103 protein-coding genes (2 of these 103 running past the window's edge) are annotated in these 115,343 nt (G+C 71.1%); 54 read left to right on the forward strand and 49 right to left on the reverse strand.

Annotated features, from left to right (window positions below; genetic code table 11):
• The 3 genes in view from QC180_RS20610 to QC180_RS20620 are tightly spaced (each overlapping or abutting the next) and all read right to left on the reverse strand, a layout consistent with a single transcriptional unit that may run on beyond the window.
• Positions 1-741 carry the 5' portion of an ABC transporter ATP-binding protein gene (locus tag QC180_RS20610; protein ID WP_278264411.1) on the reverse strand. The gene continues 84 nt to the left of window position 1, outside the view, so the window shows 741 of its 825 coding nt (coding positions 1-741); it begins with the start codon at positions 739-741; its stop codon lies beyond the left edge, outside the window.
• Positions 738-1,844 carry a FecCD family ABC transporter permease gene (locus tag QC180_RS20615; protein ID WP_278264412.1) on the reverse strand — a complete coding sequence of 369 codons (1,107 nt, stop codon included), beginning with the start codon at positions 1,842-1,844 and terminating at the stop codon, positions 738-740. The genes QC180_RS20610 and QC180_RS20615 overlap by 4 nt, the downstream gene beginning before the upstream one ends.
• Positions 1,841-2,920, reverse strand: coding sequence for a FecCD family ABC transporter permease (locus QC180_RS20620; protein ID WP_474646499.1), 1,080 nt, complete (start codon positions 2,918-2,920; stop codon positions 1,841-1,843). The genes QC180_RS20615 and QC180_RS20620 overlap by 4 nt, the downstream gene beginning before the upstream one ends.
• 77 nt (positions 2,921-2,997) lie before the next feature.
• Here QC180_RS20620 and QC180_RS20625 point away from each other — a divergent pair, with 77 nt between their 5' ends.
• Positions 2,998-3,708 carry a hypothetical protein gene (locus tag QC180_RS20625; RefSeq protein WP_278264413.1) on the forward strand — a complete coding sequence of 237 codons (711 nt, stop codon included), beginning with the start codon at positions 2,998-3,000 and terminating at the stop codon, positions 3,706-3,708.
• A gap of 5 nt (positions 3,709-3,713) precedes the next feature.
• On the opposite strand, the gene QC180_RS20630 is transcribed toward QC180_RS20625, so the two are convergent.
• The 3 genes from QC180_RS20630 to QC180_RS20640 all read right to left on the reverse strand — a co-directional run bounded on the left by QC180_RS20630 (position 3,714) and on the right by QC180_RS20640 (position 8,249).
• The gene (locus QC180_RS20630; protein WP_278264414.1) at positions 3,714-5,129 is read right to left on the reverse strand and encodes a wax ester/triacylglycerol synthase domain-containing protein; all 1,416 of its coding nucleotides are present in this window, start codon (positions 5,127-5,129) and stop codon (positions 3,714-3,716) included.
• A complete protein-coding gene (locus tag QC180_RS20635; RefSeq protein WP_278264415.1) occupies positions 5,126-6,163 on the reverse strand; it encodes an alpha/beta hydrolase in 1,038 nt (345 codons plus the stop codon). The genes QC180_RS20630 and QC180_RS20635 overlap by 4 nt, the downstream gene beginning before the upstream one ends.
• Positions 6,164-7,646: 1,483 nt before the next feature.
• Positions 7,647-8,249 (reverse strand): maleylpyruvate isomerase family mycothiol-dependent enzyme, encoded by a 603-nt coding sequence (locus QC180_RS20640; protein WP_278264416.1) that lies wholly within the window; start codon positions 8,247-8,249, stop codon positions 7,647-7,649.
• 88 nt (positions 8,250-8,337) lie between these two features.
• Between QC180_RS20640 and QC180_RS20645 the strand changes: the two genes are divergently transcribed.
• A complete protein-coding gene (locus QC180_RS20645) occupies positions 8,338-9,225 on the forward strand; it encodes a MerR family transcriptional regulator (protein WP_278264417.1) in 888 nt (295 codons plus the stop codon).
• Between the two features lie 42 nt (positions 9,226-9,267).
• On the opposite strand, the gene QC180_RS20650 is transcribed toward QC180_RS20645, so the two are convergent.
• The gene (locus QC180_RS20650) at positions 9,268-9,780 is read right to left on the reverse strand and encodes a L,D-transpeptidase (protein WP_278264418.1); all 513 of its coding nucleotides are present in this window, start codon (positions 9,778-9,780) and stop codon (positions 9,268-9,270) included.
• A gap of 146 nt (positions 9,781-9,926) precedes the next feature.
• A complete protein-coding gene (locus QC180_RS20655) occupies positions 9,927-10,595 on the reverse strand; it encodes a DNA alkylation repair protein (RefSeq protein ID WP_278264419.1) in 669 nt (222 codons plus the stop codon).
• Between the two features lie 306 nt (positions 10,596-10,901).
• On the opposite strand from QC180_RS20655, the gene QC180_RS20660 reads away from it, so the two are divergent.
• Positions 10,902-11,285: a PaaI family thioesterase gene (locus QC180_RS20660; RefSeq protein ID WP_474646504.1), complete on the forward strand. Its 384-nt coding sequence runs from the start codon at positions 10,902-10,904 to the stop codon at positions 11,283-11,285.
• Positions 11,286-11,291: 6 nt separating this feature from the next.
• On the opposite strand, the gene QC180_RS20665 is transcribed toward QC180_RS20660, so the two are convergent.
• Complete coding sequence (locus QC180_RS20665) at positions 11,292-11,864, reverse strand: 3'-5' exonuclease (protein WP_278264421.1); 573 nt, start codon at positions 11,862-11,864, stop codon at positions 11,292-11,294.
• 155 nt (positions 11,865-12,019) lie between these two features.
• Here QC180_RS20665 and QC180_RS20670 point away from each other — a divergent pair, with 155 nt between their 5' ends.
• From QC180_RS20670 to QC180_RS20680, 3 genes are read left to right on the forward strand one after another with little or no spacing between them, the layout of a single operon-like run.
• Positions 12,020-12,322 (forward strand): urease subunit gamma, encoded by a 303-nt coding sequence (locus tag QC180_RS20670; RefSeq protein ID WP_278264422.1) that lies wholly within the window; start codon positions 12,020-12,022, stop codon positions 12,320-12,322.
• A gap of 9 nt (positions 12,323-12,331) precedes the next feature.
• Positions 12,332-12,664, forward strand: coding sequence for an urease subunit beta (locus tag QC180_RS20675; RefSeq protein WP_278264423.1), 333 nt, complete (start codon positions 12,332-12,334; stop codon positions 12,662-12,664).
• A complete protein-coding gene (locus tag QC180_RS20680) occupies positions 12,661-14,382 on the forward strand; it encodes an urease subunit alpha (protein ID WP_278264424.1) in 1,722 nt (573 codons plus the stop codon). The genes QC180_RS20675 and QC180_RS20680 overlap by 4 nt, the downstream gene beginning before the upstream one ends.
• 124 nt (positions 14,383-14,506) lie before the next feature.
• Here the strand turns inward: QC180_RS20680 and QC180_RS20685 are convergent, their stop codons facing one another.
• The gene (locus QC180_RS20685; protein ID WP_474646500.1) at positions 14,507-15,817 is read right to left on the reverse strand and encodes a lipase family protein; all 1,311 of its coding nucleotides are present in this window, start codon (positions 15,815-15,817) and stop codon (positions 14,507-14,509) included.
• A gap of 262 nt (positions 15,818-16,079) precedes the next feature.
• On the opposite strand from QC180_RS20685, the gene QC180_RS20690 reads away from it, so the two are divergent.
• The 4 genes from QC180_RS20690 (at position 16,080) to QC180_RS20705 (ending at position 18,761) form a co-directional block, all read left to right on the forward strand.
• Positions 16,080-16,631 carry a YbaB/EbfC family nucleoid-associated protein gene (locus QC180_RS20690; protein ID WP_278264426.1) on the forward strand — a complete coding sequence of 184 codons (552 nt, stop codon included), beginning with the start codon at positions 16,080-16,082 and terminating at the stop codon, positions 16,629-16,631.
• A gap of 111 nt (positions 16,632-16,742) precedes the next feature.
• Entirely contained in the window at positions 16,743-17,072 is a 330-nt protein-coding gene (locus QC180_RS20695) for a type VII secretion target (RefSeq protein WP_278264427.1), read from the forward strand.
• A gap of 2 nt (positions 17,073-17,074) precedes the next feature.
• Positions 17,075-18,070 carry a hypothetical protein gene (locus tag QC180_RS20700; protein ID WP_278264428.1) on the forward strand — a complete coding sequence of 332 codons (996 nt, stop codon included), beginning with the start codon at positions 17,075-17,077 and terminating at the stop codon, positions 18,068-18,070.
• A 19-nt stretch (positions 18,071-18,089) separates the two neighbouring features.
• On the forward strand, positions 18,090-18,761 hold the full coding sequence (locus tag QC180_RS20705) for an O-methyltransferase (RefSeq protein WP_278264429.1): 672 nt from the start codon (positions 18,090-18,092) through the stop codon (positions 18,759-18,761).
• A 13-nt stretch (positions 18,762-18,774) separates the two neighbouring features.
• On the opposite strand, the gene QC180_RS20710 is transcribed toward QC180_RS20705, so the two are convergent.
• Positions 18,775-19,998: a cytochrome P450 family protein gene (locus QC180_RS20710; protein ID WP_278264430.1), complete on the reverse strand. Its 1,224-nt coding sequence runs from the start codon at positions 19,996-19,998 to the stop codon at positions 18,775-18,777.
• A 90-nt stretch (positions 19,999-20,088) separates the two neighbouring features.
• Complete coding sequence (locus tag QC180_RS20715; protein ID WP_278264431.1) at positions 20,089-21,075, reverse strand: zinc-binding dehydrogenase; 987 nt, start codon at positions 21,073-21,075, stop codon at positions 20,089-20,091.
• Between the two features lie 176 nt (positions 21,076-21,251).
• Between QC180_RS20715 and QC180_RS20720 the strand changes: the two genes are divergently transcribed.
• On the forward strand, positions 21,252-21,572 hold the full coding sequence (locus QC180_RS20720) for a hypothetical protein (protein WP_278264432.1): 321 nt from the start codon (positions 21,252-21,254) through the stop codon (positions 21,570-21,572).
• Positions 21,573-21,622: 50 nt separating this feature from the next.
• Here QC180_RS20720 and QC180_RS20725 read toward each other — a convergent pair whose 3' ends face one another.
• Entirely contained in the window at positions 21,623-22,288 is a 666-nt protein-coding gene (locus tag QC180_RS20725) for a class I SAM-dependent methyltransferase (protein WP_278264433.1), read from the reverse strand.
• 188 nt (positions 22,289-22,476) lie between these two features.
• Here QC180_RS20725 and QC180_RS20730 point away from each other — a divergent pair, with 188 nt between their 5' ends.
• Positions 22,477-23,679: a DUF418 domain-containing protein gene (locus tag QC180_RS20730; RefSeq protein WP_278264434.1), complete on the forward strand. Its 1,203-nt coding sequence runs from the start codon at positions 22,477-22,479 to the stop codon at positions 23,677-23,679.
• On the opposite strand, the gene QC180_RS20735 is transcribed toward QC180_RS20730, so the two are convergent.
• Positions 23,676-24,350: a TetR/AcrR family transcriptional regulator gene (locus QC180_RS20735; protein WP_278264435.1), complete on the reverse strand. Its 675-nt coding sequence runs from the start codon at positions 24,348-24,350 to the stop codon at positions 23,676-23,678. The two genes, QC180_RS20730 and QC180_RS20735, sit on opposite strands and share 4 nt — an antisense overlap.
• Before the next feature lie 91 nt (positions 24,351-24,441).
• On the opposite strand from QC180_RS20735, the gene QC180_RS20740 reads away from it, so the two are divergent.
• The 4 genes from QC180_RS20740 to QC180_RS20755 all read left to right on the forward strand — a co-directional run bounded on the left by QC180_RS20740 (position 24,442) and on the right by QC180_RS20755 (position 28,041).
• Positions 24,442-25,911, forward strand: a complete 1,470-nt coding sequence (locus QC180_RS20740) for an MFS transporter (RefSeq protein ID WP_278264436.1) — start codon at positions 24,442-24,444, stop codon at positions 25,909-25,911.
• Between the two features lie 71 nt (positions 25,912-25,982).
• Positions 25,983-26,633 carry an urease accessory protein UreF gene (locus QC180_RS20745; protein ID WP_278264437.1) on the forward strand — a complete coding sequence of 217 codons (651 nt, stop codon included), beginning with the start codon at positions 25,983-25,985 and terminating at the stop codon, positions 26,631-26,633.
• A 27-nt stretch (positions 26,634-26,660) separates the two neighbouring features.
• Positions 26,661-27,368 carry an urease accessory protein UreG gene (gene ureG, locus QC180_RS20750; RefSeq protein WP_278264438.1) on the forward strand — a complete coding sequence of 236 codons (708 nt, stop codon included), beginning with the start codon at positions 26,661-26,663 and terminating at the stop codon, positions 27,366-27,368.
• Entirely contained in the window at positions 27,358-28,041 is a 684-nt protein-coding gene (locus QC180_RS20755) for an urease accessory protein UreD (RefSeq protein WP_278264439.1), read from the forward strand. The genes ureG and QC180_RS20755 overlap by 11 nt, the downstream gene beginning before the upstream one ends.
• Positions 28,042-28,101: 60 nt before the next feature.
• Here the strand turns inward: QC180_RS20755 and QC180_RS20760 are convergent, their stop codons facing one another.
• The 4 genes from QC180_RS20760 to QC180_RS20775 form a co-directional block, all read right to left on the reverse strand.
• On the reverse strand, positions 28,102-28,866 hold the full coding sequence (locus QC180_RS20760) for a hypothetical protein (protein WP_278264440.1): 765 nt from the start codon (positions 28,864-28,866) through the stop codon (positions 28,102-28,104).
• Between the two features lie 179 nt (positions 28,867-29,045).
• Positions 29,046-30,470: an NAD(P)/FAD-dependent oxidoreductase gene (locus QC180_RS20765; protein WP_278264441.1), complete on the reverse strand. Its 1,425-nt coding sequence runs from the start codon at positions 30,468-30,470 to the stop codon at positions 29,046-29,048.
• 71 nt (positions 30,471-30,541) lie between these two features.
• Positions 30,542-31,420 (reverse strand): serine hydrolase, encoded by an 879-nt coding sequence (locus QC180_RS20770; RefSeq protein WP_278264442.1) that lies wholly within the window; start codon positions 31,418-31,420, stop codon positions 30,542-30,544.
• A gap of 91 nt (positions 31,421-31,511) precedes the next feature.
• Positions 31,512-31,718 (reverse strand): hypothetical protein, encoded by a 207-nt coding sequence (locus tag QC180_RS20775; protein ID WP_278264443.1) that lies wholly within the window; start codon positions 31,716-31,718, stop codon positions 31,512-31,514.
• A 187-nt stretch (positions 31,719-31,905) separates the two neighbouring features.
• Between QC180_RS20775 and recC the strand changes: the two genes are divergently transcribed.
• From recC to recD, 3 genes are read left to right on the forward strand one after another with little or no spacing between them, the layout of a single operon-like run.
• Entirely contained in the window at positions 31,906-35,424 is a 3,519-nt protein-coding gene (recC, locus tag QC180_RS20780) for an exodeoxyribonuclease V subunit gamma (RefSeq protein WP_278264444.1), read from the forward strand.
• Positions 35,421-38,789: a UvrD-helicase domain-containing protein gene (locus QC180_RS20785; RefSeq protein WP_278264445.1), complete on the forward strand. Its 3,369-nt coding sequence runs from the start codon at positions 35,421-35,423 to the stop codon at positions 38,787-38,789. The genes recC and QC180_RS20785 overlap by 4 nt, the downstream gene beginning before the upstream one ends.
• Complete coding sequence (recD, locus tag QC180_RS20790; RefSeq protein ID WP_278264446.1) at positions 38,786-40,723, forward strand: exodeoxyribonuclease V subunit alpha; 1,938 nt, start codon at positions 38,786-38,788, stop codon at positions 40,721-40,723. Before QC180_RS20785 ends, recD begins: the two co-directional genes overlap by 4 nt.
• Here the strand turns inward: recD and QC180_RS30255 are convergent, their stop codons facing one another.
• The 4 genes from QC180_RS30255 to QC180_RS20810 form a co-directional block, all read right to left on the reverse strand.
• Positions 40,724-43,126 carry a DUF4153 domain-containing protein gene (locus tag QC180_RS30255; protein ID WP_347567340.1) on the reverse strand — a complete coding sequence of 801 codons (2,403 nt, stop codon included), beginning with the start codon at positions 43,124-43,126 and terminating at the stop codon, positions 40,724-40,726.
• Between the two features lie 69 nt (positions 43,127-43,195).
• A complete protein-coding gene (locus QC180_RS20800) occupies positions 43,196-44,215 on the reverse strand; it encodes a HAMP domain-containing sensor histidine kinase (protein ID WP_474646501.1) in 1,020 nt (339 codons plus the stop codon).
• Positions 44,212-44,913: a response regulator transcription factor gene (locus QC180_RS20805; protein ID WP_278264448.1), complete on the reverse strand. Its 702-nt coding sequence runs from the start codon at positions 44,911-44,913 to the stop codon at positions 44,212-44,214. The genes QC180_RS20800 and QC180_RS20805 overlap by 4 nt, the downstream gene beginning before the upstream one ends.
• Before the next feature lie 70 nt (positions 44,914-44,983).
• Positions 44,984-45,664 (reverse strand): TetR/AcrR family transcriptional regulator, encoded by a 681-nt coding sequence (locus QC180_RS20810; protein WP_278264449.1) that lies wholly within the window; start codon positions 45,662-45,664, stop codon positions 44,984-44,986.
• 145 nt (positions 45,665-45,809) lie between these two features.
• Here QC180_RS20810 and QC180_RS20815 point away from each other — a divergent pair, with 145 nt between their 5' ends.
• Both QC180_RS20815 and QC180_RS20820 read left to right on the forward strand, forming a co-directional pair.
• Entirely contained in the window at positions 45,810-47,384 is a 1,575-nt protein-coding gene (locus QC180_RS20815; protein ID WP_278264450.1) for a succinic semialdehyde dehydrogenase, read from the forward strand.
• 32 nt (positions 47,385-47,416) lie between these two features.
• A complete protein-coding gene (locus QC180_RS20820) occupies positions 47,417-48,244 on the forward strand; it encodes an SDR family NAD(P)-dependent oxidoreductase (protein ID WP_278264451.1) in 828 nt (275 codons plus the stop codon).
• A 197-nt stretch (positions 48,245-48,441) separates the two neighbouring features.
• On the opposite strand, the gene QC180_RS20825 is transcribed toward QC180_RS20820, so the two are convergent.
• Together QC180_RS20825 and QC180_RS20830 are read right to left on the reverse strand one after the other, a co-directional pair.
• Entirely contained in the window at positions 48,442-49,245 is an 804-nt protein-coding gene (locus tag QC180_RS20825; RefSeq protein ID WP_278264452.1) for a putative protein N(5)-glutamine methyltransferase, read from the reverse strand.
• A gap of 41 nt (positions 49,246-49,286) precedes the next feature.
• Entirely contained in the window at positions 49,287-50,159 is an 873-nt protein-coding gene (locus QC180_RS20830) for a YdcF family protein (protein ID WP_278264453.1), read from the reverse strand.
• Positions 50,160-50,328: 169 nt separating this feature from the next.
• Here QC180_RS20830 and QC180_RS20835 point away from each other — a divergent pair, with 169 nt between their 5' ends.
• The gene (locus QC180_RS20835; protein WP_278264454.1) at positions 50,329-51,180 is read left to right on the forward strand and encodes a bifunctional 5,10-methylenetetrahydrofolate dehydrogenase/5,10-methenyltetrahydrofolate cyclohydrolase; all 852 of its coding nucleotides are present in this window, start codon (positions 50,329-50,331) and stop codon (positions 51,178-51,180) included.
• A 25-nt stretch (positions 51,181-51,205) separates the two neighbouring features.
• Here QC180_RS20835 and QC180_RS20840 read toward each other — a convergent pair whose 3' ends face one another.
• The 3 genes from QC180_RS20840 to QC180_RS20850 form a co-directional block, all read right to left on the reverse strand.
• Positions 51,206-52,144: a DUF8176 domain-containing protein gene (locus tag QC180_RS20840; protein ID WP_278264455.1), complete on the reverse strand. Its 939-nt coding sequence runs from the start codon at positions 52,142-52,144 to the stop codon at positions 51,206-51,208.
• Between the two features lie 109 nt (positions 52,145-52,253).
• A complete protein-coding gene (locus QC180_RS20845; protein ID WP_278264456.1) occupies positions 52,254-53,006 on the reverse strand; it encodes a L,D-transpeptidase in 753 nt (250 codons plus the stop codon).
• A 161-nt stretch (positions 53,007-53,167) separates the two neighbouring features.
• Positions 53,168-53,593: a winged helix-turn-helix transcriptional regulator gene (locus tag QC180_RS20850; protein WP_278264457.1), complete on the reverse strand. Its 426-nt coding sequence runs from the start codon at positions 53,591-53,593 to the stop codon at positions 53,168-53,170.
• Between the two features lie 75 nt (positions 53,594-53,668).
• On the opposite strand from QC180_RS20850, the gene QC180_RS20855 reads away from it, so the two are divergent.
• A complete protein-coding gene (locus QC180_RS20855; RefSeq protein ID WP_347567341.1) occupies positions 53,669-54,550 on the forward strand; it encodes an NADP-dependent oxidoreductase in 882 nt (293 codons plus the stop codon).
• 1 nt (position 54,551) lies between these two features.
• On the opposite strand, the gene QC180_RS20860 is transcribed toward QC180_RS20855, so the two are convergent.
• Positions 54,552-55,211: a cyclodeaminase/cyclohydrolase family protein gene (locus tag QC180_RS20860; RefSeq protein ID WP_278264459.1), complete on the reverse strand. Its 660-nt coding sequence runs from the start codon at positions 55,209-55,211 to the stop codon at positions 54,552-54,554.
• Between the two features lie 151 nt (positions 55,212-55,362).
• On the opposite strand from QC180_RS20860, the gene QC180_RS20865 reads away from it, so the two are divergent.
• Positions 55,363-56,400, forward strand: coding sequence for an LLM class F420-dependent oxidoreductase (locus tag QC180_RS20865; RefSeq protein WP_278264460.1), 1,038 nt, complete (start codon positions 55,363-55,365; stop codon positions 56,398-56,400).
• A gap of 64 nt (positions 56,401-56,464) precedes the next feature.
• Here the strand turns inward: QC180_RS20865 and QC180_RS20870 are convergent, their stop codons facing one another.
• Together QC180_RS20870 and QC180_RS20875 are read right to left on the reverse strand one after the other, a co-directional pair.
• Positions 56,465-56,800: an STAS domain-containing protein gene (locus QC180_RS20870; RefSeq protein ID WP_278264461.1), complete on the reverse strand. Its 336-nt coding sequence runs from the start codon at positions 56,798-56,800 to the stop codon at positions 56,465-56,467.
• 148 nt (positions 56,801-56,948) lie between these two features.
• Positions 56,949-58,208: a SulP family inorganic anion transporter gene (locus QC180_RS20875; RefSeq protein ID WP_278264462.1), complete on the reverse strand. Its 1,260-nt coding sequence runs from the start codon at positions 58,206-58,208 to the stop codon at positions 56,949-56,951.
• Between the two features lie 142 nt (positions 58,209-58,350).
• Here QC180_RS20875 and QC180_RS20880 point away from each other — a divergent pair, with 142 nt between their 5' ends.
• From QC180_RS20880 to QC180_RS20890, 3 genes are read left to right on the forward strand one after another with little or no spacing between them, the layout of a single operon-like run.
• Positions 58,351-58,830 (forward strand): cation:proton antiporter regulatory subunit, encoded by a 480-nt coding sequence (locus QC180_RS20880; RefSeq protein ID WP_278264463.1) that lies wholly within the window; start codon positions 58,351-58,353, stop codon positions 58,828-58,830.
• 60 nt (positions 58,831-58,890) lie between these two features.
• Positions 58,891-59,373, forward strand: coding sequence for a cation:proton antiporter regulatory subunit (locus tag QC180_RS20885; RefSeq protein WP_278264464.1), 483 nt, complete (start codon positions 58,891-58,893; stop codon positions 59,371-59,373).
• A gap of 10 nt (positions 59,374-59,383) precedes the next feature.
• Positions 59,384-60,577: a cation:proton antiporter gene (locus QC180_RS20890; protein WP_278264465.1), complete on the forward strand. Its 1,194-nt coding sequence runs from the start codon at positions 59,384-59,386 to the stop codon at positions 60,575-60,577.
• Between the two features lie 50 nt (positions 60,578-60,627).
• On the opposite strand, the gene QC180_RS20895 is transcribed toward QC180_RS20890, so the two are convergent.
• Both QC180_RS20895 and QC180_RS20900 read right to left on the reverse strand, forming a co-directional pair.
• On the reverse strand, positions 60,628-61,281 hold the full coding sequence (locus tag QC180_RS20895) for a response regulator (RefSeq protein WP_278264466.1): 654 nt from the start codon (positions 61,279-61,281) through the stop codon (positions 60,628-60,630).
• Positions 61,278-62,297 (reverse strand): sensor histidine kinase, encoded by a 1,020-nt coding sequence (locus QC180_RS20900; protein WP_278264467.1) that lies wholly within the window; start codon positions 62,295-62,297, stop codon positions 61,278-61,280. The genes QC180_RS20895 and QC180_RS20900 overlap by 4 nt, the downstream gene beginning before the upstream one ends.
• A 176-nt stretch (positions 62,298-62,473) precedes the next feature.
• Between QC180_RS20900 and QC180_RS20905 the strand changes: the two genes are divergently transcribed.
• From QC180_RS20905 to QC180_RS20915, 3 genes are read left to right on the forward strand one after another with little or no spacing between them, the layout of a single operon-like run.
• Positions 62,474-62,749, forward strand: a complete 276-nt coding sequence (locus QC180_RS20905) for a cation:proton antiporter regulatory subunit (RefSeq protein WP_278264468.1) — start codon at positions 62,474-62,476, stop codon at positions 62,747-62,749.
• A gap of 29 nt (positions 62,750-62,778) precedes the next feature.
• Positions 62,779-63,237, forward strand: a complete 459-nt coding sequence (locus QC180_RS20910; RefSeq protein ID WP_278264469.1) for a CBS domain-containing protein — start codon at positions 62,779-62,781, stop codon at positions 63,235-63,237.
• A 12-nt stretch (positions 63,238-63,249) separates the two neighbouring features.
• Complete coding sequence (locus QC180_RS20915) at positions 63,250-64,533, forward strand: ArsB/NhaD family transporter (RefSeq protein WP_278264470.1); 1,284 nt, start codon at positions 63,250-63,252, stop codon at positions 64,531-64,533.
• Here QC180_RS20915 and hutG read toward each other — a convergent pair.
• On the reverse strand, positions 64,524-65,459 hold the full coding sequence (gene hutG, locus QC180_RS20920; protein ID WP_278264471.1) for a formimidoylglutamase: 936 nt from the start codon (positions 65,457-65,459) through the stop codon (positions 64,524-64,526). The genes QC180_RS20915 and hutG overlap by 10 nt on opposite strands.
• 7 nt (positions 65,460-65,466) lie before the next feature.
• A complete protein-coding gene (gene hutI / locus QC180_RS20925; RefSeq protein WP_278264472.1) occupies positions 65,467-66,642 on the reverse strand; it encodes an imidazolonepropionase in 1,176 nt (391 codons plus the stop codon).
• 485 nt (positions 66,643-67,127) lie between these two features.
• Here hutI and hutH point away from each other — a divergent pair, with 485 nt between their 5' ends.
• Entirely contained in the window at positions 67,128-68,684 is a 1,557-nt protein-coding gene (hutH, locus tag QC180_RS20930) for a histidine ammonia-lyase (RefSeq protein WP_278264473.1), read from the forward strand.
• 98 nt (positions 68,685-68,782) lie between these two features.
• On the opposite strand, the gene helR is transcribed toward hutH, so the two are convergent.
• Together helR and QC180_RS20940 are read right to left on the reverse strand one after the other, a co-directional pair.
• The gene (gene helR / locus QC180_RS20935; protein ID WP_278264474.1) at positions 68,783-70,972 is read right to left on the reverse strand and encodes an RNA polymerase recycling motor ATPase HelR; all 2,190 of its coding nucleotides are present in this window, start codon (positions 70,970-70,972) and stop codon (positions 68,783-68,785) included.
• Positions 70,973-71,010: 38 nt separating this feature from the next.
• Entirely contained in the window at positions 71,011-72,216 is a 1,206-nt protein-coding gene (locus tag QC180_RS20940) for a glycosyltransferase (protein WP_278264475.1), read from the reverse strand.
• A 258-nt stretch (positions 72,217-72,474) separates the two neighbouring features.
• Between QC180_RS20940 and QC180_RS20945 the strand changes: the two genes are divergently transcribed.
• The gene (locus QC180_RS20945; protein WP_278264476.1) at positions 72,475-74,022 is read left to right on the forward strand and encodes an acyl-CoA carboxylase subunit beta; all 1,548 of its coding nucleotides are present in this window, start codon (positions 72,475-72,477) and stop codon (positions 74,020-74,022) included.
• Between the two features lie 5 nt (positions 74,023-74,027).
• Here the strand turns inward: QC180_RS20945 and hutU are convergent, their stop codons facing one another.
• Entirely contained in the window at positions 74,028-75,704 is a 1,677-nt protein-coding gene (hutU, locus tag QC180_RS20950) for a urocanate hydratase (RefSeq protein WP_278264477.1), read from the reverse strand.
• Between the two features lie 749 nt (positions 75,705-76,453).
• On the opposite strand from hutU, the gene QC180_RS20955 reads away from it, so the two are divergent.
• From QC180_RS20955 to QC180_RS21020, 14 genes are all read left to right on the forward strand, one after another.
• Positions 76,454-77,491 (forward strand): polyprenyl synthetase family protein, encoded by a 1,038-nt coding sequence (locus QC180_RS20955; protein WP_278264478.1) that lies wholly within the window; start codon positions 76,454-76,456, stop codon positions 77,489-77,491.
• Positions 77,488-78,756, forward strand: coding sequence for a hypothetical protein (locus QC180_RS20960; protein WP_278264479.1), 1,269 nt, complete (start codon positions 77,488-77,490; stop codon positions 78,754-78,756). The genes QC180_RS20955 and QC180_RS20960 overlap by 4 nt, the downstream gene beginning before the upstream one ends.
• Positions 78,757-78,802: 46 nt before the next feature.
• Positions 78,803-79,798 (forward strand): fatty acid desaturase, encoded by a 996-nt coding sequence (locus QC180_RS20965; RefSeq protein ID WP_278264480.1) that lies wholly within the window; start codon positions 78,803-78,805, stop codon positions 79,796-79,798.
• A complete protein-coding gene (locus QC180_RS20970) occupies positions 79,789-80,592 on the forward strand; it encodes a methyltransferase family protein (RefSeq protein WP_278264481.1) in 804 nt (267 codons plus the stop codon). Before QC180_RS20965 ends, QC180_RS20970 begins: the two co-directional genes overlap by 10 nt.
• 35 nt (positions 80,593-80,627) lie before the next feature.
• On the forward strand, positions 80,628-81,644 hold the full coding sequence (gene mvk / locus QC180_RS20975) for a mevalonate kinase (protein WP_278264482.1): 1,017 nt from the start codon (positions 80,628-80,630) through the stop codon (positions 81,642-81,644).
• Positions 81,641-82,654, forward strand: a complete 1,014-nt coding sequence (mvaD, locus tag QC180_RS20980) for a diphosphomevalonate decarboxylase (protein ID WP_278264483.1) — start codon at positions 81,641-81,643, stop codon at positions 82,652-82,654. The genes mvk and mvaD overlap by 4 nt, the downstream gene beginning before the upstream one ends.
• Positions 82,651-83,745, forward strand: coding sequence for a phosphomevalonate kinase (locus tag QC180_RS20985; protein ID WP_278264484.1), 1,095 nt, complete (start codon positions 82,651-82,653; stop codon positions 83,743-83,745). The genes mvaD and QC180_RS20985 overlap by 4 nt, the downstream gene beginning before the upstream one ends.
• Positions 83,742-84,839: a type 2 isopentenyl-diphosphate Delta-isomerase gene (fni, locus tag QC180_RS20990; protein WP_278264485.1), complete on the forward strand. Its 1,098-nt coding sequence runs from the start codon at positions 83,742-83,744 to the stop codon at positions 84,837-84,839. The genes QC180_RS20985 and fni overlap by 4 nt, the downstream gene beginning before the upstream one ends.
• Positions 84,832-85,890, forward strand: coding sequence for a hydroxymethylglutaryl-CoA reductase (locus QC180_RS20995; RefSeq protein ID WP_278264486.1), 1,059 nt, complete (start codon positions 84,832-84,834; stop codon positions 85,888-85,890). Before fni ends, QC180_RS20995 begins: the two co-directional genes overlap by 8 nt.
• A complete protein-coding gene (locus QC180_RS21000; RefSeq protein ID WP_278264487.1) occupies positions 85,887-87,059 on the forward strand; it encodes a hydroxymethylglutaryl-CoA synthase in 1,173 nt (390 codons plus the stop codon). Before QC180_RS20995 ends, QC180_RS21000 begins: the two co-directional genes overlap by 4 nt.
• An 8-nt stretch (positions 87,060-87,067) precedes the next feature.
• Positions 87,068-88,573: a flavin-containing monooxygenase gene (locus QC180_RS21005; RefSeq protein ID WP_278264488.1), complete on the forward strand. Its 1,506-nt coding sequence runs from the start codon at positions 87,068-87,070 to the stop codon at positions 88,571-88,573.
• Entirely contained in the window at positions 88,570-90,045 is a 1,476-nt protein-coding gene (locus QC180_RS21010) for a flavin-containing monooxygenase (protein ID WP_278264489.1), read from the forward strand. The genes QC180_RS21005 and QC180_RS21010 overlap by 4 nt, the downstream gene beginning before the upstream one ends.
• A 230-nt stretch (positions 90,046-90,275) precedes the next feature.
• Positions 90,276-90,560: a hypothetical protein gene (locus QC180_RS21015; RefSeq protein ID WP_278264490.1), complete on the forward strand. Its 285-nt coding sequence runs from the start codon at positions 90,276-90,278 to the stop codon at positions 90,558-90,560.
• 9 nt (positions 90,561-90,569) lie between these two features.
• The gene (locus QC180_RS21020; RefSeq protein WP_278264491.1) at positions 90,570-91,172 is read left to right on the forward strand and encodes a hypothetical protein; all 603 of its coding nucleotides are present in this window, start codon (positions 90,570-90,572) and stop codon (positions 91,170-91,172) included.
• A gap of 4 nt (positions 91,173-91,176) precedes the next feature.
• Here the strand turns inward: QC180_RS21020 and QC180_RS21025 are convergent, their stop codons facing one another.
• On the reverse strand, positions 91,177-91,803 hold the full coding sequence (locus tag QC180_RS21025; protein WP_278264492.1) for a TetR/AcrR family transcriptional regulator: 627 nt from the start codon (positions 91,801-91,803) through the stop codon (positions 91,177-91,179).
• Between the two features lie 133 nt (positions 91,804-91,936).
• On the opposite strand from QC180_RS21025, the gene QC180_RS21030 reads away from it, so the two are divergent.
• Entirely contained in the window at positions 91,937-93,859 is a 1,923-nt protein-coding gene (locus QC180_RS21030) for an acyl-CoA dehydrogenase family protein (protein ID WP_278264493.1), read from the forward strand.
• A 2-nt stretch (positions 93,860-93,861) separates the two neighbouring features.
• Here QC180_RS21030 and QC180_RS21035 read toward each other — a convergent pair whose 3' ends face one another.
• From QC180_RS21035 to mftR, 6 genes are all read right to left on the reverse strand, one after another.
• The gene (locus QC180_RS21035) at positions 93,862-96,192 is read right to left on the reverse strand and encodes a SpoIIE family protein phosphatase (RefSeq protein ID WP_278264494.1); all 2,331 of its coding nucleotides are present in this window, start codon (positions 96,190-96,192) and stop codon (positions 93,862-93,864) included.
• Between the two features lie 10 nt (positions 96,193-96,202).
• Positions 96,203-96,826 carry a SpoIIE family protein phosphatase gene (locus QC180_RS21040; RefSeq protein WP_278264495.1) on the reverse strand — a complete coding sequence of 208 codons (624 nt, stop codon included), beginning with the start codon at positions 96,824-96,826 and terminating at the stop codon, positions 96,203-96,205.
• Positions 96,819-97,232 carry an ATP-binding protein gene (locus QC180_RS21045; protein ID WP_278264545.1) on the reverse strand — a complete coding sequence of 138 codons (414 nt, stop codon included), beginning with the start codon at positions 97,230-97,232 and terminating at the stop codon, positions 96,819-96,821. Before QC180_RS21045 ends, QC180_RS21040 begins: the two co-directional genes overlap by 8 nt.
• The gene (locus QC180_RS21050; protein ID WP_278264496.1) at positions 97,222-97,605 is read right to left on the reverse strand and encodes an STAS domain-containing protein; all 384 of its coding nucleotides are present in this window, start codon (positions 97,603-97,605) and stop codon (positions 97,222-97,224) included. Before QC180_RS21050 ends, QC180_RS21045 begins: the two co-directional genes overlap by 11 nt.
• Before the next feature lie 10 nt (positions 97,606-97,615).
• Positions 97,616-98,521, reverse strand: coding sequence for an STAS domain-containing protein (locus QC180_RS21055; RefSeq protein WP_278264497.1), 906 nt, complete (start codon positions 98,519-98,521; stop codon positions 97,616-97,618).
• 64 nt (positions 98,522-98,585) lie between these two features.
• A complete protein-coding gene (mftR, locus tag QC180_RS21060) occupies positions 98,586-99,239 on the reverse strand; it encodes a mycofactocin system transcriptional regulator (RefSeq protein ID WP_278264498.1) in 654 nt (217 codons plus the stop codon).
• Positions 99,240-99,305: 66 nt separating this feature from the next.
• Between mftR and mftE the strand changes: the two genes are divergently transcribed.
• From mftE to QC180_RS21075, 3 genes are read left to right on the forward strand one after another with little or no spacing between them, the layout of a single operon-like run.
• Positions 99,306-100,010 carry a mycofactocin biosynthesis peptidyl-dipeptidase MftE gene (mftE, locus tag QC180_RS21065; protein WP_278264499.1) on the forward strand — a complete coding sequence of 235 codons (705 nt, stop codon included), beginning with the start codon at positions 99,306-99,308 and terminating at the stop codon, positions 100,008-100,010.
• Positions 100,007-101,251 (forward strand): pre-mycofactocin synthase MftD, encoded by a 1,245-nt coding sequence (gene mftD / locus QC180_RS21070; protein WP_278264500.1) that lies wholly within the window; start codon positions 100,007-100,009, stop codon positions 101,249-101,251. The genes mftE and mftD overlap by 4 nt, the downstream gene beginning before the upstream one ends.
• A 48-nt stretch (positions 101,252-101,299) precedes the next feature.
• Entirely contained in the window at positions 101,300-101,827 is a 528-nt protein-coding gene (locus tag QC180_RS21075) for a hypothetical protein (RefSeq protein WP_278264501.1), read from the forward strand.
• Between the two features lie 15 nt (positions 101,828-101,842).
• On the opposite strand, the gene QC180_RS21080 is transcribed toward QC180_RS21075, so the two are convergent.
• Complete coding sequence (locus QC180_RS21080; RefSeq protein WP_278264502.1) at positions 101,843-102,373, reverse strand: MarR family winged helix-turn-helix transcriptional regulator; 531 nt, start codon at positions 102,371-102,373, stop codon at positions 101,843-101,845.
• Positions 102,374-102,632: 259 nt separating this feature from the next.
• Between QC180_RS21080 and QC180_RS21085 the strand changes: the two genes are divergently transcribed.
• The 3 genes from QC180_RS21085 (at position 102,633) to QC180_RS21095 (ending at position 106,385) form a co-directional block, all read left to right on the forward strand.
• Positions 102,633-104,309, forward strand: coding sequence for a fumarate hydratase (locus tag QC180_RS21085; RefSeq protein WP_278264503.1), 1,677 nt, complete (start codon positions 102,633-102,635; stop codon positions 104,307-104,309).
• Positions 104,310-104,371: 62 nt separating this feature from the next.
• Positions 104,372-105,748, forward strand: coding sequence for an AarF/UbiB family protein (locus QC180_RS21090; protein WP_474646502.1), 1,377 nt, complete (start codon positions 104,372-104,374; stop codon positions 105,746-105,748).
• A gap of 121 nt (positions 105,749-105,869) precedes the next feature.
• A complete protein-coding gene (locus QC180_RS21095) occupies positions 105,870-106,385 on the forward strand; it encodes a M15 family metallopeptidase (RefSeq protein WP_278264505.1) in 516 nt (171 codons plus the stop codon).
• Positions 106,386-106,440: 55 nt separating this feature from the next.
• Here the strand turns inward: QC180_RS21095 and QC180_RS21100 are convergent, their stop codons facing one another.
• On the reverse strand, positions 106,441-107,577 hold the full coding sequence (locus QC180_RS21100) for an epoxide hydrolase family protein (protein ID WP_278264506.1): 1,137 nt from the start codon (positions 107,575-107,577) through the stop codon (positions 106,441-106,443).
• Positions 107,578-107,669: 92 nt separating this feature from the next.
• On the opposite strand from QC180_RS21100, the gene QC180_RS21105 reads away from it, so the two are divergent.
• Positions 107,670-108,641, forward strand: a complete 972-nt coding sequence (locus QC180_RS21105) for a helix-turn-helix transcriptional regulator (protein WP_278264507.1) — start codon at positions 107,670-107,672, stop codon at positions 108,639-108,641.
• 138 nt (positions 108,642-108,779) lie between these two features.
• Here the strand turns inward: QC180_RS21105 and QC180_RS21110 are convergent, their stop codons facing one another.
• The 3 genes in view from QC180_RS21110 to QC180_RS21120 are tightly spaced (at most 2 nt apart) and all read right to left on the reverse strand, a layout consistent with a single transcriptional unit that may run on beyond the window.
• Positions 108,780-113,138 (reverse strand): TIGR02680 family protein, encoded by a 4,359-nt coding sequence (locus tag QC180_RS21110; protein WP_278264508.1) that lies wholly within the window; start codon positions 113,136-113,138, stop codon positions 108,780-108,782.
• 2 nt (positions 113,139-113,140) lie between these two features.
• Entirely contained in the window at positions 113,141-114,508 is a 1,368-nt protein-coding gene (locus tag QC180_RS21115) for a DUF2398 family protein (RefSeq protein WP_278264509.1), read from the reverse strand.
• Positions 114,505-115,343 carry the 3' portion of a TIGR02677 family protein gene (locus QC180_RS21120; RefSeq protein ID WP_278264510.1) on the reverse strand. 718 nt of this gene lie beyond the right edge of the window, so the window shows 839 of its 1,557 coding nt (coding positions 719-1,557); the start codon falls outside the window, past its right edge; it ends in the stop codon at positions 114,505-114,507. The genes QC180_RS21115 and QC180_RS21120 overlap by 4 nt, the downstream gene beginning before the upstream one ends.

Genomic DNA, 115,343 nt, shown 5'->3' on the forward strand with positions numbered 1-115,343 from the left:
GACGGTGGCGTCGAGTCCGAAGACCTCGCCGAGCAGTTCGGCGGTGATGATCTCGGCGGGCTTGCCGCGCGCCACGATCCGGCCCGCCGCCATCACCACGAGTTCGTCGCTGTAGCGGATGGCGAGGTTGAGGTCGTGCAGCACCATCACCACGGTGCGGCCCAGCTCGTCGTGCAGCCGGTCGACCAGGTCGAGCACCTCGAGCGAGTGCGCGAGATCGAGGTAGGTGGTGGGCTCGTCGAGCAGCAGGATGTCGGTGCCCTGCGCCAGCGCCATGGAGATCCAGGCCCGCTGACGCTGTCCGCCCGAGAGTTCGTCGAGGGTGCGCTCGGCCAGATCGGCGATGCCGGTCTGGGCCAGCGCGGCGGCGACCTCGGTCTCGTCGTCGGCCGACCACTGCCGCAGCCAGGATTGGTGCGGATGCCTTCCGCGCGCGACCAGGTCGGCGACGGTGAGACCCTCCGGCGCGACCGGGGTCTGCGGCAGCATGCCGATGACCTGGGCCACGTCCTTGGTCTTCATGGTCGAGATGGCCTTGCCGTCGAGCACCACCTGACCGGTGCGCGGGCGCAGCAGCCTGCCCAGCGACTTCAGCAGGGTCGACTTGCCGCAGCCGTTGGGGCCGATGACGGTGGTGACCACGCCGGGGGCGATGTCGAGGCTGAGCCCGTCGACGATCACCCGGTCGCCGTAACCGAGCGAGACGGCGTCGGCGGCGAGGCGATGGGCGGGGGTGGTCATGCGACGGTGGCCTTCCGGTTCATGCGGACGAGCAGGTAGAGCAGGAACGGTCCGCCGAGCGCGGCCGTGACGATGCCGACCGGCAGGTCGACGGGCAGCAGCGCTCGGGCGATGATATCGGCTCCGGTGACCAGCGCGGCCCCGGTCAGCGCGGACGCGATCAGCGGCTCGCCGGGGGTGCGCAGCAGCATCCGGGCGATCTGCGGCGCGGCCAGGGCGACGAAGCCGACCGGCCCGACCACCGCCGTCGCGACCGAGGCCGCCACCACCGAGGCGCCGATCAGCAGTGCCTGCTGCGACTGGATCCGCACGCCGAGCACGCGGGTGGAGTCCTCGCCCAGGCGCAGCGCGGCCAGGGTCCGCGCCGAGCCGATCGCCACCACCGCCACCACGGCCAGCGCCACGGCGGCGGGCACGAGACGGGTGGTGTCGGTCGAGTTCAGTGAGCCGTTGAGCCACAGCTGGGCGCGGGCGGCGTCGGTGAGGGTGGCGCGGGCGAGCTGCCAGGTGATCACCGACATGAGCACGGTGTTCACACCGATGCCGATCAGCACCAACCGGAAGCCGGTGATCCCGCGTTCCCCCGCGCCGCCGCGGCCCCACGCCAGGACGTAGATGAGCGCCGCGGTGAGCAGTCCGCCCGCCAAGGCGGCCAGCGGCCCGCCGACGGTGGCCAGCAGCCCTGTGGTCGCGCCGCCGGTGCCGACCATCACCGCGACCGCCCCGACGCTGGCCCCGGCGGTGATTCCCAGCACATCGGGACCAGCCAGCGGGTTGTGCAGGATCGACTGCATGATCGCGCCCGACAGGCCCAGCGCCGCCCCGATCACCACCGCGGTGAGCGCGCGCGGCAGCCGCGAGTCGAGCACGATGAACCGCTGCGACCGGCTGCCCCCGCCGCCGAGCACATCGAGCACCCGGCCCAGCGGGATGTTGGTGTCGCCGACGGCGATATCGGTGCAGAACAGCACGAATACCAGCACCGCGAGCGCGAGCACGGCGGCCAGCAGCACCGGGCGCAGCACGAACGAGAAGGGTCCGAACCGCACGGCGGGACGGACTTTGCGCAGGTCGACGGACTTGTCGGTGGTCGTCGTGCTCACAGGCTCACCAGTCTCTTGCGGCGCACCAGCGCGATGAAGAAGGGCGCGCCGATCACGGCCAGCATGACCCCGACCTGTAGTTCGCCGGGCCGGGCGACCACGCGTCCGGCGACGTCGGCCACCAGCAGCAGCAGGCCGCCGATGAGGCCGGAATAGGGGATCAGCCAGCGGTTGTCCGGCCCGGTGATGGTGCGCGCGATGTGCGGCACCACCAGGCCCAGGAAGGCGATCGGTCCGACCGCCGCGGTGGCCGCGCCGCTGAGCAGCACCACCGCGACCATCCCGAACGCTCGCGCCCGGCCCACATCGACGCCCAGACCGCGCGCGACGTCGTCGCCGAGGCTGAGCAGGTTCAGCGAGGGCGCCGCGGCGATGGCCATCCCCAGGCCGACCACCAGGAACGGCAGCACCTGCCAGAACACGTCGGCCTCGCGCCCGGCGACGGTGCCCACCACCCAGAAGCGGTAGGTGTCGAGGGCCACATTGTCGAGCACGACGATGGCGTTGGTCATCGCCTGGAGGAACGCCGTCATCGCCGCACCGGCCAGGACCAGCGACAACGGGCTGGCCTTGCCGCCGCCGATCGAGGAGGCTCCGAACACGATCAGACCGGCCGCCGCCGATCCGGCGAAGGCGAACCAGATGTACTGGTTGGGCGCGGTGAAACCGAACAGGTAGACCGCCAGCGCCGCCAGGAACGCCGCACCGGCATTGAGTCCGAGCAAACCGGCATCAGCCAGCGGATTGCGGGTATACCCCTGGATGAGCGCGCCCGCGATGCCCAGCGCCATTCCGGCGAACAGGGCCAGCGCGGTGCGCGGCAGACGCAGCTCACGCACGATTTCCTCGGCGGTCGAGCGGGCCGGGCAGGAGAACGGGCCGCCGTCGCAGCCGAGAGCGTGCGCGAGCGCGTCGAACACCGTGGCGGGCGAGAGCGAGCGCGTGCCGATGGCGATGCTCGCCACGACCGCGACGGTGAGCAGCGCGACGAGCAGTAGAAGCCCGGTCAGACGACGGCGTCTGACGGTGCCTGGGTGGATCACGGCGACGAACTTCTCCTGCCTCGAGCCGGACACGACTTGTGAAGTCTGGTAAGCCTAACCTATGTTCCCAGACATCATCGTCACGGGAACCAACCGTTCGAGGAGGTTCGATGCCCGAGCCCGTCATCACCACTACGTCCCGCACCACCGCTGCGTCGTTCGACCGCGCCTGTGCCCGGTTGCAGGCGCTGCAACCGGAGCACCCGCGGGTCTATGCGGTGGCGGCGATGGTCGGCCAGGGTAAGCGGCGCTGGTGGCATGTGCCCACCGGTCTGTCCGAGGGTCGCGTCGAGCTGATGTACCGCCGCCACGCCGCGGAGATGATCAACGACGACATCGCCGCCGAGGTGGTGGCGACCGCGCTCATCCACGCCGTGGTCGGCCGGGTCACCGCGCTGTTCGTCATGTCGGCCCAGGCCTGGGACCCGGGCCGGGACAACCTGTGGATCCACCACGACAACGACGGTGGCATCGACTGGGCCGGGTTGTCCGACACCACGATTCGCGTCGTCGCGGGTGACCCCGAGGCCGCCCGGCCCGGGACCGTCGCCCTGCCGTGTGAGGCGGCGATGGCGGTGTGGCTGGCCCAGCGCTGCGCCTCGGCGCTGATCCCGTTGCAGTCGGTGCTGAGCCGCTGCTCGGGCCTGTCCGCGCGCCGATTCTGGTCGCTGGTCGGCGAGTCCGTCGTCGGCGCGGCCACCTACGTGCCCGACCTGGCCCGCGCCGACGCCAGCGCGGGTGCCCGACGCGGTCAGCTGCTGCTCGGCGCGTTCGAGGAGCGGGGCCTGCCGGTGCGCCGGACCGGGTGCCTGCAGCGCTGAGTCCGTCAGGATGCGGTCCGGGTGAGCGCGGCGGCGAGCGTGTGGAACGAGCGCAGCAGCAGTTCGCCGTAGTGCTCGGGGTCCGGCATCATCGCCGTGCTCGTGGTGAAGGTCAGCACGATCTCGGCGCCCTGCGCGGTGATCAGGTGTCGTAGGCCGTCGCCGTCGAGGATCGGCAGCGCGCCGACCGCCCGCACCACCGGCAGGCCGAGGAAGCTCAGCGTGTCGCTCACCGGCGGCACATTGCTGATCGTGGTGTTGCACATCGGCACGGTAGCGGTGCCGTCGAAATGTCGCTGCGCGCGGGCCCATCCGGCCGCGCGCAGCAGCAGCGCGGGCGCGGTCTCCACCAGCCGGTCCGCGCGCAGCACGGTCGCATCGGCGGTGCGGCGCTTGGCCCGATTCGCCGACCGGCGGATCGCGACGAGCCGGTCGACCGGATCGGCGATGTCGGTGTGCAGGTCGACGATCATCTGGGTGAGCCGATTGCGCGAATCCCAGTCCGCGACACCGCGCATCGACATCGGCACCATCGCCGCCAGCGAACCGTCGGGTGTCTCGTCGTGCTCGGCCAGGTAGTCGGCCAGCGCGCCCGCGACCGTCGTCAACATCAGGTCGTTGATCGTGACCCGCTGTGGCGCCGCGGCTTTGGCGGCGAGCACGGCCGCCATCGGCAGGGGCACCAGGTGGAAGGTCAGCGGCGAGCGGATGTCGCGATTGAAGCGGGTGGCCGGGCGCACGGCGAGCGGTTCGTCGACGTCGCCGCTGGCCACCGCCGAGGCCAACTCCGCCGCGGCGGCCCGATGCCGCCGCAGCCCGGTGACGAAGCGAACCGGCTGGGTGCCCAACGCCGCGACGGTGCGCGCCACCGTCGTCAGCGTCGACGGCTCGTCGAGCCGCGGGGCGGGCGCGGGCTCGCCGCCGAACAGTCGCTGTTCGAGCGCGCGGGTGGCGACTCCGTCACCGACGCTGTGATGGAACTTCAGCACGATGATCGTGGTCGGGCCCGGCATCGCGGGCACGCCGTCCACCCGGTCCATGACCTGGATCTCCCAGGGCGGTCGCGTGAGATCCATGCGCGCCGAGGTGATCTCGGCGATCCGGGCCCGTGCCTGGGCCCAGGTGCGCACGTCGGTGGTGAGCCGCACGTGCTCGCGCACCGTCATCGTGGGATCGGGCACCCAGTACGGCAGATCCAGGTCCAGCGGCACGCGCCGCAGTCTCCGGTGGAACAGCTCCGCGTGCCCGAGCCGGGCGCGCGCCCAGTCCAGCAGTGCGTCCCGGTTCGGCGGCGTCCCCGCGGACGCGTCGGCGAAGTAGACCGCGACGATGCTGGACAGGTGCCGGTCGGTCTCGTCGTAGACGAACACCGCGTCGCGGGGACGCAGCTGTTCGGCGCCGACCCGCAGTTCGGCGGTCACAGGCCCAGCGCCGTCGCCATGGTCGGCCAGGACGCGTGCAGGTCGTCCTCCCAATAGCCCCAGGAGTGGGTGCCGGTGGGCCGGATGTTCACGGTGACGTCGGTGCGCCCCAGTTCCCGGGTCCGCTGGCCCATGGCGGCGGTGCACAGCGCCGACGCGGCCTCGATGCCGCCGCCGACGATCATCTGGTTGGTCAGCATCGAGTTCGCGTTCTTGCCGGTCATGTGCACGCGCGGATTGGCCAGGGTGTCGTGGGGGCCGGGCAGGCCGGTGCCGCTGGAGATGTAGATCGGGATGTGGGGCAGCCGGTGGGCCTGCGCGTACGGGTCGTGCTCGCGCCAGGTGGCGTCGGTGACCGGACCCCACATGTTCGTCACGTCGCCGCCGCCCATCCGCACGACCAGCGAGACGAAGGCGCGCCCGATCGGATCGCTGGTCATCGCGCAGCCGCTGTAGGAGGCGACGCTGCGATACAGCTCCGGTGCCTGGATCGCCAGATCCAGCACCGAGGTGCCCGCCATGGAGATCCCGGCCAGCGCGTTGGCGCCGGTGGTGGCGAAGGCCGCGTCGATCACCGGCGGCAGTTCCCGGGTGAGGAAGGTCGTCCACATGTTGTGGCCGTTGTTCTCGAGGTTCTTCGCCAGCCCGGCATCGGGCCGCAGCCAGTCGGTGTAATAACTGAACGCGCCTTCCATCGGGATCACGACATTGACGTGCTTGTCGGCGAAGAAGCCCGCCGCGTCGGTCTGCCCGGGCCAGTTGGCCGAATCCTCGCCGCCGCCAGCGCCGTTGAGCAGATACAGCGTCGGGGCCGGGGTGGCGGTGTCGAGCGGGCGCAGCACCCGCAGCGCGATGGTGCGATCCATCGACGGGGAGTAGACGGCGAGGTCCACGGTCTGGCCGGTGCGGGTCTGGCTCACCAGGTACGCGCCGGGCGCGGCCGCGGCCCGCGGCGCGTCGGCGACGACGGGTGCCGTGGCGACGGCCGCCGCGCAGGCGGCGGCGAGCAGACCGCGGAGGAGGGGAGTGTGCATGGTGCCTGCTGACTTCTCGGAATGACGAACGGGGCCCGCGGCATCGACCGCCGGGCCCCGATCGCCGGACGGCGACGGACGGTGCGTGGTTACGGGAAGAAGGCTTCCACCGAACCCAGGAAGGCGGCCAGCAGACCGTCGCCCTCCGCCGCGGAACCGATCCCCGCGATGGCCGCGGTCAGCAACTCGCTCAGCGAACCCATGATCGAACTCCTTACTTGCCCGGGGTGGGGGTGCCGCCGCTGGCGGTGATCAGCGCCTGCACGAAGGGCAGCGCGGCGTCACTGAGGCTGCCCGCGCCGGTCTGCAGAAGTTCGTAGAGAGAACCCATTTTTTACTCCTGATTATTCGAAAGGTGAAACAGGCTCGAGAATTCGAGCCGGGTGGTCCGGGAGCGAGTCACCGGATCAGGGGAAGAACGCTTCCACCGAACCGAGGAAGACGGCGAGCAGGCCATCGCCTTCGGCCGCGGAACCGAGTCCCGCGATCGCCGCGATCATGATCTCTTCCAGTGAACCCACAGTGAATCTCCTTGCCTCGGATATCGGTCACGGTCAGCCTGGCTGCTGTGACGCCGGTAACGTATCGCCGCCGCCGGTGTGTGGCAACCGAATGTTTCACTCTCGCCGATTCGTTCATATTTTTCTTTCCTGATGGAAGCTGCTCGCCGATTGCGACACGGCAGTGCGGCACTACGTGTGACCTGTGGTTGCAGCGACTGTCTGGCACAGTTCGGGGCCGATTTCCCGCGAACGGTGATGTTCCCGGACGGTGTGTCAATAGGGGTAGATTTCGTGGTTGGTGGTTCTGATCTGCGGTGGGTTGTGCGGCGTGGTGGGTGCGAGGGGGTGGGCCGGGCTTTCCGGTTGTCAGTGCGACGGGCGTGGGCCTTGTGGGTGGTCGGCGGGTTGGGCAGATTGCCGACCGGCCTGCTGCCCCTGATTCTCGGGGCATGGACGACCGGGTGAACGTGTTCTCATCGACAATTTGTCGATTGCTGCACTGTGATGCGTATTTGCTATTGAAAGTCTGTGAACGCGCGTCGACGTGGACTCTGTGAAGTCCGCCCCCGAGGTGTTGCTCCGGTGCTACTTTGCGAGTGGTGTGCGTGCTGATACGACTATTCCAGCGAAGGGTGATGTCGAATTCTCGAATTTCGCTCTGATGGATGAATCGGCACGCTGATTCAGGTTTCCCCGCGTGGTCTCGCAGATTTCCAGCGGAATGGTCTTCTGTCATTCCCGCTTCTGGTCGGCGCGCCACATCCGGGGTAGTGCACCCGCCACGAGATCGCGGCCGCGCAATACCTGGATGCGCCATGGGGCCACCTCAGTGCCGGAAATCGAGACGGCGGAACGGGTTTCGGTCGAACCCCGTCCGGTCTCCGCGTGGTCGGTGGGTGCCGTCGTCACGAGGGATGACCGGCCGGTGACCCGCAGCTCTGCCCGGGCTGCGGATCATCGCGCCGCCATCGGAGTACGTGCTAGCTCTCGGGTGATGTCCGCCCCGTGACCAGTAGCAGCAGTTCGGCGGTGGTGCCCGTCACCGGTGTTCCCGCACCTACGGTCCAGCCGGAATCCGTGGCGGTCAGGGAATACCCGGAGAGCCTGGTCCGCGCGTGGAACGGCGCGCCCATCGACCAGACCCGCTCCAGCGACCACAGCGCCGCGTCCATCGGCATCACCCGATCGAGGCCGAGCGGCACCGCGATGTCCTGCCCGTGCACCAGCAGATCCATCAGCCGGTCGAGCGGCGTGGTGCCGACCGGGACGGCCCGCGAGTCGATGGTGGCGCGCAGGTCGGCCAGCAGCGCGGCGGTCGGTGTCCGGTCGGCGAGACGGATGGCGGTGTCGTGGATGAGCCGGTCGACATCGCCGCGGGCCCGGATCAGGTTCACCACCAGCGTGCCGAGCGATACCCGGGTGGCCAGGATCAGGTGCGCCACCACATCCCGGACCCGCCAGCCCGCGCACAGCGAGGCGGTGTCCCACCCCGATTCGGGCAGGTCGTCCAGGAGCGCAGTAAGCGTCATGCGCTCGCGGGCCACGGCGTGCCATATCATCTCGGCGGTCGGCTGTTCGGTCATCGGTGGTTCTCCTTCGACTCGGCGTCGTCGGTGCCGAAGGAGTTCCACCGAGGTGGAGGTGCCAGCGAAAGTGACCCGGAACACACTCATGACGATCGGTGAGCTCGCTGCCCGCACCGGTGTCGCGGTTCGCACGATCCGGTTCTATTGCGACGCGGGGCTGCTCCCGGTCGGCCGGACCCCCACCGGGCACCGGGTGTTCGCGCCGGATGCGGTGGCCCGGTTGCTGTTGCTGCGCCGCCTGCGGTCGTTCGGTATCGGCCTGGCGGCGATCGACGACGTCCTCACCGGAACCCGGCCCCTCGCCGAGGTCATCGCGGCTGAACGCGCCACGGTCGAGGACGAACTCGACGCCCTGCACCGCCGTCGGGCGCTGCTGCGCGCCGTCGACTCCGCGACCCCAGGCCAGCAGGCGGCCACGCTGGATCTGCTTGCCGCCGTGGTGGATCCGGCCGCAGCGCGCGATATCCTGATCGCCTTCTGGCGCCGTCAGCTCGCGCCCCTGCCCGCCACGGCGATCGACGGTTTCCTCGCCATGAACGTTCCCGAACTGTCGGCCGACGCACTCCCCGAAGAACTGCTCGCCTACGCGGAACTCATCGCGACAGTGACGGACCCGGGACTCGCGACCGCCATGTACAACACCCTCCGCCATCGCGGCATCCCCGGCGTCCGCGATGAACGCCGCCTGCTGTTCGACATCGCCGACGCCTGCCTCGCGGCCGCCCCGCGCGTCGCCGCGGGTCACCTCCCCGGGCCCGGCCCCGAACTCGACCACTACGTCGGCAGCCACGCCGCAGCCCGTCGTCGTCGCGACACCCCCGCCTTCCGGCGCGCCCTGCTCACCGATGTCGCCGGTGCCGACCACCGCGTCCGCCGGTACTGGGAGCTGACCACCACTTTCACCGGTGACGAGGTCACCTCCGGCGCGGCGCAACTCTGGCTCGTCGACGCGCTGAGCGTCTCGACCGCCTGAAAGAGAACGGGGAGACCGGGATTCCGGTCTCCCCGTCGGGACTCAGGGCACGACTTCGACGATGTCGCCCGGCTCCAGCCAGTCGTAGTGCGCCTTGGCGCCTTCGGGCGTGAGCCGGATGCAGCCGTGGGACTGCTCCTCGGTGGGCCCGATGTGGTAGGCGATGTCACCGTTGAAGAACACGGCGTACTCCATCGGCGCGTTGTGCAGGGTGCTCCAGTGGAACGGCTTCTTGAACGCCACCTTGAACACCCCGGTCGGCGTCTCGTAGCCGGGACGGCCGTGCGACATCGGACTCGGTCCGAAGGTGACCTTCCCGTTGTCCATCAGCCAGGCGTTGTTGGTCGACAGCTGCAGGCACGCGCGGGCCTGCTCGCTGCACGGCGCCACCACCGGTTCGGGTTCCGGCTCGGGAATGATGGCGGGCACGCCGGGAACATCCGGCCCGCCCGGCCACAGCGGTTCGGCCTGCACCGGCGCCGCGACCGCGGCCCCGACCGCCGCCGCGCAGATCGCCGCCCGCACGGCCCACCGGGGAATACGACTACTACTCACGAAATCTTGCCTCTCTCGCCGCGCCCACCCCCGGCCGTCGTGCGACCCGGAAACGAGCTCTCAACATCGACACAAGCCTCGGAAACATAGAGGTACCGATGATCATGGAGTATTGCGATCGTGTTGAGCAAGCGAACCGGCGAAAGCTAGGCCCGCTGCCTGCGCACCATCTCCGCGATCCACACCGGCGCGAACGGTGACGTGCACCCCTTGGGCGTCGGGTAGTCCGCGAGCACCCGCAGCCGTTCACCGATATCCACGGCCCTGGTCCGGTATTCGGGGTGCTCGATCCCGATCTGGGCCAGGGTGTGGTTCATCGCCCACTGCAACCGCACCGGCGCGTCCTTCATCCCCGCCTCGATGAGATCGAGCAGCCCGTCCAGATCCAGCCCCTCCGGCTTCTTCACCACCCGCTCACTGGTCAGCGCCCACCCCGCACTGGCCACCACCGGATCCGCGTCCGCGAACCACGCCACCCGCAGTTCCTCCGCGTGCGGACTCTTCTTCACCACATAGTTCACCAGCCAGTCCTGCACTTTCGGCGTCCGCGCCGCCCGCAGCATGGCATCCAACTCCGCCCGCGTGAACGCCTTCGGCCGACAGATCAACAACGCCAACAACCGCGCCGAACTGTCCCCGGTCGCCCACAACCCCACCGCCAACTCCTGCTGCGTCTTCAACCGCTTGGCCACCGCCCGCAGCTGCGTGAGATTCACCCCGTGCTCGTCCCCGTGCTTCTCGTTCACCGCCCGGATCTTCGGATCCTCGAGCCCCGCCAACTCGGCCATCACTTGCGCCACCTGCGTCTCGGTCACCGAACTCCTCCTGGTCTTGGGGCTGGATGAGACTCGACGGTAGCCCGTCACGGCCCCGCCGGGAACACGCCCGGCCCGCGCACTTGACCAGTTAGGTAAGCCTGACCTATGCTCAACTCGGCGTACGGATGAGCCGGTGGTCCCGAGGGCTGCGGTCGACCCCCTCATTCATGCCGCGGCGGGCTCCGTCTTCGTGACGGGGTCCGCCGCATCGTTTTTCGGTGCGGGGTGGGCGCGGCTGATAGGTCATGGTGTAGACCGGAGTCTATGAGTGAACTGTCGCTGGCCGATATCTCGCCGGAACTGATGAACGAGGCGAGCAAAGGCACCTTCACCGATCTGATCGGTCTGCGCTACACCGAGGTGTCCGCGGATCGGGTGCGCGGGGAGTGGGAGGTGCGTCCGCAGCTGTTCCAGCCCGCGGGGATCCAGAACGGTGGCGTGTACTGCACGGTCATCGAGACGCTGGCCAGCGTGGGCGGCGGGGTGTGGTTCGGCGACCGCGGGTCGGTGGTGGGCGTCAACAACAACACCGACTTCCTGCGCGCGGTCAGCAAGGGGCTGCTCACCGGTGAGGCCACGCCGATCCATCGCGGCCGCACCCAGCAGCTGTGGCAGGTGGTGATCACCGACGCCGACGGGCGCACGGTCGCGCGCGGTCAGGTCCGGTTGCAGAACCTGTCTGCCTGAGCGGGGTCACTCCTCGGTGGTGACCCGCCAGCCGCCGCGATCGAGCACGTGGGTCACCAGCGCGCCGATGTTCCACGCGTCGTCCTCGCCGCGATGGTGCCTGCCCTCGAGCGGCAGCCCGGCGATGCCCAGCGCGCCTGCCATGCCCTGACGCCTGCGCAGGCCGCGGGACTCGGCGAAGACCTGCTTGGCATTGGTGTGTCGCGGGCCGAACGGATAGGGCACCCCCGTTTCGGCGCACTGGACGAAGAACTGCTTGCGGTCGTAATCGCCCCAGCTGGCCCACGGCCGGGTCGCGGCGGCGAAATCCGTCGTCAGGATGCGGCAGGCCTCGGCGAAATCGACGCCCGAGTCGACCTGCTGCTGGGTCAGGCCGGTGAGTTCGGTGCAGAACTCGCCGACGGTGGAGCGGGTGGGACGCACGAGAATGCCGTGCTTGCTCACCCTGGTGTGGGTCGCGAGGTCGACCACGGTGAGGCCGATCTCGATGATCTCGCTGGTCTGGCCGGGCGGGGGAGCGCCCGTCCAACAGGTGGCCTCGATATCGACCACGTTCAAGAGTTCCGAATGTGTTGTCATCCCGCGACGGTACGGGGTGAGTGCCGTTGGGCTCCACCGGTTTCCCCACCGCCCCGGGACATCTCGCGCGGCGGAGCTCCGTCGCGCGGCGGGACCGGCACGGACATGCCAGAATATCTGGTCACCCGCCTAGTCCATCGCCGAGGAGAGACCCGATGCGCCTGTCGCCGCACGAGCAGGAACGGCTGCTGCTGAGTTACGCGGCCGAACTGGCGCGCCGCAGGCAGGCCCGCGGGCTCAAACTCAACCATCCCGAGGCGGTCGCGCTGATCACCGATCATGTGCTCGAAGGCGCGCGCGACGGGCGGACGGTGGCCGAGCTGATGTCCTCGGGCCGCTCGGTGCTGCGCCGCGACGACGTGATGGACGGCGTCCCGGAGATGATCCACGACGTGCAGGTCGAGGCCACCTTCCCCGACGGCACCAAGCTCGTCACCGTGCACCACCCGATCGGATAGGCGAGGGCGATGATTCCCGGTGAGTATCTCTGTGCCGAGGGCATGATCGAGCTGAACGCGGGGGCGGTGCGCGTCGAACTCGAGGTGGTCAACACCGGCGACCGGCCGGTGCAGGTCGGCAGCCACGTGCACTTCCCGCAGGCCAACGCGGCGTTGCAGTTCGATCGCGCCGCCGCGCACGGGCACCGTCTCGACATCCCGGCGGGCACCGCCGTGCGCTTCGAACCCGGTCTGCCGCAACGGGTCTCGCTGGTGCCGCTGGGCGGCACCCGGGAGGTCTACGGCATCAGCGCCGACCCGCCGGGCTGCCTGGACGCGACCACTCAGGAAGAGAACCGATGAGCGAACTCAGCCGCGCCCGCTACGCCGAGCTCTTCGGGCCGACCACCGGCGACCGCGTCCGCCTCGCCGACACCGACCTGTTCGTCGAGATCACCGAGGACCGCAGCGGCGGGCCCGGACTGGCGGGGGAGGAGGCCGTCTTCGGCGGCGGCAAGGTGCTGCGCGAGTCGATGGGGCAGTCGCGGGCCACCCGCGCCGACGGCGCGCCCGACACCGTGATCACCGGCGTGATCGTCATCGACCACTGGGGCGTGATCAAGGCCGACGTCGGCATCCGCGACGGACGCATCTGCGCCCTGGGCAAGGCGGGCAACCCCGACACCATGTCGGGCGTGCATCCCGACCTCGTCGTCGGCCCGTCCACCGAGATCATCGCGGGCAACGGCCGCATCCTCACCGCGGGCGCCATCGACTGCCACGTGCACTTCATCTGTCCGCAGCTGCTCGACGAGGCGCTCGGCGGCGGCATCACCACGCTCATCGGCGGCGGCACCGGTCCGGCCGAGGGCTCCAAGGCCACCACCGTCACCCCGGGGTCCTGGCACCTGGCGCGGATGCTGGAAGCCCTGGACCACTGGCCGATGAACATCGTGCTGCTCGGCAAGGGCAACACCGTGAGCGCCGAATCGATGTGGGAGCAGTTGCGCGGTGGCGCTTCGGGCTTCAAACTGCACGAGGACTGGGGTTCCACCCCGGCGGCGATCGACGCCTGCCTGCGGGTCGCCGACGCCTCGGGCGTGCAGGTGGCCCTGCACTCCGACACGCTCAACGAGGCCGGTTTCGTCGAGGACACCCTGGCCGCCATCGCCGGTCGCGGCATCCACGCCTATCACACCGAGGGCGCGGGTGGCGGGCACGCACCCGACATCATCACTGTCGCCTCGCATCTGAACGTGCTGCCCAGTTCCACCAACCCGACCCGGCCGCACACCGTCAACACCCTCGACGAACACCTCGACATGCTCATGGTCTGCCACCACCTGAGCCCGTCGATCCCCGAGGACCTGGCCTTCGCCGAATCCCGCATCCGCCCCTCGACCATCGCCGCCGAGGACCTGCTGCACGACCTGGGCGCCATCTCCATGATCGGCTCGGACTCCCAGGCCATGGGCCGCATCGGCGAGGTGGTGATGCGCACCTGGCAGACCGCGCACGTCATGAAACGCCGTCGCGGCGCGCTGCCCGGTGACGGCCCCGCCGACAACGCGCGGGTGCGGCGCTACCTCGCGAAATACACCATCTGCCCGGCGATCGCGCACGGCCTCGACGACGAGATCGGCTCGATCGAGGTCGGCAAGCTGGCCGACCTGGTGCTGTGGGAGCCCGCGTTCTTCGGGGTGCGCCCGCACGCGGTGCTCAAGGGCGGGATGATCGCGTGGGCGGCCATGGGCGACGCCAACGCCTCGATCCCCACCCCGCAGCCGGTGCTGCCGCGCCCGATGTTCGGCGCCGCCGCCCCCGCCGCCGCGGCGACCTCGCTGCACTTCGTCTCCGAACACGCGATCGACGACGGGTTGGCCGACCGGCTCGACGTGCGGCGGAAACTGGTGCCGGTCAAGAACGTTCGCCGGGTCACCAAGGCGGACATGCCGCACAACGACGCCATGCCGCGCATCGAGGTCGACCCCGACACCTTCACCGTCCGCGTCGACGGCGAGGTGTGGACCGAGGCGCCCGCCACCGAACTCCCGATGGCCCAGCGCTACTTCCTGTTCTGAAACATGGCGGCTGGCGCCGCGGACTCTCGGCCTGTTCCCTCGGCCTTCCCTCCCTCCGGGCACTCCTTCGTCGCACCCTCCGGTCAGTCCAGGCCGAGGCGGCCGAGAGCCGTGGCGGTCTCGCTCAGTCGAACGAGCAGCCGGTGACCGGCTTGTCCGCCAGCCGTTCGAGCAGGTAGGTCACCGCGTTGTCGGGGCCGAAACCGTCGATGATCTCCGGACCGAAGTGGTTCGGGATGGTGAAGCCCGGCATGATCGGCGGCAACTCGTTGGTGCGGAAGGTGACCGTGGCGCCCTGCCCGCACCAGTCCTCGGCGAGGCGCCGGGCCTGCCCGTAGGGGACGGTGTCGTCGTTGCGGCCGCTGGTGATGAACACCGGGGTGGTGGGCTTGCGGCTGCCCAGGCGCAGTTCGGCCAGGACCGGCGCGGCCTCGGGGATGTCGGCGAGGTGCTCGGTGAGTGAACGGCCGTCCACCGTCAGCGAATTCGTGCGCAGGAACGGGTGGTAGACGATCAGGTCGGCCACGCAGGAATCGCTCAGTGTCGCCAGCATGGCGCGGCCCTCGGGCGAGGTCACCCGGTCGACCGCGCGCTGCAGTTCGGGGTAGCGCGCCAGCATGCCGTTGACCGCGAAGCCGATGGCGCCGCCGATCAGCGCGCCGTCGATCTGCTTCAGGATCTCACCGAGATCGGCCACCGGGCCACCGGCCCAGGTGCCCTTCAGATTCAGCTCCGGCGCGTACTCCGGTGCCAGCTCTGCCGCCGCCGCGGTGGCCCCACCGCCCTGCGAATAGCCCCACAGCACCAGCGGCGTCTCCGGGCCGACCCCGCCGAGTGCGTTGGCCGCCCTGGCGCCGTCGAGAATGGCGTGCCCGCTCTCGAAACGGTTGGCGTAGGTGTGGATTCCGGGGGTGCCGAGGCCGATGTAGTCGGTGATCAGCACGCGGGCGCCGAGCGCGCTCCACACCGCCGAGGAGGGCAGTTCCTGATTGGCCGACAGGCCCAGCGCCGGGTCGGCGGTCACCGAGACGCCGGTGGAGAACGCCACCGACATCGCGCAGCGGTCACCCTGCCCGGAGGTGCCGGGGCCGATCACCACGGTCGGACGCGCGCCGGGGCCCTGCCAGGGGTTGGTCGGCTCGATGTAGGTGCCCGACACCGCGACCGGGGACCCGTCCTGCAGCCGCGAGGTGTACATGACGTGCTGGGCCTGCGTCGGCCAGCCCGTCGCCGTCGGCGGCGTCGCCAGAATGGTCATCGGCTGCGTCTTCACGATCGCGCCGGGCGCCTCGGGCAGCTGCGCGGGCGGCACGTAGAACGCGCTGACCGGCTCGGCCACCGCCGGTCCCGCGCCGACCAGGTGCCCGGCCGCCGTCGCCAGGCACACCAGTGCCGTCATCGCCACACGACTCACCGCTGAGCGTGATTGCTGCATTCCACTCTCCATCACCGTTACCCCGCCCTGTCACGGGTGTGTCCTGGGCCGCAGAACCGGGTCGGGCATGATGTGCGTCACCGGAATCTGAAACCGATGCGACAGTAACACGGTTACTGGTCGGTATGAAACGGTGTGGTGCGGCCCCGGTCAGGGCGGGTGCTGGTCGCGCGGCTAGGCTCGGCGCGATCCGAACGGGGCGGGTGGACAGCGCGCCCTGCCGTGTAGCGCCGGGGAGCCCCGGCAGGAGGGGACCGCAGTCATGGACGACCTGAACAACGCCGCCGACGAACTCTCGCGTTGGGCCGAGGATCTGGAACGCAAGGCGCAGCGGTATCAGGAACTGCACGGCAAGATGACCGAGGTCAGCGTCACCGACACCTCGGCCGATGGCCGGATCAGCGTCACCGTCGACGCCAACGGTTCCACCACCGCCATCACCCTGGCCGCCGCCGTACGCGGCATGGACCCCACCGCGGTCGCGGCCGAACTCATGGCCTGCACGCACCGGGCCCAGGCCCGGCTGCGCGACCAGGTCACCGGGCTGGTCCACGACATGGTCGGCACCGACGAGGCGGGCGAGGCGATCGTCGGCCAGTACGCCGAGCGGTTCCCCGACCTGGACGCCGAACCCTCCGCGCCCACCCCGCCCCCGGCCCCGCCCGCGCCGCCCGCCGCCCCGGCCGCGCCGTGGCCCGCCGCCTCCGCGCCGGAGACCCCGGCCGGTCGCAAGCCCGACCGGGACCGGGTCGTCGCGCCGGAGGAGCCGTCCGAGGAGGACATGTTCTTCCAGCGCAGGTCCTGGTTGCAGTAGTCGCGCGCGAATTCCCGGGCGGCGAGGGAACCGAATCGTGGTCTGCCGCGTCCAACCCTTTCGACAAGTGTTCCGGTACGGGCGAGCTCATTATGACCAGGAGGATTCAGCGTGACGTGTGCGGTGAATGTCAGTGTCGATGCGATCAGAACGCACGCCGCGACGGTGGACGGCGTCGCTTCCGGCGTGGCCGAGGCGGTGCAGGCCGCGAGCTATCTCGCGCGCGCCGACGACGGCTACGGCGTGTTGCCGAAGCCGTTGGTGTGGATGCTGCTCGATGACCTGCACGACCAAGTCCTCAGCGCGATGGAGCAACTCGGCACACTGACCGCCGAGATGCCGGGCAAGCTGCGTACCGCCGCCGACACCTTCGAATCCTGTGACACCACACGGGCCGGTGACATCACGACCAAGACCACCGAGATCGAGAGGAACGTGTAGCGATGGGCGAAGCCAGCGCTGTGGGCGCCTTCCTCAACGAGGTGACCATCCCGGGCACAGTCAACAACTTCGATGACGGTGCCGCACCGGACAACGATCTGCTCGCCGATGGGGTCGACTATCGGGACAGCTATTACCAGGAGGACAATCCTGTCCTGAAGAATGTCGGCCGTTGGAAGGTCGACGAGAGCGACGAAGGCGACAAGTCGCTCGATCCTGGCATCATGAAGGGCACCCTCGTCGGTGACGTCATGGAGAACGGTTACGGCCTCCAGCAGGCACTGACCACCGATGGCTCGCTGATGGACAAGGCCGAAGCCATCATGAAGGCGTCTTCGACCGGCGCCGATGTCGTCGACGCGGTGAAGATGTTCACCAAAGCCATCAAGGGCGCCACGACGCTGGCGAAGTTCGATCCGTTCAACTTCCTGGGATCGCAGCTGATGAGCTGGATGCTCGAACACGTCGAACCGATGCGGAAGACCCTGGAATCACTCACCGGCAGCCCCGATATGGTTCAGGCGTACTCCGATTCCTGGAAGAATATCGGCGAAGCGCTGACCACGACCGCGCAGCAGTATGCCGCGGCGATCGATTCGGGAATCGGTGCGTGGGCCGGCGCTGCGGCTGATGCCTATAAGGCGAGCGCCACGGAATTGACCGGCAAGATCGCGGAAAACGCCGCGCTCGCCGGGATCCTCAAGGATGCCAACGATGGAATGAAGCGCATCGTGGAAGCGGTGCGCGGGGTCGTCGTGGAAGTCCTCAGCAATCTGGCAGGCATGCTGGCCGAGATCACCGCCCTGCTGATCGCGTCGGCCGGCACCGCGACCCCGGCGCTCATCGCACGCGCCCTGTTCGACATCTCGGCCTCGGCGCTGACGATCAGCGCTCTGCTCAAGGAGCTGTCGTCGGCCGTCGTGTCGTTGAAGGGACTCGTCCAGGCGGGCGTGCAGACGGTGCGGGGAATCGTCGAGATCCAGACCGCCAAGGCGTAGCGATGGCACACTGGCGTCCATGACCGACAACGACTGGGCAGGCGTCGACCGGTATCTCGTGGACACCCTCGTCGGAACGGAGGGCGCGCCCGCGCTGGCAGCCAATGCCGACGCGGGCCTGCCGCCGATCGACGTCTCACCACCGCAGGGGAAGTTCCTGCACCTGCTCGCGAGGACGGCGAACGCCCACCGCGTGCTCGAGATCGGCACGCTCGGCGGGTACAGCACCGAGTGGCTGGCCAGGGCGGTCGGGCCGGAGGGCACCGTGGTGACCCTGGAGTTCGAACCGCGGCACGCGAAGGTGGCGCGGGAGAATCTGGACCGGGCGGGAATCGGGGACCGGGTCGAGATCGTCGTCGGTCCGGCGCTGGACACGTTGCCCGGCGTCGCCGAAGACCTGACCCAACCGTTCGACCTGGTGTTCATCGACGCCGACAAGGTGAACAACTCGAACTATGTGCAGTGGGCGCTGCGGCTCACCCGGCCGGGTTCGGTGATCATCGTCGACAATGTGGTGCGCGGTGGGGCGGTGGCCGACGAGCGGACCGAGGACCCCAACGCGCGGGCCAGCCGCGAGTTGATCGACCTGCTCGCCGCCGAACCCAGCCTCGACGCGACCGTGATCCAGACGGTCGGGTCGAAGGGGTGGGACGGTTTCGCCTACGCGGTGGTCAACGGTCCGGCCGCCTGAATCGGCCCCGGGTTCAACGCAGGCGGACCGGCAGTTCGCGCAGGCCGCGGATGAGTGTGCTGGTCTGCCAGTGCGGATGCGACGCGGGGTCGGCGAGCCGTAGTTCGGGATAGCGGCGCTGCAGGGCGGTGAAGGCGATCTCGGCTTCCAAGCGGGCCAGCGGTGCGCCGACGCAGAAGTGGATGCCGTGGCCGAAGGCGAGGTGTCCGCTCGCTGGGCCGTCGATGGTGAGCGCGTCGGGATCGCCGAAACGGGCCGGGTCGCGATTGGCGGCCGAGAGGGCGACGTAGACGAGCTCGCCTTCGGGAATCTCGGTGTCGCCCACCGTGACCGGCTCCGCGGTGAACCGCACGGTCGCCATGTCTACGGGGCCGTCGAAACGCAGGAACTCCTCCACGGCGGCGGGCACTCCGGCCGGGTCGGCACACAGGGCCCGCCACTGATCGGGATGGCGCAGCAGCGCGTAGACGCCGTTGCCGATCAGATTGACGGTGGTCTCGTGTCCGGCGACCAGCAGCAGGAACGCCATGGCCACCAGCTCGTGGTCGGTGAGCCGGTCGCCCTCGTCGTCGGCGAGCACCAGGTGCGAGAGCAGGTCGTCGGCGGGGTGGGACTGCTTGGCGCGCACCAGTTCCGACAGATAGCGCGTCATCGCCTTGGCGGCCGCCGAGCGTTCCTCGTCGGCCTCGCCCGGCACCCCGACCAGCGAACGGGTCCAGGACTGGAAGTCGGCGCGGTCGGCGAAGGGCACGCCGAGCAGTTCGCAGATCACCGTTACCGGAAGGGGATTGGCGAAGACCTCCATGAGGTCGACCTCGTCCGCGGCGGCCATCGCATCGAGGAGATCCTCGGTGATCTCCTCGATGCGCGGGCGCAGGCCAGCCACCCGCCGCGTGGTGAAGGCCTTGTTCACCAGTTTGCGCAGGCGGGTGTGGCCGGGCGGGTCGGTGCTGAGCATGTGGGTGAGCAGCACGAGCGACTCGGCGTCGATCGGTTCGGCATCGCGTTTGTCATCGAGGATGGCGGCCGCGCGGGCCATGTCCTTGCGCAGGCGCGGATCGGCCAGGGCGGCACGCGCTTCCGGATAGCCGACGATCACCCAGCGCACCACCTCGTCGGGGAAGCGGACCCGGTGGACGGGGCCCGCCTCGCGCCAGCGGCGGTAGTGCGCGTGCGGATCGTCGAAGAATTCGGTGCCGAGGGACTCGATGCGGCTGGGAGCGGAGAGGTCGGCCATGGATCGACGCTACCGACCGGCGGCGGACATGTCGACGTCTATCGTGCTCATCGATCTTGTAATCGATTGGTACCGAACATGATTCGATGCTCAGCGCGCACCGGAACGGAGGACGACCTTGCCGTTGCGGCCGGGCGTCTCGGCCGCGACGGCGGCTTCGGCGGCCCGATCCAGCCCGAACTCGGCCTGGACATCCAGCCGCAGGGTGCCGTCGGCGGCCAGGCCGACCAGCTCGGTGATCAGCCGCAGATAATCGGCCGGGTCGATCTCGGCGCTGCGCTGCTGACCCCAGAACCCTTTGATCACCGCCTGTTTGAAGATCACCGCGCCGGTGTCGACGACCAGTGGTTGCCCGGAGAGCGCGCCGAAGGAGACCAGTTCGCCGCGCGGGGCGAGCAGCGACAGCAACGCGCCTGCCGCCGGTCCGCTGACCTGGTCGACACCCCGCACGATCGGCTCGCCCTCGGTGAGTTCGGCGGCCCGCGCCGCCCAGCCCTCGGTATCGGTGTCGACCACCGGTCCGAAGCCGAGTTGCTCGAGCGCCACCACCGAGGCGGGGCCGCGGACCAGGCTGAGCACGCGCACCCCGCGCTGTCGGGCGAACAGATTCAGTTGCCGCCCGACCGCGCCGTTGGCCGCGTTCACCGCGATCCACTGGCCGGGGCGCACGCGGAGGTCATCGAGCAGCATGAGCGCGCTCAACGGCATGGCCAGCAGCTGGCAGGCGGTGTCGTCGGGCACCGAGGCGGGCATGGGCACGGCGCGGTCGGCGCGGGCGAGGAAGAAGTCCGCCCACGACTCCCTGACCCCGGCCAGCGCCACCCGCTGACCGACGGCGAGCCCCTCGGCGCCGGGGCCGAGCGCGTCGACGACGCCGACCGCCTCGGTGCCGGGCACGGCGGGCAGCGGTGGCCGATAGCCGTAGACGCCGCGAATGATGGCGAGGTCGTGGTTGTGGATCGGGGAGAGTGTCATGGCGACGCGGATCTCGCCGGGGCCCGGCTCCGGGGTGGTCACCGTCTGCGCGGTGAGAACGTCCTTCGGTTCGCCGAACCGGTCGAAGACCACTGCCTGCATGTCCGCCTCCGTGGTGGTTACGAGTACCGCACGAGCACGAGCACCGTCCATTCTGGCACCGCCGGACCGGCGGCGGGCGCCACGCCGGGCGGCGCCACACCGGCGCGGCGCGGAATCGGTCGACAGGGCCGCGTCGGTCACCCGCCCCGGGCGGTCGGGCTGCTTGACTGCTGGGCGTGACAACGCAGCACGCGCGCGGCGCCCGGCGCCGGACCGTTCTGGCAACGACGATCCTGGGTCTGCTGTGCGGGCTGGCCGCCTGGCTGCTGTTCGAGTGGTGGGCCAGCGACATCGACGGTTTCGTCGTCTACGACGCGAGCTACGAACCGCTACCGGAACCCCCGCTGGAAACCCCCGTCGAAGGTGGAGGTTCCGGGGTCGCGGACCTGCCGCTGCGGGTCGGGCTGGTGGTGGTGCCCGCCGCGATCGGCCTGGTCGCGGGCTGTGTCGCGGCGGCGTGCGGGGTACGGGTGAGCAGGTCCGCGACCACGGGATGAGGCGACGCGCACGGAGTCGTGTCCCACGCGGCCGCGAACCCTTGTGCGGGCTAGGCGGGTGCGCGGTGGAATTCGGCGCGCCAGCGCCGCAGGTCGGGGAGATCGGGGCGGGGCAGCGATTCGACCCGGACGGGTGTGATGTCGCCGTCGGCGAAGGAGTCGATCTCGGCGCGGGTCAAAGGCCAGGGTGGGCCAGCGGTCGGCGTGGTCGCGCTGACATCGGCGACGACCAGCAGCGTCGCGCCGGGTGCCAGGGTCGCGCGGATTCCGGCGATGGCGGTGGCGTGGACCTGCGGGGGCAGTGACTGCACGGTGATCGACTCGACCACCAGGTCGAAGGCACCGCGCCAGGCGGCGGGTGGATTCAGCAGATCGGCGACCGTGTAGGTGACCGGCGACTGCGGGAATCGCGCCCCCGCCTCGCGGACGGCGGTGGCCGAGACGTCGAACGCGGTGGTGCGCAACCCCTGTGCCGCCACGTGTTCGGCGTCGGTGCCGTATCCGCAGCCGACCACGAGCGCGGTTCCGCCGCTCAGGTCGGTACGTTCGGCGAACCAGTCGGCGAGCAGCGGATTGGGCTCGTCGCGATCCCACGGCACCACCGAGGTCCCCGCCGCCGCCTCGACGTAGAGCGGCTCGAACCATCCGGTCGGATCGTCGGCGGCGAGGGCTTCGGCGGCGAGACGGCGGTCGGCGGGCAGCGGGTCGGAGGTCATCGCTCCACTGTCCCCCATGCCCGCGCACCCGGTGCGCGCCGGGCCGCGCGGTGTACGTTCCGACGACCGGGATGACGATGGGGCAGAAGTCAATACGCCGCGCGGAGGACCCGCGGCGCGCCACTGTGCGACCGGGTGTCGGCCGCGCGGGCGACGACCGGGACCGGGGGAGTTCCTACGCTCGATCCATGGCAGAGGCACTCGGGACCCGGACATCGCCCGCATCGTCCGGGCGGCGCATCGCCGAGATCGACATCCTGCGCGGGTTCGCGCTGTTCGGCATCCTGATCACCAATGTGATCGTGGCGACCACGGTGTGGACGGCCGTCGGCCCCCGTGACGAGCCGGTCTCCCTGTTCGACGGCACGGTCGACCAGCTGGTACGCGCCACCGTCGACGCGGTGTTCACCGGCCGGTTCTATCTGCTGTTCGCCTTCCTGTTCGGCTACTCGTTCACCCTGCAGATCGCGGCGGCCCAGCGGGCGGGCGCCGCACCCGTCCGGCGGTTGCTGCGCCGCTGCGCCGCGCTGCTGGTGATCGGCCTGGCGCACGTGTACTTCCTGTGGATCGGTGACATCCTCACCCTCTACGCCGTGCTGTGCCTGGTGCTGATCACCTTGCGCACGCTGCGCCCGCGCACCGCGGTGATCACGGGCGTGGTGCTCTACACGCTGTGGTCGGTGCTCAGCTTCCTGCCGGGACAGGGTGGCACGCTCGCGCTGGGCGAGTTGATGAACCTGCCCGCCATCGCGGCCGACTACACCGGTGACTTCGCCCAGACCTTCGCCATCCAGACCGACCTCGCGCCGGTGTTCCTGCTGCTGATCTGGATCGGCCAGGGCGTACCGAGCCTGGCGATGTTCCTGTTCGGCATGGCGGCGGGCAAGCGCGACCTGTTCGACGACGCCGCGACCCTGCGCCGCTGGTCGCCGCGCGTGCTGCTGATCGGCTTCGGTCTGGGCGTCCCGATCTCGGTGGCGACCTTCGTCGACGCCATGGGCTGGTGGGACGGCCCCGACTTCGTGCACGGCCTGCAGTACCTCGTCGCCCCCGCCATGACCTTCGCCTACGTGGCCGTGGTGCTGCGGCTCGCCCGTTCGGCGCGCACCGGCCGATTCGCCGCCCTGCTGGCACCCGCCGGACGGATGGCGGCCACGAACTACATCGGGCAATCGATCGTGATGGTGCTGGTCTACACCGGATACGGGCTCGCCCTGGCCGACGACATCCCGCCGCTCGGCGTAGTCGCGATCGCACTGGTGACCTTCGCCGCGCAGCTCGCGCTGAGCGCCTGGTGGCTGCGCGGCCACCCGTACGGACCGGTGGAATGGGTGCTGCGGGCGGCGACCTATCTCGACGTCCCGCCCTGGCGCAAGACCGCGAGCGTCTAGCGGGCCTTCGCGGCGGCGCGCGCGGCGAAACCGTCGCACAGGGCGTCCAGGCCGAGGAACAGCAGGTCCTCGGAGGTGAGATCGCTGACCCCGGCACCGTGTAGATCCATCAGCGCGGGCGGCACCGGGAACGAGGGCGTGCCGTCGAGCAGATCGCGCAGGCCGTTGGTGTCGTCGGTGGCGGTGCGTTTGCGGGCCAGCAGCGAGCCGCCGACCACCGGCAGGCTCGCGCCGGAGATGTAGTTCCACACGGTGAACGCCATGGTCGTCGCCTCGCGGGTGGACACGTCGAGCGCGCGCAGCCCCTCGACCAGCCAGGCCAGGCTCGCCAGGCCCTGCGGGCCGAAACTGTAGCGGGGCACGGCGAAGGTGAGCAGCACCCACGGATGCTGCTGATAGAGCTGCCAGTCGATCTCGGAGGCGATGCGGACCCGATCACGCCAGCTCCAGTCCTCGCCCGCCGGATCGGGGTAGGGGTGCCGGGCGGCGATCTCGTCGGTCATCTCGGCGATCAGCTCGTCCTTGCCCGCCACGTGCCGGTACAGCGACATGGTGCCGACGTCGAGCCGGTCGGCGATGCGGCGCATCGACACCGCGTCCAGGCCGTCGGCGTCGGCCAGGGCGATCGCGGCGTCGACGATGGCGGTGCGGGTGAGCTTCGCGTCAGTCATCCCATGACTCACTTTCCGTTTTCCACTTCTGTGCGTACACTGTACCCGTTCCCCGCGTACGGTGTACGCAAACCCGTGGAAGGATGTCGGAATGACGAAGCTGGAACCGGCGCTGCCCAGCGCGGCCGTCGGTGGACGCCGCGCATGGCTCGGTCTGGGCGTGCTGCTGCTGCCGGTGCTGCTGGTGTCGATGGACATCTCGGTGCTGTTCCTCGCCATGCCGACGCTGACCGTCGACCTGGATCCCAGTGCCTCCCAGCAACTCTGGATCCTCGACATCTACGGATTCATGCTGGCGGGCCTGCTCATCACCATGGGCAATCTCGGCGACCGGATCGGCAGGCGCAACATCCTGCTCGCCGGTGCCGCCGTCTTCGGCCTGGCCTCGGTGCTGGCCGCCTTCGCGCCCAGCGCCGAAGTGCTCATCGCGGCCCGGGTGCTGATGGGCATCGGCGGCGCGACCCTGCTGCCGTCGAGCCTCGCGCTGATCTCCAACCTGTTCCCCGACGCCCGGCGCCGCGCCACCGCCATCGGCATCTGGACCGCGTTCTTCGCCGGTGGTTCGGCGGTCGGGCCGATCATCGGTGGGCTGCTGCTGCACCACTTCTGGTGGGGCTCGGTGTTCCTGATCAACATCCCGGTGCTGGCGGTGCTGCTGGTGTTCGGTCCCTTCCTGCTGCCCGAACACCGCTCGGCCGCGCTGGGTCCGCTCGATCTGCCCAGCGTCGCGCTGTCGATCGGCGGCATCCTGCCGCTGGTCTACGGGATCAAGCACGTCGCCGCCGAGGGCCTGGATCTGGTCTCGGTGCTGATCGCGGCCGTCGGCCTGGCGCTGCTGGTGCTGTTCGTGCGCAGGCAGCGGCACCTGACCGAACCGCTGCTGGACCTGTCGCTGTTCACCCGGCCGCTGTTCCGGGTGGCGATCGGAGCCAGCACCGTCGGCATGATGTCGCTGGCCGCGATGAGCTACCTGACCAGCATCTACCTGCAGTCGGTCACCGGGCGTGACGCGCTGCAGGCGGCGCTGCTGGGTATCCCGATGGCGGTCGCGGTGTTCGTCTTCTCGATGAGCGGGCCGAAAGTGGGGCTGCGCTGGGGCGTGCGCGCGGCGTTCACGCTGGCGCTGAGCCTCTCGGCGATCGGCAATCTCATGCTGCTCGGCGTCGGGGTCGACGGCGGGCTGATGTGGTACGTGGCCGGGTCGATGATCGCCGGTGTCGGGTACGGCATCTCGTTCACGCTCGTCTCCGATGTGGCGGTGTCGGCGGTGCCCGCCGAACGCGCGGGCTCGGCGGTCGGCATCTCCGAGACCAGCTTCGAGCTCGGCAACTCGCTGGGCCTGGCGCTGCTCGGCTCGCTGGCCGCGCTGGTCTTCCGGTCCGGCGGCGACTTCGGTGAGACCCTGGGCGACACCGTCGCGCACTCCGGTGACGACGCCGGGCTGATCGCGGCCGCGCGCGAATCCTTCGTCAGCGGTATGCATGTGGCGACCACCGGCGGCGCGCTGCTGCTGCTCGGCATGGCCGTGGTGGCCTGGCGCTCCGCCCGCACGACCCGCTGAGGCGCGGATCGGGCGTGGTGACCGTCGCCCTCGCCGGGCGCGGGGCCGGTCCGGGTGCCTAGGATCGACGAATGCGAAACGAGGGTGCGGCGGGCCTGGCGACATTGCTCGCCCTGGCCGATTCACGCCTGCCCATCGGCGGACACGTGCATTCCGGCGGCGTCGAGGAGGCGGTGGCGTCGGGTGTGCTGCGCGACGCCGCGAGCGTCGAGGTGTATCTACGACGTCGGATCGCCACGACCGGTCTGGTGACCGCCTCGCTCGCCGCCGCGGTCTGCGCGGGCATACTCGCCCCCGAACGCGCCGAACTCGAAGCCGACGCCCGCACCCCGTCACCCGCGGCCCGCACGGCCTCGCGGGCCCAGGGACGCGGGCTGCTGCGGCTGGCGAAACAGCTGTGGCCGCACCAGGATTGGCTGCCCGCGCGGGTGCGGCCGCACCTGTCGACGGTGTTCGGCATGGTGGGTGCCGCCTGCGGTGCCGCGCCACGCGAGCTGGCGGGCGTGGTCGTCTACACGACCCTGACCGGCGCCGCGACCGCCGCGCAACGCCTGCTCGCCCTCGATCCGGCGGCCGTGGCGGCGGGCACGATGCGGCTGGCGCCCCTGTGCGACCGGATCGCCGACGAGGCCGTCGACGGGCTGGCCGCGCTGTCGGATCCCTTGCAGGACGCGTTGGCCGAACGTCATCTGCTGCGCGACATGCCCCTGTTCGCCTCGTAACCACCCATCCAGAACGGAGACCCACCCATGCCGCCCCATCTGATCGACGGCGAACCGCACCAGCACAGCCACGACCGGCCCAAACGCGACCGCGCCGCCGGTGAGGCGCTGCGCATCGGCATCGGCGGCCCGGTCGGCTCCGGCAAGACCGCGCTGGTCGCCGCGCTGTGCCGTCAGCTGCGCGACGAACTGTCGCTCGCGGTGCTGACCAACGACATCTACACCACCGAGGACGCCGACTTCCTGCGTCGACACGCGGTGCTGCCCGACGAGCGCATCACCGCCGTGCAGACCGGCGGCTGCCCGCACACCGCCATCCGCGACGACATCACCGCCAACCTCGACGCCATCGACGACCTGGTCGCGGCCAACCCGCCGCTGGACCTGATCCTGGTGGAATCCGGCGGCGACAACCTCACCGCCACCTTCTCCTCCGGCCTGATCGACGTGCAGATCTTCGTCGTCGACGTGGCCGGTGGCGACAAGGTGCCGCGCAAGGGCGGCCCCGGCGTCACCTTCTCCGACCTGCTGGTGGTGAACAAGACCGACCTGGCCCCGCTGGTCGGCGCCGATCTGGGCGTGATGGAACGCGACGCCGCCAAGGTGCGCGAGGGCCGCCCGACCGCGCTGGTCTCGCTGACCGACGACCCGGCCGCCACCCCGGTGCTGGCCTGGGTGCGCGAGCAGCTGCGGGTCGCCGCCGAGCAGGACGCGGCCACCGGCGTTGCGCACTGAACTGAGCATCGTCGCCCAACCGGGCAGACTGCCGCGCATCGACGCCGTCGGTGGTCTGGCCGGTCGGCACACCGGCACCGACACGGTGCACCTGATCGGCACCGCCGCCACACCGCTGGGCGGGGACGTCCTCGACATCCGGATCGTGGTGCGTCCCGGCGCGCGCCTGGTGATCCGCTCGGTGGCCGCCACCATCGCCCTGCCCAGCACCCGCACGCCGGAATCGGTGGCGCACTGGAGTTTCGAGGTCGGGGCGGGCGCCGAGCTGGACTTCGATCCGGAACCGACCATCATGGCCGGGGGCGCCCGGCATCACGCGCTGACCACCGTGCGGTTGGCGCCCGACGCGCGAGTGCGGCTGCGCGAACGGGTCCAGCTGGGTCGCAGCGGCGAGGACAGCGGCGCCTGGCGCGGGGACCTGTGCGCCGATCTCGGCGAGATCCCGCTGCTGCGACACCGCCTGGAACTGGGCGCGGACACAGGAACCGACGACCGGCTCAGCGCGCCACGAGCCCTGGACAGTGAACTGGTCTACCCGGACGACCGGCCCGCCTGGGCGGGCGGACTCGACGCGGTGCGGCTGCCGCTGGCCGCGGGCGGCTCGCTGGCCACCCGCACGAGCGCCCGCCTGCACGCCACGACACCCGGCGACGCGGTTCCTGTCACGCGATAGGGCGTCGCCGCGGTGGGATACCGGGCACGCACGCCCCGATATCCCACCGCCGTCGATCGTTCAGGCGCTGACGAGCTCCGCGCCGCTGTCCACCGCGTCGGGCGCGGCCGCGCGGGGCGGTGCGAGGAACCCGTTCGCCGCCCCCACCGCGGCACCGACACCGGCACCGACCACGGTGATCGGCACCGACACCGCCATGTACGCGGCCATACCACCCAGGATCGGACCGGCGACCAGCCCGATCGGCAGGAACGGGATCCCGGCGACCAGACCGGCCACCGCGCCACCCGTGCTCGCCATCATCGCGAACGGGATCGCCACCGTGGACCCGACCGCCGCGCCGCGCGCCGCCGAACCGAGCGTTTCCGCGGCGATCCGATCCGAGCGGCTGCGCTCGAGCCCGACCGAGTCGAGGAAGGTCGCCAGGTTGGCCTCGGTGTTGGCGGCGGCGTCGTTGATCTGGATCGAGGTGTCGACCGGCACGAAGTCGGGCACCGGGACCAGCTGGTCACCGAAACGGAACTGCCCGGGCGGCGGCAGGATCGGCGGCACCGGCGCGACCGGGGTCGGCGCGTGCAGAGTGCCGACCGGGGACAGGTAGTCGGTCTCCGGGCCGGACCGCGACCACTGCAGCGAGCTGCGGGTGTTCTCCGGCATCTGCTGTCCCACGAAGGGGGTGGCGTTGGGTGCCACCGCGTCGAACTCCGGCGCGGCCGGATGCTCGGGCTGGGTCACCGCCGCCTGCGCGGGATCGGCATTCGCGGTGCCCGTGCCGATCAGGGCCATGACCAGGGGGACCGCTCCGGCCGCGACAACCGAACCCACTCGTTGTCGCTGCGCGCTCGGCGCCCTGTGTTTCCCCGTCGCCATAGATCACCTTTCATCCTGGGGATTGGTCACACATATGACGTCCGGCATTCGGACCGGTGCCGGACCCGGATGGGTCCGAAACACCGGCGACCCGGAATCGTCGTGTGCCGAAAGGTGATCGAAGGGTGGGGAGGCTAGCCGACTTCGCGGCGGCCGGGGCCCTTGCCGCCGATGCCCGCGGTGGGTTCACCGAGGTCGGCGGCCAATTGTTTGGCCTCGGCCCGGTCGGCGTTGACCTCCTCGATCGCCAGCCGCGCGAACACCCACTGCTCGGTGGCGGCCATCTGCCCGCGGTTGCGGCCGAGGAACGAGACGAACCAGCCGATCACGGTGACGATGCGGCTGCGGTAACCGACCAGGTAGTACAGGTGCAGCGCGAGCCAGGCCAGCCAGGCGAGGAAGCCGCTGAACTCGAGCTTGCCGATCTGGCAGACGGCGTCGAAGCGCGAGATCGTCGCCATCGAGCCCTTGTTGAAGTACTTGAACGGCTTGCGATCCGCGGGCGCTTCCCCTTTGAGACTCGCCTTGATGGCCTTGGCCGCGTAGGTGGAGCCCTGGATGGCGCCCTGCGCCTGCCCGGGCACGCCCGGCACCGACATCAGGTCACCGACCACGAAGACGTTCGGATGCCCCTTGACGGTGAGGTCGGGCTCCACGATGACGCGGCCCGCCCGATCCACCTCGGTGCCGTCGGAACGCTCGGCGATCATCTTGCCCAGCGGACTGGCCTGCACCCCGGCCGACCACACCTTGCAGGTGGCCTCGATCCGGCGGGTGCTGCCGTCGGCGTCCTTGACCACCACGCCGTGCGCGTCGACATCGGTGACCATGGCGTTGAGCTGGATCTCCACGCCCATCTTCTCGAGCCGCTTGGCCGCCTTGGCGCCCAGCTTGGGGCCCATCGGGCCGAGTACCGCGCCCGCGCCCTCGAGCAGGATGACGCGCGCGTCGCGGGGGTCGATGGTGCGGAAGGTGCCGTCGAGGGTGCGGTCGGCGAGTTCGGCGATCTGCCCGGCCAACTCCACACCGGTCGGCCCGGCGCCCACCACGATGAAGGTGAGCAGCCGGTCGCGTTCCTCCTGGCTGGTGGCCAGTTCGGCCTGCTCGAACGAGCCGAGGATGCGCGCGCGGAGTTCGAGCGCGTCATCGATGGTCTTCATGCCCGGCGCGTAGGTGGCGAACTGGTCGTTGCCGAAGTACGACTGCTGGGCGCCGGTGGCGACGATCAGGCTGTCGTAGGGGGTGACGGTGTCGCGGTTGAGCAGCCGCGAGGTGACCTGCTTGTTCGCCAGGTCGACGTCGATGACGTCGCCCAGCAGCACCTGCGCGTTCTTCTGCTTGCGCAGCACCAGCCGGGTGGCCGGGGCGATCTCGCCGGTGGACAGGATGCCCGTGGCCACCTGGTAGAGCAGCGGCTGGAACAGATGCGTGGAGGTCTTGGAGATGAGGGTGACGTCCACGTCGGCCCGGCGCAGGTGCCTGGTGCCGAACAGGCCGCCGAACCCGGATCCGATCACCACCACGTGGTGCCGACGATTTCCGACAGACTGAGTGCTCATCGTCCTGCTCCTCGACAGACTGGGGCGGCGTTCACTACGTGCGCAAGATCGACAATACGGGACCGGCCCGATCAGCGACCGGCAAGCAGGAGTTCGGCGACCTTGGTGTCGGTCTCGGCGCCCTCGGTGTACCCGCCCTCGGAGCCGAGCGAGTTCATGATCGCCAGGGTGTAGCGTTCGCCGTCGCCCGCGACGCCCACCGAGTTGACGACCCAGCCGTCGGCCTCGGCCGACCAGCCGTTCTTCAGGCCCGGCCGCATCCGCGAACCGGCGCCCCACACGCCCCAGTGCTGGTTGGAGTCCACCGAGCGCATCCGGTCGAGCAGGTAGGCCAGGTCGTCGGGGTGCATGGTGTCGAGGATGGTGTTCATCAGCCGATCCAGGTCGGCGGCGGTGCACTTCTGGAACGACCAGTCCGGGAACAGCGCCGAGTTGGTGGGCTGGGGGATCAGCGAGACCATGCCGTAGCCGCGGAAGGCGTTGTTGTAGGCCATCCGGTCGAAGCCGATGTACTTGTTCCAGAGGATGTCGGCGGCCTGGTCGTTGGAGGTGGCCAGCATCGATTCCAGGTTGGCGCGGTCCTCGGGGGACAGGCCGATGGCGCCGACGCGGGCGCGGTTGAGCAGGTCGGCGGCGATGGCCAGTTTGATGGTGGAGGCGGTCCACACCTGGTTCTCGGCGTGCTCGTTGGCGTAGACGCCACCGGTCTGCCGGTCGCGCAGCACGTAGCCGACCACGCCGGGGCGTCCGGCGAGGTAGGCGTCGACGCGGGCGATCCGCGCGCTCAGGTCGGCGTCGAAGCCCGCGACCTGGGTCAGCGCGGGTGGCGCGGCCTGGGCGGGGCCGGTCAGGACGGGCACGCCCGGGGTCAGGACGGCCGCGGCGGCGAGGAGACAAGCGGTAGCTGCGACCCGGGAGACGACGCGGGTGGCGGGGGAACGGTCACGCACGAGAGACCACCCTGGCACACCCGGGCCCCGAAAGCACTACCCGCGGCGAAATCCGATGTGTGACAGTCCCGTTGCGCCGCGCGCGGACGGCTCAGTGATGGGCGGCGTGCGGGGTGGCGATGGTGCAGCCGTTGAGCCGGTGGCAGTGTTCGAAGGCCTCCCCGTGCCGGTTCAGTGGCCAGGAATGCAGTACCTGATCGGCCCCGAAGCTGCGGGAGTTGATCAGTTCCCAGCGGTCGCCTGCCCGCCGGACGACGAACCCGGCGCGGGGTACCAAGGGGATTACCTGCGCGATCATGAACCGAACCAGCCTTTCGCCCGCGGCCGAACTGTCCCACCCGAACCGCCACGATCCCACGCCCGTCCGGCGGCGCCGCGCAGGCACGACGGGAACGCCTTGCGGTGTGGCGTATTTCACTGACCCGGTGCGGTGGTGGCCCGGGCCCGCACGATTGCGCGTCGGTCGCTGGGCGTATAAACAACGGATGCCGCTGCACCTCCATCGCGCCGAACGCGCCGACGCGCTGGCCGACGGACTGGGGCAGGTGCTGGCCAGCGCGCCCGCCGATCCGTTCACCCCGGAGGTGGTCGCGGTTCCGGCCAAGGGCGTGGAGCGCTGGCTCGCGCAGCGGCTGTCCGGGGTGCTCGGGGTGACCGGCACCGGCGACGGCATCGCCGCCAACATCGCCTTCCCCGCCCCGGCCGCGCTGGTGGCCGAAGTGCTCGCGGCGGCGAGCGGGGTGGCGCCGGAGGACGATCCGTGGGCAGGCCAGCGGCTGGTGTGGACGCTGCTCGGGGTCCTGGACGAGGTCGTCGAGCAGCCGTGGGCGGCGGTACTGGCCCGTCATCTCGGTCTGCCCGGTGCCGGGTACCGGATCGGCCGTCGCTATGCCACCGCCGCGCACCTGGCCACCCTGTTCGACTCCTATGCCGCGCAACGACCGTCGCTGCTGCTGGACTGGGCCGCCGGTCGTGACACCGACGGCGCGGGCAACCCGGTCCCCGCCGACCTGTCCTGGCAGCCGCGGCTGTGGCGCGCCCTGCGCACCGCTGTCGGCGCGCCGGGCCCCGCCGAACGGCTCACCGATGCCTGCGCGCGGCTGCGCGCCGAACCCGCCGCCGTCGACCTGCCCGCCCGCCTGTCGGTCTTCGGCCTGACCCGCCTGCCCGCCGACCAGCTCGCCGTCCTGACCGCGCTGGCCGAACACCGCGAGGTCCACCTCTGGCTCGCCCATCCCAGCCCGGCCATGTGGTCCGCGCTGTCCGAGCGGCCGGGCCGTCACCAGGGCGGCCCACCCGGTGACACCGGAGCCGACTGTTCCGCGACCCCGCGCGGTGCCGTCGGCGCGGACACCGAAAGAGACCCGGCCGGGTTGTTCGGCGGCGCGACACTCGACGGCACCGCATCGCGGTCGGCCGTGACGCCCAGTGACGAGTCCGGGGGCAGGGCATCGGCCACACTGCCCTGTGCCGTACCCCCGCCGCGCGCATTGGACGAGTCCGCCGCCGCGGTCTCCCACCCGCTGCTGGCGGGGTTGGCCCGTGACGTTCGGGAACTCCAGCAGCGCCTGAACCCGGTGCTCGACAGCGATGTCCACTCGGCGGGCACCGCCCCGGCCCCTGGCCTGCTCGGCGTTGTCCAGACCGCGCTGCGGGAGGACCGGGCACCCGTGACGGGCGCGGTGGCTGACGGCAGTGTCGAGGTGCACGCCTGTCACGGACCGGCCCGGCAGGTGGAGGTGCTGCGGGATCTGCTGCTGGCGGCCTTCGCGGCCGATCCGGCGCTGGAACCGCGGGATGTGCTGATCATGTGCCCGGATGTCGAGGCGTTCGCCCCGCTGGTCCGGGCCGCGTTCGGGCAGCGCGGCACCGGAACGGTGGATGTGCCGAGCGAGGGCGAGCATCCCGCGCACCAGTTGCGGGTGCGGCTGGCCGATCGCGGCCGGGCGGTGACGAACCCGATGCTGGCCGTGGTGCTCGAGCTGCTCGACCTCGCCGACGGACGCGTCACTGTGACGCAGGTGCTCGACCTGGCGGCCAGCGAGACCGTGCGCCGCCGTTGCGGTTTCGACGACGACGATATCGAGCGCCTGCGCGAATGGGCCGCCGAGTCGGGCGCGCGCTGGGGTGTCGGGCAGCGGCAGCGCGAGGCGTTCGGCCTGGCCGACTTCGCCCAGAACACCCTCAACGCGGCGGTGGACCGCATCCTGCTCGGCGTCACCGCCGACGAATCCGGGGACGACTGGCTGGATCTGGCGCTGCCGCTCGACGACGTCGACTCCAACGATGTCGACCTGGCCGGTCGTTTCGCCGAGTTCGTCGACCGGCTCGCGGTGTGCCTGCGCGATCTGCGCGGCCCGCGCCCCGCCACCGAGTGGACCTCGGTGTTGCTGCGCGCGGTCGAGCTGCTCACCGAGGTGCCCGACGCGCACTCCTGGATCCGCGCCGAGGCGCGGCGCGAGATCGTCGCCGCCACCGAACACGCCGGACCGACCCCGCTGCGGCTGGCGGATGTGGCGGTGCTGCTCACCGGGCGGTTGGCGGGCGGTCCCGGCCGCGCCAACTTCCGCACCGGCGAACTGACGGTCTGCACGCTGGTGCCGATGCGGTCGGTGCCGCACCGGGTCGTGGTGCTGCTCGGCCTCGACGACGACGTGTTCCCGCGCCCCGGCACCGTCGACGGGGACGATCTGCTCGCCCGCGGCCCGCTGCTGGGCGAACGCGACGCCCGCAGCGAGGATCGCCAGCTGCTGCTCGACGCGGTGCTGGCCACCGGCGAGAAACTGCTGATCCTGCACACCGGCGCCGACCCGGTCACCGGGGCGCCGCGCCCGCCCGCGGTCCCGGTGGCCGAACTGCTCGACGTGCTCGCCGCCCATGTGGGCCCCGAGGCCATGTCGGCGGTCCACCTGCGGCATCCGCTGCAATCGTTCGACCGCCGCAATTTCGCGCCGGAGCACCCGCGCAGTTTCGACACCGTGGCCCTGGCCGGTGCCCGTGCCGCCGCCCGGCCGCCGCGACCGCGGCCCCCGCTGCTCACCGAGCCGCTGCCGCCGCTCCCACCCGCCGACGTGGCACTCACGGAACTGATCGCCTTCGCCGAGCACCCGGTCCGCGCGTTCCTGTGGCAGCGGCTCGGCCTGCGCGTCCCGGAGGAATCCGAGGACATCGCCGACCAACTGCCGATCGAACTCGACGGCCTGGCCAAATGGGATCTGGGCGAGCGCATGCTCACCGCCCGCCTCACCGGCGCCGACCCGGCCGCCCTGCGCGCCGCCGAATGGCGACGAGGCACCCTGCCGCCCTTCGCCTTCGGCGCGAAGGTGCTCGACGAGGTGGAGGGCACGGTCGACACCCTGGTCCGCACCGCGCTGCCCGACTACGAGGCGCCCCCGCGCGCGGTCGACATCGCCGTCGACCTCGGCCACGGCCGCACCCTGGCGGGCACCGTCCCCGAGGTGCGCGGCGAGACGCTGGTGCGCACTACCTTCTCCCGGCTGGCCCCGAAACATCGGCTGGCGGCCTGGGTCTCGCTGCTGGCCCTGGCCGCCACCGAGGACCGGTCCTGGCGGGCCATCAGCACCGGGCGCGGGCAGTTCCGCAGCAGGCCGGTGTCCCGGTCGGTGATCCTCGCCCCGGAACCGCCCGCCGCGCTGGCGATCCTGCGCGATCTGGTCCGGCTGCGTGACGAGGGCCTGTGCGAACCGCTGCCGGTGGCCCCGGCCGCCACCGCCGCCTACGCCGAACGCCGGGTGCGCGGCGACAGCATCGCCGACGCTCTGCTCGCCGCCGAACACGCCTTCGACGGCGGACCCAACGGTCCCGACAAATTCGGTGACCACACCGACCGCTACCTGCGTTACGTCTGGGGCCGCGCACCCCGCTTCGACCGGTTCGCCGCCGACGCCGCGCGACCGGGCGAACCGGAGAGCACCCACTTCGGCGCGGTGGCCCGCCGCTGGTGGGCGCCGCTGCTGACCGCCGAGACCCTGGGGCAGCCATGACCGGAACCCTGTCCGCCCCCGCCGCGTTCGACGCCACCGGCCCGCTGCCCGAGGGCACCACCGTGCTCGAGGCCAGTGCGGGCACCGGCAAGACCCACGCCATCGTCGGCCTGGCCGTGCGCTACGTCGCCGAGACCGGGATCGCGATCACCGAACTGCTGCTGGTCACCTTCAGCCGCGCCGCCACCCAGGAACTGCGCGAACGCACCAGGGACCGCTTCGTGAGCGTGGCCGCCGCGCTGGCCGACCCGGACAGCGCCCGCGCCCACCCCGACGATCTGGTGCGCGCGCTGGCCGCCACCGATCCCGTGACCCTGTGCCTGCGTCGGCACCGATTGCTCACCGCCCTGGCCGATTTCGACGCGGGCACCATCGCCACCACGCACTCCTTCTGTCAGCGGATGCTCGACGAACTCGGGCTGGCGGGCGAACACGATCCCGGCGCCCGCCTGGTGGAATCGGTCGACGATCTCGTCGCCACCGTCGCCGACGACCTCTACCTGGCCCGCTACGCCCGCGACCGCGCACCGTTCACCCTGCGCGAGGCCCGCACCCTGGCCCTGGCCGCCGTGCACGACCGCCACGCCGAGCTGGCCCCGCGCACCGACGGCGCGGCGGGGGAGCGGGTCGCCTTCGCCACGGCCGCGCGCGCGGAGACCGAACGCCGCAAACGCCGGGCGGGCCTGCGCGATTTCGACGATCTGCTGGTGCTGTTGCACGAGGTCCTCGCCGATCCCGACCACGGCCCCCGCGCCAGGGCCCGTATCCGGCAGCGGTACCGGGTGGCGCTCGTCGACGAGTTCCAGGACACCGACCCGCTGCAATGGGACATCCTGCGGCTGGCCTTCCACGAACACGCCACCCTGGTCCTGGTCGGCGACCCCAAACAGGCCATCTACGCCTTCCGTGGCGCGGAGGTGCTCAGCTACCTCGACGCCGTCGCCCTGGCCCGCCACCGCAGCGAGCTCACCCGCAACTGGCGCAGCGACGCGGGCCTGCTGCGCGCCCTCGACCACCTGTGCGGCGGCGCCGAACTCGGTCACCCGGAGATCAGCGTGTACCCGGTGACCCCGACCCGTCCGGCGACCCGCCTGCACGGCGACCCGGCCGTGATCACCCCGCTGCGCCTGCGCGTGCTGCCGCGCACCGGCGCGGGCCCGCGCAACCGCTCGGGATTCCCGTCGGTCGGCAGACAGCGAGCCAAGGTCGCCGACGATCTGGCCGCCGACCTGGTGGCACTGCTCGAATCCGGCGCCATGATCGAGGCCAAACCCGAACGCGGCGTGGATCATTCGCTCACCGAAGTCGGCGACGGCCGGGTGCGCAGGCCCATCGGCCCCGGTGACATCGCCGTGCTGGTCCGCACCCGCACCCAGATCGACGTGGTGCGCGCCGCGCTGGACCGCGTCGGCGTGGCCTCGGTGCTGGCCGGGGGCACGAGTGTGTTCGCGACCCCGGCCGCCACCGACTGGCTGTGGGTGCTGCGCGCACTGGAACAGCCGCATCGCGGCGACCGGGTCCGGCTCGCCGCGTGCACCCCGATCCTCGGCCTCACCGCCGCCGAGATCGACGCCGGGGGAGCGGATCTCGTGGGCCGGGTGTCCACGCAGCTGCGTGAGGCCGCCCGGCTGTTCGCGCGCGCCGGATTCGCGGCCGTCTTCGACAAACTGGCCACCGACACCGATCTCGCGCCGCGTCTGCTGGGCGTGGTCAACGGCGAGCGCGAACTCACCGACCTGCGCCACCTCGCGCAGCTGCTCGACGAGGTCGCCGTCGCCGAGGGGCTCGGTCTCACCGCGCTCACCCGCTGGCTGGCCGACCGCGTCCGCGATCCGGAGGCGGGCAGTGTCAGCGGACGCAGCCGCAGGCTCGACCGCGATGCCGCCGCCGTCCAGATCGCCACCGTGCACGCCAGCAAGGGACTCGAATTCCCCCTCGTCTACCTGCCGTTCGCGTGGGACAGCGCCAAGAACCCGTACCCGGCGACGCTGCTGTTCCACGACGAGAACGGCACCCGCGTCCTCGACATCGGCGGCAAGGAGGCTCCCGGCTACGGCGAACGTCAATTGCGCTGCGAGGCCGAGGAATCCGGGGAGGAACTGCGGCTGCTCTACGTCGCGCTGACCCGGGCCATGTGTCAGGTCGTAGCCTGGTGGGCACCCGCCGTCACCACCGCCGCCGCGCCGCTGCACCGGATGATCCTCGGCAGGCGGCCCGGGTCGGCGCAGGTGCCGCGTCGCGCCGACATCCCCGCCGACACCGCCGCGATCCAGCGGCTCACCGAGTGGGCGGCCCCGGCGGGTGAGGTCATCTCGGTGACCGCCGTCGACCGGCCCGACGACGTCGCACCCCGTCGGGTCCGCACCGAACCGCCGACCGGGGAACTGGCCGCCGCCACCTTCACCCGCACCCTGGATCAGCAGTGGCGCCGCACCTCCTATTCGGCGCTCACCGCGGGCGCGCACGACCTGGCCGGGGTCGGCGAGAGCGAACCGGAGGACGGACCGGGCCCCGACGACGAACCCACCGACGCGCCCCTGGACACCGTCTCCGACAGCACCGCAGCTCCGTCGCTGATGAACGCGCTGCCCTACGGTGCCGAATTCGGCACCCTGGTGCACGGCGTGCTCGAACTCGTCGACACCTCCGCCCCCGACCTCGCCGCCGAGGTGCGCGCGCGGTGCGCGGCGGCGGTCGAGCACACGATGGCCGAACTCGATGTCGACGTGCTGGCCACCGCGCTGCTGGAAGTTCTGCGCACCCCGGCCGATTTCGGCTCGCTGGCCGCCGTCGCCACCCGGGACCGCCTGTGTGAACTGGAATTCGAGCTCCCGCTCGGCGGCGGTGACACCCCCGGCGCCCGCTCGGCCACCCTGCACGCCGTCGCGGCCCTGCTGCGCGCCCACCTGCCCGCCACCGACGACCTGCACGGCTACGCCGACCACCTCGCCGCCCTGCCCGACACCGCGTTGCGCGGCTATCTCACCGGCAGCATCGACGCCGTCCTGCGCGTCCCCGACGACGCGGGCGAGCACCGCTACCTGATCGTCGACTACAAGACCAACCGCCTGGGCACCGGCGATCTCACCGTCGAGCACTACCGCCGCGAGCACATGCTGGCCGAGATGATCCGCTCCCAGTACCCGCTGCAGGCGCTGCTCTACGCCGTCGCCCTGCACCGCTACCTGCGTTGGCGGCTGCCCGGCTACGACCCCGCCCGGCACCTGGGCGGCGCGCGGTATCTGTTCGTGCGCGGCATGATCGGCGCGGCCACCCCGCCCGGGCACGGCGTCTTCGACTGGTATCCGCCCGCGTCCCTGGTGGTGGCGCTGTCGGAGTTGCTGGCGGGCGGGGAGGGCCGATGACCTCGATCCAGGTGGCGCAGCGCGGGACGGGGCTGCTGCGGGTGTTCAACGAGGCCGGAATCCTGTCGGCGGCGGACGTGCACGTCGCGGTGCGGCTGGGCCGGATGGGCCGCGAGGACAGCGAGGACGTGCTGTTCGCGGCGGCCCTGGCGGTGCGCGCGGTGCGCTCCGGCTCGGTGTGCCTGGAGCTGGCGCGGATGCGGGAGATCGGCGTGGACGCCGACGAGACCCGCGACACCGCGGCGGGTATCGACCTCACCGCACTGCCCTGGCCCGACGAGGACCGGGTCCTGGCGGCCCTGCGCGGAAGTCCCCTGCTCACCGGCGGCGCGACCGGTCCGCTGCGCCCCCTGCGGCTCGTGGAAGCCGACGCCGAGGGCGGCGCGCTGCTCTATCTCGACCGCTACTACCAGCAGGAACAGACCCTGCGACGAGTGCTGGTCGAGCGGGGCGCCGATCATCCGGTGATCGATACCGGGCTGGTCCGCGCGGAACTGGACCGGCTCTTCGCCGACCCGCTCGGCGTGGGGCCGGACCGGCAGCGGCTGGCCGCGGCGCTGGCCGCCACGCACTGGACCACCGTGGTCGCCGGTGGTCCCGGCACCGGCAAGACCCACACCATCGCGCGCATTCTCGCCCTGCTCACCGCGCATCGGCGCGCCACACCCAAGCTGCCCGCGCTGCGCATCGCCCTGGCCGCGCCCACCGGCAAGGCGGCGGCGCGGTTGCAGGAGGCGGTCCGGGAACAGGCCGCCGAACTCGGACTGCCGGAACTCACCGCCTCGACCCTGCATCGGCTGCTCGGTTGGCAGCGCGGCCGCACGACGAGATTCCGTCACCACGAACACAATCGGCTGCCCTACGACGTGGTGGTGGTCGACGAGACCTCCATGGTGTCGCTGACCATGATGAGTCACCTGTTCTCCGCGCTGCGCCCGGACACCCGCCTGGTCCTGGTCGGCGACCCCGACCAACTCGCCTCCGTCGACGCGGGCGCCGTCCTGGCCGACCTGGTCGCCGGGCCGGTGAGCAGTACGCCCAACCCGGCGCTGAGCGAACTGCTCGGCCCCGGGGTGACCGGCTCCGGTGACGGCGCGTCCGGTGCCTCGCCGGACGTCGACGCGACCGGGTCGTCGGGTGATCCGGAATCGCTCACCGCGCTGGAGCAGCGCCGCTTGCGGGGCGGGATCGTGCGCCTGACCAGGGGGCGGCGGTTCGGTGGGTCCATCGCCGAGCTGGCGGTGGCGGTGCGCGCGGGCGACGCCGACGCGGCGCTGGCCATTCTGCGCGCGGGCGGCGCGGACGTGTCGTTCTGCGCGCCCGACGACACCGCGGCGGTGCGCGCCGACGTCACCGGGGCGGCCCTGGCCGTCACGGCGGCGGCGGAAGCGGGCGACGCGGTGGGCGCGCTCACCGCGCTGGAATCGCACCGGCTGCTCTGCGCGCACCGGCAGGGCCCGTTCGGCGTGGAACGCTGGGACCGCCTGGCCGCCGATTGGGCCGCCGCCGGAGGCGCGGGACCCGAAGGGGCACAGGCGGTCTGGTATCCGGGTCAGCCGCTGCTGGTCACCGCCAACGATCACGAGGCCCGCATCTACAACGGCGACACCGGCGTGATCATCCGGCGGCCCGACGGCTCGCTGCGGGCGGCCCTGCAACGCGGTAGCGAACCGTATCTGGTGCACCCCACCCAGTTCCCGGCGGTGGTCACGGTGTTCGCCATGACCATCCACCGCAGCCAGGGCAGCCAGTACGACACCGTCTCGGTCGTGCTGCCCGAACCCGAATCCACGCTGCTCACCAGGGAACTGCTCTACACCGCCATCACCCGTGCCCGCGGCCACGTGCGGGTGATCGGCACCGAGGACTCCATCCGCGCCGCGATCGGGCGGCGGGTGCTCCGGGCCAGCGGACTGTCCCGGAGCACCGGCTGATCACCGCGCCGCACCGCGCGAGAGATTCCACGCCCACCACGGATCGTCGTCGAGATCGGCGAGGATCCTTGGCTCGATCTCAGCGCGCAGCGGCGCGGGCAGATCACGCAGCGCGGGCAGCACATCCGGCGACAGCTGACGCAGATAGACCGTGTCGAGCCGTTCCCCGTCCTGCCAGCGGGCGATATTGCGTTCGGCGACAAAGCGTTCCGGGTTCAGCAGCGCCAGCGCGATGAGCGTGCCCAGCGCGGTGCCGATCGCCGCGCGCGAGACCCAACTCCAGCGCAGCCGCGCGATCGCCACCAGCACGAGCACATAGACCAGACCCACCCACAGCTCGCACAGCTGCACCAGCAGCCGCAGCACGGTGAACCCGTAGGCCTGCTGATAGGTCCACATCCGGCCCAGCGCCGAACCGACGATGACCAGGGTCAGCACGCTGAGCGCGCTCAGCAGTACCCGCAGCCACCGCCGGTCGGCCGCGGACTCCTGCGCCGACCAGTGCAGCACCGCGAAGATCACGCCCAGCGTCAGGACGCTCACCGCCGACAACTGCCAGAACCCGCTGCGCGCGTACTGGGCGTAGGTCAGCCCCGCGGTCCGCTGCACGTAGTCGTCGCCACCGAACAGCGCGACGAACTGCGCGCCGACGAACGCGGCGAACAACACCACCAGCGCACCCACCGGCAGCACCCATTCCGCGCGCGACCACAACCGGCGCGGCCGGGCCGCCGCCGTCGCCGCCACGGGCGGACCCGCCAGCAGATACAGCGCGCCCAGCGCCCCCGCGCCGACCGCCGCGAACAGCAGGACCCACTCCCACGCCGACGCGCCGTCGATCCGGGGCACCAGCCCGCTCAGCAACCCCGCGAAGGTCGCGTCGGCGCCACCGAGCAGCGGCACGAACACCACCAGCAGCGCCACCGTCGCCGCCACCGAGACCCCGTAGCGCCGCCAGTTCGCGCTGGCGGGCCGCGGCGCTGATGTCACCCCCGAGAACGCCCACGGCACCGCCCCGAACACCGACAACGGCACCGCGATCATGTCGTGCACCACCCCGCGCGCACTGCGCCGCCCGACCACGGCCAGCGACCCCGCCACCACCGCGCCCAACACACACAACACGAACAACCACCCGGCCGCCCGCACAGCCCCGACCCCCAACAACGCCAACGCCGCCGCGGCCCACCAGCTCCGATCACGCCACCCTGGCCGCGGCTGCGGGTTCTGCTGCGGCCCCACGGTTCCAGGGAGTACCGGTGGTGCCGCGACACGCGGGGTGATCACACGCCCGGTGACGGCCGGGTCACTGCCATTGCCCGGGACCGGATTCGTCCCGGTGGTCTCGACCTCAGCCTTCGTCGGAACGGGAGTGTCAGCGGAGACCGAAGCCGGGATGGCGCCGCCGGAAGCGGCCGCCTTCGGTGTGCCGGGCGCCTGCACGGCTGGTCCGTCGGTCACGTTCGCCGCGGGTTCGTTCGCCGCCTGTGCCGCCGGAGTGTCAGTCGCCGCTGCTGCCAGTGCGGTGGTCGCCTCAGCGACCGATGACCCTGCTACGTCGGTCGCGGGTGCGCCGGTCACGACTGCCGCTGGCGCGCCGGACGCCTCTGCCGCTGATGTATCGGCTGCCTCCGCGGCTGGTGTGCCGGTTACGTCTGCGGCTGGGGCGTCGCTCACGACTGCGGCTGGTGCGCCGGGCGTCTCTGCCGCTAGTGGGCCGGTAGCCTCGGCGGGCTCGGACGCCCGGCGAGCTTCCTTTATCGCGAGGGTGGTCGCGGCGGCTTGGCCTTCACCGGATGCCACCGTCGAGTTCGGTTGTGCGCCAGGGGTCTTCGCGGCGGAAACTTCGGCGGCCGCACCTGCGCTGTCAGAGTTCACCTGCGGTGCCGCAGTTTTCGGTGACTCTGCCGGATGCGAGGCGGGTGCCGTCGCCACTGATTGCCCACCGTCGACAGCGACGCGGCTCCTGGCTCGGTAGTCGACCGCGCACAGCGCGCCGGTGACGGCGGTACCGGTGAGGAGCCAGCCGATGCCGGGGCGGTCGATCGGGAGGACGGAGGCACCGACGATCCCCGCGAAGGCCGCGGCGGGGAGGACACCCGCCGGACGCGCCACGCGATGCCAGCGCCGAGGAACGCGCGGGATCGGCATCGGCGGCGGTGGAGGTGGCATCGGCGACATGGTCGTACCGGACCGCCCTTGGGCCGCACGCAATTGGGCGACACCGCTGCTGCGCACGGCCGCCGCCTCGGACCAGTCGGTCGCGGCCGACGACGGCGAGTCGAGCACCGCGGTGGCTTGGCCCGCCGAGTCGGCGGCGGCGGTCGGGTCGCCCGGCGGAGTCGATGACGCCGGGGTCGGCGATGGTCGGTCGGTCTGGTCGGGTGTGGGTTTTTCGGTCATGGTCCCCTCCGGTGGATGTGCTGGATCGGCCCTGGACCGGGTGGTCAGGGAGCGCGATCGGGAAATGGGTCAGGTGGTGGGTAGGACGACGCGGATGCGGGAGCCGGGGTCGGCGACGGCGATGGTGCCGCCGTGCAGGTCGACCACCCAGCGGGCGATGGCCAGGCCGAGGCCGGTGCCGCCGCCGTCGGTGCGGCCGCCACGGGTGAAACGGTCGAAGACGGTGGCGCGGTCGGATTCCGGGATGCCGGGGCCGTCGTCCTGGATCTCGAGCACGGTCGCGCCGGGCCGCGTGGACGCCGTCACGCGCACCTCGCCACCGGCCGGACCGTGCCGGGCCGCGTTGTCGAGCAGATTGAACAGCACCTGGTGCAGCCGGGCGCGGTCGGCGTGCACGGTGGCATACTCGGGCTGGATGGAGGTGGTGAAACGCACCCCGCGTCCCAGCGCCGCCGTCATCACCTCGGCCTCGGCGATCACCTCGGCCAGCAGCGGTGCCAGCGGCAGGATCTCGCGATCGAGGGTGAAGGCGCCCGCCTCGATACTGGACAGGTCGAGCAACTCGGAGACCAGCAGCCCGAGCCGCTCGGTCTGGGCCAGCGCGGTCCGCAGCGTCGCCGGATCGGGTTCGCTCACCCCGTCGACGAGGTTCTCCAGCACGGCGTGCAGCGCCGTGACCGGCGTGCGCAGTTCGTGGGACACATTGGCGATGAGGTCGCGGCGCTGCCGGTCGGCCGCGGCCAGATCGGCGGCCATCTGGTTGAACGCCGTGGCCAGCTGACCCACCTCGTCGCGCGAGGTCGCGCGCACTCGGAAGCTGTAGTCGCCGTGGGCCATCCGTCGCGCGGCCGCGGTCATCTCGCGCAGTGGACGGGTGATGCCGTGGGCCAGGAACTGGGAGGTGACCAGCGCGATGGCCATGGCGGTGAGCGTGGTGAAGGTGGGCAGCCAGCGGATCCGGTACCAGAAGTAGGCGAACGCCACCGCGCCCGAACACACCATCAGGATCGCGAGTTTCAACTTGATCGAGCGCAACCGGTCCAGCGGCCGGGGCAGCCGGTCGGCGACCCGGTCCAGCAGCGCGGTCATCGCGCGTCCAACGCGTAGCCGACACCGTGCACGGTGCGGATGAGATCGGCGCCGAGCTTGCGACGCAACGCCTTCACATGACTGTCGACCGCGCGGGTGCCCGCCGCGTCGGACCAGTCCCAGATGTCCTCAAGCAGCCGTTCGCGCGCCAGGACGGCCCGTGGCCGCTGCGCCAGCCGGGCCAGCAGATCGAATTCCAGCGGCGTGAGCCGGGCCTCGGTCTCGCCCCGCCAGACCCGGCGCTGATCGAGGTCGATGCGCAGATCGCCGACGACGATGCTGGTGTCGTCGCGCTCGGCGGCCCGGTCCACCCGGCGCAGCAGCGCGTGCACCCGGGCGGCCAGCACCCGCATGGAGAACGGTTTGGTCAGATAGTCGTCGGCGCCGACGCCCAGGCCGACGAGCTGATCGGTCTCGTCGGTGCGCGCGGTGAGCATGAGCACGGGCACCGGCCGCTCGGCCTGGATCCGGCGGCACACCTCGAGCCCGTCGAAGCCGGGCAGCATCACATCCAGCACCACGAGATCGGGTTCCCCCGCGGCGGCCGCGGCCACCGCACCCGGTCCGTCGTGCGCGAGATCCACGGCGAAACCCTCGGCGCGTAAGCGCGCCGCCACCGATTCGGCGATCGTCACCTCGTCGTCCACGACCAGGATGCGGCGCGCCGCCTGCCCTGTCGTGCCCCCACTGAGTTCCATGGCTGAGACCCTAGCGAGCGGCTGTGGAGAGCTGCGTGGTCAGTTGTGGAGATTCTGTGTGGACCCGGGCTCAGAGATTCGGGAACAGTCCGGGCAGTTCCATCGCGTAGGCGAGGTCGTCGCGGGTGCCCAGGGTGACCAGCAGCAGCCGGATCATGGTGACCCTGGCCTCGGAGGCCAGCGCGGGATCGGGATCGCTGCCGGGCTCGGTGCCCACGGTGAGCCGGTAGACGATGTACTCGCACACGTGCAGGGCGGCGTCGAGGTCCAGGGGGCTGGGCGCGGGACGGCCGAGATCGCTGAAGGTCTTGCGCACCAGATCGCGGATGTCGTCGAGGGCGCGCTCGCGATAGGCCGACACCGGCGAGCCCGGATCGTGCAGCTCGGCGAACAGCGGGCGCAGCATCGGCCCGTGCCCGCGCGCCCAGTCGACGTAGGCGTCGATCAGCCGGATACCCAGCTGGACCGGCTCGTCGGTCCCGGTCAGGGCCGCCCTGATGCCGCCGACCAGGCCGTCGTTGGAGACGTCGAGCACCGCGCGCAGCGGCTCGGAGGCATTGCCGAAGTACCGGTAGAAGGTCGGCCGGGCCAGACCCGCCTGCTCGATGATCTGGGCGACGCTCAGCCCGCGCGAGCCGTTGCGGGTGAACACCGCCGCCGTCGCCTCGATGATCCTGGCGCGGACCTCCTCGGCCTGCTCCTCGGTCTGCGGCGGCCGTCCACGACGCACCGTGCTCGGATCTGCGGTCATCGCACCTCCCTCACAGCTGTCGGACCTCGACGGAAAGCTTGACACGGGACCGGGCCCGACTATTAATCTAACACTAGTGTTCAGCAAATAGCCGAACGAGCGCGACCGCTCCGCGCACCCCATCTGATGAGGAGAAGGGCCGACAATGACGACAGCCCCCGAGCTGACCGCCGAACCCACCGCCTTGCCGACCACGCTGGTCAAGCCCCTGTTCGATCGCGGTGTGGCCGGTGGCGCGCCCTCGGTGGCGGTCTTCGCCCCGGCCACCGGACACAAGATCGGCGACCTGCCGCAGTCCTCGGTCGCCGACATCGAGCGCGCCTTCGCCGTGGCCCGGCACGCGCAGCGCGACTGGGCCAAGGTGCCGGTCAAGGAGCGCGTGGAGATCGTGCGCCGCTTCCACGACATCGTGCTGGCCGAGCAGGACACCATCCTCGACATCGTGCAGACCGAGACCGGCAAGTCCCGGCCGCACGCCTTCGACGAGATCGCCGACGTCGCGCTGAACTCGCGCTACTACGCCGCCGTCGCCCCGAAACTGCTCGCCGGGCGCAAGCCGCGCGGTGTGCTGCCGGTGCTCACCTCGGTCGAGGTGCACAACCGGCCCAAGGGTGTCGTCGCGGTCATCTCGCCGTGGAACTACCCGTTGGCGCTGTCGGCCTCCGACGCCCTGCCCGCCCTCATCGCGGGCAACGCGGTCATCGCCCGCCCGGACAACCAGACCGCGCTCTCGGCGCTGTGGGCCATCGACGCCGCCGAGCGCGCCGGACTCCCGCGGGGCGTGTGGCAGGCGGTGCTGGGTCGCGGTCGCGAGATCGGCGGCGAGGTGATCGCCCGCGCCGACTACGTCGACTACACCGGTTCCTCGGCCACCGGCCGCACCATCGCCCAGCAGGCCGGTGAGCGCCTGATCGGCTACTCGCTCGAGCTCGGCGGCAAGAACCCGCTGCTGGTGCTCGCCGACGCCGACGTGTCCAAGGCGGCCAAGCTGGCCGTGCGGGCCTGCTACTCCTCGGCCGGTCAGCTGTGCGAGTCGATGGAACGCATCTACGTCGACGCCTCGGTCTACGACCAGTTCGTCGCCGAGTTCGTCGGCAATGTCAAGAACATGTCGCTGGGTGGCGAACTCGACTACAGCCGCGACATGGGCTCGCTGACCTTCCAGCGCCAGCTCGACACCGTCTCCGCGCACGTCGAGGACGCCGTCGCCAAGGGCGCCAAGGTGCTCGCCGGTGGCCGCGCCCGCCCGGACCTGGGCCCGTACTTCTACGAGCCCACCGTGCTGGCCGACGTGCAGCCGGGCATGACCGTCTACCGCGAGGAGACCTTCGGCCCGGTCGTGTCGGTGTACAAGGTCGACTCCGACGAGGCCGCCGTCGAGGCCGCCAACGACACCGCCTACGGCCTCAACGCCAGCGTGTGGAGCAAGGACGTCGAGCGCGGCAAGCGCGTCGCCGCCCAGATCAACGCGGGCTCGGTCAATGTCAACGAGGGCTTCTCCGCCGCCTGGGGCAGCGTGGACGCGCCCTCGGGTGGCTTGGGCATCTCGGGCCAGGGCCGTCGCCACGGTCCCGAGGGGCTGCTGAAGTACATCGACACCCAGACCGTCGCGGTGCAGCGCGTGCTGCCGATCGCGCCGCTGCCCGGCATGTCCGAGCAGCTGTGGGCCAAGACGATGACGCTGGTCTTCGGCGTCATGAAGACGCTGCGCCAGAAGTAGCAGCGAGAAACGAGCAGGGGATAGGTAGCCAGATGAAGTTGGAAACGGTCGCGGGCAAGCGCGTGCTGGTCACCGGCGCCGCCATGGGCCTGGGCAAGCTGTTCGCCGAGCACGCGGTGCGCGAGGGCGCCGACGCGGTGGTGCTGTGGGACGTCAACGAGATCGCCCTGCGCGAGACCGCCGCCCAGCTCACCGCCCTGGGCGGCAAGGTGCACCCGTACGTGGTCGACGTGTCCTCGCAGGACTCCATCCGCGAGAACGCCGAATCGGTGCGCAAGGAGGTCGGCGGCATCGACATCCTGGTGAACAACGCCGGAATCGTGCGCGGCAACACCTACTTCTGGGAAACCGAGAACCGCGCCGACATCGACAAGACCATGGCGATCAACTCGCTGGCGCCGATGTACATCGCGCTGGAGTTCCTGCCCGGCATGGTCGCCGGTGCCGGGGAGGCGCGCATCCTCAACATCGCGTCCTCGGCCGGTCTGGTGGCCAACCCGCGCATGGCGGTCTACGCGGCCTCGAAGTGGGCGGCGCTGGGCTGGTCGGACTCGGTGCGCCTGGAGCTCGAGCAGGCGGGCCACGAGCACGTCAAGGTGACCACGGTCTGTCCGACCTACATCAACACCGGCATGTTCGACGGCGCCAAGGGCTTCCTGTTCACGCCGATCCTCGAGCAGCAGGAGGTCGTGGAGACCTCCTGGACCGAGATGAAGAAGGGCGGCGCCCTGGTGGTGCTGCCGTGGACCTCGCGGATGAACCGCGCGATCTCGGGTCTGCTGCCGCTGAAGGTGCGCGACTTCTACCTCAACGCGGTGGGCGTCTACCACTCGATGGACCAGTTCACCGGCCGCAAGTAGGCATTCGGTGCCGCTGCCCCCGTCGACGCAGGTCGGCGGGGGCAGCGCTGGTTCCGGCACAGTGTGACAGCGTGCATCGACTGCCATCACGCCCGATTCCGGCCAGGTACGGGGTATCCCAGCCATGCACGGCGCGATCGGGCACCGTGGGCGGGCGGTGGGGCACGGTAGCGCGATCGGCGGCACCGTGGCGCGAATCAGCGCGGGCGCGTGCCGATCGCGACCGTCGCGTAGTACTCCTCGGACTGCTCGATCCGCGGCACCAACCCGTGCGCGACCAGCGCGGCGTCGGCGGCGTCGATCTGCTCGTTCCCGATCTCGATCAGGACCGACCCGCCCGGTCCCAGCCAGCGGGCGGCTCCGGCGACCACCCGGCGGAACACGTCGAGCCCGTCGGCCCCGCCGTCCAGCGCCACCAGCGGCTCGTGCTCGCGCGCCTCGGGCGGCAGGTCCGCGACCCGGGAACTGGGCACGTACGGGGTGTTCGCGAGGAGGAGATCGATCCGCCCGCACAGGTCGGCGGGCAGCGCGTCGAACAGGTCGCCGGTGAACACCGGGGCGCTCACCGGCGCGAGATTCGCGCGGGCGCACTCGACGGCGACCGGATCGATATCGGCGGCGACGAGCTCCACGATGTGGCCGCGCGCGGCCAGTTCACCGGTGGCGCTGAGCCCGAGCGCACCGCAGCCGCAGCACAGGTCGACAACACAGACCTGCTCGCTTCCGTCCGCCACTCCCGCCACCGCCCGCTCCACCAGGAACGCCGTGCGCTGGCGCGGCACGAACACCCCCGGCCGCACCCCCACCCGCAGTCCACGGAACTCGACCCAGCCCAGCAGATACTCCAGCGGCGTCCCGGCGACCCGCTGCGCGACGAGTTCACTCAGCCGCGCGGTGTCCCCGTCGGCGGCCTCGATCAGCAAGGCGGCCTCGTCCTCGGCGAACACACAGCCCGCGGTGCGCAGCGCCGAGATCACCTGCCCGGCCGTGGAATCACTCATGCGGAGATTCTCCCGTGCCGGGCAAGCGATTTACCGGCGGCTCAGCGCGAGCTGTCGAGTTCGAAGGTGCGGGTGGCGTCGAGGTAGATCCCGCGCTGGGCATTGCGCGCGGGCGGCGGCAGCTGTGAGACCAACTGCTCGAGGGAGGTCATCGCGCCCACCACGTTCGTGCCCGCCACGATGAAATCGGCGACCGCGCGGCGGATGTGGTTGGGCGAGGTGACCACCACGGCGCTGGTCGCGCCCAGATCGCGCAGCAGCCGGGTGCTGAACAGCGCGTTCTGCACCGTCGACCCGGCCCGGTCCTCCACGTGGATGCGATCGGCGGGCAGGCCGCGCCCGATCAGCCAGCGCCGCATGGCCTCGGCCTCGGAGATCCCGTTCTGCGGATTGCCGCCGGTGACCACGACCGGCGAGAACGGCGCGGCGATCGCCTGGATCCACGCGGCGGTGAGCCGGTTCTCCAGTTCGGGGCGCAGCGCGCCGTCGGGCAGCAGGCCGTAGCCGAGCACCACGATGCCGGTCTGCGGGCCGACCAGCGCGGGCAGCGGATTGGGCAGGGTGGAGACCGCGGCGGTGACCGCGCGCAGCACCCGGTCGGTGCCCGCGGCCATGGCCGCGTCGACGGCGCCGAGGCGGCCCAGCGCCTCGCCCACCGCGGCCGGATCGCCCGCGTAGTGCGACCAGATGGCCTGCAGCGCCAGCGCTTCGGCGTCGTGCGGGTCGGCGGCGATCAGGGCGCGCAGGTCGGCGCGGCCCGCGGCGTCGTCACCGTCGAGGAAGTGCTGCTGGGCCGAGTTGTAGAGCGCGGTCGCCTCGCCCTCGGCGGTGGCCGGGCCGACCCCGGTGGTCGTGAGCGCGGCCACCACGGCGGCGGCCGCGGCGACGTGCTTCCAATGCCTGGAGATCTTCACAACAGTCGACACCCTTCCCGCGAACGGATCGGTACGTGCTGGCGGAGCTGACGGCAGAGCTGCCGACACACTACGGGCGGTCCCGCATGCGGCCGGGGAGGCTCGGCCGTGCCGCGCGTCGCGGCCCGGCGGTCCGGTGCCCGGCCGGTGGCGGATAAGCTGGGCAACCGTGGATACCGCTTCGCTGACCGGCAAGGAACTCGCCGCCGCCATCAACGCCGACACGAAGGAGCGCGCCGCCGCGCTCACGACCGCGGGCACCGCCCCGACGTTGGCGCTGATCGTCGCCAACGACGACCCGGCCAGCGCCTGGTACGTGAACTCGCTGCGCAAGGCCGCCGAACGCCTCGGCATCGCCTGCGAGCGCATCGATCTCGGCGCCGACGCGAGCGCCGAGCGCATTCGCGCCGAGCTCACCGCGCGCAGCGCCGACCCGGCCACCGACGCGATCATGCTGCAGACCCCGCTGCCCGCCGGTGTCGCCCTCGACGACGTGAGTTCGGCCATCGCGGCGAGCAAGGACGTCGACGGCGTCAGCCCGCTGTCGCTGGGCCTGCTGGCCTCCGGCCTGGACGGCTTCGTGCCCGCCACCTCCGAGGCCGTGGTGGAACTGCTGAAGCATCACGGCATCGCGTTGCGGGGCAGGCCGGTCACCGTGGTCGGGCGTTCCAACATCGTCGGCAAGCCGCTCGCGCAGCTGCTGCTGGCCGAGCACGCGACGGTCACCGTGGCGCATTCGCGCACCGCGGATCTGGCCGCCGTCACCGCGCCCGCCGAGATCGTGGTCGCCGCCGCGGGCCGGATCGGACTGGTCACCGGCGCGCACATCGCCGAGGGCGCCGTGGTGATCGACGTGGGCACCAACGAGTCCGCCGACGGCGGCATCGTGGGCGACGTGGACGCCGCCTCGGTGCTCGGCAAGGCCGCCGCGCTGAGCCCTGTCCCCGGCGGAGTCGGCCCGGTGACCACCGCGCTGCTCATGCGCCACGTGGTCGTCGCGGCCGAGAAGGCCCGCGCCTGACCGGCTCCCGCCACCTCGACCGGGTCTAGCGGACCGGCCCGATCGAGGTGATCAGCGTCTTGCCGCCGATCTCGGTGGTCCCCACCAGCTGCGGGTTGTAGCGGATCGGGACCTCGTCGGGGCGGTACTCGGTGATCGTCACGAAGTAGCGGCCGTCGGTGCCCGCGGGCGAGATCGTCAGGCAGTGCGTCGTGCCGACCGGAATGGTGTCGATGCCCGCCTGGATCTCGGCGCCCGAGGGCAGCGCGGCGTTGGTGGCAACCAGGGTTCGCGCCTGGTCGCCGGAACGCGCCACATAGTAGGCGTGCTGGAAGGCGAGGATGGCGGCGATCCCGTCCTCGGTGCCGCCGGGCCCGTTGCCCTGCACCTCGCTCCCGATCTGCTGGGGCGGGCAGGCGCCCACGGCCGGTGCGGGCACGGTGTCGATGGGAGTGCTCGACGCGGTGGATTCCGGTGCGGGACCGCTGAACTGGAACCAGCCGCCGCCGATCAGCACCGCACCGGCGATCGAGGCGGCCAGCGGCGCGGCCCAGCGGGGCGCCCGGCGGCGGCGCGAGCGGTCGATCATCCGGGCGAAGACCTCGTCGTCGCCGTGGTAATCGGGTGCGGGACAGGCGGTTTCGGGCTCGTCGTCGCGCGGCTCCCACGGCGCGCGCGTGGGCAGCGGCTCGGGGGCGGGAACCGGCTCGGGGGCGCGGGTCTCGGGGGTGATGATCGGCAGTTCGTCGGTGTCGGGGCCGTTGTCGGGCTCCTCGATGGCGAACGCGGTGTCGGCGAGCGCGTGGCGCGCGACGGGATCGAAGCGCCCACCGACCACCGGGAGTCGATCGGTGGGGAAGCTGTCCTCGGTGAGCACGGCCGAGACCGGGATTACCGGGATTCCGGCGGGCGTGGTCGGCCCACCTTCTACCCGGTGCCGGGGCCGCCGCGCCCCGATCGGTCTGTGTGCATCCGGTCGATCCATCGCCCCACCTTCATCAGGCTGTCGCCGTCAGGTCTGTCTCGCAACGATTTCGTTACGAGGCACGATACTGCGCTGACGGTGGGATCGCCGAATGCCACGAGCTATTCGCTCACCAGTGGATGTAGACCTGATCGCCGATGCCGACGTTCTCGTAGTACCAGGCGGCGTCGTCGGGGGCGAGATTGATGCAGCCGTGGCTCACATTGGCGTTGCCCTGCGAGTCCACCGACCACGGTGCCGAGTGCACGAACACCCCGCCCCAGGTGAGCCGCACGGCCCACTCGCCGTCGATGATGTAGCCCTCGGGCGAGTCCAGCGGGATGCCGATGGTGCGCGAGTCGAACACCAGCGAGCGGAACTTCTCCAGCACGGGGAAGGTGCCGGTGGGGGTCTCGAAGCCGGGCTTGCCCATCGAGGCGGGCATGGTCCGCACCACCTGGCCGCCGATGCTCACGGTGAAGGTGTGCGCCGACATGTTCGCCTCGGCGTACACGCCACCGTTGGTCTGGAATTCGGTGCGCTGGGTGCCGAATCCGACCGAGATCGGCGAACTCGCGGGCAGCGTGCCCGCCGATGTCCACCGCAGGTGGGTGTCGTCGAGCCAGGCGAAGGTGCCCGGCAGTGCCTCGCCCGCGCGGACCGAGGCGGCGCGTTCGGCGCCCGCGCGATCGGTGACCGGGGCGGCGAAGGTGAATGTCACGGGCGCGGCGATGCCGACGACCTGCCCGCTGGCGGGGGATATCCCGGTGAGCCGGGCCTCCGGTGTGTCGGCGACGACGGCCGCGGACGCGGCTCCGGACCAGCACACGGCCAGGACCGCCGCCAGGATCGGGACGAACAGGAAACGAAGTGCGCTCCTCATAAACGCCACCCCTTCACTCACTCGTAGGCGGACACCAAGTCTAGGCCGCCATGATCAACTCGACCTATCGAAGTGATAACGGCCGACCGGGCCGCCGGAGTGTCGTCTTGTGTCCGCGCTGGTGAGGCACTCGAAAAATCGTTCCCGGTTCGAGACCGTGCTCAGCGAGCGGTGCCCGCCGGGGGCAGCGGCGCCGGTTCGACCGCCCGCGCGGCGTCGAATTCGGCTCTGGCGGCGGCGATCTCGTCGTGGTGGCGGACCACCCAGGCGCCCATCGCCGCGCTGATCCCGCCCAGATCCGCGCCCAGCGCGGTGATCGAGTACTCGACCCGGGGCGGCACGGTGGGATACACCGCGCGCCGCACCAGGCCGTCGCGTTCGAGGTCGCGCAGGGTCTTGGTGAGCATCTTCTGGGTGATGCCGTCCAGGCGCCTGCGCAACTCGTTGAACCGCACCGGGCCCTCGGCCGCGCGCAGGGTGCCCAGCACCAGCAGCACCCACTTGTCGGCGAGGACGCCGAGCAGCTGCCGGGCCGGGCAGTCGCGCAGGAAGGCGTCGACGGAACTCGCCCGCTGGGTGGTATCCATGAGGTACCACACTATCCGAAAGGTGCCTACTTCCGGAAAGAGAGCACGAGACGCAGACTCGATCGCATGTGGCAGATGACGCAGACGGTGTTCGGTGGTCCCGAGGTGTTCGAGAAGGTGGAGGTGCCGCGGCCGGAGCCGGAACCGGGGGAGGTGCTGGTGCGGGTGACGGCCACCAGCGTCAACGCGGCGGATCGCAAGGTGCGCACGGGGAGCAACGACAAGCTCGGCGCGCCGCCGCTGGTGCTCGGACTCGATGTGTCCGGAGTCGTCGTCGAACGCGGCGCGGACGCTGGTCGGTTCGCGGTCGGGGCGACAGTGTTCGGCATGGTCTTCGGCGGTGCCAATGCCGAATACGTGGTGGCCCACCAGGATCGGCTGGCCGCGGTGCCCGCCGGGCTCGACCCGGTGACGGCGGCGGCGCTGCCGGTGGCCGGGCTGACCGCCCGGCAGGCGCTGGCCACGGTCCGGCCGGGCGAGCGGGTGCTGGTGCACGCCGCCGCCGGGGGTGTGGGGCATCTGGGCGTGCAGATCGCGGTGCGTCGGGGCGCGCGGGTCGTCGGGACCGCGCGCCCCGAACAGCACGGGTACCTGCGGGGACTCGGCGTCGAGGACGTGATCGATTACCGCGCCGTGGATTTCACGACGGCGGTGGGTGAGGTCGACCTGGTGCTCGAGACCATCGGCGACGAGCACACCGCGCGATCGCTGCGCGTCCTCGGCCCTGGCGGTCGGGTGGTCGCGCTGGAAGGCCCCGAGACGCACCGGGATTCGCGGGTCGAGCGGTTCTACGTCCAGCCCTCGACCGCGGCGCTGGAGGCGCTGGCGGCCGAGGTCGTCCGGGGTGAGCTGACCGTCCACCTGGCCGAGGTCCTGCCGATCACCGAGCTCGCCGCGGCCCATCGGCGCGGCGACCTCGGTGGCGTGCGCGGCAAGATCGTGCTCACCGCGCGGTGAATCAGCCGCGTACGGCGCGCAGCACGTCACCGTGCAGGGCGTCGGCGCGCGCGGCGATGGTGTCCACGCGCAGCAGAGCGGCGGCGAAGGGGTCGCCCAGGTCGGCGGGCAGCGAGGCCACATTGATCTCGATGTTGAGCTGCGAACTGAGCGCGGCCGAGCGGGCGGCGTCGGCGGCGGCGCCGATGTCGGTGACCACGTTCGGGTTGCCGATCGGGAGCAGTTCGGCGGCCAGCGACAGGATCTCGTCGGCCTCGTCCACCACCGCGGCGGGCACCCGCGCGGCCTCCACGAGGGCGGCGTTGATCGCGGCGGTGCGCGCGGCGCGTTCGGCCTCGGAGTCCTTGGGCAGCTTGTAGGCGGCGCCGACCGCGGTGAAGGCGGCGGCGTCGGCGTCGGCCAGGGCCAGCGCGCGGGCGCGCGCGGCGTCGGCGGCCTCGATGACGCGTTCCACCACCGGCTGGTGCTCGGCGTCCTTGGCGCGGGTGGTGTAGCGCGCCACCATCGCCACCAGCGCCGCGGCCTGGGCGGCGTGCAGCGCGGCCACCGCGCCACCGCCGGGCGCGGGCACCTTCGCGGCCAGGTCCGACAGATACTGCTCGAGGGTCACCGCACCGAAGGAGGGGGCGATCTGCTGCGGCGAGACGGTGGGCTGCGACACGACGGGGTGGCCTTTCGATGCGGCGAGAACTGCGACGGTGATCGTGGTCAACGCTACCGGGTGCCCACCCGGGAACACCGCCCGACCAGCACCCACACCGACAGACCGACCGGTCGGGGTCCGTCGGGTGCCCGGGGCTATGTTGGGTGTCATGCGCATCGGATTGAGCATCAACTACTCGGGCGGTTTCAAGGAGGTGGCGGCCGAGGTCGCCGACCTGGAACGCGCCGGTCTCGACATCGTCTTCGTGCCCGAGGCGTACTCGTTCGACGCGGTGAGCGCCCTGGGCTACCTGGCCGCCCGCACCGAACGCGTGCAGCTGGCCTCGGGCATCCTGCAGCTCTACACCCGCACCCCGAGCCTGACCGCGATGACCGCCGCCGGTCTGGACTTCGTCTCCGACGGCCGCTTCATCCTCGGCATCGGCGCCTCCGGCCCGCAGGTGATCGAGGGCTTCCACGGCGTGCCCTACGACGCGCCGATCGGGCGCACCCGCGAGCTGATCGAGATCTGCCGCAAGGTCTGGCGCCGCGAGAAGCTCAACTACCAGGGCAAGTACTACCAGATCCCGCTGCCCGCCGAGCGCGGCACCGGCCTGGGCAAAGAGCTCAAGCTGATCAATCATCCGGTGCGTGAGGACATCCCGGTGCTGCTGGCCGCCCTCGGCCCGAAGAACGTGGAACTCGCCGCCGAGATCGCCAACGGCTGGCAGCCCATCTTCTTCCTGCCGGAGAAGGCGAACGACGTGTGGGGCGACGCGCTGGCCGCGGGCAAGGCCAAGCGCGATCCCGCCCTGGGCACCCTCGACATCTTCGCGGGCCCGCCGCTGGCCATCGGCGAGAACGTCACCCCGCTGCTGGAATTCGTCAAGCCGCACCTGGCCCTCTACATCGGCGGCATGGGCGCCAAGGGCAAGAACTTCTATCACACCCTGGCCACCAAGTACGGCTACGGCGCGGCCGCCGACCGCATCCAGGAGCTGTACCTGGCCGGGGACAAGCAGGCCGCCGCCCAGGCCGTCCCCGACGACCTGGTCCGTGATGTCTCGCTCATCGGCCCCGAGAGCTTCGTCAAGGAGCGCGTCGCGGCCATGGCCGAGGCGGGCGTCACCACGCTCAATGTCGTCCCGCTGGCCGAGGACGCCCCGGGTCGGATCACGCTGATCGAGCAGCTGCGCGGTCTCTGCTGACCCACCCCCGCGCACGACGACGCGCCGCCGTCCGGAGCCCCAGGCGGCGGCGCGTCGTCGTTGTTCAGGACGTGAACGAGGCCAGCGCGGCGGCCAGCGTGGTGTGCATGGCGAACACCTGGTCCAGGCTGGTCATCTTCAGCTGACGGCTGGTGGCGGGCCCGTCGGCCACCACCGCGATCCTGGTGGTCTCACCCGCGCGCTGATGGGCGGCGACCAGCGTCGCCATCCCGGCCGAGGCCAGGAACCCGACCGCGGTCAGGTCGATCACCAGGGTCGCCGGTTTGTCCGCGAGGATGGTCTCGATCGCGGCGTCCAGCGCGGGCGCGGTGGCCAGATCGACCTCGCCGGTCACGGTGAGGACCGTGACGCCGTCGTGCACCGCCGTGGTGGTGGTCATCGTGTCCGTGAGGGGATACGCGTCTCCGGATGAGTTGGTCACGACTCCAACAACACACAAGTTCGACCGAATACGCAAGCCACACCTGTCACAGGCCCCCGCCGCAGCGGACATCGGAACCGTTGCCCGCGCCACTCGACCTGCGGATTCACGCCTCCGCGGCGCCGATAGCCACCGGTTCGCGCTCGGTGTGCCCGGCTCGCTCGCGGCGGGTCGGCCACCGGCGACGCGCGGCGCCGACGAGCACCACGACCAGCGCACCGGCGACGACGCCGTAGGCGAGATTGTGTGTCGAGACCGTGACGATCACCGTCACCAGCATGCCCGCCGTCTCGGCGACCGGCATCCGACGCAGGGTTCGCGGGGCCAGCGATCGCCAGTCGACGGTGCCCGCCGCGACCGTCACCATCACCGCGACCAGCGCCGCCATCGGGATGCGCGCCACCAGCCCGCCCAGCCCCACCACCAGCGCGAGCAGGAAGACCCCGGCCAGCAGCGTCGAGATCCGGGTACGCGCACCGGAGATCTTCACATTGACCATGGTCTGGCCGATCATGGCGCAGCCGCCCATCCCGCCGAAGAACCCGGTCACCAGGTTGGCCACGCCCTGACCCCAGCCCTCGCGCCGCTTGTCGGAGCCGGTGCCGGTGACCTCGTCGACGAGAGTGGCGGTCATCAGCGATTCGAGCAGCCCGACCAGGGCCATGGCCAGCGCGAACGGCGCGATGATCCGCAGCGTCTCCCATGTCCACGGCACCGTGGGCAGGCCGAGGGTGGGCAGGCCGGTCGGCAGCGCGCCCTCGTCGCCGACATCGGGCACATGCAGCGACAGCGCCATGGTCACCGCGGTCAGCACGAGGATCACCACCAGCGGGGCGGGCACCGCGGTGGTCAGCCGGGGGAGCAGCACCAGACCGGCCAGCGCGGCCACCACCATCGGATACACCAGCCACGGCACCCCGATCAGATGCGGGAGCTGCCCCAGGAAGATCAGGATGGCCAGCGCGTTCACGAACCCGGCCAGCACGCCGGGGGTGACGAACCGCAGCAGCCGGGCGACCCCGGCCAGGCTCAGCGCGATCTGGAACACCCCCGCCAGCAGCACCGTCGCGACGAGATAGTCGATGCCGTACTCGCGGGCCACCGGCGCGATCACCAGCGCCACCGCGCCCGTCGCGGCCGAGATCATCGCGGGCCTGCCGCCGGTGAACGCGATCGTCACCGCCATGGTGAACGAGGCGAACAGCCCGACGCGCGGATCGACCCCGGCGATGATCGAGAACGAGATCGCCTCGGGGATCAGCGCCAGCGCGACGACCAGTCCGCCGAGCACTTCGGTGCGCAGCTGGCGCGGTCGGCGCAGGGCGGTGAGGACCGGTCCGTTCCACCGGGAGGGCGGGGCGCCCATGTCGTGCTCCGTTTCTGGTGTGGCGACCGGTCGGTCCGGCGACCGACAACCTTAACTTTCGCTGAGGTCGGTCGCGCGGCCGGTCACGACGGGTATGCGGGGTGGGCCCACGAGCGTGGTGGACTAGTCGTACTGTGTGGGCGTGAACATCGATGTGACGCCTTTACCGGGGATCGGCGTATGCAAGGACTTTCCGCTGGCGGAGGCTCGTCGCCGGATCGGCGTGATCGAGCATCGCGACGGCTCGGTGGACCTAGTCGTCTCGCGACCGGGCGATTACGACACCACCACCTCGATTCCGCTGTCGGTCACCGAGATCGGAGTGCTGGCCGGACTGCTCGGCGCGCCCCAGGTGGTGCAGAAGACGCAGACGGTGCCCGTGATCGGCGAGCTGTCCACCCGGCAGTTCGCGATCGACCGGGGCAGCCCTTTCGACGGACGTCCGCTGCGCGACACCGAGATGCGCACGCGCACCAAGGCCTCGGTCGTCGCGGTGGTCCGCGCCGGTGAGGTGACCCCTTCGCCGGGAACGGATTTCACGTTCATCGCCGGTGATCTGGTGGTCGTCGTCGGCACCGAGGAGGGCCTGGAGGCGGCCGCGAGGCTGCTCGAGCAGGGCTGACTGTCGGCGACGATAGTAAAGAGAAGGTAAGGTATCGCCTAGCTGAGGTTAGGTGATCGAATGAATGTAGATGTGACTTCCCTGCCGGGAATCGGTGTGCGGAAAGAATTTTCGCTGACGAAGGTGGACCGCCGCATCGGGGTGGTCGACCACCGCGACGGCGGAACCGACCTGATCTTCACCAAGGTCGGCGACGCGGACACGACGGTGCAGATCCCGCTGTCGGATACCGAGGCCCGGACGCTGGCGAGCCTGCTCGGCGCGCCGCAGCTCGTCGCGCAGCTGCGCGAGGAGCACCGTGAACTCGACGGCGTGAGCACCCGCTCGCTGCCGGTCCCGCCGAACTCGCCGTTCGCGGGCAAGCGCCTGGGCGACACCGAGATGCGGACCAGGACCCGCGCCTCGATCGTCGCGGTCCTGCGCGCGGGGCAGGTCATCGCCTCGCCGGGACCGGAATTCGGGTTCGCCGGGGGCGACGTGGTCGTCGTCGTGGGCACCAATGCCGGGCTGGACGCCGCCGCTTCGATCCTCTCCGGCGGCTGAGCCCGTGCAGATGAGTGGAACAACGCTGGCATTGATCCAGCTGGGGGCAGTGTTCTTCGGATTGGGTGTGCTGGGCCGCATCGCGGCGCGTATCGGCCTCTCACCCATTCCGCTCTATCTGATCGGTGGCCTGGTCTTCGGCACCGGCGGACTCATCGAGCTGCACGAGGTGGAGGACTTCATCCACCTGGCCAGCGAGATCGGTGTGGTCCTGCTGCTGTTGCTGCTCGGGCTCGAATACACCGCCGGTGAACTCGTCACCGGCATGCGCAAATCCTGGCCAGCGGGCCTGCTCGACCTGGTACTCAACGCGACACCCGGCGTGATCGTGGCGCTCATGCTCGGCCTCGGGCCGACCGGCGCGATCGCCATGGCCGGTGTCACCTACATCTCCTCCTCCGGCATCGTCGCCAAGGTGCTCAACGACCTGGGCCGCCTGGGCAACCGCGAGACGCCGACCATCCTGTCGATCTTGGTGTTCGAGGATCTGGCGATGGCGGTGTACCTGCCGGTGCTCACCGCCGTGCTCGCCGGTGTCGGCTTCGTCGCCGGGCTCACCACAGTGGGGATCGCGCTGGTCGCGGTGACCGTGGTGCTCGTGGTGGCGCTGCGCTACGGCAAGTACGTCTCGGCGATCGTGGCCAGCGAGGACCGGGAGATCTTCCTGCTCAAGCTGCTCGGCTCGGCGCTGCTGGTGGCGGGTATCGCCTCGGCGGTGCAGGTCTCCGCGGCGGTCGGCGCCTTCCTGCTCGGTATCGCGATCTCGGATTCGACCGCGCACGACGCGACCAAGATCCTCGAACCGCTGCGCGATCTGTTCGCGGCGATGTTCTTCGTGCTCTTCGGCCTGAGCACCGATCCGGCGAGTATCCCGCCGGTGCTGGGCTGGGCGATCCTGCTGGCCGTGGTCACCACCGCGACCAAGATCGCCACCGGCTGGTGGGCGGCCAAACGCGCCGGTGCCTCGCAGTTGGGCCGGGCCCGCGCGGGTACCGCGCTGGTCGCGCGCGGTGAGTTCTCGATCGTCATCGCCGGTCTGGCGGTGGCCGCGGGCGCGGTGCCCGACGAGTTCGCCGCGCTGGCCACCACCTATGTGCTGCTGATGGCGGTGATCGGTCCGATCGGCGCGCGCGTCGTGGAACCGGTCATGCGGATGCTCGTCGGCCGCAAGCAGGCCGTGCCGGTGGACCCCGTCTCCGAGTGAGACCCGTTCGTGGCCCCCGCGGCATGCCGCCGCGGGGGCTTTCGGCGTTCTCACGGCTCGATCAATCCGGCGCGGATCGCGTAGCGAGTCAGGTCGAGGCGGTCGCGTAGACCCAGTTTCTGCAGGATGTTGGCGCGATGCCGGTCGACGGTCTTGACACTGATCACCAGCTCCCCGGCGATCTCACGCGCGGAGTAGCCCTCGGCGATGAGCTTGAGCACCTCCTCCTCGCGCGGGGTCAGAATGGTCTCGGGCAGCGTGGAACCCTGGCGGGCCAGTTGCAGGTAGTCGCGGACGAGCGCGGTGACCGCGCCGGGATAGAGGAACGACTCGCCACGCATCGTCGCCCGGCACGCCTCGATGAGATCGCGGTCGGCCACCGACTTGAGCACATAGCCCGAGGCGCCCGCCTTCAGTGACTCGAAGAAGTACTGCTCGTTGTCGTACATCGACAGCATGAGGATGCGCACCGACTGGTGGGTCCGGGTGATCTCGCGGGCGGCCTGGATGCCGGTCATCCTCGGCATGGCGATATCGAGGATGACCAGGTCGATCTCGTCGTCGGCGAGCGCGGTGACCGCGTCGAACCCGTTGGCGGCCTCGGCGACGACGAGCAGGTCGGGCTCGTTGTCCAGGATCATCCGCAGGCCGCTGCGCACCAGCGCGTGGTCGTCGGCCAGCAGGATCCGGGTGGGGGTGTTCACGCGGGCACCTCCTCGCGGCGCGCGGCCACCGGGATGACCAGTTCCACCGCGGTGCCGCCCGAGGCGGGGGAGGTGATGGTCAGGGTGGCGTCGATGAGCATGGCGCGCTCGCGCATCCCCCGGATGCCCGCGCCGTCCTCCACGGCACCGCCGCGTCCGTTGTCGGTCACCTGCAGGATCACGCAGTCCTCTCTGGGTTCGATCACCAGGGTCACGTCGTCGGCGCCCGCGTGGCGCAGCACATTGGTCAGGCTCTCCTGCGCCACCCGGTAGCAGACCAGCTCGATGTCGGGGTCGAGTCGGCTCAGCGCCGGGTCCACCTCGCGCCGCACGGAAATGCCCGCCGAGCGGGTGAATTCGTGACACAGCGCGGTGATCGCGCTGGGTAGTCCGAGGTCCTCGAGCACGTCGGGGCGCAGTCGTGAGGCGATGCCGCGCACCTCGTCGAGGCAGCCGCGCACCGTCTCCTGAGCCGCCTCGACCTCCTCGCGCAGTCCGGTGGGTGCCCGGTCGACGACGCGTTTGAGCCGCAGCAGCGCCACCGTCAGACTCTGGCCGATCTCGTCGTGCAGCTCGCGGGCGATGCGTCGGCGCTCGCCCTCCTGCGCGGCCAGCGCGGTGCCACCGGCCACCGAGCGTTCGGATTCGAGCCGGTCGAGCATGGCGTTGAAGGTCTCGATGAGCTGGTGGAAATCGCCGCTGGCCGGGCGGTCGACGCGGGCCGCGCGGCGCGGCGGATCGACCCGGCGCATGGAGGCCACCAGCTCGTTGAGCGGGGCCAGGCTGGTGCGCAACGCGACGGCGTTGGCGGTGAGGATCACCGCCAGTCCGATGACCAGCACCGGGACCTCGGTCAGCCGCAGCCGGGCCGAGACGGTGGCGGGCGAGAACGCCAGGACCAGCGTGCCGAGGGTGAAGATGACGCCGTTGAGCAGGCAGATGCGCCAGAACAACGCCGTCACCGGCGTGCTGATTCGCTGCTCACGTCCTGCTCGCAGCGCTGCGAGACGGTTCATGCCACCAGCATGCTGGCGCCACTCCTTTCTGTCCATGGGGCGCCACACCCATCACCGCGGCCGATCCGGGCGCGCGGGCCGCGCACAAATGGGTGTCACGGCCGATGGTGGGTCCGCGCGCGCCGATCGAGACTCGATGCAGACGCAATCGACCGTGCCAGGAAGGACCGCTGGGGATGGACATCGACCGGACGACGATCCCAGGGGCTGGCGTGCTGCACAGCTTCCGCACCCGTGGTGGCGCCCGATTCGCCCTGCTCACCGAGGCGGCGGGGGCCCGCAGGCTGCTCGGCTACACCGCGGGCAGTGACGAACCCACGGTCGACATCGCCTTGGAGCCCGACGAGGCCGACCAGGTCGCCGAGCTCATGCACAGCAGCCCGCTCGGCGACCGGCTCGCCCGCCTCGAGCAGCGGCTGGACCTGCTGACCGGGAAGCGAGCCCACCCTTGAGCACTGTCGAATCCCCACGGAGCCACGCCATGCGCGCACGCGATATCGCGATGAATCTGCCGACCGTCCGCACCTCCGACCCGGTCGCGCGGGCGGTGCGCTTGATGGTGGTCAACCGGCTGCCGGGCCTGATCGTCGTCGACGAGGCGGACCGGCCGGTCGCGGTGTTGCCCGGCACCCAGGTGCTGCGCCTGGCCATCCCGGCCTCCTATCACGACGATCCGACGCTGGTGCGCACCATCGACGAGGTGCACGCCGACCTGTTCTGGCAGGAACCCGGCAGCCTGACCGTCGGGGACTGTCTGCCCGACGGCGCGATCAAACCGGCCACCGTCACCCCCGACGCGACCCTGCTCGAGATCGCGATCCTGATGGCCCGCAAGCACAGTCCGCTCATCGCCGTGGTCGACCGTTCGCGCACCCTGCGCGGCGCGATCACCCTGGAACGGCTGCTGACGAGCCTGGCCGTCGTCGGCCCCGGCGACTGAGGGTTCGGGCCGATGGCCGCAGCCCTCGCCGTGCTGATCTTCGTGGTGGCCTTCTTCTTCATCGCCACGGAGAAAGCCGACAAGGTCAAGACCGTCCTGATCGCCGCGGGCCTGATGGCCGTGCTGGGCCTGATCCCCGGCGAGGACGTCTTCTTCTCGCCCCACGAGGGCATCGACTGGAACGTCATCTTCCTGCTGCTCGGGATGATGATCATCGTCGGCGTCATCAAACAGACCGGCCTGTTCGACTATCTGGCCATCTGGTCGGCCAAACGCTCCAGGGGCAATCCGTATCGGCTGATGGTGATGCTCATGCTCATCACCGCGATCGCCTCGCCCTTCCTCGACAATGTCACCATCATCATGCTGGTGGCCCCGGTGACCCTGGTGGTGTGCCGCAGGCTCGGCATCGCCGCGCAGCCGTTCATCATCGCCGAGGTGCTGGCCTCCAATATCGGCGGCGCGGCCACCCTGATCGGCGATCCGCCCAACATCATCATCGCCAGTCGCGCTGGCCTGACCTTCAACGACTTCCTGGTGCACATGACGCCGATCGTGGTGATCACCTTCGTGCTGTTCGTGGCGTTGACGCGGGTGCTGTTCCGCTCGGCGCTGAGCACCGATCCCGGTTCGGTCGAAGCGGTCATGGCGCTGCAGGAGCGTCGCGCCATCCGCGACCCGAAACTGCTGGTGCGCTCGCTGATCGTGCTCACCGGCGTGGTGATCGGATTCTGCCTGCACAGCGTGGTGCACGTGGCGCCGTCGGTGATCGCGCTGGTCGGCGCGGGGGTGATGGTGCTGGTCTCGCGGCTGGATCTCGGGGACATCCTGCAGGAGGTGGAGTGGCCGACGCTGGTCTTCTTCATGGGTCTGTTCGTGATGGTCGCCGGTCTCGTGCACACCGGGGTGATCTCCGCGATCGGCAATGCCGCGACCGATCTGGTGGGGGACAACTTCTTCGCCGCGGCGACCGCGCTGGTCTTCGGCTCGGCCATCCTAGGCGCCTTCGTCGACAACATCCCCTACACCGCGACCATGGCGCCGGTGGTGGAGGACCTCGTCGCGGGTGCCCCGGACCCGGCCACCGGCCAGTCATTGTGGTGGGCCTTCGCCCTCGGCGCCGACTTCGGCGGCAACGGCACGGCGGTGGCGGCCAGCGCGAACGTGGTGGCTCTCGGCATCGCGGCGCGGGCGGGGCAGAAGATCACCTTCTGGCAGTTCACCAAGTACGGCGCCCTGGTCACCCTGCTCAGCAGCACGATCGCGTGGATCTACGTGTGGGTCCGCTACTTCTGAGGCGGGCCGGGTACGTGCCGGGTGACCAGGCGGTGCGCCAGCCGGGCCGCGGTGCGGGCGGTGCGGGCGTCGGGATCGAGGCCGGGGTTCAGTTCGGCGATATCGGTGACCGCGAGCAGCCCGCTGGCGGTCACCCGATCGCAGACCGCCTGCACCACGGGCAGTCCGACACCGAACGCGGCCGGGGCGCTCACCCCGGGCGCGACGGCGGCGGGAAGCACGTCGAGGTCGATGGTGAGATACAGCAGATCGATCCTGGCCAGGAACTCGGTGACGAAGGCGTCGACCCGGGCGGGCTCGGCGCAGTCGTCGTCGAGGAGGTAGCGCGCGCCGAACCGGTCGGCGGTGGCGAACAGCGCGGCGGTATTACTCGGCTGGCTGACGCCGAGCACCGCGTAGCGCACGTCGGCATCGGCCTCGAGGATCTGTCGGAAGGGGGTGCCCGAGCTGGCGATCGGGTCGGGACGCAGATCGAAATGCGCGTCCAGGTTGAGGATGCCCAGGACGCTGCCGGGGGCGCGTCGGGTAGACCCGGCCAGACCGAGGTAGGTGCCGACGGCGACCTCGTGCCCGCCGCCGAACACCACCGGAAACTCTCCGGCGTCGAGCAGGGCCGTCACCGTCGTGCCGAGCCGCCGCTGTCCGTCCTCCAGGCGCCCGTCGGTCACCGTGATCGTGCCCGCGTCGTAGGCGCGCAGGGGCGCGGGGAGCGCCATCGGCGCGAGAGCCCGGCGCAGTGCGTCGGGGCCCTGGGCCGCGCCGGGCCGTCCCGTGTTGCGGCGCACCCCTTCGTCACTGGCGAAACCCACGAACACGCAGGCCCCCGGCTCGCCACCGGGGACGTACGGCGCGACCACCTGGTGCCAGCGCAGCTGCTCGGGGTCGGTGCCGTCGACGCGGCCGGTCCAGATCTCCTCGGAGTTCACGCGACCCTCAGTTCGTCACGACGAGTGTGCCGCCACGCCACACCCGGCTGATCAACGGGACACCGGGACGGTAGGCCAGGTGCAGGTGGGAGGGCGCGTCCAGGGCGATCGCGTCGGCCCTGGCGCCGGGGGAGAGCACGCCGATATCGGTGCGGCGTAAGGCTTTCGCGCCGCCCGCCGTCGCGGACCAGACGGCCTCGTCCGGCGTCATCCGCAGCTCCCGCACTGCCAGCGCGAGACAGAAGGGCAGGTTCGTCGTGTAGCTGGTGCCCGGATTGCAGTCCGCGCCCAGGGCGACGGTGACGCCCGCGTCGAGCAGGGCGCGCGCGTCGGGATAGCGGTTGCGCGTGCAGAAGTCGGCGCCGGGCAGCAGGGTGGCGACGGTGTCGCCGCCCGCGAGGGCGTCGAGGTCGGCGGCCTCGACGTGCACCACGTGATCCACCGACGCCGCGCCCAGTTCCACCGCCAGCCGCACACCCGGACCGTGGTGCAGCTGATTGCCGTGCACGCGCGGCACCAGCCCGTGCGCGATCCCGGCGGTGAGCACGGCGCGGGACTGGTCCGCGTCGAAGGCGCCGCGCTCGCAGAAGACATCGATCCAGCGCGCGTGCGGCGCGCACTCCGGGACCATCTGTTCGACCACCATCGCGACGTAGTCGTCGGCGCGTCCGGCGTACTCCGGGGGCGGGACGTGCGCGGCGAGCAGCGTCACCTCGTCGGTGACCGTGCCCGCGATCCGCACCGCGCGGAGTTCGTCGGCCACGGTCTGCCCGTAGCCGCTCTTGCACTCCACGGTGGTGCTGCCCGCGCGCAGCGACTCCGCCAGCAGCCGCCGCAGATTCGCGGCCAGTTCGTCGTCACTCGCGGCCCTGGTCGCGGCGATGGTGGTGCGGATGCCCCCGGCGCCGTAGGGCCGCCCGGCCATGCGCGCGGCGAACTCCTCGGCGCGGTCCCCGGCGAACACCAGGTGCGCGTGGGATTCCACGAAACCCGGCAGGACCGCGCGCCCGTCGAGCGCGATCCCGGTGTCGGCGGCCGGAGCGGCGGCGCTGTCCCCGACCCACACCACCCGCTCGCCGTCGAAGACCACCGCCGCGTCGTGACGCAGCCCGAGCGGCCCGTCGCCGAGCGCGGGATCATTGGTGACCAGGCTGCCGATCTCGGTCAACACGATGGTGGACACGGATCCTCCTCGCGACGGGATGCGCCCCGGACCGGGCCGCCGAGCGCTACTGTGCGCCTGCACACACAGGTTTAGCCGAACCGAGCGAGCAGCACGCGGACACGCGCCGCACCGGACCGCGCAGATCGGCGACGGTCCAGGGTGTAGCGCGACCGCCCTTGGCCCGCTGGGCACCCCGCGAGCGGGTACTTCCGCACCCGACTGTGGGCCGCTGGGCAGAACGTGAACGGGTGGGTCTCATGCCTGACCGTGGGCGCGTTGGTAGCTGCGCGAGCAGGTGGTTTCGTGCCTGTCCACGGGCGTGCTCGGCAGCCTGCGAACGAGTGGTTTCGCGCCCGACTGTGGGTGCGCTGGATAGTCCGTGAGCGGGGTGCGTTCGCGACCTACTGTGGGCCTACTGGACAGCCTGCGGGCGGGAGCTTTCGCGGCCGACCGTGAGCCCGCTCCGCGGCGGCGGGTGCGTTCGAGTCGAGAGGAGAAGCGTCGTGAGCAGCGATCCGAACACCGCGCCGGTCGTGGTGGGGACCGGTCCGGTGACACCCGCCGAGGTCGTGCGGGTGGCGCGCGAGGGAGCCGCGGTGCGGTTGTCGGGCGAGGCGCTGACCGCCATCGCGGCCAGTCGTGCCCGCGTTGAGGAGCTCGCCGCCGACCCGCGACCGGTCTACGGCGTGTCCACCGGCTTCGGCGCGCTCGCCGTCCGGCACATCCCGCCCGAGCTGCGCACCCGGTTGCAGCGGGGTCTGGTGCGCTCGCACGCCGCGGGGTCCGGCGCCGAGGTGGAACGGGAGGTGGTGCGGGCGATGATGCTGTTGCGCCTGTCGACCTTGGCCACCGGGCACACGGGGGTGCGGCCCGTGGTGGCCGAGACCTACGCGGCGCTGCTGTCGGCGGGGATCACCCCCGTGGTGCCCGAGTACGGCAGTCTCGGCTGTTCCGGTGACCTCGCGCCGCTGGCCCATGTCGCCATGGCGGTCATGGGGGAGGGCACCGTCCGCGATGCCGAGGGGGTCGCGCTGCCCGCGGCGGCGGCACTGGAGGCGGCGGGCATCGCGCCGGTCGAACTCGCCGAGAAGGAAGGTCTGGCGCTGATCAACGGCACCGACGGGATGCTCGGCATGCTGGTGCTGGCCTGCCACGACCTGCGCGCACTGTTGCGTCTGGCCGACGTCACCGCGGCCATGAGCGTGGAGGGCCTGCTCGGCACCGACAAGGTCTTCGCCGCCGACCTCCAGGCCCTGCGCCCGCACCCCGGCCAGGCCGTCGCCGCCGCGAATATGACGCGCCTGCTGGCGGATTCGCCGATCGTGGCCAGCCACGCGACCCCGGACTGCACCGTCGTCCAGGACGCCTACTCCCTGCGCTGCGCCCCGCAGGTCGCCGGTGCCGCCCGCGACACCCTCGACCACGTCGAACGCGTCGCGGGCCGCGAACTGGCCGCCGCCGTGGACAATCCGGTGGTCACCCTCGACGGGCGGGTCGAGTCCAACGGCAACTTCCACGGCGCCCCGATCGCCTACGCGCTCGACTTCCTGGCCATCGTCACCGCCGACCTGGCGAGCATCAGCGAGCGCCGCACCGACCGCTTCCTCGACCGCGCCCGCAACCACGGCCTGCCCCCGTTCCTGGCCGACGACCCCGGCGTCGACAGCGGCCACATGATCGCCCAATACACCCAGGCCGCCCTCGTCACGGAACTCAAGCGCCTGGCCGCCCCCGCATCGGTCGACTCCATCCCCTCCTCGGCCATGCAGGAGGACCACGTCTCGATGGGCTGGTCGGCCGCCCGCAAACTCCGCCGCGCCCTCGACGGCCTCACCCGCGTCCTGGCCATCGAAGCCCTCACCGCCGCCCGCGGCCTCGACCTGCGCACCCCCCTCACCCCGGCCCCCGCCACCGCCGCCGTCATCGCGACCCTGCGCACCCGAATCCCCGGCCCCGGCCCCGACCGCCACCTCGCCCCGGAAATCGAGGCCGCCGTCGCCCTCGCCGCCTCCGGCGCCCTCGTAGCAGCCGCGGAATCGGTCACCGGCCCCCTCGGCTGACCGCCGAGCCTTTGCCGAGACTTGGCGTCGCGGCCGAATCCGAGACGGTCGGCCCCGGCTGACGACAGCGGCGCCGGTGTTGTGGCCGGGTCCATGGCCTACGCGGGTGCCCCCGCCGACGACCCGATCTCGACCAGCCCACGCAACACCTCCGGCAACGGCCCTTCGTGCAGGACCCCCAACCGCTGCGTCGCCCGGGTCAGCGCGACATACAACTCCGCCGCACCACGCGGCCCGTCGAGAATGATCCGCTCCGGATCGACCACCAGCACCGCGTCGTACTCCAAGCCCTTGGTCTCCGACGCCGGAACAGTCCCCGGCACGCCCACCGGGCCGATCACCACGCTGGTGCCCTCCCGCTCCGCCTCGGCGCGCTCGAATTCCGCGATGGCCCCGGGCAGTTCGGCCGACGTCACCGCGCGCGACCATGGCGCGACACCGCAGGCGCGCACCGACTCCGGCGGCCGCACCTCGGGCGCGAACTCGGCCAGCACGGCCGCCGCCACCGCCATGATCTCCGCCGGAGTCCGGTAGTTCACCGACAGCGGCCGGTACACCCAGCGGCCGGGCACGTACGGCGCGAGCATCGCGTCCCACGACGTGGCACCCGCCGCGGACCGGCGCTGGGCCAGATCGCCGACGATGGTGAACGATTTGCCGGGGCAGCGGCGCATGAGCACCCGCCAGTCCATGGCCGAGAGTTCCTGCGCCTCGTCGACCACGATGTGACGGTAGGTCCAGTCCCGGTCGGCGGCGGCGCGTTCGGCCAGCTCCCTGGTGTCGCGTTCGACGAATCGTTCGGCCAGGTCCTCGCCGAAGAGCATGTCCTGGGCGAAGAGGTGGTCCTCGTCGTCCATCATGTCCTCGCGCTTGACCATGTTCTCCAGCACCGCCGCCGCGTAGGCCGCCTGCTCCTTCGCCTCCTTCTCGGCGCTCCGGTCGACCGGCTGATGCGGGCCGAGTAGATCGATCAGCTCGTCGAGCAACGGCACATCCGACACCGTCCACGCCGTACCGTCGGCCCGCGCCAGCGCCGGGTCGGCCCCGGCCGCGGCCCGCCGCCGCGCGCAGGTGTACAGCTCGCCCAGCACGGTCTCCGGCGTCAGGATCGGCCACAGCTCGTCCATCGCGGCGGTGAAGGCGGGGGTGTCGGCGAGTTCGGTCAACAGGTCGGTGCGGACCTGTTCCCACGCGTCGCGGTCGGAGCGGCGCAGCCAGCCCTTGCCGATCCGACCGATCGCGCGCTCGGTGAGCGCCCAGGTGAGCACCTCGAGGAAGGTGGCGCGGGCCTGATTGTGCGGGTGCCCGGTCGCGCGGGCCTCGTCGCGGGCCCACTCGGTGATCGCCGCGTCGATACGCACGGTCACGTCGGCCAGTTCGATCGAGATCGGCTCGGCGGGCAACCGCTGACGGTCCGCCACCGCCGCCGCGAGCACCGGCAGGATCGACAACGACCCCTTGACCCGCGTCGCGTCGGGGGAGTCCTCGGCGGTGACTTCCAGCCCGGGCAGCAGCCCACCGGCGGTCGTGAACACCACATTCGTCTCACCCAGCGACGGCAGCACCCGCGAGATATGGTGCAGGAACGCCGGATTCGGCCCCACCACCAGCACGCCCTGACGTTCCATCCGCTCGCGCTGGGTGTAGAGCAGATAGGCCACCCGGTGCAGCGCCACCACGGTCTTGCCGGTGCCCGGACCACCCTCGATGACCAGCACGCCGGGATGATCGAGCCGGATGATCTCGTCCTGCTCGGCCTGGATCGTGGCGACGATGTCGCGCATCCCCTCCCCGCGCGGGGCATTCACCGCCGCCAACAGCGCCGCGTCCCCGCGTTCCCCGTCGGCGGGCCTGCCCAGCACCTCGTCGGTGAAGCCGACCACCCGCCTGCCCCGAGAATGGAACTGGCGGCGCCTGCGCATGTTCTCCGGGCTGGCGGCGGTGGCGACATAGAAGGGGCGCGCGGCCGGTGCCCGCCAGTCCAGCAGCAGCGGCTCGAAATCGTTCGCCTCGTCGAACAGACCGATCCGGCCGATGTAGGAGTGCTCGCCGGTGACGGCGTCGAGGCGGCCGAAACACAACCCGTTGTCGGCGATATCGAGCCGCTTGGCCTCCTTGGCCAGCGCGCGGACCTCGAACTCACGTTCCATCGGTGACCCACCGTCCCCGCGCAACGCGGTGGTGTAACGGTCACGGACCCGCGCGCGCTCGGCGTCGAGCCGCGCGTAGAGCCCGTCCACGTATCCCCGCTCGGACCGTAGTTCGTCGTCGTACTCGTGCCTGGACATGTGCTCCTCGGTGTCGATGGTCGAAGGATGGGGTCGGGTCACGCCGTCAGCAGCAGCCGCGCCGCGACGGCGACACCGTCGGTGCGGATGAGCCCGGCGACCTCGCGGGCGCGCCGCGCGGTGTCGGGGGACAGGGCCGTGCGCAGCGCGGTGGTCAGCGAGTCGACGGTCGGTGCCGCGCCCGCGTGCGCCACCCCGATACCGAGCTCCGCCACCCGGCCCGCCCAATACGGCTGATCGGCCAGCTGCGGCACCACCACCTGCGGTGCGCCCGCCCTGGTCGCGGTCGTGGTGGTGCCCTGTCCGCCGTGATGCACCACGGCGGCGACCCGGGTGAACAGCTCCTGCTGGTTCACCTCGCCGACGACGAAGCAGTCGTCGTCGGTGCCCTCGGCCGACAACTCCGCCCAGCCGCGCGCCAGCACCACCCGCCTGCCCAGTGCCCGCGCCGTCGTGAGCGCCACCTCGGCGACATCGGTCGACCCGTGCAGCGCCATGCTGCCGAACCCCACGTACACCGGCGGCGCCCCCGCCGCCAGGAACTCCACCAGCTCCGGCGCCAGCGGTCGGGTGTCGGGCAGCAGCCACGACCCGGTCTGCACCACCGCCAACCCGGGCGCCCCGGTCCACGGATCCAGCGTCGGATCGGTGGCCAGCCACGGCCGCCGCCCGACCACGTAGTCGCGCACCCCGACGACCGGCGCCATCCCGGCCGCCGCCCGATGCGTGTTCAACGCCGCCGCGAACAACTCGTCGGCATGGCGCGCGTCGAGCTCCCACAGCGCGGCCGTGTCGGTGACCTCCGGCGGAAACGGCTTACCCCGATACGCCAGCGGTCCGCGCCGCGCCGAGGGCAGCGTGAGCTGCTGGAAGGTCACCGACACCGAGCGCACGCCGTGACGCTCGGCCACCGAGAGGGCACCGGCCGCCGCGGGCATCGCCCCGGTCGCCACCAGCAGATCGGCGTCGCGGGTCACCGCGTCCACCGCCTCGAACTGCGCCCCGATGATCTGCGCGGCCCGCTCCGGGATCGACACCGAGGCGGGCGGTGCCTGGGTCAGCTCGCGCGCCGACGGCCCGACCGGCACCATCGCCACCCCCGCGCCCGCCAGCAGCGCCGCGAAATCCTCGTCCGGCGGCGCGCACACCACCACCTCGGCGCCGTGCTCGCGCAGCCGCACCGCCAGCCCCACCAGGGGTTCCACATCGCCGCGCGACCCGAACGTCGACAACACCACACGCATGATCCACACCTCCACCTCGGCCCGGTTCCAGGCCGAGGCGACGATTGTGCAGCATCCCCGGGGCCTTGCCGCAAGCCCCGGTATGCGCTATATATTGAAAGTGGAAAGGAGCGTATTTCTCCTGTTCCACCCCCTCCGCTCCCGCGTCGTCTCGGGAAAAACCCGCTTTCACCTCGTCGCGTCGGCCGTGACCACCCCGCCGACCGGGCTATGGTGCGCTGGCACCGCACCCCGCGTACGAGTCGGAAGGATGCATCCGTGGAGACCACGACAGCCGCGAAACTCGAACTGCTGCACCGGAACCTGGCCGCCGCGCGCGAGCCCTCGGGGCCCGTCGGCGTGGCGAAACGGGCGATCAAGGGCATTCCCTCGCCCCGCGAGCGCATCGATATGCTGCTCGACCCCGGCAGTTTTCTCGAAATCGGCGCGCTGGTACGGCAACCCGCCGTCGCCGCCGCGCTCTACGGCGACGGCGTGGTCACCGGACGCGGGACCGTCGAGGGCCGACCGGTCGTCGTGATCGCCCACGACCAAACGGTTTTCGGTGGCTCGGTCGGAGAGATGTTCGGGCGCAAGGTCTCCGCGGCCATGGACGCCGCCGCCGACATCGGCTGCCCCTTCGTCGCGATCAACGACTCCGGCGGCGCGCGCGTGCAGGACGCGGTCACCTCGCTGGCCTGGTACGCGGCCATGAGCCGCAAACAGTTGCGGCTGTCCGGTGTGGTGCCGCAGGTCTCGCTGATGCTGGGCAAGTGCGCGGCGGGCGCGGTGTACTCACCGATCAACACCGATGTGCTCATCGCGACCGAGTCGGCCTACATGTTCGTCACCGGACCGGAGATCATTCGCGAGACCACCGGCGAGGAGGTCACCCTCGACGAACTCGGCGGCGCGTTCCGCCAAGCCGAGCGTGGCAACATCCACCACGTCGCCCCGGACGAGGCCAGCGCCTTCGCCTGGGCCAGAAGCTATCTGGGGTACATGCCGTCGAGCTGCTTCGAACAGCCGCCGGTGGTCAACCCCGGCCTGGAACCCGAACTCACCGACGCCGACCGCGAACTCGACACGCTGATCCCGGATTCCGACCGGGCGGGCTACGACATGTACGACGTGCTGTTGCGGATCTTCGACGACGGCGAGTTCCACGAGATGGGCGAGAACGCGGCCCGCAACCTGATCACCGGCTTCGCCCGGGTCGACGGCCGCAGCGTCGGCGTGGTCGCCAACCAGCCGCTGGTCGCCAGCGGCGCCATCGACGCGCGCGCCTCGGACAAGGCCGCCCACTTCATCCGGCTCTGCGACGCCTTCGGCCTGCCGCTGGTCTTCGTCGTCGACACCCCCGGTGTGCTGCCCGGCGTGGAGGAGGAGAGGATCGGCGTCATCAAGCGCGGCGGCCGGTTCTTCTACGCCGTGGTCGAGGCGACCGTGCCCATCGTCACCGTGGTCGTGCGCAAGGCCTACGGCGGCGGGTACGCGGTGATGGGCTGCAAACAGCTCGGCGGTGACGTGAACCTGGCCTGGCCCACCGCGCGCATCGCGGTGATGGGCGCCGAGGCGGCTGTCGGCCTGACCCAGCGCCGGGTCATCGACGCGACCCCGGAGGCCGAGCGGCCCGCGCTGCGTCAGCAGATGGTGGACTTCTACAACGCCACCATCGCCACCCCGTGGACCGCCGCCGAACGCGGTTACATCGACGCTGTCATCGAGCCCTCGGCCACCCGCCGCGAGATCCGCAAGGCCCTGCACCTGTTGCGCGACAAGACCGTGCGCCACGGCCCCCGCAAGCACCGGCTGATGCCGCTGTAGCGGGGTCAGCGCTCCCACATCGGGATACGCACGCCGCGCTCGCGGGCGACCTCGGCGGCGTGCTCGTAGCCCGCGTCGACGTGCCGCATCACCCCCGAACCCGGATCGTTGGTGAGGACCCGCTCGAGTTTGCGGGCGGCCAGCGCGGTGCCGTCGGCGATACAGACCTGCCCGGCGTGCAGCGACCGGCCCATCCCCACCCCGCCGCCGTGGTGGATCGACACCCACGACGCACCGGAGGCGGTGTTGAGCAGGGCGTTGAGCAGCGGCCAGTCGGCGACGGCGTCGGACCCGTCGGCCATCGCCTCGGTCTCGCGGTAGGGCGAGGCGACCGATCCGGCGTCGAGGTGGTCGCGGCCGATGGCCACCGGCGCCGACAGCTCGCCCGCGGCGACCATCTCGTTGAACCGCAGCCCGGCGCGGTGGCGTTCGCCGTAGCCGAGCCAGCAGATGCGCGCGGGCAGACCCTCGAAGCGCACCTTCTCCCCGGCCAAGGTGAGCCAGCGTCGCAGGTGCTCGTCGCCGGGGAACAGGTCCAGGATCGCGCGGTCGGTGGCGGCGATGTCGGCCGGATCGCCCGAGAGCGCCACCCAGCGGAACGGCCCGCGCCCCTCCTCGAACAGCGGCCGGATATAGGCGGGCACGAAGCCGGGGAAGGCGAAGGCCCGGTCGTAGCCGCCCTTGCGGGCCTCGTCGCGGATGGAGTTGCCGTAGTCGAACACCTGCGCGCCCCGGTCCAGGAACCCGACCATCGCCGCGACGTGCGCCGCCATCGACGCCCGCGCCTCGTCGGTGAACCAGACCGGGTCCTTCTCGGCCAGACGATGCCAGTCCTCGAGCGCGACGCCGCGCGGGAGATAGGACAGCGGGTCGTGCGCGGAGGTCTGGTCGGTGACGATATCGATCGGCGCGTCCAGGGCCAGCAGGCGCGGGAACACCTCGGCCGCATTGCCCACCACGCCGATCGACAGGGCCCGCCGTGCGTCGCGGGCCGTGATCGCCAGCGCGAGCGCCTGTTCCAGTGATTCCGCCGCCGTGTCGAGGTAGCCGTGCGCGATCCGGCGCTCGATCCGCGCCGGGTCGCAGTCCACGCACAGCGCGACGCCCTCGTTCATGGTGATCGCCAACGGTTGCGCGCCGCCCATCCCGCCGACCCCCGCGGTGAGGGTGATGGTGCCCGCCAGGGTGCCGCCGAAACTCTTGCGCGCCACCGCGCCGAAGGTCTCGTAGGTGCCCTGCAGGATGCCCTGGCTACCGATGTAGATCCAGGAACCGGCCGTCATCTGGCCGTACATCATCAGACCCAGGTGCTCGAGGCGGCGGAACTCCTCCCAGGTGGCCCAGTCGCCGACCAGATTCGAGTTGGCCAGCAGGACTCGCGGCGCCCATTCGTTCGTGCGGAACACCCCGACCGGTTTGCCCGACTGCACCAGCAGGGTCTCGTCGGATTCGAGGGTCTCGAGGGTGCGCACGATGGCGTCGAAGGAGGGCCAGTCGCGGGCGGCGCGGCCGGTGCCGCCGTAGACGACCAGGTCGTCGGGGCGTTCGGCGACCTCGGGGTCGAGATTGTTCAGCAGCAAGCGCAACGCGCCCTCCTGCTGCCAGCCGCGCGTGCGCAGCCGCGGGCCGCGCGGGGCGGAGACCGGTCGTGGACCGGATGCGGGCGGGACGGCAGCGGCCATGAGTGCCCTCTTGGGCGGCGAGTGTGGTCGGGGTCACAATGCACCGGATGGGGGCATGGTCCTGCGTGGGCGAGGGGGTGTCAAGCGTGGTCGGGGGTGTCCGCGTGGCGGTCGAACGGGCGACGTTACAGACGTGTCCGAAATGTCTACTGCCCCAGTGGATCTCGAGCGTTGTGACGCTGCTCACTGTAACGGAAGCGAATCTCCGCCCTGTTCTGGGAAATGTGCCAAACCGCTCGGCGGGCGTGTTCGGGAGATCTCCCAATGGTGCCGTCTCGGTTCGCGTCGGCGGGCATGGAGTGCTATTTGTTTGGTTACCGGCGAGTAGAGCCGTGCTGGCCACAATGTCGTGGCGCCCACACCCTCGGTAGCCACCGACCCCTGTCCCCGCGAACGCGTTGTGCGCGTTCATCGTCCGTTCATCACCGGGCACGTCGTGTCGTGCCACCCTGCGCTGCCGCATGCGAAAAACGTTGCGCCGCAAGGTTTCTCGAGCTCATCGAGTTGACATACGTCCATTTACGACTACGGTCTGTCACAACAAATGCGTGAAACTCGTTGTAACACTTGACGATTGGATGCCTCGCTACGATACTTTCGGCACCTTGCGGCGACCGAGAACCTCCGGCCCGGCAGCAACGAGATGTCGATACCCGGTGACGACTCCGCCCCCTCCCTCCCTCGACTCCGGTCCTTCGGCCGGGGTGCCCCCGACTGCCGTCGTGACCACACCAAAGGAGTTCAGCGCTATGGACAATCACGCGCTACCGTCCGAACCCCGGGAGCACTCGGGCGAGCAGGTGGCGGTCATCGCGAGACCGTCACCGCGGGATCAGCTACCCCTGGTCACCGCCCGGTTGCGCGAAATCCTGCTCACCGGTGCGGATTTCGACGCCATCTACCAGCACGTCCTGGCCGCGCCGGGCAAGCGGGTGCGTGCCCGCCTGGTGCTGGCCAGCGCGGGACTGCTGCCCGAGGCGGGGGAGGCCGCCACCTCGCTGGCCGACGCGGTCGACCTGGCCTGTGCGATGGAGATGTTCCACGAGTCCTCGCTGATCCACGACGACATCTGTGACGGTTCCCTGCTGCGCCGCGGCGCCCCCTCGGTGCCCGCCGCCTTCGGGGTGCGGATCTCGGCCAGGGCCGGATTCCACTTGGCGGGCGCGGGCCTGCAGGTCGTCGCCCGGGTGCTGGCCGACAACCCGGTGGTCTTCGCCGGAGTCGGGCAGGCCCCCGGCATCACCTACGCCGACCGGCTCTCGGACCTGTCCTACGGCCAGCTCATCGAGACATTGCCGCCCGCGGTCGACCAGGCCGCGCTGCGCCGCCACTACGAGATGGTGGCCGCCGCCAAGACCGGCACCCTGTTCCGCCTGTCCTGTTCCTACGGCGGTACCGCCGGTGGTGTGGAGATCGAGCGCCTGCACGCGCTCATGGAGTACGCCGACCAGCTCGCGATGGCCTTCCAGATCATGGACGACGTCCGCGACATCGAGGGCGGGCCCGCGCTGGGCAAGGACGCGGGCGGCGACCTGGCACGACGGGTGCCGACCTGGCCGGTCATCGAATGGCTCGGCCTGCGCCCCGGCGCCGAGCGGCTGTGGCTCGACCCCGAGACCTCGGCCACCGCCCTCCAGGACGACCTGGTCGACAGCGGCGCCACCCAGGCCGCCCGCTCGGTGGCGATCTCCGCCGTCGAGACCGCGAGCAAGGCACTCGAGGTGTTCCCCCCGTCCCCCGCGCGCGAGGACCTGCGCGAACTCCTGCAGGAGGTGATCTCGCGATGAGCGGGACCCGAGTGGGCACACTGATCCGCGGGCTGCGCACGCTGCGCCGCGCCCCCGACATCGCCGCGTTGCGCGCGGCCGCCACCCCCGCCGAACTGGCCCGGCTCGCCCTGATTCCGGCCGGTCGCAACCTCGGCATCTCCGTGGGCTTCCTGCCCGCCCACCAGCGCGACGAGGCCACCGCGGCCCTGCTCGCCTGCCGCGTGCTCGACGCCTACGAGGACCTCGCCGACCGCGACACCGCCGCCGAGGCGGTCCGCGCGGCCGCCGACTACCTGGTCGGACGCAGCAGCACCGCCCCCGAGACGCTGCCCACCGTGGCCACCGAGGCCCGCGACAGCGAGGCGGTCGACCGGGTGCTGGCCGCCCGCATCGCCGACATCAAGGCGCTGATCACCGCGCTCTCGGCCGACGGGCGCGCCCGGGTGGCCAGCGTGCTGGTGGACATCGCCGACGTGATGGCCCGCAATATCGAGTCCCCGATCGCGCGCACCGCCTACGGCGAGGGCGTGCTCGGCCGGGTCACCCACTACGCGTGCACGTTGGTCGCCGACGGCGTGCTGCCCGAGGACGACCTACGCGAGCTCACCGGCTGCGTGGCCGTCATCGCGCAGTCGGCCAACGACCTGCGCGACAACGAGTTCGAGATCTACGGCGTGGCCGACCGTGAGGAACTGACCCGCACGGTGATGCTGCAGCTGCTCACCCCCGCGCTGGGCGGCTTCGCGCTGCTGGCCCGGCTGGGCCCCGGCACGCCGAGCCGGGGCGCCCGCGCGGCCATGGCCTACATGACCATCACCACCAACGCCTTCCTGTGCAAGGTCGTCGGGGCACCGGCGCCCTACCGGCGCCCGGTCCTCGCGGCCGCGGCCGCCGCCAGCTCGCCGGTCTACTGGACCAGGATGCTCGAGCGGGTGCGCCGCACCGCCGACGGCGCGATCCACCAGATGCTCGACGCCGCGCCCGAATTCGCCGACGGCGCGAGCCGGGGGACCGGGGTGCTCGCCGCGGCCGACCCGGCGGGCGGACAGACCTCGCTGGTACCGCTGATCGTGGACACCACCTTCGCGCTCGTGCGGACCCTGCCCGAGGAGCCGCTGACCGGCGAACTGCCCGACGCCGAGATCCGCACCATGATGATCGCCGATCACCTGGCCTTCGGCGCCATGGAACGGGTGCCCTCCCATCAGCCCGAGGCCATGCTCGCGCTCGCCTCGCGCCTCCAGCTCGCCGCCCTCGCCCCCAGTCCCGGAGCAACTCGATGAGGAACTCGATCATGAGCACTGTCACCACTAGTCAAGGAGCTCTGCTATGAGCACCGGAACGAATGTCACGTCGTCCGAACAGATCCCGTTCGCCCGGCGCGTGTTCAAACTCGAGCACGCCTCCAACATCGGGCCGCTGCTGCACATCGCGCTGTGGATGGGCATGACCGCGGCGGGCCTGTTCGTGCCCATCGCCGGGAACTGGTACATCGCGATCCCGCTGATCATCGTGCTCTCGCTGCTGAACCTCTCGCTGACCATCGGCGTGATGCACATGCACACCCACCGGCCGCTGTTCGTGTCGAAGTTCCCGAACCGGGTCGTCGACATCCTGTGCTGTCTGCCCGGCAACCTGACCGCCGCGGAGATGCGCGAAGTGCACGTGTTGAACCATCACCGGTTCAACGACGGCCCCGGTGACGTGACCGCGACCACCGGCATGGAGAAGGGCCTCGGCGCGATCTGGTACTGGGTCCGCTACGGCACCATCGTCAAGCTGCACACCGTCAAGACGGTGTTCGCCGCCAACCCGGCCCCGCGTCGGCGCCGCACCCGCCACCAGTTCATCTTCGACCTGATCGTCTACACCGCCGTGATCGCCGCGGTCTGGTACGTCGCGGGGACCGAGCGCTTCGTGCTGTTCTATTGGGTGCCGTTCTTCATCACCCAGGTCAACGCGGGCTACTTCGCCTGGCTCAGCCACGCCCCGGCGCGCGGGTTCACCGACGAGCCGAGCACCTCGCTCAACAACGCGGGCAACATCCTGAACTTCCTGATCTTCAACCAGGGCTACCACAGCGTGCACCACCGCTACCCGGGTGTGCACTGGAGCCAGATCCCGGACAAGATGGCCTACATGCGGGATGTGAACCCCGGCGTCATCGTGCCGTACTGGATGGTCGCGCAGTCCGGCTGGCGCCTGTTCTGGCCCGGCGGCTTCCTCAACGAGAAGTACGGCAACCAGTGGAAGGCCAAGCTGGAGAAGCGCCTGGAAGAGGGCACGGTGCGGTCGAAGTACCTGCCGTGGTTCGCATGGATCTGATCACTCCCGAGCAGGCGCGGGGCGTGCTGAGCACCCCCGCGCGGCTCGTCCCCTTCCTGATCTCGTTCACCGTCTACGGCATCGCGGGCATCACGGTGCCGCTGATGCTGCTCTTCGCGGGCGGCTGGTGGCTGCCCAAGACCGTCGACCGGGGTCCGCACCTGTCGACCGTGCCCGCTCTGCTCATCGACGTGGTGCTGCTGGCGCTGTTCGGCCTGCAACACTCGGGCATGGCGCGGCCCGCGTTCAAGGACTTCATCACCCGCTGGGTGCCCGAGGCGCTCGAGCGCACGGTCTACATCTTCATGGTCTGCCTGGTCATGTGGACGGTCATGCTGGCCTGGCAGCCGATCCCGCACCAGCTCTGGTCGGCCGACGGCGCGCTCGGTCTCGCCCTCGACGCCGGGTTCTGGATCGGTTTCGTGCTGGTGTACGCGGCGACGCTGTTGCTGAACCATTTCCACCTGCTCGGCATCAGCCAGGCCTACCGCCAGTACGTGATCCGCGTCCCGGATGCCACCGTGGACCGGCTGCAGGTCAACGGTGTCTATAAACTGGTACGGCACCCGCTGATGACCGGCTTGCTCGTCTCCTTCTGGTTCGCCAGCGAGTTCACTGTCGGGCACCTCGTGTGGGCGCTCGGCCTGACCGGATACATCGTGCTCGGCACCTTTCTCGAGGAGCGTGATCTGATCGCCCGCTTCGGTGCGTCCTACCGCGCCTACGCGGCGCATGTTCCCGCTTTCTTCCCCTCGGTGCGTAGTCTGCTGAACCGTACGCCGCGCGAGCCATAGCCACGGGCCTGCCCGGAGTTCGGAGAGGAAACGACGTGAGACACAACTCCCCAGCGACCGCCCTGGCGCAGGGCACCGGGCAGGCCGTCGCCAAGGCGATCCTGCTCGGCGAACACACCGTCGTGCACGGTACGCCAGCGATCGCTCTCCCGCTGCCCGCACTGCCCGTGCGGGCGGTGGCCCGGCCCTCGGCCGGGACCGCGATCGCGGCGTCGGGATCGTTCGGCTTCCTCGCCGGGGCGGCCGCGGCCGCCACCCCCACCCCGTCCGGACCACGTGTCGCGGTCGAGGAGGCGTTGCGGCGCTGGGGGATCGGGGCCGAGACGGTGGAAGTCGTGGTGTACTGCGACATCCCGCTGGCTCGCGGCCTCGGTTCCAGCGCCGCCTGCGCGGGCGCCGCGGTGCGCGCGGTCGCCGACCTGTACGGCCGCGAGCTGGACCAGGACGCGCTCTATGACCTGGTGCAGTGCGGCGAACAGGTCGCCCACGGCCGGGCCAGCGGCATCGACGCCAGCGCGGTGCTGGCGAGCGGGCCGATCCGATTCCACGCGGGCACCGCCCGGCCGATCGATGTCGGGATGGACGCGGCCCTGGTGATCGCCGACACCGGCGTCTCCGGGTCCACCCAGCAGGCGGTCGCCGACGTGCGCCGCAGGCTGGCGGCCGACCCGCCCGCCGCGCGACGACTGCTCGACCGCGCCGCCGAACTCATCGACACCGGAGCCACCGCCCTGTCCGCCGGGCACACCCGCACCCTGGGCACCACCATGCTCGAATTCCAGGACCTGCTGGGCGAACTCGGGGTGAGCACCCCGCACATCGATACCCTCGTCGCCGCCGCGCTGGCCGCGGGCGCGCACGGCGCCAAGCTCACCGGCGCCGGGCTGGGCGGCTGTGTGCTCGCGCTCACCGAGACCGCCGCCGCCCCCGCGGTGAGTACCGCGCTGCGCCGCGCCGGTGCCGTGCAGACCTGGACGGTCCACACCGCCGGGCTGCGCGCGGGCGCCCTGTCCCTGTCCGCCTCGACCCAGGAACGCGGTATCCCCTCATGACATCTCCCGCCAGCGACGGCGCCGCCACCGCCGTCGCCTATCCCAACATCGCCCTGGTGAAGTACTGGGGCAAGCGTGACGAAGCGCTGTTCCTGCCGGTCACCGGCAGCCTATCGATGACGCTGGACATCTTCCCGACCACCACCTCCGTGCGGCTGATCGACGGTCCGGCCGACGCCGTGGAGTTCAACGGCGCCGCCGCGACCGGCACCGCGCACACCCGCATCGAGAAGTTCCTCGACCTGGTCCGGGCCACGGCGGGCCGCACCGAACGCGCCGAGGTGATCACCGCCAACGCCGGACCCACCGGTGCGGGTCTGGCCTCCTCGGCCAGTGGCTTCGCCGCCCTGGCCACCGCCGCCGCGGCCGCCTACGGGCTCGACGCGGACGGTCGCGCCCTGTCGCGGCTGGCCCGGCGCGGGTCCGGCTCGGCCTCGCGCTCGATCTTCGGTGGCTTCGTGGTCTGGCACGAGGGCGAGGGTGACGGCGAGGCGGGCGACCTGAGCTCCTACGCCGAGCCGATCGGTGGTGACGATCTCGATCCCGCGCTGGTGGTGGCCGTGGTCGAGGCGGGCGCCAAGGCGGTGTCGAGCCGCGACGCCATGCGCAGTACCACCGCGACCTCCCCGCTGTACCGGCCGTGGGCGGAGTCCTCGCGCGTCGACCTGGCCGAGATGCGCGCCGCCGTCGAGCGTCGCGATCTGCCCGCCATCGGCGAGATCGCCGAACGCAACGCCCTGGGTATGCACGCGACCATGCTCGCCGCGCGCCCCGGCATCCGCTACCTGTCCCCGCACTCGCTCACCGTGCTCGACGCGGTGCTGGCGCTGCGCGCCGACGGCATCGCCGCCTACGCCACCATGGACGCGGGCCCCAACGTCAAGGTGCTGTGCAGTCGCGCCGACGCCCCGCACGTGGCCGCCACCCTGGATTTCCTCGGTGACTTCGTCACCACCCGCATCGCGCACATCGGTCCCGGCGCCACCCTCAGCGCGGGTGGCGACCGGTGATCAGTTGTCGCGCGCCGGGCAAGCTGTTCATCGCCGGGGAGTACGCGGTGGTCGAGCCGGGCCACCGCGCGGTCCTCACCGCCGTGGACCGCTATGCCACCGCCACGGTGATCCCTGCCGCCGCGACGACCCTGCGCTCCGATCTCGACGGTGGCATCACCCTGACCTGCCGTCGTCACGGTGACGGATTGGCCCCCGACACCGAGGACGGCACCGTCCCGCGTGCCTTCGCCTACGTCTTCGCCGCCGCCCGGATCCTCGACCGTCTGTGCGCCGAACGCGGCGTCGAGACCAACCCCTACGACCTCGAGGTCCGCGCCGAACTCGGTGACGCCGACGGCCGCAAGTTCGGCCTCGGTTCCAGCGCCGCGGTCACCGTGGCCACCGTCGACGCGCTGGGCCGCTTCCACGGCCTCGGCCTCAACACCATGGACCGCTACCGGCTGGCCATGCTCGCCACCCTCGAGGTCAACCCGAAGGCGTCCGGCGGCGACATCGCCGTGAGCACCTGGGGCGGCTGGCTGGCCTACGCCTCACCCGACCGCACCCACGTCGCCGAACTGGCCGCCGCCGAGGGCATCGAGGCCGCCCTGCGCTCGCCCTGGCCGGGCCTGTCGGTGCGCCCCCTGCGCACGCCGACCGAACTGGCCCTGCAGGTCGGCTGGACCGGCACCCCGGCCTCGACCCCGGCGCTGGTCGCCGGGCTCGGCGACCGACAGCAGCGCCCGAGCGAGCGCGCGCACTTCCTGCTGCGCAGCGACGACTGCGTCGAGCGGCTGGTGACCGCGATCGAGTCCGCCGACGCCGCGGCCATCTGCGCGGAGATCGACTGCGCCCGCCAACTGCTGCTCGACCTGGACGCGGGCACCGGCCTTGGCATCATGACCGAGCGTCTGCACGCCCTGTGCGCGGCCGGTGCCGCCGTGGGCGCCGCGGCCAAGCCGTCCGGCGCGGGCGGTGGTGACTGCGGGATCGCGCTCATCGACCGCACCCGCGACACCGCGATCACCGCGCTGACCGAACGCTGGATCGGCGCGGGCATCCGGCCGCTGCCGCTGCGCACGCATCCATTCGAGGGAGACAGCCAGTGATCGGCGATCGCAAAGACGACCACGTGCGCCACGCGGTGGCCCACCGCCGCGCCGTCACCGGCGGCAACGACTTCGACTCGGTGGCCTTCGTGCACCACGCGCTGGCCGGGATCGACAGCCGCGACGTCTCGCTCGGCGTCGAGTTCGCCGGAAAGCGCTGGGACACCCCGCTCTACGTCAACGCGATGACCGGCGGCAGCGCCCACACCGGCGAGATCAACCGGCAGCTGGCCATCGCCGCCCGCGAGACCGGCATCCCGATCGCCTCGGGCTCGATGAGCGCCTACTTCCGCGACGACGCGATCGCGCCGACCTACCGGGTGCTGCGCGAGGAGAACCCGGACGGGTTCGTGCTGGCCAATGTCAACGCCAACGCCACCGTCGAGCAGGTCCGGCGCGCGATCGACCTGCTCGAGGCCGACGCGGTGCAGATCCACCTCAACGCCGTGCAGGAAGTGGTCATGCCCGAGGGCGACCGCGCCTTCGACGCCTGGCCCGCGCGGATCGAGGAGATCGTCGCCGCGGTGGCGGTGCCGGTGGTCGTCAAGGAGGTCGGCTTCGGCCTGAGCCGCCAGACCGTGAGCTGGCTGCGCGAGGCGGGCGTGGCCGTCGCCGATGTCGGCGGACGCGGCGGCACCAATTTCGCCCGCATCGAGAACGACCGGCGCGCGGCGGCCGACTTCGCCTTCATCGAGAACTGGGGCCAGTCCACCCCGGCGTGCCTGCTGGACTGTGCCGGACTCGACGGGATCGACATCGCCGCCTCCGGCGGCATCCGTTCCCCCCTGGACGTGGCGCGCGCCCTCGCGCTGGGCGCCACCGCCACCGGCGTGGCCGGGGTGTTCCTGGAGACCCTGGTCAGCAACGACACCGAGGTGCTGATCGAGACCATCAGCACCTGGCTGACCCAACTGCGCGGCATCATGACCGTGCTCGGCGCGCACACCCCGGCCGACCTGGCCGGATGTGACCTGCTGGTCACCGGCGACCTGGCGGCGTTCTGCGCACTGCGCGGGATCGACGCGGCCGCTCTTGCCCACCGGAGCCCCTGGTGGCGTGAATCGAAGGATCGAGAAGGAGTCACCCATGAATGACATGTCGTATGCAGCCGTCCCGCTGCAATGGGTGGGGCCGCTGCGCATTACCGGCAACGTCGTCGACGACGCCGTGGAGGTCCCGCTGGCGACCTACGAGACGCCGCTGTGGCCCTCGGTCGGCCGTGGCGCCAAGATCTCCACGCTGGCCGAGCGGGGCATCGTGGCCACCCTGATCGACGAGCGGATGACCCGCTCGATCCTGCTCGAGGCCGACGACGCGCTCACCGCCTACACCACGGTGCAGCAGTTGCAGGCACGCTTGCCGGAGTTACAGGAGGTGGTCTCGGGCAGCAGCCGTTTCGCCCGGCTGATCGACCTGCACCACCAGATCGCGGGCAACCTGCTGTTCCTGCGCTTCGAGTTCACCACCGGCGACGCCTCGGGCCACAACATGGCGACCCTGGCCAGCGACCACCTGATGGACCACATCCTGTCCAGCTACCCGGGTGTGCGCTACGGCTCGATCTCGGGCAACTTCTGTACCGACAAGAAGGCCACCGCCGTCAACGGCATCCTCGGGCGCGGCAAGAACGTGATCACCGAGCTGCTGATCCCGCGCGAGGTCGTCGAGCAGCGGCTGCACACCACCGCGGGCAAGGTCGTCGAGCTCAATATCCGCAAGAACCTGATCGGCACCCTGCTGGCGGGCGGAATCCGTTCCGCCAACGCGCATTACGCCAACATGCTGCTGGCCTACTACCTGGCCACCGGCCAGGACGCGGCCAATATCGTCGAGGGGTCCCAGGGCATCACCCATGCCGAGGACCGCGACGGTGACCTGTACTTCTCGTGCACCCTGCCCAACCTCATCGTCGGCACGGTCGGCAACGGCAAGCACGCCCCCTTCGTCGACGAGAACCTCGAGCGCCTCGGTTGCCGCGCCGATCGCGAGCCGGGGGCCAACGCCCGCAGGCTGGCGGTCATCGGCGCGGCGGCGGTGCTGTGCGGCGAGCTGTCGCTGATGGCGGCCCAGACCAATCGCGGCGAGCTGATGCGCGCCCACACCCAATTCGAGCGGTCCACCACGAGCAACGGAACTCCAGCATGAGCATTCAGCCGGTCGGCATCCACGACCTCTCCTTCGCCACCACCCACTACTACCTCGACCACGCCGTGCTCGCCGAGCGCCTCGGCGTGGACCGCGACAAGTTCTACCTCGGCATCGGCCAGGAGAAGATGAGCGTCGCCGCGGCCGACGAGGACATCGTCACCCTGGCCGCGGCCGCCGCCAAGCCGATCCTGGAGCGCCACGGCACCGAGGGCATCCGCACCGTGCTGCTGGCCACCGAGACCGGTGTCGACCAGTCCAAAGCCGCTGCCCTGTACCTGCATTCGCTGATCGGGCTGCCCAACACCGCCCGCGTGGTCGAGCTCAAGCAGGCCTGCTACGGCGGCACCGCGGGCATCGCGTTCGCCGCGGGCCTGATCGCCCGCGATCCGTCGCAGCGAGTGCTGGTGATCGCCGCCGACATCGCCAAGTACGAGCTGGACACCCCCGGCGAGCCCACCCAGGGTGCCGCCGCGGTGGCCATGCTGATCAGCGCCGATCCCGCCCTCGTGACGCTGGATCCGCAGCAGGGTCTCTACAGCGCCGACATCATGGACTTCTGGCGCCCGAACTACCGCTCCGAGGCCATCGTCGACGGCAAGACCTCGGTCAACGCCTACCAGAAGGCCGCCCAGGAAGCCTGGACCGACTACCGCCGCCAGGGCGGTCGCGAGCTCACCGAGTTCGCCGCGTTCTGCTACCACCAGCCCTTCACCAAGATGGCCTACAAGGCGCACAAGCACCTGCTCGAGAGCCAGGGCTTCACCGCCGACGCCGCCGACATCGACGCGGCCATCAAGCTCACCACCCTCTACAACCGCACCGTCGGCAACAGCTACACCGCCTCGCTCTACCTGGGCCTGGCCGCGCTGCTCGACCACGCCGACGACCTGACCGGCAAGCCGCTGGCCTTCCTGAGCTACGGCTCGGGCGCGGTCGCCGAATTCTTCAGCGGCACGGTCGTTCCCGGCTACCGCGAGCACCTGCGCACCGCCGCCAACACCGAGGCCATCGACTCGCGCGAGTCGATCGGATACGAGGACTACCGCGCGCTGCACGAGGCCGTGGCCCCCACCGACGGTTCCTACCACGCCACGCCTGCCCAGACCGCCCGCCCGTACCGGCTGGCCGCGATCTCCGGGCACAAGCGCATCTACGAAGCCCGATGAGGTAATCCATGAGCGAGAAAACAGCCCCGGCGGACGCCGTCGGGGCAGTTCGGCACACCCGGATACTGATCGTCGGCAGCGGTCTGTCCGGTGTCGGCACCGCCATCCGGCTCACGCAGAAGGGCATCACCGACTTCGTGGTGCTCGAGCGCGGCGCCGATGTCGGCGGTACCTGGCGCGACAACACCTACCCGGGGGCGGGCTGCGATGTGCCCTCGCACCTGTACTCGTATTCCTTCGCGCTGAACCCGCACTGGTCGCGGTCGTTCTCCCCGCAGGCCGAGATCCACGAGTACATCCGCTCGGTCGCCGACCGCTACGGCGTGCGCGACAAGCACGTGTTCGACTGCGAGATGACCGACGCCCGCTGGAACGACGAGGGGGGTCACTGGGAGGTCAGCACCACCCGGGGCGCCTACACCGCCGACATCGTGGTCTCGGCCGCGGGCGTGCTCTGCGAGCCGAATCTGCCCGACATCAAGGGCATCTCGGAGTTCGAAGGCGAGATCTTCCACTCCGCGCGCTGGAACCACGACTCGACGCTGACCGGCAAGCGGGTCGCGGTGATCGGCACCGGGTCGTCCTCGGTGCAGATCGTGCCCTCGATCGCCCCCGAGGTCGCCCACCTCGACGTCTACCAGCGCACCGCCACCTGGGTGCTGCCGCACGCCACCCGGCCCTATCTCGCCGCCGAACGCTGGGCGTTCCGGCACGTGCCGGGCCTGCAGCGGCTGCTGCGCGGGATGATCTACGCCAACCGGGAACTGTTCGTGCTGTTCCAGGCCAAGTATCCGAAGGCGGCGGTGCTGCTCGAGATCGTGGCCAGGGTGAAGATGTTCCTCGAGGTCCGCGATCGGGACCTGCGGCGCAAGGTGACCCCGAAGCACCGACTCGGCTGCAAGCGCATGCTGGTGTCGAACAAGTACCTGCCCGCGCTGGGGCGCGACAATGTCGAGCTCGTCACCGACGGCATCGCCGAGGTGCGCGCGCACTCGATCGTCACCGAGGACGGCACCGAGCGCGAGGTCGACGCCATCGTGCTGGCCACCGGCTTCCAGGTCACCGATTCGCCCACCTACAACCTCTACACCGGCCGTGACGGGCGCACCCTGTCGGAAGTGGCCGACGCCGAGGGCTACCAGACCTACAAGGGCACCACGGTCACCAACTTCCCGAATCTGTTCCTCATGCTCGGCGCCAACTCCGGGCTCAACTACACCTCGCTGATCTACATCATCGAATCCCAGATCGCCTACCTGCTCGACGCGGTGGAGACGATGCGGGCGCGCGAGCTGCGCTCGGTGGAGGTCCGCAAGGACGTGCAGGCCGCCTACAACCGCGAACTCGACACCAAGATGGCCCGCAGCGTATGGGTCTCGGGCGGGTGCGACAGCTGGTTTCTCGACTCGCGCGGCCAGAACGCCACGCTGTGGCCGGATTTCAGCTTCCGATACCGGCGACTGCTGCGGAGCTTCGACGTGGACGCCTACGAGACCACCGCGAGGACGCGATGACCGACACGACCAAGCGGCACTACCGGGTCGCCATCATGGGGGCGGGCTTCGCGGGTCTGGGTCTGGCGATCCAGTTGCAGCGGCAGGGCCACACCGATTTCGTCGTCGCCGAGCGCGGCGAGGAGATCGGTGGCACCTGGCGCGACAACACCTATCCCGGCGCGGGCTGCGACGTGCCTTCGCAGCTGTACTCCTATTCCTTCGCGCTCAACCCGGACTGGACCCGCTCGTTCTCCAACCAGCCCGAGATCCACCGGTACATGTGTGAGGTCGCCGACCGCTTCGGCGTGCGCGACCGGATCATGCTCGGCTGCGCGGTGACCAGCGCCCGCTGGAACGAGCAGACCGCCCGCTGGGACGTCACCACCACCCAGGGAGAGTTCACCGCCGACTTCGCCGTCTCGGCGGCGGGTCCGCTGAGCTCACCCAAACTGCCGGACATCAAGGGCATCAACGAGTTCCAGGGCGCGATCTTCCACTCCGCGGCCTGGGACCACGAGGCCGAGCTGGCGGGCAAGCGGGTCGCGGTGATCGGCACCGGCGCCTCGGCCATCCAGATCGTCCCGGCCATCGCCGCCGAGGTCGGCACGCTCGATGTCTACCAGCGGTCGGCGCCGTGGGTGCTGCCCCGGGTCGGGCACCGCTACACCGCGCTGGAACGCTTCGCCTACCGCCGGATTCCCGGCGCGCAGCGCGCGGTGCGCACGGCCATCTACTGGCTGCGCGAGTCGTTCGTGCTGTGGCAGGCGAAGTTCGCCTGGGCGGCGGCGATCGTGCAGCTGGCGGCCAGGGCCAAGATCCGGTGGGAGATCAGCGATCCCGTGCTGCGCGGCAAGGTCACCCCGGGATACCGGCTCGGCTGCAAGCGCATGCTGATCTCCAACGACTACTATCCGGCGCTCGCCCGCGACAATGTCGACGTGATCACCGACGGAATCGCCGAGATCCGTGCGCATTCCATCGTCACCGCCGACGGCACCGAACGCGAGGTCGACGCCATCGTGCTGGCCACCGGATTCCGGATCACCGATTCGCCGACCTACGACATGATCACCGGTCGCGACGGGCGCACATTGTCGGAAACCTTCGACGCCGAACCCATTACCGCGTACAAAGGTTCGGCGGTGGCGAATTTCCCGAATGTATTCGTCATGATGGGTCCGAATTCCGCATTGAGTTACACGTCAGCGATTTTCACCATCGAATCGCAGATCAACTACATCGTGGACGCGCTGACGACCATCGAGCGGCGGGGACTGCGCACGGTGGAGGTCCGCGCCGACGCCCAGGCGGCCTACAACCGCGACCTGCAGGCCAAGTTCGACGGCACGGTCTGGAAGGAGGGTGGCTGCACCAGCTGGTTCGTCGACGAGAACGGGCACAACGCCACCCTGTGGCCGGACTTCAGCTTCCGGTTCCACCGGATGCTGCGCCGCTTCGACATCGACGCCTACGACACCACCACTCGCTGAGGAAACAACCCGCCGGACATCGTTATCAGATCTGAACTCTTTTCGGATCCGGCAAATGTTTCGCAAAGGGGAAATGCCGCCCGGACCGGCGGGCCTGCGGAGTGTTACGCAGAACCGCCGTTCCGGGTTATCACTGTTTCGTGACGAACTCCGCTGGCCCCCCGATTCGGGATGTACGTTTAGTCCCCATAAGTTCGCTGGATCCCATTCGGGTAACGGAGAGGGCGGAAATGGCTACAGTGACTCGGCAGTACTCCGCGGCGAAATCTTCGATGACGCCCTCGACTCTGGTGACGCTCGGCTTGATCCTGCTCATTCCGGTCCTGGCCACCGCCGGGCCGATCGCGGCCTCCGCGCTCATCGCGCGCTACGCGGGCCTCGGCTGGTCGGGGTGGTCGGTGTACGCCGTGATCGCCCTGGTGGTCTGCGGGTCGATCGCCGCGTCGATGTGGGCCTTCCGGCTGGCCTGGCGCCGTGCCACCGACCTCGAGTCCGTCGATTCCTCCCCGCGCTAGGAGCTCCGCATGCAAACACATCGTCACGCGGCGCTGCCCGCCGCACCACTGATCGACCCGGTGGCTCCCGACGGCGCACGGTGCCGTCGCCTGCGTATCGTCGCGCGGATCGATGACACCCCGCGCTGGGAGACCACCGCCGCCCGCCTGCTCGGAAGCGGACTGCGCCGCTGGCGCGACCGGCCCGACATCGCCGACCATCCGGCGCTGTGCCGCTGGTCGCGCATCCAGGACACCCAGCAGATGCTCGAACCGCCCTGCCTGCGTACGGTTTTCACGGCGCTGGCGATCGGGGAGGAGCTGGCCTCCGGTGACGCCTGCGCCGACTTCGCCACCGCGATCATGCTGCTGTCGAGCTGCCCGGCCGAGGCGATCGTGCAGGCCGACCCGCTCGGCGCCGCGCGCACCCTGCGCTTCTCGGTCTACGCCTTCCGCGAGGACGACCTGCCGCTGGCCGAGGATCTGATCACCACCACCGTGGCCGCCTGCGGCACCGTCCTGGCCCGCCGCTGCGCGGTGCTGGCGCCCGCCGCGACACCCCGCCCCGCGCCGGTCTCGGCTCCGGCAGTGCCGGAACCCCTGGTCATCGGGACCGGGACCGCCGCCCGCTGACGGGTCAGGCGTCGCGCAGGGCGCGGTAGACCGCCGCGCCGACGAACGCGCCGAGCGTCTCGGGAGTCCAGCTGCTCTCGTCGGCGAGCAGGCTGCGCACCGCGCTCTCGCCCGCGGAGATCCAGAGTTCCACCAGCACCGGCAGTTTGGTGTCGGCCTCGGTCGTGCCCCAGGCGTGCAGGGTGGGTCGCAGCAGCTCGGTGCAGCGGGCGAGCACCAGGTCGCGGCCGTGGCCGAAGGAGGTGGCGACATCGGGATCGGGATTGCCGTAGGCCAGCCGCCAGGAGTCGGGATTGGCGGCGACCACGCGCAGCAGCGCCTGGAAACCGTCGACGAACACCCCTTCGCCCGCGTCCACCGCGCGGCGTGGCGTGGCTTCCAGGACCCCGTCGATGATCCGGCGTTCCTCGCGGGCGATGAGCTCGTGCAGCAGTTCCACGCGATCGGCGAAGCAGGAGTAGACGACCGGGCGGGTGACCTTCATCCGATCCGCCACCGCGGCCATGGTCACCGCGCCGATGCCCTGTTCGACGGCGATGGCGAGGGCGGCGTCGAGCACCTGGGGCCGTCGGCGTTCCGGCCCGAGATGGGCGGCGCGGCGGCGCGGCTGCACGGTCGGGTCGGTGGTCATCGGGTCCAACTCTAGCAAGTGCCCGGCGCCGTCACCGGAACGGTTCCTACACAACTGTAGGATAATGATACGGTGACGTAGGAATTGCTCCGGTGGCCGCGCGGCCCCGGAATCCCGCGATCAGGAGTCACCGATGACCCAAGGGCTGTTCAATCCGAAGACCTGCGACTTCGCCGAGTTCGACGCCGAGACCCGCCGCCTGTTGCGCGCGACTGTCGACTGGTTCGAGACCCGCGGCAAGGCCGCGCTCAAGCGCGACGACCGCGACCGTGTCTGGTACTCGGAATTCCTCGACTTCGTCAAGCGCGAACGCGTCTTCGCCACCTTCCTCACCCCGGCCGCCGAGGCCGCGGGCGATCCGAACAAGCGCTGGGACACCGCGCGCATCGCGATGATGAGCAAGATCCTCGGCTTCTACGGCATGTCCTACTGGTACGTCTGGCAGGTCACCATCCTGGGCCTCGGCCCGATCTGGCAGAGCGACAACGCGGCCGCGCGCCGTCGGGCCGCCGCCGGACTGGACTCGGGGGAGATCTTCGCTTTCGGCCTGTCGGAGAAGGAGCACGGCGCCGACGTGTACTCCACCGACATGGTGCTCGACCCCGACCCGGCCGGTGGGTTCCGCGCCCACGGCGGCAAGCACTACATCGGCAACGGCAATCTGGCCCGGATGGTCTCGGTCTTCGGCCGTCGCGCCGACAAGCCGATCATCGACAGCGCCCAGGCGTTGCGCTCGGCGCCGACCGACGACGATTACGAGGGGTATCTGTTCTTCGTCGCCGATTCCCAGCACGAGAACTACCGGCTGCGCCGCAATGTGGTCGACAGCCAGATGTATGTGGCCGCCTTCGATCTCGAGGACTACCCGGTCGCCGAGGACGACATCCTGCACCGGGGCGCCGCGGCCTTCCACGCCGCGATGAACACGGTCAATGTCGGCAAGTTCAATCTGGGCTTCGGCGCGATCGGCGCCTGCGAGCACGCCTTCCACGAGGCGATCGACCACGCCGAGAACCGGGTGCTGTTCGGGCATCGGGTCACCGAGTTCCCGCAGGTCCGCACGCTGGTCACCGAGTCCTACGCGCGGCTGGCCGGAATGCGGCTCTACAGCGAGCGGGCCATCGACTACCTGCGCTCGGCCTCCCCGCAGGATCGGCGCTACCTGCTGTTCAACGCCATCGAGAAGATGACCGTCACCCGGCAGGGCCAGCGCGTCATCGAGGATCTGGCCGACGTGATCGCCGCGCGCGGCTTCGAGAACGACATGTACTTCCCGATGGCGATGCTCGGGCTGTTCGGCCTGCCGCGCCTCGAGGGCACGGTGCACGTGAACATGGCGCTGTCGCTGAAGTTCATGGCCAACTACATGTTCCACCCCGCCGACGCCGGACTGGCCGCGCTCGCGCTGCTGCCCGGGGCTGGCACGGTCTCGAGCGGGACCGTCCGCACGGTGGCCGGGGCGCTGAGCTGGTCGAGCCGACGTCTCACCCCGCGGGTCGGCAAGGTGGTGCCCAAGCTGCGCGCCGAACTCGGCGGCGCCGACTACCCGACGATCGGCACCCGCCGCGACGCCGCCGACGACGAGTTCCTGTTCCGGCAGGGCCCCAGCAGTGGGCTGGGCCGGATCCGCTTCGCCGACTGGCGCCCGGTGTTCGAGCGGTTCGCGCACGTGCCGAACGTGGCGGTCTTCCTCGAGCAGGTGCTCGCCCTGCAGGCGCTGCTGGCCGCCGCGACACCGACCGCCGACCAGCAGCGCGACGTGGACTTCCTGTTCGCCCTCGGAGAGCTGTTCACCGCGGTGCCCTACGCCCAGCTCATCCTGGAGCAGGCCGCCATCGAGGGCACCGATGTCGACGTGCTCGATCAGCTCTTCGACGGGTTCGTCCGCGAGTTCTCCCGTCACGCGCTCACCCTGCACAGCAAGCCGAACGCCACCCGCGCCCAGCAGGTCCGCGCGATCGACCTGGTCCGTCGCCCGGTCGCCGACGCGGCCAGGGTCGAGCGGGTGCTGGCCGCGGCGCGCGCGGTGGCGGGGACCTACCGGATGACTCCGTGAGGTCAGCGCGCCGGTAGCTGGTCCAGTTGGTCGCGGCGGGTGCCGCGCAGGGGATTGGCGGTGGGGAAGGTGATCGAGGGCAGCGTCACCCACATGCGCACGCGGGTGCCGCTGTCGTCCTGGGTGAACTCCAGGTCCTCGGTGAGCACCCGCATCATCTCCACGCCGCGACCACGGAAACCCGGATCGGTGGGGGTGGGGATCCAGCGCCCGTAGTCGGTGACCTCGAGCACGACGCGATCGCCCTCGCAGGTGGCGGTGAGGGTGACCCGGCCGGGTTCGCTGTCGCGGTAGGCGTGTTCGACGCTGTTGCTGCACGCCTCGTTGGCGGCGGCGACCAGGTCGGCGGCCAGGTCGTGCGGCACCGCGGCGGTGGCGAACCAGCGGTAGAGGCCGCGGCGCAGGCCGGTGAGTTCCGCGGCGGCGGCGGGGATGTCGACGTGCAGGGGTTCGGGCGGCTGGCGGTAGACGACCATGGCGACGTCGTCGTCGTAGCCCGCCGCCGGGGCCAGCCGCGAGAGCACCGCGTCGGCGACATCGCGGGGCAGGGCCGCGCCGGTCTCGCTGAGCACGTCGGCGATCTTGACGAAGCCCTCTTCGATGTCGTAGCCGCGCTGCTCGACCAGACCGTCGGTGAACAGCACCAGGGTGGCACCCGGCGGCAGCGCGGTGGTCGCCTCCGGTCTGCGCGGGGTGTCGAAGGTGGCCAGCGGCACGGCGCGTCCGCCTTCGAGGACCCGGCCGGGCCCGCCGGGCGGCGCCAGCACCGGCGGCATGTGCCCGGCGTTGGAGTACCGCACCATCCCGCGCGTGGGATCGAGCACGGCCGCGCACACGGTGGTACACATCGCGCCCGGAATCCGCGCGGCGACGGCGTCGAGTTCGGCCAGCAGCTGGGCCGGTCCGGCCCCGCGCAGCAGCAGCGCCCGCGCGGCGGTGCGCAGCTGACCCATCACCACCGCCGCCGAGAGGCCACGGCCGACACAGTCGCCGACCACCACGCCGATCGTGCCGTCGCGCAACGGCACCACGTCGTACCAGTCGCCGCCGATCTCGAGCGGCGGCAGCGCGGGTTCGTAGTGCACCGAGAACCGCGGGGGCAGTTCGATCGGTCCGAGCATGGCGCGTTGCAGCGTGAGCGAGGTCGCGCGCGCCTGATCGAAGTTGCGGGCCCGCTGCAGGGCCACGCTGAGATGGCCGACCAGCAGCGAGTACAGCGCCCAGTCCGCCGCGCTCACCGCGCGCGCGGAGCCGAAGCGCACCCACAGGGCGGCGTCGCCGGTCTCGCCGAGCGGGGCGACGACCGCCTCGACGCCCTCGTCCTCGCTGGTCACGGCCGACAGCCCGCGTCCGGTCTGCCTGCGCGCGCGGTCGAGCAGGCCGCGCACCTCGTCGTCGAGCGGCACTTCCGGACCCACGCCCTCGCGCACCGGCGTCGCGGTCGAGGCCGCCGACGCGGCGGTCAGCTCGGGTCCGGCACCGGCGGGCGGGGCACCGCAGGAATACACATCGGGCCGCCCGGTCCGGCTCGGCCACACCGCGACCAGCGCGGTCTGCGCGCCCATGGTCCGGCGCAACTCGTCGAGGCCGACGGCGAGCACCTCCACCATGCTGGTGGCCGCCCCGACGGCGGTCGCCAGGCGCGAGGCGGCCTGATCGCGGGCCTGCGCGTCGTGTTCGGCGGTCACATCGCGCACCGTACCGACGAAGATGCGCTCGTCGTTCTCCTGACGCACCAGCGAACTCGCGCTCACCGCGAGCCAACGTTCGCGGCCGTCGCGGTGACGCACCGGCATCACGAAACGGGAAGCCTCCGTACCGATCTGGGGGTATCCGGCCCGATCGGGCAGCGCCCACGGATGCGGCAGGGTGAACGGCACCTCGTCGGCGCCGTAACCGGTGAGCACGCCGAAGGCCGAGTTCACCTCCTCGATGGTGCCGTGCGCGTCGGCGACGAAGAAGCCGTCCTGCAGCGATTCCACCAGGGCGGTGCGGAACGCGTCGCGCCCGGCCAGATCCTCGGCGCGGGAACGCTGCTGCTCGTAGCGGCGGGTCCCGTCCAGGTAACCGCGGGTGGCGATGTCGAGGGCCGCCATGGTCTGCAGCAGGAACTCCAGCGCCACCTCGGCGATACGCGGATCCGCCTGCGCCTGCGGGAATTCGGCGACCGCGCGGAAGTGGTGCTCGGTCAGGTCGAGCAGACTGATGCCCTCGACCAGGGCTCGCCTGCCCAGGTCGTAGCCCTCGGACAGCCCCTCCTGGCCGGGCGCGGCGACATGGCGGCCCAACGCTGCCGAATAGTCGTCGAGAAATGCGGCCAGGACGGCGCTCATCGGCAACCTCTCATGGGCAGGCGCCGCGGAATCGGGCCGCGAGCACCAGTGCGTCGTCGGTGTCCTTGGCATCGCGCGCGAGCAGGTCGTGCGCGATGGCCGAGGCCGGGCGGGCCAGATCGATCGACTCGGGGCCGACGGCCACGATCCCGTCGGTGGCCATCAGCAACAGGTCGCCGGGGCGGATCGGCAGGGTCTGCGGTTGCAGGTGCGAGGGCAGTCGGTAGCCGACGATGCCGCCGGTGAGCAGCATGGTCGCGCGCAGTTCCGGCCCGGCCGGACCCAGGGTGAGCAGCCGCGATTCGACATTGCCGACCCCGAGCCACTGCAGGGTCTCGCCCGGCCCGATCAGCGCCAGCGACACCGCGGCCCCGCGGGTCTCGACCATCGCGCGATGGCACAGCACCATCAGCACGTCCAGCGGTTCGCCGCGATTGTCGGAGAGGATGACCGCGGCCCGCTCGGCGGCGTCGGCGGCCGCGCCCCCGTGGCCGAGACCGTCCAGGACGCCGAAGAGCACCCCGCCGTCACCGGTGTCCAGGACGAGCGCCCGGTCCCCGGAGACGTCCTGACCGGGCAGTGCCCGACCGGCCGTCGACCATTCCGTGCGGCCGATGATCCCGTCTTCATGCACCGTCGGGTACCCACTTCCACATCTCGATCAACGTTCCGCGACCCGGGGCGGAATCGATGATCAGCCCGTCCATCAAACGGCGTGCGCCGGGCAGACCGAGGCCGAGGCCACGGCCGGTGGAATAACCGTCCTCCAGCGCGCGGGGAATGTCGCGGATACCGGGACCCTGGTCCTCGGCCTGGACGATGAGCGAACGACGACCGTCACGCTGATCGACGAGCAGCCGGATCTCGCCGCTGCCCGCGTAGCTGGTGATATTGCGCGCGATCTCCGAGATCGCGGTGGAGATCATGGTGCGATCGGTGAGGGTGAAGCCGAGTCGGGCCGCCAGCTCGTGTCCGGCCTGGCGTGCTGTCACGATGTCCTCGGACACCTTGACCGCGATCGCAACCTGCTCAGCGGCCACTGTCACGACCGTCTCGTCGGCTGCGGGGGTGCCGGTTCAGCCAGGCCAGGCCCTCCTCGAGGTCCAGTGCGGTGTGCATGTCCTCGAAGGTGAGGCCCAGCTGGACCATGGCGAAGGCGACCTCGGGCTGGAGCCCGACGATGACCGTCTCCGCGCCGCGCAGCTGGGTCATGTGCGCGATGGTGCGCAGCGAGCGCGCGGCGAAGGAGTCCATCACGTCGATCGCGGTGACATCGACGATGATGCCGGTCGCGCGATAGCGACTGACCTGCTTCATCAGGTCGTCCTGGAGCCGCTCGGTATCGGAGTCGGTCAGCGCCGACTGCACCGAGGCGATCAGGTACGTGCCCTGTTTGAGGATGGGAACCGGCATGGTGGAGGTATCAGCGCCCGTCGCGCTCGCCGAGGCGTTCGGTCACGCGTGAGACCTCGTAGCCGAGCAGCCGCTCCGCCTCCTCGATGCCACCCTGCAGGTCACCGACGGCGTTCATCTTCGACAGGTCCAGGCCGATGGTCACCAGGGTGAGCGCGATTTCCGAGGACAGGCCGGTGATGATGACATTGGCGCCCATGAGGCCGGACGCGTCGACGGTCTGCACGAGGTGGTTGGCCACCACGGAGTCGATCGCGGGCACACCGGTGATGTCGATGACGACCACCTTGGCGCGATTGGCGCGGATGGCGCGCAGCAGCTGCTCGGTGAGCTGACGGGCGCGCTGGGAGTCCAGCACACCGATGATCGGCAGGATGAGCAGCTGCTCGCGCACCTGCAGCACCGGGGTGGACAGCTCGCGGATGGCCTCCTGCTGGCGGCTGATCACGCGCTCGCGCTCCTGTACGAAGGAGACACCCACGGTGTTGGCGATGCGGTTGGCGGCGGGCTCGTAGGCGTCGAGCACCTGGTTGAGCATCTCGAAGTTGGACTGGTATTTGGAGAACAGTGAGCGGGCCAGCACGTCGCGCAGCAGCAGCACGATGCCGAGCACCTCGTCGGTCTCGACGCCTCGCGGGATGATGCGCTCGGACAGGTCGCGGGCGTAGGCCTGCAGGGCCTCGACGCTACCGGTCTCGAGCACCTCGACGTAGTTATCGAAGATCGAGGTGGCCTCGGAGAAGATCTCCTCCGGGGTCATGGCGGTGAGCAACTGGGCCTCGGTGATGCGCCGGGCCCATTCCTCGCGCAGCGCGGTGCGGTTCTGTCGGAGGTGTTCGACCAGCTGGGGGAGCAGGTTGTCGACAGGGCGTGCGGGCAGCGAATCCGCCGAAAGACTCGTGGACACCTCGGACATGGAAACTCCTGCCCCTTTCGACGGACATTCTTCGTGCGCACGGCGCGCATCGATTCGAGCCTACTCATACCCCATCGGTGCCGCTGCCCAAACGTGTGGGTTGCGTCGCACCGTCGAGCACATCGGGAGCAAACCCCCGTTCCAGCGCCCCCAGCGCCCGATCCAGGTACACGGTGAGGTCCGCGTCACCCCGTTCGATCCAGGCGTCGTAGGCGGCGCGGGCCGCGGCCAGGGTGGTGCGCCCGACCGCCAGCGGCACCAGATCGTTCGCGGTGGTCCCCAGGCGCCGGGCGGCGAACTCGCCGACCGCGCGTTCCCAGGCGTCGTAGTGCGCGCCCGCGCCCGCCGAGAGCGCGGGCACCGCCGAGACCAGCCGCATCCGGGTGCGCAGCTCGGGAATGTCCTCGGCGCGGTAGTGGTTGGCGGCCACCACGATCCGGCGCACCGCCGCCATCATCGGCTCGTCGTCGGGGACGCCCGCGAAGGCTTCGCGCAGGTCCTGGACCTCGCCGTCGAACTGGTGCCAGAGCACCTCGGCCTTGCTGGGGAAGTAGCGGAAGAAGGTGCGTTCGCTGACACCGGCCTCGGCGGCGATGCGTTCGACGGTGACGTCGTCGAAGCCGTGCTCGGCGAACAGACACAGGGCGATGACTTCGAGTTCGCGGCGCGTGGTGCGCGGCGGGCGGCCGCGGTGGGGGCGCGGCGTCGGGGCGGACATGGATACAGCGTAGGGAGGAACTCCCGACCCCTTGATTATGTCAGTGGCTGACGTTAATCTTCGGTCATGTTCGTGGCCCACCTCACATGGCCCGAGGCGGGTGCATGCGCCGCAACGGGAGTGATCCTGCTCATCCCGCTCGGCGCGACCGAGCAACACGGTCCGCATCTGCCGCTGTCCACCGACAGCGACATCGCCGCCGCGCTGTGCGCCCGCGTCGCCGCCGAGCGCGCCGACGTGCTCGTCGCCCCGGTCGTGCCCTACGGCGCCAGCGGGGAACACGCCGGTTTCCCCGGCACCCTCTCGATCGGGCAGGCGGCGCTGGAACTGCTGGTGGTGGAACTGTGCCGCTCGGCCACCGACACCTTCGCCCGCATCGTCCTGGTCAACGGACACGGTGGCAATGTCGAGACGCTGCGCCGCGCGGTCACGCTGCTGCGCGCCGAGTCCCGCGACATCCGGCTGTATTCCCCGGGCTATCGCGGTGACCCGCACGCGGGCCGCACCGAGACCTCCCTCCAGCTCGCGCTGCACCCCGAGCGGGTGCGCGCCGAGCTGGCCGAACCGGGCGACACCCGCGACCTGGCCACCCTGCTGCCGCTGCTGCGCGCGGGCGGTGTCCGCGCCGTGAGCCCCAACGGGATCCTCGGCGATCCCACCGGTGCCGGAGCCGAGGAGGGCGAGTCCCTGCTGAAGCTCGCCACCACCGCACTACTGGACGACCTGGGCCGCTGGTGGCCGCAGGATCATGAGGAAGGACCCCGTCGATGAATCCCTGGTTCGAGACCGTCGCCGAAGCGCAGCGCCGCGCCCGCAAGCGGTTGCCGAAATCGGTGTACGGCGCGCTGATCGCGGGCTCCGAACGCGGCCAGACCATCGAGGACAACCAGACCGCCTTCACCGAACTCGGCTTCGCCCCGCACTGCGCGGGCCCGATCGGCGAGCGCGATCAGTCCACCACCGTGCTCGGACAGTCGATCTCGATGCCAGTGCTCATCTCGCCGACCGGCGTGCAGGCCGTGCACCCCGACGGCGAGGTGGCCGTGGCCCGCGCCGCCGCCGCGCGCGGAATCGCCATGGGGCTCAGCTCGTTCGCGAGCAAGCCGGTCGAGGAGGTCGTCGCGGCCAATCCGTCGACCTTCTTCCAGCTGTACTGGTGTGGCGACAAGGACCAGATCCTGGAGCGGATGGGTCGGGCGAAGGCGGCCGGTGCGGTCGGCTTGATCCTCACCCTGGACTGGTCGTTCTCGCACGGGCGCGACTGGGGCAGCCCGGTGATCCCGGAGACGCTGAACCTGCGCGCCATGATGAAGTTCGCGCCGCAGACCCTCGCGCGCCCGCGCTGGCTGGCCACCTACCTGCGCTCGGGCAGCATCCCCGACCTGACCGCCCCGAACATGGCCGTCGGCGGCGGCGCGGCGCCCGGCTTCTTCGGCGCCTACGGCGAGTGGATGCAGACCCCCGCCCCGGACTGGGACGACGTGGCCTGGATCTGCGCGCAGTGGGACGGTCCGGTGCTGCTCAAGGGCGTCATGCGGGTCGACGACGCGCTGCGCGCCGTCGACGCGGGCGTGGCGGGCATCTCGGTGTCCAACCACGGCGGCAACAACCTCGACGGCACCCCCGCCGCCATCCGCGCGCTGCCGGTGCTCGCCGACGCGGTGGGCGACCAGATCGAGGTGCTCCTCGACGGCGGCATCCGCCGCGGCAGCGACGTGGTCAAGGCCGTGGCGCTGGGTGCGCGCGCCGTGCTGATCGGTCGCGCCTACCTGTGGGGTCTGGCCGCCAACGGTCAGGCCGGGGTGGAGAACGTCCTCGACATCCTGCGCGGCGGCATCGACTCGGCCCTGCTGGGCCTGCGCAAGACCTCGGTCACCGACCTGACCCGTGACGACATCGTCGTCCCGGCCGGTTTCGAACGCGCGTTGGGGGTGCCTTCGGGGGAAAACCATTCCGGTAAACGGGATTTCACGAATACCGAGGAGGTCGTCGGCGCCGCGTCCGCTGGCTAGGATCGCTTGCGGCCGTCGGACCGGCGGCCGCGAACGGGAGGGGGAGTCGTGGACGTGGCAGCGAGCGAGCGGGATCGGCGCGGCCGGATCATGAAGTCGCGCAGGGTGTCCTACACCCTGCCCGCCGTGGTGGCGATGGCGCTGGTGTCGGCGGGCTGTGCCACCACCCAGCATCCGGCCCAGCGGGCGGCGACCACCACGGTCACCACCACGACCAAACCGCCGATCACCACGACGACCACCCCGCGGCCGACGACGACCACCCGCACCCCGACGTCGACGACCACCGCCCAGCCCACCGCCGTCGGGATCTGCCTCGACACCACCACCAACACCCGCGTGGTCGACAGTCAGTGCGACACCTCCGACATCAGGTACTCGCGGTTCTGGTACCAGCACACCGACACGCTGCTCTATCCCGCCGTCGGGGCCGCGGTGGCCCTGGCCGCCGGGAGTTTCCTGCGCCCGACCGGGGGCACCGTGCACGACCGGGGCGCGCCGGTCGAGGGCGGCACCATCACCCGTGGCGGACTCGGTTCCAGCCGCCCGGACACCGGCGGGTCGGGCGGGTCCTGACCCGGTCGGAGGCGCTCAGGCCGGGTCCGGGGAGGGCTCTCCGGGTTGCCCGGCGTGGCGGCCCCGGCCGGTGGGGGTGAAGCCGACCCCGGTGCTGCGGTGGTGGTCGACGAGGACGTCGTAGATCTCGGCCAGCGCGGCGAGCTGGTTGCGGTCCAGGACATCGATCATGTGTTTGCGCACGCTGCGCACATGCGCGGGCGCGGCGGTGGTGAGCAACTGACCGCCCGCGGTGGTGAGCCGGGCGACGGTGCGGCGCGCGTCGTGCGGCATCGTCTCGCGCGAGACCAGGCCGCGCTTCTGCATGCGGGTGATCTGATGCGAGAGCCTGCTCTGCGACCACTCCAGCGCCCCGGCCAGGTCGGCGAAGGTCAGCCGCTGACCCGGCGCGTCGGCCAGATAGACCAGCACCGAGTATTCGACATAGCTCAGATTGGCCGCCCGGCCCGCGTCGCGTCCGATCGCCGCGGCGATCAGGTCGCGGGTTCGCACGTAGCCGAGCCAGGCGCGCATTTCGACATCATCGAGCCACTGTGGATCCGTCACGATCGAGCTCCAGATTCTCCGGTGCAGGCTTCGGGGTGGAACGGTGCACGCCCGCCACCGTCCGGAGAATGGGTAGCACCGTTTGGGTTGAACGTGCAACCTCGACCTTGGTTCGGCTCGACCGCCGCACGTCACAAAGGGTCGCCTTACCTGCGGCGCTGTGTCGGTGGGTCGATAGGCTTCGCTCTGCTTTTGTGACCAGCCCCGGCTGGTGCTCCGCCGTGATGCGGTGCCCGCCCTGCCCGAAGGAGTGCGATCCGTGACCGCGCCGGAGTTCCGCTATTCCGATCTGCTGCCGATCGGCGCCGACGAGACGCCCTACCGTCTGCTCACCACCGAGGGGGTCAGCACCGTCGAGCACAACGGGCGCACCTTCCTGCAGGTCGAGCCCGAGGCGCTGCGCCTGCTCACCGAGACGGCGATCCACGACATCAGCCACTACCTGCGCCCCGCGCACCTGGCCCAGCTGCGCAAGATCATCGACGACCCGGAGTCCTCGGGCAACGACCGCTTCGTCGCGCTGGACCTGCTCAAGAACCTCAACATCTCCGCGGGCGGCGTGCTGCCCATGTGCCAGGACACCGGCACCGCGATCGTGATGGGCAAGAAGAGTGAAGGCGTGCTGACCGGCGTCGACGACGCCGAATGGATCAGCCGCGGCGTGTACGACGCCTACAACCGCCTGAACCTGCGCTACTCCCAGCTGGCCCCGATCACCATGTGGGACGAGAAGAACACCGGTTCCAACCTGCCCGCCCAGATCGAGCTGTACTCGACCGAGGGCACCCCGGACAACCCGGTCTACAAGTTCCTGTTCATGGCCAAGGGCGGCGGCTCGGCCAACAAGTCGTTTCTGTACCAGGAGACCAAGGCCGTCCTGAACCCCGAGCGCATGCTCGAGTTCCTCGACGAGAAGATCCGCTCGCTGGGCACCGCGGCCTGCCCGCCGTATCACCTCGCGGTGGTCATCGGCGGCACCAGCGCCGAATTCGCCTTGAAGACCGCGAAATACGCCTCCGCGCACTACCTGGACAACCTGCCCACCAAGGGCTCGATCACCGGCCACGCCTTCCGCGATCTCGAGCTCGAGGAAGAGGTCTTCCAGCTCACCCGCGAGTTCGGCATCGGCGCCCAGTTCGGCGGCAAGTACTTCTGCCACGACGTGCGCGTGGTCCGCCTGCCCCGCCACGGCGCCTCCTGCCCGGTCGCCATCGCCGTCTCCTGCTCGGCCGACCGCCAGGCGCTGGCCAAGATCACCAAGGACGGCATCTTCCTCGAGCAGCTGGAAACCGAACCGGCCCAGTACCTGCCGGAGCAGACCGAGGACATCCTCGGCGGCGACGTGGTCAAGATCGACCTCAACCGCCCGATGGACGAGATCCGCACCGAACTGTCGAAATACCCGGTGAAGACCCGTCTCTCGCTCACCGGCCCGCTGGTGGTGGCCCGCGACATCGCGCACGCCAAGATCAAGGAGCGCCTCGACGCGGGCGAGCCGATGCCGCAGTACCTGCGCGACATGGCCGTCTACTACGCGGGCCCGGCCAAGACCCCCGAGGGCTACGCGTCGGGTTCCTTCGGTCCCACCACCGCCGGTCGCATGGACTCCTACGTCGACCAGTTCCAGGCCGCGGGCGGTTCCATGATCATGCTCGCCAAGGGCAATCGCTCCGCACAGGTCACCAAGGCCTGCCACGAGCACGGCGGCTTCTACCTGGGCTCCATCGGCGGCCCGGCCGCGCGCCTGGCGCTGGACTGCATCAAGAACGTCGAGGTGCTCGAGTACCCCGAGCTCGGCATGGAAGCCGTCTGGAAGATCGACGTCGAGGACTTCCCGGCCTTCATCGTCGTCGACGACAAGGGCAACGACTTCTTCGCCGAGACGTCCAAGCCGATCGCGCTGCGCGTGCGCACCCGCTCCAAGGAACGCGTCTAGCCGGTGACCTGTCGCGTGTAAGGTGACGCGCGACAGGACACGCCAGGGTGACGGGGGTTCGGATGACAGCCACCGGGGTTCCTGGCGGGCGGATGGCACGCGGTGCCAAGCTGGGCCAGCTCGCCGCTGGTCAGGCGATGCGCGGGGTCGGTCGGCGGCTGTCGATGATCGGGCGCACCGACGAAGCCCGGCAGGTGCTGGCCGAACGCTCGGCCATGACCGCCGCCCAGCAGATCGTCGCGGTGCTCGGCAGCATGAAGGGCTCGGCGATGAAGCTGGGCCAGATGGCCTCGGTACTGGACCTGGACTTCGTCCCCGAGATCCACCGCGAGCAGTTCCGCGAGCAGTTGGCCGCCCTGCGGGACCAGGCCCCGGCGGTGCCGTTCCCCAAGATCCGCCGGGTGCTCGAGGACGATCTCGGGCCCATGGGCCGGGTGTTCGCCGAGTTCGACGAGACGGCGATCGCGGCCGCCTCGATCGGCCAGGTGCACCGGGCGCGGCTGCGCGACGGCCGCGAGGTGGCGGTCAAGATCAAGTACCCCGGTGTCGAGCGCGCCGTGCACGCCGATATCGGCAATCTGGAATTCCTCGGCAAGATGGGCCGCTCGGTGCTGCCCAGCGTGGCCGACACCGGCGTACTCGACGAGATCGCCAACAATCTGCGCAGCGAACTGGACTACCTGCGCGAGGCCCGCACCCAGCACCGGGTCGCCCAGCGCTATCGCGGCCACCCGCTGGTCCAGATCCCCGACGCGATCGCCGAGCACTGCTCGCACAATGTGCTGGTCACCGAGTTCGTCGACGCGCGCCCCTTCGCGCACATGCAGACCCTGCCCGACGCGGACCGCGACCGGATCGGCGAGCTGATCTACCGCTTCTACATCGGCACCCTCTTCGCCGAATACGAGTTCTGCGGTGACCCGCATCCGGGCAATGTGCTGCTCGCCGCCGACGGCCGACTCGCCTTCGTCGACTTCGGGCTCTACAACGAAATGGACCCCGTCCACGTCGATTTCGAGCGGTCGTGCCTGCGCGCGGCCGCCGAGGGGCGCCCCGAGGACCTGTACGCGGCCTGGGTCGAACGCGGCATCATCGACCCGGAGGCCGGAGTCACCGTCGAGGAATGCGAGGCCTACGTCTGGGCGGTGACCGGCTGGCATCTGCTCGACGAGCGGGTCACCATCACCCCCGAACTGGCCACCGGTGCCGTGCTGCTCGCCGTGGACCCGCGTTCCTCGGAATTCCAGGGCATGCACCGCCAGTTCCTGCCGCCCGAACACATCTTCTCCCGCCGCGCCGACCTGTTCACCTTCGCCACCCTCGGCCAGCTGCGCGTCACCGCGAACTGGCACCTGCTGGCCCGGGAATGGCTCTACGGCGAGCAGGCGCACACCGAGATCGGCCGCGAATTCGAGCGGTGGCGGCGTCGCGCGCGCTGAATTCCCCACGGACGCATCGGTTTTCGTGCTGTGATCCGCTCGATCGGCATCGACGTGGGGTGATCCCGGCCTGGTGGGGCCGCGGGGCCGGGGCCGCCGACCGGCCGATAGACTTCCGCCTATGACGACTGCGCTCGGCCGCGTGGCCGACCGGATCCTGGTGACGGCCGCCGCCGTCGCGACGGCGGCCACGCTCGGCGCCGGTCTGGCCGACGCGCAACCCGGCGCGGGCCCGCGCGAACAGTCGCAATCGGCCGCGGGCACCGAGGGCCTCGACCCCGCCCTGGCCGCCGCCTACACCCTCGCCGAGCAGCAGGCCCACGCCGAGGGCGTCCCGCTCTCGATCACCTCCGGCTACCGCACCCCCGAACAGCAGGAACAGCTGTGGCAGGACGGCCTGGCCACCTACGGCGACCCCGCCGAAGCCCGCCGCTGGGTCCTGCCCCCCGCCGAATCCACCCACGTCTCCGGCCACGCCATCGACGTCGGCCCCCAGGTCGGCGCCCACTGGCTCGAGACCAACGGCAACCGCTGGGGCCTGTGCCGGACCTTCGACAACGAATGGTGGCACTTCGAGTTGGTCACCGTGCCGGGCACGCCGTGCCCGCCCACCGTGCCCGACGCCAGCATGCGCTGACCCGGTATCGACGCGGGGGCCGGACGTTGTGGTCCGGCCCCGTGTCGAGCTGACCTCAGCGCAGGGCGGCGAAGAAGGTCCTGATGTCGGCCACGTGCGCGGTCGGTTCCTCCATGGCCACGAAGTGGTTGCCGGGGTTGCCCTCGGGCCAGTGGGTGATCTTGTTGTCGCGTTCGGCGAGCTTGCGCATCAGCGGTGACCCGCCGCCGTAGACGCCGGTCGGCACGAGGTGCTGGCCGACGGGCCAGCCGAAACCGCCGTCGCGCAGGCCCTCGTACATCGGCCACGACGAGCTGCCCGTGGTCTGGGTGAACCAGTACAGCGCCACATTGGTGAGGATGTGGTCGCGGTCGATCACGTCCTCGGCCAGGTCGGCCATCGGGGTGAACTCCTGGAACTTGTGCATCATCCAGGCCAGCAGGGCCACCGGGGAATCGTTCCAGCCCAGCGCGAAGGTCTGCGGCGCCGCCTTCAGCAGGGCGTGATGGTCGACGCCGCCGGTCATCCACTGCTGCATCTCGTCCCACTGCGCGCGGTCCTCGGCCGTCATCGTCGGCACGTCGGCCTCGATCGGCATGCCGATCCCGCCGTCGAGGTGGACGCCGATCACGTGCTCGGGGGCGGCCAGGGCGAGCTCCGGGGCGATGTAGGCGCCGAGGTCGCCGCCCTGGGTGCCGTAGCGGTCGTAGCCGAGCCGGTCCATGAGGGTCGCCCACATCCGGGCCACCCGCGCCGTCGTCATCCCGGACTCGGTCGGGGCGGCGGAGAAGGCGAAGCCGGGCACCGAGGGTACGACCACGTGGAAGGCGAGCGCCGGGTCGAGTCCGTGGGCGCGGGGATCGGTGAGCGGGCCGATGACGCGGGTGAACTCGACGAACGAGTTCGGCCAGCCGTGGGTGAGCAGCAGCGGCACCGCGTCGGGCTCGGGGGAGCGGACGTGGACGAAATGCACGTCGAGACCGTCGATCTCGGTCAGGAACTGGGGGAAGGCATTGAGCGTGGTTTCCTGTGCGCGCCAATCGAACTCGGTCGCCCAGTAGTGCGCCAGCTCGCGCAAGTAGTGCGCGGGCACCCCGCGCTCCCATCCTTCGCCCGGCAGCTGCGCGGCCCAGCGGCTGCGGGTGAGCCGGTCGGTCAGATCGTCGATGTCGGCCTGCGGGATGTCGATGCGGAACGGGCGAACAGTGCTCATGGGGTCGAACTCCTCGATCTCGTCGGTGTGACATCGACACTAGAAGTCATCTAGGACAGTTCCGGTCCTAGATATGGGAGAGAATTCTGACCATGACCGACACCGCCGCCCGCCTGCTCCGCTTGCTGTCCCTGTTGCAGACGCCGCGTGAATGGCCGGGCAGCGAACTGGCCGCGCGCCTGGGCGTCACCGATCGCACGGTGCGCCGCGATGTGGAACGGCTGCGCGAACTCGGCTACCCGGTGCTCGCGGCCATGGGCGCGACCGGGGGATACCGCCTCACCGCGGGCTCGGCGCTGCCGCCGCTGGTGCTCGATGAAGAGGAAGCCGTCGCGGTGGCGGTGGGCCTGCGGGTGGCCACCGGCCAGGCCGTCGCGGGCATCGAGGACGCGTCGGTGCGCGCGCTGACCAAACTCGAACAGGTGCTGCCCGCGAAGCTGCGCCGTCGGGTGCGCACGATCGGGTCGGCGGTCGCGGTGCGGGTCGGCGACGGCCCGACGGTCGACCCGGAACTGCTCACCACCCTCGCCGCCGCCGTGAGCAATCGGGAACGCCTGCGCTTCGACTACCGGGACGCGGCGGGTACCGCCTCCCGACGGCACGCGGAGCCGCTCGGCGTCGTCGCCTCGGGCAGACGCTGGTACCTCGTCGCCTACGACCTCGACCGCGACGCCTGGCGCGGCTACCGCGCCGACCGGATCGAGAATCCCCGCCCCACCGGCGCCCGTGTACTCGCGAGGGATCTCCCCGCCGCCGACCCGGCCGACTACATCGCCGGACGCCGAACCGACTGGGCTACACCGGAATACCGCGCCGAAGTCGCCATCGACGCGCCGATCCAGCGCGTCGCCGGACGACTCGGCGAGGAACCGGGCACCCTCGTCGCCGACAGCGACACCACCTGCCGCCTCACCGGCACCCGCGACGACGACCCCGCCTGGCTGGCCGCCCGCCTGACCACTCTGGGCGTTGCGTTCCACGTCCACGACGGCCCCGAACTCGTCACCCACCTCCGCGCCCTCAGCACCCGCCTCACCCAGGCCCTCACCCCGCCGGACCCGTGAGCACCGGCCGGTCGACGTACCGGCGCCACGTCTCGTGCGCGCGCCCCGCGATCGCGGCGACCGGATCGGGTCAGCTGTCCGTCGCAGGTCCGTCCGGTATGCCCTCCGGGTGAGTCCACCCGCCGCGGTGTCGGAGTGTCAGCCCACCGTGGCGGGTTCGCCAGGCATGCCCTCCAGGGTGAGCCCGCCCTCGATGGTGTTGGGGACGCGGCGGCGGTTGGGGGAGCCCAGCGCGGTGGTCAGGTCGCCGCCGTCGTGTTCGGCGAGCAGTTCGCCGCTGTCCCAGACCAGCAGGGTGGCGCTGACGGTGTTCTCGGCGGTCGAGTGCGCGAGATCGTAGTGCGCGCAGCCGGGGACGTGGCCGTAGGTGATCCACAGGTCGTAGCCGGTCATGAACAGGTCGAGATCGAATTGCACACTCAGGCCCAGCAATTCGCTGCGGCCGTTGTCGTCGACGCCCGCGAACGCCTCGTCCAGGGCGAGCAGTCGCGGGGCCTGCGGATCGGCGGAATCGAGCATCACGTGCGCGGCGGCGAACAGCGGCAGGTGCAGCGAGACCGACTGCTCGCCGCCGGACAGGGCGCTGTGCCGGGCGACGGTGAGCTTGTCCTCGGTGCCGTCCCCGGAGATCAGCGTGAACGAGAACACCCGCCACGTGCGGTAATCGAGGGTGGCGGCGAGGATCTCGGGATAGGAACGTTCGGGGTGGGCGCTGCGGGCCGCGCGGATCTCGGCGGCGAAATGCGCGCGCACCGCGCCGAGATCGTCCTGGCTCAGCGCGGCGGTGTCACGATCGAGCAGCTTGCACATGGCCCGCGCCGCCTCCGACAGCCCGTCGGCGAGCACCCAGTGCACACCGATGGTGTTGCCCGAGGACATCCGCCGCTGCTTCATCTCCGCGCCCATCCGGGAGATGAGATCCCTGGCGTCGGTGGTGCGTTCGTGGATCTGCTGGGCCAGGCCGGTCAGCAGCGCGTCTTCAAGGATGCGGCGTTCGGCGTCGGTGAGCAGCAGTTCCTGATCGCGGCGCGCGGCGTCGATGCGCGCGGCGAAATCGGCGAGCGCGGCCTGACCGTTCTCGTCGTGCACGGCGACCACGGTGAGCCCGTCGGCGGCGTCCCAGTGCAGGCGGTAGTCGCGACCCGACGCGGTGAGGGCGGCGTCGAACTCCTGCAGGGCGGCGGTGACCGCGGAGCGGGTGGACTTGCGGCCCGCCTCGGTCGCGCGCACCGAGGCGGTGGCGGTGTCGAGGTCGGCGTAGAGGGCGGCCACCTCGTCGGGCAGCACGATCGGGTCGGTCTCCGGACCCGCGGCGACGATGCGGTATTGCAGTTGCTCCGGGGTCAGCCAGGCGGCGTCTCCGGCGGGCCAGCGGTGGTCGGTGGCCGCGCCGAGCAGGCCGAGCAGGTCCGGGCGGGCGTAGGGGGCCAGGGAGCGGACCTCGGCCAGCACCTCGGTGAGCGCGGTGGCCAGTGCCTCGTTGGCGGCGCGGTAGGCGGCTTCGGCGTCGCCGACCGCCTCGATCGCGGCATTGGCGGCCTTGCGCGCGGCCCGCTGTTCGGCCTTGGCGGCGTCGATGGCGGCGCGGGCGCCGTCGAGCTCGCGGTCGATGTCGGCGGCGCTCGCCCCCAGCGCCTCGCGCAGGGTTTCGAGTTTGCGCTGCTGCTCGGTGAAGCCGAGGCGCGCGGCCTCGGCCTCCTCGGCGAACGCCTCGGCCAGCGCGCGGGCCTCGTCGTGCCGGTCGGCGCCCTCGCGTTCGCGTTCGCGCTCCCGATCGTGTTCGGCGCGCAGCCGCGACAGGCCCGTTCCGGTGTTCTCGAAATGCCGGATGGCGGCGGCCAGCGCGTCGAGTTCGCGGGCCTCGCGCGGGGTGCGGTGCGCCTGCGCGGCGGCGCGCACCTTCTTGTCGAGCGCGGTGACCTCGGCGACGGCCTGATCGAGCTCACGCTCGGCCTGCGCCGCCGCCTCCACCCGCGACCGCATCAGACCCGCCGTCTCGGCGACGGCCCGCAGCGCGGCGGTGACCGCCGACGGCCGGGGCAGCGCCTTGGCCGCCGTGGCCAGTGCGGTCGATGCCGCGGTGGCGGCGGCCTCTTCGGTCTTCGCCGCCTCGACCTCGGCGGTCGCGGCCACGATGGCGGCTTCGATCTCGGCCAGCCGCAGCTCCCGCCTGCGCGCCCGCGCGGTGGCACCGAGGAACTCCGCCTCGGCCTTGTGATGGCGGCCGACGAGCACCCCCGACCGGAACTCGCCCGCGGTGCCGACGACGATTCCCGGCGCGTCGGCCGTGGTCAGGACTCCGAGGCTGACCCCGGTCGACGACGACGAGTCCCGCAGCGCGATGGACGCGAGTACGGCCGCGACGGTGTCGGCGGGCACCGTGCGCTCCGGTGAATCCTCTTCGACCACCAGGACATCGGCGAGGGTGCGGCCGGTCGGCCGCTGCTCGGCGGGCAATGGGAGCAGGAAGTGCTCGGACTCGACGTGCGCGGGCAGCTCGGGCCCGCAGACCCAACTGTCGAGCAGACCACTGGACTGCAACGCCGCTTCGACGGCCGCGGCCTCGGTGGCGGTGACCGCGTCCGCGAACCGGACGAGCCGCCACAGGGGTGCGCCCGGCAGATCGTCGCGAACACCGTTTCTGGCGGGGTGCGGTGGGGGAGCGTCGTCGTGCTGCGCGGCGATCTGGGTGCGCTCGGCACTGAGCGAGGCACGACGGGCGGCCGCCGCGCTCGCCCGCGCTCGCGCCTCCTGGCCACGCGTACGGATCCGCTCACGGAGCGGCTCCGAGTATTCGGCCACAATCTCTGGGCCAGAAGGGGTTTCGTCATTGCCTGCGGCGGCGACGGCATCGCTCAGCGCGGCGAAGAGCGCTGCGGCATCGCCGCCGGTCGATCCCCTTCCGGCGATCGGTTCGCCATCACACGCGGACCCGCTGCTCGCGGCGTCTGTCGTTGCGCTCCCGGCGCCGAGAATCGCCCCGGTATCGTCGGCGCCCGATGTGAACACCGACGCGTGCGTTTTCCACCAGGACCGCAGGGCGGTGGCGGATTCGGTGCGGGCCAGTGTCACCGCGGCCTCGGCGTGGGCCACCTCGGCGGCCGCGGCCTCCCGCAGTTCGACGGCCCGTTCGGCGAGGCGTTCGGCGCGGGTGCGTTCGGCGGCGGCGGTCTCCCACCTGCTCACCGCCTTGCGGACCGCGCGGACATCGGCGTCGCGTTCCTCGGCGTGACCGCGCACGGCGGCGGTGAACTGGTCGCCACGGCCGTCGGGAGCGGGTGGGGTCCACTCGATGCCCGCCTCCTCGGCGGCCGCGCGGACGGCGTCCTCGCCACGGGCCAGAGCCGCGGCGGCGGTGCGGACCGCCTCGGCGGCGCGCTCGGCCTCCTCGGCGCGGCGCTGGAGGGTCTGTCCGGCCTCGGCGGCCTTGTCGCGGTGGACCGCGGCGGAGGATTCGAGGCGGCGCACGGCGTCGGCGAGGTCGTCGAGCTGCTGTTTGCCCTCGTAGGCGCTGGAGCGTTGCAGGTTCTCCCGGTCGGCGATGGCCTGCTCGTAGGAGTGGTCGGCCGCCTCGGCGCGGGTCTCGGCCTCGGCGCGGTCGGCCTCGCGACGGGTGCGCAGCGCGGTCGCCGCGAAGACGGCGGTGGCGGCATGGGTGACGGCGTCGAGCCTGGTCCGCACCTGGTCCACGTCGGTCTTGGCCTGCACGGCCAGGTACTTGCGGTAGACATCGACGAACTTGCGGGTGGCGGTGTCGGCCTGGACGAGCCCGTCGAGGGTGCGCCCGACCTCCTCCATATCGCTGAAAGAGCGCGCCGCGTCGAGGATCAGCTGTTCGTCGAGCGGGCGCAGACCGTCGGTGAGCGCCTGGGACAGGCCGCGCGGATCGAGGTTCTTGGCCAGCTGCGGGCGGCGCAGCGTGAGGATCAGATTGATCAGCTGGTCGTAGCGCTGCACGCCGAGCCCGAACATGCGCGCGTCGATCGCGGCGCGATACTCCACCGGCCGGTCGACGATGGCGTCGCCGCCGATCTGTTCGGCGAGCTGCTTGCGGGTCAGTGGGCGGTCGTCGGGGCCGATGAGCGAGAAGTCGACCCCGGCGCGGCCGTCGGCGACGAAGTACCAGCGGGTCACCTTGTCCGAGGACCTGATGGCGCGCATCCCGATGCCGACGGTGACGACCTCGGGGTCGTCCCAGCCGCCGCGCGCGAACTCCATCCACACATACGAGTACGCCGATTCCTGCTTGCGGTACAGCAGATTCGACTTCATCGTGCGCTCTTCGCCCGCGAACGGGTTGAGCCTGCGCGGCTCGATCCGGCCGTCGAGCACGAACGGGAACAGCACCTCGAGTGCCTTGGTCTTGCCCGACCCGTTCGGGCCGCGCAGCACCAGGCGGCCGTCGGCGAAACAGAACTCCTGGTCGCGGTAGTCCCAGAGATTGACGATGCCCGCGCGGGTCGGGATGAAACGCACTCCGCCGTGGATGAGCGACATGCTCAATTCCCTCCCACTCCGGTGCCGCCGGTATCGGCGGCGGTGACGAACAGTTCCTCGGTCTCGCGCACCCGCACGGTGACCACCGCGCCCCGGTACCGGGCCAGCGCGGGCAGCACCAGCAGCCCGTCGGGCACCGGCCGCACCAGCCGCAACCGGGCGAGCAGGGCCAGGACCTCCGCGCTCAGGGCGCCGGGGTCGGCCTGCCACTGCGCGGCGAAGGTGGCGCCGTAGCGGTCGGTGAGCGCGGAGACCGTGGACCGCACCCAGGCGTGGTCGAGGAACGGCAGGGGCGCCGGTGCGCTCTCTTCGCTCCCCTCGTCCAGCGGATCGTCGCCGTCGGTCTCCTCGGCCAGCGGCGCGAAGACCCCCGAGGCCGGGATGGCCGCGTCGAGCTGGGCGATCAGCGCGTCCTCGGCCGGGTCCGGAGGCGGCAGGTGCGGCAGCGGGTGGTCGAGATCGAGGACGGCGTCGGCGATCTCGCCGATGAGCAGCAGCGCCACCTGGGCGAGGGTGCCGGTGCCGGGGAAGCGGGTGTCGGAGAGCCTGCCGGAGGTATCGATGAGCGCGACACCTTCCGCGCGGCGCTCGGCGCGCAGGCCCGTGCAGTACTCGACCTCGCCGACGACCCGGTCTTGGCCCAGCAGCGCGCGTTCGGCGGGGGAGAGGTCGTCGAGATAGACGACGGGCCGTTCCACCAGGGCACGTCGGACCCGGCGGGCCTGATCGGCGGATGTCTGTTCGGCCTCGTCGTCGAGCAGACCGCGCACGCTGTGCAGATGTTGCAGGGCGCGCGGTGGACGGAACAGCGCGAAGACGACGGGCCGGTCGATGTCGTAGAGCGCCTCGCCCGCCTCCGGATCGCTGGCCCAGCCGCCCGCGTCACCGTCGGCCAGCGTCAACGCCCCGCGCGCGCCGAGCCAGCCGATCGCGTCGACGAAGGCGTCCCGATCGGCGGCCCGATCCGTGGACAGCTCGAGCCCGTCGATCCCGCCCGCGTAGTCGGCGACGTGCTCGGCCAGCTCCGACAGCGTGATCTGGTCGCCCGCGCGACCGAGCGCGGCGAGCGCCAGCGCGAGATAGGCGTAGCGGCGACGGTCGAAGACCCGATCGTTGACGCTACGCGCCGGACGCGCGTCGTCTAGGCGATCGTGTACGGGATAGAGCCGGGCCGTGGTCTCGGTGACCTCGAGCCGATAGCCGAACAGCTCGGCCAGGTCCTCCCGCAGCTCGGTGGCCCACCGGCGCACCAGCGGCAAGGCGATCCGATCCGGATACACCCGGGTGACGAGGTGATGGGCCAGCATCACCCGGGCAGCGCGCTGATAGCTGTCCAGGGCCAGCGCATCGATCCGACGCCGCTGCTTCATCGGGCCGCGCCCCGCTTCACCGTCGCGCGCACCTCGAGTCGGCGGTTGTTCACGTGCAGCAGCCCGGCGGCGGTGCGGATCACGGTCGATCCGTCACACGGGCGCACCGTCAGGGTGACCCCGTTGTCCGAACCCGTGGTGCCCTCGACCCGTCCGCTCACCGGCACCCACGCCGTCGAGGCCGCGTCGAGCAGCCGCAGCAGCACCTCGGTCTCGCGCTGGTCGAGGACCCGCTCGTGCACATTGCCGCCCGCCAGCGAGGCCGCGGCCGCCGCCCGCTCCCGCTGCGCGGCCAGCTGGGCCTCGCGCAACCTGCGTACCCCCGCGTCGTTGCGCGCGATCCGCGCCGGTGCGCCCGCGGCCGGGGCCCGGCCGGTCTCGGCGAGGGTGCGGGAGATCTCCAACGGCGGTGCGTCCCACCAGGACCGGTGTGCCGGGATCAGCTCGGCATCGGGATGCTCCAGCGCGAAATGGCGCGGTCGGCCCAGCCCGAACACGGCGTCGTAGAGGGCGTGCGCGGCCGATGTCGTCGGGGTGTCGACGAACCAGGTGGCCAGGTGGCGCAGCGCCGACTCCCGGCTGACACCCCCGCGCCGCGTCTCGGTGACCCGCCGCAACAGCGACAGCACCGCCGCGATCGCGCTCATCGTGGCCTCCCGCAACCGGTCTGCCTCGCAGGTGTCGCCCGGTTCGCCCGCCGGGACGAACCAGGTGCGCAGCCCGTCCCAGCGCGCGCGCCAGTCGGCCTCGCGCTCGTCCGCGCTCACCAGCACCCGCTCGTCACAGCTCGCCGCCCGACCGATCAGCGCGTCCACCCCGGTCCGCTCGACCTCGC

The sequence above is a fragment of the Nocardia anocheti genome (assembly GCF_029675105.1).
In the GTDB taxonomy this organism is placed as follows: domain Bacteria; phylum Actinomycetota; class Actinomycetes; order Mycobacteriales; family Mycobacteriaceae; genus Nocardia.

Coding starts and splice junctions, on each gene's coding strand:
- QC180_RS21090 (WP_474646502.1), top strand. CDS start 104,372: ATGACAGCCACCGGGGTTCCTGGCGGGCGGATGGCACGCGGTGCCAAG.
- helR (WP_278264474.1), bottom strand. CDS start 70,972: ATGTCCAGGCACGAGTACGACGACGAACTACGGTCCGAGCGGGGATAC.
- QC180_RS20915 (WP_278264470.1), top strand. CDS start 63,250: ATGGCCGCAGCCCTCGCCGTGCTGATCTTCGTGGTGGCCTTCTTCTTC.
- QC180_RS20800 (WP_474646501.1), bottom strand. CDS start 44,215: ATGACCGCGCTGCTGGACCGGGTCGCCGACCGGCTGCCCCGGCCGCTG.
- QC180_RS21005 (WP_278264488.1), top strand. CDS start 87,068: ATGAGCGAGAAAACAGCCCCGGCGGACGCCGTCGGGGCAGTTCGGCAC.
- mftR (WP_278264498.1), bottom strand. CDS start 99,239: ATGTCCGCCCCGACGCCGCGCCCCCACCGCGGCCGCCCGCCGCGCACC.
- QC180_RS20715 (WP_278264431.1), bottom strand. CDS start 21,075: ATGCAGGCAGTGGTCTTCGACCGGTTCGGCGAACCGAAGGACGTTCTC.
- QC180_RS20805 (WP_278264448.1), bottom strand. CDS start 44,913: ATGGAACTCAGTGGGGGCACGACAGGGCAGGCGGCGCGCCGCATCCTG.
- QC180_RS20890 (WP_278264465.1), top strand. CDS start 59,384: ATGAGTGGAACAACGCTGGCATTGATCCAGCTGGGGGCAGTGTTCTTC.
- QC180_RS20960 (WP_278264479.1), top strand. CDS start 77,488: ATGAGCGGGACCCGAGTGGGCACACTGATCCGCGGGCTGCGCACGCTG.
- QC180_RS20765 (WP_278264441.1), bottom strand. CDS start 30,470: ATGAGCACTCAGTCTGTCGGAAATCGTCGGCACCACGTGGTGGTGATC.
- QC180_RS20995 (WP_278264486.1), top strand. CDS start 84,832: ATGAATGACATGTCGTATGCAGCCGTCCCGCTGCAATGGGTGGGGCCG.
- mftE (WP_278264499.1), top strand. CDS start 99,306: ATGTTCGTGGCCCACCTCACATGGCCCGAGGCGGGTGCATGCGCCGCA.
- QC180_RS21100 (WP_278264506.1), bottom strand. CDS start 107,577: ATGAGCACTGTTCGCCCGTTCCGCATCGACATCCCGCAGGCCGACATC.
- QC180_RS20680 (WP_278264424.1), top strand. CDS start 12,661: ATGAGCGAACTCAGCCGCGCCCGCTACGCCGAGCTCTTCGGGCCGACC.
- QC180_RS20900 (WP_278264467.1), bottom strand. CDS start 62,297: ATGAACCGTCTCGCAGCGCTGCGAGCAGGACGTGAGCAGCGAATCAGC.
- QC180_RS21020 (WP_278264491.1), top strand. CDS start 90,570: ATGCAAACACATCGTCACGCGGCGCTGCCCGCCGCACCACTGATCGAC.
- QC180_RS20825 (WP_278264452.1), bottom strand. CDS start 49,245: ATGAGTGATTCCACGGCCGGGCAGGTGATCTCGGCGCTGCGCACCGCG.
- QC180_RS20735 (WP_278264435.1), bottom strand. CDS start 24,350: ATGACTGACGCGAAGCTCACCCGCACCGCCATCGTCGACGCCGCGATC.
- QC180_RS21110 (WP_278264508.1), bottom strand. CDS start 113,138: ATGTCGCTCATCCACGGCGGAGTGCGTTTCATCCCGACCCGCGCGGGC.
- QC180_RS20840 (WP_278264455.1), bottom strand. CDS start 52,144: ATGGATCGACCGGATGCACACAGACCGATCGGGGCGCGGCGGCCCCGG.
- QC180_RS20910 (WP_278264469.1), top strand. CDS start 62,779: ATGCGCGCACGCGATATCGCGATGAATCTGCCGACCGTCCGCACCTCC.
- QC180_RS20685 (WP_474646500.1), bottom strand. CDS start 15,817: ATGCAGCAATCACGCTCAGCGGTGAGTCGTGTGGCGATGACGGCACTG.
- QC180_RS20905 (WP_278264468.1), top strand. CDS start 62,474: ATGGACATCGACCGGACGACGATCCCAGGGGCTGGCGTGCTGCACAGC.
- QC180_RS20815 (WP_278264450.1), top strand. CDS start 45,810: ATGACGACAGCCCCCGAGCTGACCGCCGAACCCACCGCCTTGCCGACC.
- QC180_RS20955 (WP_278264478.1), top strand. CDS start 76,454: ATGGACAATCACGCGCTACCGTCCGAACCCCGGGAGCACTCGGGCGAG.
- QC180_RS20820 (WP_278264451.1), top strand. CDS start 47,417: ATGAAGTTGGAAACGGTCGCGGGCAAGCGCGTGCTGGTCACCGGCGCC.
- QC180_RS21000 (WP_278264487.1), top strand. CDS start 85,887: ATGAGCATTCAGCCGGTCGGCATCCACGACCTCTCCTTCGCCACCACC.
- QC180_RS21025 (WP_278264492.1), bottom strand. CDS start 91,803: ATGACCACCGACCCGACCGTGCAGCCGCGCCGCCGCGCCGCCCATCTC.
- hutU (WP_278264477.1), bottom strand. CDS start 75,704: ATGGCCGCTGCCGTCCCGCCCGCATCCGGTCCACGACCGGTCTCCGCC.
- QC180_RS20845 (WP_278264456.1), bottom strand. CDS start 53,006: ATGAGGAGCGCACTTCGTTTCCTGTTCGTCCCGATCCTGGCGGCGGTC.
- recC (WP_278264444.1), top strand. CDS start 31,906: ATGCCGCTGCACCTCCATCGCGCCGAACGCGCCGACGCGCTGGCCGAC.
- mvaD (WP_278264483.1), top strand. CDS start 81,641: ATGACATCTCCCGCCAGCGACGGCGCCGCCACCGCCGTCGCCTATCCC.
- QC180_RS20675 (WP_278264423.1), top strand. CDS start 12,332: ATGATTCCCGGTGAGTATCTCTGTGCCGAGGGCATGATCGAGCTGAAC.
- QC180_RS20730 (WP_278264434.1), top strand. CDS start 22,477: ATGGCAGAGGCACTCGGGACCCGGACATCGCCCGCATCGTCCGGGCGG.
- QC180_RS20740 (WP_278264436.1), top strand. CDS start 24,442: ATGACGAAGCTGGAACCGGCGCTGCCCAGCGCGGCCGTCGGTGGACGC.
- QC180_RS20690 (WP_278264426.1), top strand. CDS start 16,080: ATGGACGACCTGAACAACGCCGCCGACGAACTCTCGCGTTGGGCCGAG.
- QC180_RS20725 (WP_278264433.1), bottom strand. CDS start 22,288: ATGACCTCCGACCCGCTGCCCGCCGACCGCCGTCTCGCCGCCGAAGCC.
- QC180_RS20635 (WP_278264415.1), bottom strand. CDS start 6,163: ATGCACACTCCCCTCCTCCGCGGTCTGCTCGCCGCCGCCTGCGCGGCG.
- ureG (WP_278264438.1), top strand. CDS start 26,661: ATGCCGCCCCATCTGATCGACGGCGAACCGCACCAGCACAGCCACGAC.
- QC180_RS20850 (WP_278264457.1), bottom strand. CDS start 53,593: ATGGATACCACCCAGCGGGCGAGTTCCGTCGACGCCTTCCTGCGCGAC.
- QC180_RS20710 (WP_278264430.1), bottom strand. CDS start 19,998: ATGGCCGACCTCTCCGCTCCCAGCCGCATCGAGTCCCTCGGCACCGAA.
- QC180_RS20745 (WP_278264437.1), top strand. CDS start 25,983: ATGCGAAACGAGGGTGCGGCGGGCCTGGCGACATTGCTCGCCCTGGCC.
- QC180_RS20875 (WP_278264462.1), bottom strand. CDS start 58,208: ATGGGCGCCCCGCCCTCCCGGTGGAACGGACCGGTCCTCACCGCCCTG.
- QC180_RS21030 (WP_278264493.1), top strand. CDS start 91,937: ATGACCCAAGGGCTGTTCAATCCGAAGACCTGCGACTTCGCCGAGTTC.
- QC180_RS20645 (WP_278264417.1), top strand. CDS start 8,338: ATGACGATCGGTGAGCTCGCTGCCCGCACCGGTGTCGCGGTTCGCACG.
- QC180_RS20940 (WP_278264475.1), bottom strand. CDS start 72,216: ATGCGTGTGGTGTTGTCGACGTTCGGGTCGCGCGGCGATGTGGAACCC.
- QC180_RS20865 (WP_278264460.1), top strand. CDS start 55,363: ATGCGCATCGGATTGAGCATCAACTACTCGGGCGGTTTCAAGGAGGTG.
- QC180_RS30255 (WP_347567340.1), bottom strand. CDS start 43,126: ATGACCGAAAAACCCACACCCGACCAGACCGACCGACCATCGCCGACC.
- QC180_RS20660 (WP_474646504.1), top strand. CDS start 10,902: ATGAACGAGGCGAGCAAAGGCACCTTCACCGATCTGATCGGTCTGCGC.
- mftD (WP_278264500.1), top strand. CDS start 100,007: ATGAATCCCTGGTTCGAGACCGTCGCCGAAGCGCAGCGCCGCGCCCGC.
- QC180_RS21115 (WP_278264509.1), bottom strand. CDS start 114,508: ATGAAGCAGCGGCGTCGGATCGATGCGCTGGCCCTGGACAGCTATCAG.
- QC180_RS20705 (WP_278264429.1), top strand. CDS start 18,090: ATGACCGACAACGACTGGGCAGGCGTCGACCGGTATCTCGTGGACACC.
- QC180_RS20855 (WP_347567341.1), top strand. CDS start 53,669: ATGACGCAGACGGTGTTCGGTGGTCCCGAGGTGTTCGAGAAGGTGGAG.
- recD (WP_278264446.1), top strand. CDS start 38,786: ATGACCTCGATCCAGGTGGCGCAGCGCGGGACGGGGCTGCTGCGGGTG.
- QC180_RS21035 (WP_278264494.1), bottom strand. CDS start 96,192: ATGAGCGCCGTCCTGGCCGCATTTCTCGACGACTATTCGGCAGCGTTG.
- QC180_RS20965 (WP_278264480.1), top strand. CDS start 78,803: ATGAGCACCGGAACGAATGTCACGTCGTCCGAACAGATCCCGTTCGCC.
- QC180_RS21105 (WP_278264507.1), top strand. CDS start 107,670: ATGACCGACACCGCCGCCCGCCTGCTCCGCTTGCTGTCCCTGTTGCAG.
- QC180_RS20640 (WP_278264416.1), bottom strand. CDS start 8,249: ATGACCGAACAGCCGACCGCCGAGATGATATGGCACGCCGTGGCCCGC.
- QC180_RS20970 (WP_278264481.1), top strand. CDS start 79,789: ATGGATCTGATCACTCCCGAGCAGGCGCGGGGCGTGCTGAGCACCCCC.
- QC180_RS20885 (WP_278264464.1), top strand. CDS start 58,891: ATGAATGTAGATGTGACTTCCCTGCCGGGAATCGGTGTGCGGAAAGAA.
- QC180_RS20785 (WP_278264445.1), top strand. CDS start 35,421: ATGACCGGAACCCTGTCCGCCCCCGCCGCGTTCGACGCCACCGGCCCG.
- QC180_RS21055 (WP_278264497.1), bottom strand. CDS start 98,521: ATGTCCGAGGTGTCCACGAGTCTTTCGGCGGATTCGCTGCCCGCACGC.
- QC180_RS20810 (WP_278264449.1), bottom strand. CDS start 45,664: ATGACCGCAGATCCGAGCACGGTGCGTCGTGGACGGCCGCCGCAGACC.
- QC180_RS20775 (WP_278264443.1), bottom strand. CDS start 31,718: ATGATCGCGCAGGTAATCCCCTTGGTACCCCGCGCCGGGTTCGTCGTC.
- QC180_RS21095 (WP_278264505.1), top strand. CDS start 105,870: ATGACGACTGCGCTCGGCCGCGTGGCCGACCGGATCCTGGTGACGGCC.
- QC180_RS20665 (WP_278264421.1), bottom strand. CDS start 11,864: ATGACAACACATTCGGAACTCTTGAACGTGGTCGATATCGAGGCCACC.
- QC180_RS21050 (WP_278264496.1), bottom strand. CDS start 97,605: ATGCCGGTTCCCATCCTCAAACAGGGCACGTACCTGATCGCCTCGGTG.
- QC180_RS21015 (WP_278264490.1), top strand. CDS start 90,276: ATGGCTACAGTGACTCGGCAGTACTCCGCGGCGAAATCTTCGATGACG.
- QC180_RS20625 (WP_278264413.1), top strand. CDS start 2,998: ATGCCCGAGCCCGTCATCACCACTACGTCCCGCACCACCGCTGCGTCG.
- QC180_RS20700 (WP_278264428.1), top strand. CDS start 17,075: ATGGGCGAAGCCAGCGCTGTGGGCGCCTTCCTCAACGAGGTGACCATC.
- QC180_RS21010 (WP_278264489.1), top strand. CDS start 88,570: ATGACCGACACGACCAAGCGGCACTACCGGGTCGCCATCATGGGGGCG.
- QC180_RS20870 (WP_278264461.1), bottom strand. CDS start 56,800: ATGACCACCACCACGGCGGTGCACGACGGCGTCACGGTCCTCACCGTG.
- QC180_RS20670 (WP_278264422.1), top strand. CDS start 12,020: ATGCGCCTGTCGCCGCACGAGCAGGAACGGCTGCTGCTGAGTTACGCG.